The sequence below is a fragment of the Clostridium sp. Marseille-P2415 genome (assembly GCF_900155545.1).
In the GTDB taxonomy this organism is placed as follows: domain Bacteria; phylum Bacillota; class Clostridia; order Lachnospirales; family Lachnospiraceae; genus Lacrimispora.
In genome coordinates this window covers 1,898,982-2,014,324 of the sequence record NZ_LT732526.1, presented here as the reverse complement: position 1 = coordinate 2,014,324, position 115,343 = coordinate 1,898,982, and the positions used below count along the sequence as shown (strand labels likewise).

Here is a 115,343-nt window from a genome sequence, read left to right as displayed (position 1 = left end):
ACCACTAAGCAGCGCAAAAAGGGGATTGATTTTAAGCTGGGCAACCCAGTCAGTAATGGAAGTTACTTTAAAATCAATGGAAAGTAGATAAGAGCGTTGCATACAGGAAGGAAGCCGAGGTTTGGGACCATAAATGGAGTACCTGCTCTTCAAAAAGGAATCCNTCCTCCTTTCCATAAGTGGAGAAGGAGATTGCATTGGCTACCAGTTTCCGGGATTGCCCATTCTTTTTTTCGAGAGCGCTTAAAAACCTGGAAGTCTCTGGGACTTCCGGCTGCATGGAAACAGGAAGTGTCGGATTTTTGTCACAGTAAGACCCAATCCTTACCGGTTTTGCAACAAACGGAGCAATACCCTGATGTGAGACTGTGATGATTTCAGGAAGTTTGGGATCATAAGTAATCTCAACCTTGAAGCCAATCAAAGAAGGCTTGGTCTCATATGTCTTGCCATGGAAGCTTATGCATGCTCCCTTGTCGACGCTACGGATTTCATGATGAAGGAATGCTTCTGTAACAACGGCAGTGTCCAGATATACAAGTTTTCTGCTGTCACGGTTCCACTCCTGCACGGGGGTAATACCAGCCTCTGGCACTTTTGCATTCAGACTTTTATAATACTCCGCAATGCCTTCATGACGATGATTCTGGTATGCTTCTTCAAGGTATATTTTCCAGTATCGGTTCAACTCATAAAGCGTTTTGATTTTGTGGAGCTTTATTTCTCGAAGGAATGCGTCAACGACCTGATGGAATTTTTCGATCTTGCCCTTACTTTTTCCGCTTCTTGGTCTCGCATAATGGATCGGGATTCCGATCTTACCCAGGGAAAGTTTCAGCTGTCTGGCTACATACTGACTGCCATTATCAAAGTAGCATGAATCAAATTTCCCATGAAGCAGGATCACCTTACGGAAGGTATCCTCCACAATCAGTTCTTCCTGATTATCGTAGAATTCAGATGCAAGGATCAGCCTGGAATGATCGTCAATAGCTGAGGACAGATAGGTCTGTACCATGGCACCATTTTTGCCGATTGGTAGTTTACAGCCGTACTTGATGTCACCCTGGACTAACATCATCCGATGTGGTTTACAGAAGCGTTTCGAAGAACTCTCCCGGGCATCATTGTACATTTGCATCTGCTTCACACCATACCCAGCTTTATACAGATGGCGCTCCAGTGTGGACCTTTTCAATACGCCAGGTGCAACATATCCTTCCAGTTCCAGTATCCAGATGATCTGGGCAACGGAACGTTTTGGAACTTCTTTCTTTAGAGTTATCGCCTGCAAAAGCAGATCTTCAAAGTTATCCGGGAGCCGACTGGAGACCCCATGTTCTTTGGATTGTGGTTTCAAACCTTGAAACCCGTTTTCTTTGTAGGCACTTTCGTAGCGGTAGATTGTTCGTAATGAGATTCCTGCCTTTTCACTGATCTCATTGCGCAGCTTTGTTTTAGCGGCAGTATCCAGGGAATGATCCAGAAGCGGAGCAATAAAACTGTATCTGGTAAGCGCTGCCTGATCCTGCCAGTCCTGTATTTCTTTTGTCTGCATAGATTCGTCCTCCTTATGGAGAAAGAATACACCAGAGTGCCTTGACAGGACAAAACAAAGTAGGTGCAAAGGTAACATCAGGCGGGAACTAAAAATCCGCCTAAGTTATATATGAAATGCTGGACAGTTTCTAACCAGTCCTGACAGCGTAAGCGCAGTTCGTCGAGCAGGGAAATCTCAGACAAGAGTAAAGCTTCAGAGAAACCGAACTTACTGTATCCATCTGATTTCAGTTTGCCATTTATGTAAAGACGATTTGCCATCAACCAGTGATGCCAGCGGTTCATAGTCGCTTCGCACGGATAATTCTCATCATCGAGATCATCAGTGGTAATTAAATCATCCAGCACTCCTGAGATTACATCTGTTTCATAGTGTTTAAACGGTGTTAAGGTATTTGGCAGCGCCGTATGAAGGCGATTGCAGTGCTCGCATTTCATGCGTTCCACTTGTATGAAATCCTTTTCTCCACCGTCACGTTTACAAATGCGAAGCTTCCAGTCGCGGTGCTTTAACGGCATCATGCAGTGCGGACAATAAAGAATCCCCCTGCTCTTAACGAAAAATATGTGTGTCCTCATTGAGTATCAGTTCAAAATCTGATATAATGACCATGGTTTAATTACCAAAGTCTCAGAGGACGAAATCTTGCAGGATGTGGGTTCTCTGGGACTTTCTTTCTATAATGATAATGACATTATATCGAGCAAGTCCCTGACAAGCAAGCGGAGCAGTATTTTGTTGAAATAAATCAGCTACAACAGTAGATTTATGCAGAATGCTAATGAATTGTTAGAAACTGCGAAAGAGGAAATAAAAAATCTTAAATCAGGTGAAGTATTTTTGCTTCGTGACCTTTTTAAAGGCTATGAATGGAATCGAATATCACGTAGTAATCGGTTACTGTTAGGCACTCTATTTCTAAACTATATTAAATCGAATGATATATGTGTTGTATCTATTGAAAAGACTTCTTCAGGGCAACAAAAATACAGGAAAGAAAAAAGCTTATGAAAGGAAGTATATTTGATGAAAATTTTTTGTTTTCAATCGAATTTAGGGGCTTATTATCAATATGGATAAAACATTTTTAAAATGGGCAGGAGGGAAAAATTGGTTTATTAATCATGAACAACATAGACTTCCAGCACAATATCATAGATACATTGACCCATTTTTAGGTGGAGGTTCGTTATATTTTTTTTTAGAGCCACCTATTGCAATAATAAATGATATAAACCAAGAATTAATTACGACATTTTCTGCTATACGAGATGATTGGCAAAGGGTAGAAAGAGCTTTAGGAGTTCATAGTAGACATCATAGCCAAGAGTATTATTATCAAATACGTGCTATGCGTCCTAGAACACCAGCTACAATAGCTGCAAGAATGATTTATTTAAATAGGACTTGCTTTAACGGGATATATAGGGTAAATGGGAACGGAGGATTTAATGTACCAATAGGTACTCATAATAACGTGATACTAAATACTGATAATTTTGAACAACGCTCAGCAATTTTACAAAATGCACAAATATTTTGTCGGGATTTTGAAGAGATCATTGACATGGCGGAGGCAGAGGACTTTTTGTTTTGTGATCCTCCATATTCAGTACAAGATGAAAATAATCGATTTGTTAATTATACGGCTCAGCTATTTAATTGGAATGATCAGGTTAGATTAGCTCAATCACTTCATAGAGCAAAAGATAGAAATGTAAAGATTATTATGACAAATGTCAATCACCCAGCAGTTCGAGCATTATATGAAAATATGGAAGGCTATTATTTGGTAGAGGTTAATAGATATAGTTCAATTTCTGGTTTGGCAAGAGGTCGACAACAATATAACGAATTAATAGTAAGTGCTAATATATGATTTGAAGGAGGCATTATTATGGCAGGGTTACAAAATTTGGTTGACAGTTCAAATGTAGAGAATAATCCTATTACAAAGGTAAAGGAATTTATGGAGAGGCAAGAAAAGTATAAAAACGCGAATGAATATGGTAAATGGCGTTTTGTGGGTTATGTATTAGAATTAGGCTATAATGGAGCTAAAATAATAACTAATGATACATATAAGATGGAAGTTGGAGGGATACCAAGAGGCTCTTATTTGATTTTACTTCCATCAAATTATAAGCAAACTAAGTCACATTTTACATTGCTACGGGTAAAAGGTATTGCTCCTACACCATTAACTGCTCAAGTACAGCAGACTTATTTCGAAATGCATAAACGATCTATGCCAGAGCTTGATTTATGGACACAGTCTGATTTGCAATGGGGAGCACTTGAATGTGATGTTCTGGGAATGTTTTATGCAGACCCATTTAATGTAGATAAGCTTGCTTTTTCAGGAGATGTAAACAATATAGTAAGTCCACATCGATATGAAGTATATGCACCGGATGAAGAACTACTTAATATCATAGTTAATGGAACTGTTAAAACAGAGTTTAGACAGAATATAGGAAAATTACGCACAATGGAATGCCAATTTGGGGTTGAAGAACAAGCTTCCGAAAATATTCCTGTAGATATTTCTATGAAAGATTTTATGGGTTGTAGAACGGCAATGTTTGGAAAAACAAGGCTAGGTAAATCTAATGTTGTAAAGCTACTTGCACAGGGAATGCTAGATGCTACAGCAGAAACTAAAAATGTAGGCCAACTCATTTTTGATACTAATGGTGAATACGCAAATGACAATAGTCAAGATGGAAACTCTTCAATTTATTCTGCAAATAGGGATAGGTGTGATGTCTATGCGTTGACTCCACGAGCAGAAACACCTTCTAAGCAATTAAAATTGAATTTTTATGAAAATCCAGATACTTGCAAAGATATACTCAGTGGATTCCTAAAAGAGGATAATAAAAATTCAAACTATATAAATAATTTTTCAAGTGTAGCCTTACCCTCTTTTGAAGAAATAAAAACTATTTCTGATAATGGTGATAAAACGAGATCGATTAGAAGAATACAAATATATTGGGCGATATTATTTGAAGCTGGTTTTAAAGCGGATGAAAAAAGACTTAAAGCAAGTGGATTGGTATGTAATTATACAAAACCTCTTGAGCCTCATTTTAATAAAGACTTTAGAAACAAAGCGTATAAGGGTAATGTTCCTGAACAACCTACTACATTATCTGAGCTAGTTCAAGAGCTTCGAATATTTGTTAATTACATAAGAGAAAGTAATGATCAACTTCACAATAGTGATAAGGAACCTCTTTTTGATAAGGAAGACTGGGCCTTACTTAACTTCTTATTTCCCTCCACTGGCAGTAGTGGGCCAATTGTATTGGCGAAGTATAAAGAATACCATTCATCGCAAGCAACCGATTTTTTAACCGATATTGTTAAATTGTTGAATGCTGGTAAAACCGTTATATTAGATTTGGGAAATGCAACAGATCGTATTAGAAAATATTTCTCAGATATACTATCACAGGAGATATTTTCAGCTCAAGAAAGAAAATTTGTTGAAAATAAACTCGGTGATAGTTATATTCAATTATATTTTGAAGAAGCACACAATCTTTTTCCACCTGAATCTAAAGACTTAACAGATGTTTATTCAAGATTTGCAAAAGAAGGAGCAAAATTCCATATTGGAATGGTTTATTCTACTCAATCACCATCTACAATAAATAAAGAACTTTTAGTACAAACAGAAAACTTCTTTGTAGGACATTTATCTTCACAGGATGAAACAAAGGCATTAACAAGAATGCAAATAGCCTTTTCAGGAATAGAGGAAGATATTTTAAGGTCAAGAACTCCTGGTTACATGAGAATGCTCACAATGTCACATAGATTTGTTATCCCTGTATATGCAAAGTTATATCAACCTAAGAAAGGGGAATAAATTATGGCGTATTCAGCTGGAAATAGGTTGCCTTTTGAATCTGCTTCAAAATTAGGACATCTAAATGTTATCGAAAGCGAATGGGTAAAATCATTAATTGATGATTTTGAAATCGACGATCTAGGTTTGGGTAGTGATATAAATGATAATATATGGGATACATATGACAGCAATAAAGAAAAAGTGCTTCAGCACATTTGGGTAGTTGATGGTTCATATGTTCCTGTGCAGGAGAACAATAAAGAAGTTGCGTTTGTTAAAACTGCATTAATGACTATCGAACAATCCAAAATCGCAAAAATAGATAAAGAATTTCCGCACCCACTACAGCTCCAAGAAATTATGAAGAATAGTGCACTTTTTCACTCAACTGTCTTTCCTTTAAAAAACATTAAAAGCGGTAAGGGAAACATATATGATACTGTAAGACATTCTATTTTTGACTCAATTAAAATTGAAGAACAAGGATTATATTTTGAGACATTGAAGTGGCTTGTATATGAAAAATGGAATATGGTTCATAAAAACTCACCAGATTTTCAATGTCCACATTGCGGACTCAAAATAGATGATGGCATAGGCTATGATAAGGATGTAGATAACTGTAAATTCTGCGGTAAAGAAGTTCTTCTCACGGATATGATAGGTTTTCATTTAGATATGAGCGAGGATAGTGCTCCTGTAACTGTTGCATCCTCATATATGATGATAATGGAAATGTTAATGCTATTCACAGTTATCCGTTTACATTGGGAAAGCAAAGATAAAAATCTTGTGTCGGAAACATTATATATCAAGGATGGACCGATGACACTTGGTGGACAATATGCTAAATTGGTTCCTTGTATAAGAAATTTTCTTGATCATGCCAAACGGATAGGGCGTCCTATACATATAATGGGGTGTGAAAAATCAGGAAAGTATTTTGATTATTTACATACGATAGAAAGGTTTATACCATTAAATGATGGAGAAATTAAATATGCCGTATTAAGCCATGATTTTATTAGAAAGGAAATTCAACGGGCACCTGAACATATAAACCCTTACGGTTCTAGAACTAATTATGGAGAAAAAGTATTTGTCATATTAGATAAAAACACTCAAATGGTCTTAAATATGTCGCCGGGTGAATATATTTCATCCTTAGATTTTCCTAAATCAGAAGATATAATGGGATTAGGTAGAATATTGGCTACATTGCCATCGTTAATAAGCAGGAAATATGAGGGGGCACTATATCCAATAGAGTTGGTGAACGGAATTGCATCAATGTCTAATTATCCATCTGCAAAAATACTTCAAGATTTTGTAAGAGACACGTTGAAATAAACTTAACATGTAATCTCACAAAGAAATTGTATTTCTGTAGATGGAGTAAACATAAGTCCAAGAGGATAAAACTTGCTATCAAATTTATAGAATATATGTTAAGAGGAGGACGTAAGTGTACAAGAATACTTGGATGAAATTTCAAATGTATTTATCATCATTATGGCTTCTTTTTTTAATGCTAATTGTAGTCAATGTCGATGCTCCGATTGACTTTAGCAAAGAAGCTAGTTTTATAGGATTAGTTCCACTTTTAAAAAGAAATATTATTCCTTGTATAAGTATTATAATGTTAGGAATAAGTACAATATTTGTAAAAACTTTTAACCATAAGATATCTTCTGGTACACAGGAGTATTTTGAGATAAAGAAGATAAAAAATAAGACTTATGAACATTTAACTTTCTTAACTACATATATCATCCCCTTAATATGTTTTGATTTATCCAAACTTCGCTATACGCTGGTACTCATATTGCTGTTTATCGTCATCGCAATTATTTATGTAAAGACTGACATATACTATGCGAATCCAACATTAGCAATCTTGGGATATCATCTTTATGAAGCAGATGTAGAACTTAGTTAGGACTTTACCTACTCGTTGCTGATGAGATATCAAAATACCTTAGAAACAAAATAATAAAAGGCAGGTAAGTAAGTTGAGTAAAGATGTTAAAGCGTTAAATAGTTATTTTACTGGTAATGTCGGTGAATTGTCTGTAAATTTGGCATACCAAAAAAATAATATTGTTTGCACTCCTTTAGGAACTTCTGATTTTGGCGAGGATTTACTATGTGATATTTTTTCTCTATCTGAAGATAATAAAGCAAGCATACGAACGCAATTTTCTTTTAGAACACAAGTAAAAACAACGGAAGATATAAAAAAGGTGGGATATATCCGTCAAACAGTCAAAGGACTTTCAATATCTTTGTCGACTGCTCTCTTAAATATATGGGAGCAAAGCTATTATCCTGTAGTGTTAGTTATGTGGGAAACTTTAAGCAACACTGGATACTGGTGCTTTCCAACAGAACAAATTGAAATCTCTAGTTTAGAAAATAAAACTTTAAGCATATCAGTAGAATTAAACAATGCCTTCGACAATAAAGGAATACAGAGGATTAGAGAGCAAGTAGAATCCTATTATAACAATATGTATAAAATTGATAAAGCTAAATATCAATGTAATATTTATCCTGTTTGGATGCCTGAATATAGGCTTTTCACTTCAATGGAAACTCATGAGACTTTTCCAGACAATAATGCTAGAGTAAAGGTCGTATGCCATATGGCGGATATGCTTCCAGCGTTTTTATCTTCATATCACAACTGCAATCTTGGAGGTTTTCTTTCTGGAGTTGAATATTCTAACAAAGCTAAATCTCTTGAACAATTTTGGACAGAGATTAATGACTTTATCGCTGAAATTAAATTAACTTTGCCTAATAATGAATGGATATCATATATCATCAGCCCTGTAGAACTAATTTCAGAAATAGATGATAGAAAAATTTCTAATTTCACGTATTGGTCGTGTTTTTCTATGGTTGGAAATAATATTATTTCAGATTTTGATTATACATATAATTTGAATTCTAACTATACTTATAGCGAGAAAGTACGAGCAACATCAGATAATCAAGAATTTTTTGTACATAGCAGCGGAGATTTTGCTGTAGAAGTTTTTTCGACTGGATTTTCGTTTTTTACCCGGAAAGCAGATTTTCAACTTATGGATACTTTACGCAGCAAATCCTTTTGCATAATAGACACTTCTCAATGTAGTTCAGCAGAAGTTGATGCAATTGCAGATTGGTGTAATGAAAGCAATTACCGTTTTATAGAACTTGCCGATGATAAAGATAAGATTGGGATTTCTCATATGTTTTTTGAACCAGGTAGTTTTGGTACATTGATGCCAGGTATCTCCACGTGGAATGAATGGGATGCTCTTAATTTGGATTCAGAAGAATTTTTTAATAAGCTACCATATGGTACTCCAGTAGATTTAATAGAAAAGCAAAGAATTTTCAACAAGTATTTTCAGCATAACGAACGAATTTCTGATTTGTGTTTATTGCGCTATTCTCAAGCATTATATTCAGAAGCACTGTGTCATAACGACAGACTTATTCGATTTATTACATATATCGATCCCATCAATATAGGTGATTACGATGAAAGCCTTAAGGTAGCCGAACAAAGTCTAAAAGAGATATGCAAACACTTTAGGCTGTATTTTGATCCTTATGAAGATATTGTGGATGTAATCTTAGAAGTACAACCTTTATTAACCCAATCCACGCAGGAAGCGATGGCTAAAGTAGAAAATATTTATTATAACTTTATTAAGTCTTTATATACAGATAACAACCAACGAAAAAACATGGCATATTATGTTAAATATCACTTAAATAGATGGTTGCCTGAAAGCTTGGTATGCAAAGATTAACATAGTAAGAGGATTAGGGAGAACCATCGGCCTACGTGTCGACCTTCCGCTAAGGGGGTACCAGAGGACTACGGCATCATTATTGTTGCTACAAGGCATACTGAAATTATTGTCGAAATGTGTCGATATAAAATATAAAGTATGTAATATACGTATTATGTAAAATATGGTAAAATAAAAATAGAATTATAAACGGCTTCTATATTTGAGAGATTTGGTATTATTTATAGATAAGCGTAATAATTTCTGTTGCCACTAAAGGAAATTAATAAAAGAAAGTTATAAAATAAGAAGATTATTTCGCATATTAATAGAATACAGACTCCCAGATTTTATTATAAATAATTCTGGGAGTCTGTTTTTGAGGATTTAGATGCTTAAAATAATTGGTATGATAAATGCTTCTTGAAACAAAAAATTTAAAGATAATTTTATGAAAAAACTTTAATACCAAATGGAAAGAATAGTAAGTGCTTCAAAAGATGGCGTCCTATACAGTTTACATTATTCATGCTAAACTGAAAGCATCATTTTTTGTGAGAAGTTGTCTAAAAATGTTAAGCTGATATTCGAATTATATCTGGGTGGACAAAGTGTTTTAGGAATCGCCAAGGAACTTGAGAAGCGCAAGATTCTTTCGCCAACTGGAAAAGAAAATTGGTGTAAAAGAACCATTGATGTTATTCTTAGCAATGAAAAGTATATGGGAAATGTCGAGCTTTTAAAGTCCGGAAAAAGCGAAGTCCAATATTTATCTTCAGAAAACAATCCTGCAATCGTATCAAAAGAAGTTTTTGAGGCTGTGCAGATAGAAAAAACTAAGAGAAGCAATGTTGTAAAAAACGAAGATGGTCAAAAGAGAAAGAGTAATAAGTATAATTCGAAGAAGAAAAAATATTAGGAGGTGTTACTTTTGTATTCCAATAATGATGATTTATTTAGACGGCATATTTCGACACATTCTGAACGTTCAAATGAAGATCGTGCAGCAGTTTCAACTTTAGAAACATTTCTGAACTCAGGTGGGAGAATCAATACTAACTTTTCTTGTGATGATAAATGGCCTAATCATGACGGCACATTTGAGTTTGTCTCAGACCCTGAAATATCTAGGAGTCCGGAGCAAAACTTCATAGTCCAGATAAAAGGAACACATAATTATAAAGAAAGCGGTGATACAATTTCGTATAGCTTAAAAAGTTTGGCTTTTCCAGCATTTATAGCAAAAGAAGTAACCGCAGATCCAGGAATTCTTTTTATAGTTCTTAATCCAGATATTAGAGGCGAAAAGCGTGTTTTTTGGAAATATATATCGCCTAGCTTTATCAAATCAATAGACTTTGAAAAAGATAGTGCTACAATTAAGCTAAAAATCGAAGATGAGATAGAAGATACAGATGAAAGCATTAACCAGTTTTGTCATAAACTTCAACGAATTATTGATTTTCATCTATTCCTAAACAAATTGAACAGAGATAACCTCAAGGAAAAAGATGCTATAAAAATTATTGGGACTAGGTGTGAAGATATATCACTAGAAATTGATAGAATCAATAACGACAATAAGTCTCGTGATAATGTATCAAGAAGGATCATAAATGGATTATATGATTTGTGTTATGCTGTTTTGGTTTTAAATGCAATAAATCTTGGCTATACAAATGTTAATGAGAGGTTGGCATGGGAACTGTCTCAGTTTAATATTGGGACAAAATATTTAACTAATTTTTTGAAGGGCCTTAAATATATTGGTTCAAGAATTCCGGATGAAGGTCAGTCTGAAAGATTGATGCTGAAATACTACAGCTATTTATGGGAGATTAGAAGGTTTTTGGAAAATAATTTTAATATCGCTGTATTAGGGAACTTAGAAGCATTTCCTTTACATACCGACACTCTTGATGCAGAGTATTATGAAATGATAGCATCAAGCATGGCGGTAATTGATTTATCACCAAAGAACCTTAGGACTTCTCGATATTATATTCAAAAAAAGACCCCTTTCTTTGTCAATGGGGAAAGATATTTTGAAATCACGTTGCAATTGGCTGGACTATATGCAACTAAATTTAATCGGATAACTGTATATACAAAACAGAATATATCAACTAATTACTCAATACAAATTGCATATTCCAATGCTGAAATCAATCTTTGGGGTGCGAAAAGTAAAGTCAAAGTAGTAACAAATTGGAAAGCATCTATTGATCCGTCATGTTTAAATAAGCTAGGTAAAATTTTGAAAATCAACATGAAATTAAGCAAGAATTATGGTGAGTATATTTCATTAATGGATTTTCTTACTAAGACGGGTATGAATCTATTTGATTTAATTAATCTACAGGAAGATAGCTTTCAAAATGTTTTGCATCAAATCTATGGTAACACAAACACTGATGTTTTTAAGGAGATAATTCTTAAATTAAGGAGAGAGTATTCATTATCTTCAAACAAAAAAGGAAAACATACCGTACGGTACATATTACTAAACTTGAGGGAAGAAATACTGGAATCTGTATTGCCAAATGCATTTGATAAGAAATATCTAGATGAGGATCTTTACATTACGAGTAGGTGCTATCCATTTGAGAAAAAACCATTTATTTCAAATCTGGCTGGAAGGAAAACAAGCAAAGGTAGTATAAATGATATCCTCGAAATAACGAATGATTCTGAAAAACTCAATACTGTAAGGCCTTACTTGGTAATCGAAAGACTAATACGTGAAACGGGTGAGTTGTACTATGATGTCGCTTCGGTAGCAAACCGAGATGAAATAAAAAAATACAATGACAGTCTAGATCAGTGGGAGTGCAATAACGGTTTTTCAATCAATGAAGAAAATGGTTTATTATCAATTGACTCCTACGAAAGTACAACTTTATTTATAATTGAAAAATTATTAGAACTTTCAAAAATCGATAACAGAGGACAAATGGAGTCAAATGCAAGATATCTTCGCAAATGTAATATAAAATTCGAAGATTCATTAAAAAAAGTTGCATTGAATAAATTGTTTGTAAATTCTCAAGTCATGCTAATTTACGGCGCAGCCGGTACTGGAAAGACCACATTGATTAATTATATTTCCAATATGATGAATCAGGAAAAGAAACTATTTCTTACAAAAACTCATACCGCTTTGCAGAATTTGGAAAGACGTATAGAAAATCCAGGACCTGACTCTGATTTTATAAGTATTGATAGTTTTACAAAGAAAATTACGCTTACAGATTACGATATAGTTTTTGTTGATGAATGTAGCACCATAGACAATAGAACTATGAAAATGCTACTCGAAAAAATTAATGAAGGCACATTGTTGGTTTTGGCAGGAGATATTTATCAAATTGAGTCAATCGATTTCGGTAACTGGTTTTATTATGTCAAGGATATTATTAAAACGGATGGTGCCAACATTGAACTTTTAAACACTTGGAGAACGGACAAAAAGGAATTAAAGAGCTTATGGGATGAAGTTCGAAGAATTGAACCTATCATTACTGAAAAGCTTGCAATAGATGGTCCGTTTTCTGCAGATATAGGAGAAGAAATATTTGTTCCTGAGGATGATGATGAGATTGTATTGTGCTTAAATTATGATGGGAAATTTGGGTTAAATAATATGAACCTTTATTTCCAAAATGCCAATACTAAAAGCGAAGTATACACATGGGCTGAGTGGACATTCAAAGTGGGAGATCCTGTGATTTTTATTGATACTAAGCGTTCCTCTCTATTATATAATAATCTGAAGGGAAGAATAGTAGACATTTTAAGAAATGATTTAGCTATATCGTTTACGCTTGACATAGACACTATTCTAACAGAACGACAATGTAAAAATGAAAGTTTTGAATTTGTTGATGTTACAGATTTTGGAACACGAATCCGTCTAGAAGTAACTACAAGTGATGACGAATTAACATCTGATGATGAACGTATCAAGACGATTATTCCTTTTCAAATTGCATATGCTGTTTCTATTCACAAGGCTCAAGGTTTAGAATATAAGTCTGTAAAGATTATTATTCCTTCTTGCAACGCAGAAAAGATATCACATTCTATTTTTTATACTGCGATAACTCGGGCAAAGGAGAAATTGAAGATATTCTGGAGTGCTGAAACTATGGAAGAAATATTGGAAAGTTTTACTGAAGAAAAAGTGGAGCAGAAAACTCTCTCGCTGATTAAGAAAAAGTTAGGGCTACATTAAGTGATGCTAATGTGTTAAGCCTCGTTTCTTAATATAATAGAATATAATAGACAAAAATAGCCTAATCAAAAACATAAGGGTTGAGAAGATAAAATGCTTAAAAGACCTTGTAAAATCAGCAGATTTGAGTGCTTGTGGACTTGTTTAGGAATAGCCTAAAAACCTTATGTTGAAGCGGTGATAATGATGATGTATTGTGGTTTGGATAAGAAAAATAGGGGATAGACCACAAAATATAGTGGTTTTCGACTGAAAAACGAGCGAAAAATGGGGCTAAAAAATGCGTAATGGTAGAATTTTATTGGGACATTGGTAAACAGATATTTGAAGCACAAGGTAAAAATGAACGTGCAGAGTATGGAAAAGGTTTATTGAAATTTTTATCTGAGAAATTGACTGCGGAATTTGGCAAAGGATATACTTTTATTATTTCTACTTTGATAATGATAAGCTGTCAAAACTAAGGAGGAGTGTAATGAGCATTGATTTTGGGATGCCCACTTTAATTAAACTGGCCGGCTTGGAGGAAAATGCAAGGCTTTGTAATAGCCTTGGCCTTAAATTTATTGAATTAAATATGAATTTACCACAATATCAAGTGGAGATTTTATAAAATCCCAAAATGTTACTAGATATATCTAAGGAATACAAAGTATATGGAAGGACAAAGTATGATATATACCATAAATGCGAGAAGTAATGTAAAATGGGATATTATGAAAAATTATTATAGCCTTAGCAAATCGGAAATAATGAAAAATATAAATTCTGAATTTAAAGAGACAATTGGAATTCTGGATGAGAAAAAAATAAAATATCAATCTTTAAAAGGAATATTGATACCAGATCATAAAGGAAATAAAAAAGAAGTAGTATTTTGCTTCGATAGTAATAAAATTGATTCGTCGTGGTATGGTGGATTTGTCTTTAAGCAAATAATACCATTACTTGATAAGAAACGTAAACATGCAATTTCGTATGGCGATTTTTTAACTTTTGGTCTACCTGAAGATGTTGCATATGTTGCTTTTGACGAAAACATAATTCAATTAAATCCTACAAATTACGTATATTCAGGACAATATTTTATGGTATATATTAATAATTTAACTGAGGATGAAATAAAGAATTTTATTGAACAATTGCGAAAATACCCGTGGTTTATTGGTTACGGGGATATGACGTATGCAAATATTTTGAAAGATATCCTGGCATACTGTTTGGGTCAGTGTTGCTTACAGGATAATAATATAGTAATTATGTCACATGAGGATGATCGTGAAAATACTGAAAATATAAATCTAATTGGGTATCCTTTTGAGAAGAATGGCTTCGAAATAAGAAGTATTAAACAATATTATTATATTTCATTTTTAGAATATAAAATTGAAAGTAGAATTGTTGACAAAAGTGATTTATTATTCTGCCTAAATACTATAAGTGACAATGCAGTAGATTTTGAAGAATATAATATTATTGTACAGCCTGAGAAATTTGAATATGTAAAAAATAAAAACATTGCAGCCATGGAGAAGACAGGTATTAGAAATATGAAAGTGGATGAATTTATTTCAATGCTTTATGAAAAACTCCAAGAATCATATATTTATAATTTAGAAATAAATGATTACAACATAGCTAAGTTTAATACTAATGTTGAAATAGATGATATTAGCGGAGATGAAAAAGTAAAATTGTTAGTTTCATTTGATTATAATACAGAAAAAAGGCAATTAAGATTGTTGAATTTATTTTAGATATGTTAAAAAGACATAATAGTTAAAAATTTTTCGTGTAAAGATTTTAACAATGTCTGAAAAGGTAAGAATTAGTAATTTTATAAAACAATATCAAGAAAGAAACGTGAACGTTTACTAGGTTTAATTATATATGTGGTGATGAAGCGAGATATATCTATTACATTAATTTGATAAAACAGAGTGTATAAGAGTGTTTTAAAAGTATGTCTGCCACCAAGACCCCACTAGGCTCTCGCGGCATCTTTTTTGACCGTTCAAGGCATACAGAAATAATTGTCGAATTATGTCATACAATGCCATAATGCAATTGTTTTTATAGTTGGTTTATTCTTAAGTGAAGTCGGAGTTTGGAAATATATGAAAATAAACGTATACACATTAAATTCTTTTGCTAAAACAAAAGAAGGCGGAAACCCAGCAGGCGTTGTTATGAATGCAGATTCATTATCTGAGGAAGAAATGAGAAAAATTGCTTCTGTTCTTGGATTCAGTGAAACTGCTTTTGTATTACAATCAAACGCTGCAGATTTTAAAGTGAGATTTTTTACACCGAATGAAGAGGTGGACTTATGTGGTCATGCTACGATTGCCACCTTCTATGCAATGTCAAGTCTAAATTTGTTAAAACAAGGTAAATATAGGCAAGAAACAAGAGCAGGAATACTAGGCATTGAAATTCATAACGATAATTTTGTTATGATGGATCAATCTATTCCTGTATTTTCGGAAGTTATAGATAAAGATGAAGTAGCAGATTCCTTGAACATCGGTACTTCCCAAATTACAGCAGGCTTGTTGGTTCAAGTTGTATCAACAGGGCTTCGGGATATTATGGTTCCTGTAAGAAGCATTGAGATTTTAGATGCGATCAGACCGGATATGAAGAAAGTAAAAGAAATCAGCCAGAAGTACAATACTGTTGGATACCACGTTTTTTCTTTGAAATCCTTACATGGTGCTAACGCTTATTGTAGAAACTTTGCTCCCTTATATGGTATTCCGGAGGAATCTGCCACAGGAACATCAAGCGGTGCACTTGGTTGTTATTTGTACCACTATGGAAAAATCAACGAGGAACAGGCTTCACACATTATTTTTGAACAAGGTTATTCTATGAAAAGGCCATCTGAAATCCGAGTGTCTTTAGCTATAAAGGAAAATAAAATTTGTGAAGTCAAGGTCGGAGGGAGAGCGATGAATTTAACCTTAAGGGAAGTCGAAATATAGAATAAAAGCAAAGCGACCTTCCTCCAAGGCACCACCAGGTTCAAACGGTATCTTTTTTGACTGTTCAAGGCATTGTGAAGTGATTGTTAAAATATGTAAAAAAGTAAAGACAAAATTGTAATATTCATTACATTAAGCTTGTGTTAAATATAAAAAGAGTTAATTATATTTGAATGATTGCTGGCAGATGAGAAAGGATATTTATTGAATTTGAGAGAGTTTACAGATACAGTATATCAGACTACGAAGGAAATGGGGGAAAATGAATTAAAGAGTTTTATTCATAATATTACCGTAAAATTCCGGAAGGTAAGCGAGAGGAGTTCTTGAAGCTATGGCGGAAACTGTGCTCAGCTATATGAGATTTGATGCAGGTTCATATCTTGAGGAAACAAAAGCAAGGTGAAATCCGATGAGTACGGCACAGAGATTCAAGATAACAAATGGGTGTTCTGGTAACGTGCTCATTATGAAAGTGTTGCAGCACTGGCTGCAGCATTGGGTGAGGTGAAAGAGTCGTGGGGAGAGGCCGGTACCAAAGAGAAAAGCCTGCAGAAATACCGGCAAATGTATACACACCGGAGTTCGTTTCATGCAGAACCTGGAAAATATGGGATGAGTGATACCAGAAAGAGCAAAATATTAGTTGCCATATTATAATGAACACGGCTATTTTGATAAAAAAGAACAAGTACAGATGCAGGTGTGGAATTGTTAAAGGAGCCATTAGATAAATACAACATATCTGATTGGAAGTAAATGGAGATAAGGCGGTACATATATGAACAATGTTGAACTAAAACGAAAGGTATGGTCAGCTGCGGACGATATACTGAAAGAAAAGAATCATATATCGGCTGCGGATATGCTGATGAAGATTGGAGTACTATCATATAACGATTACGAAAACTGGAGATTTAATCGGATACCTTACCTGGAAAAAGTATGTAGAACCAACTTGAGTAAGCTGTCATTAATGATGAAAGAGCTTAGAGCATATGCTGAGGAGAATCAATTAAACCCCTCATTGACAGCATATTATCAGTGGGGAGTAAATGGCAAAAGGATACCCCTGCGCTTTAGCAAATATGGAAAATCAAGTATTGAAGAAGCTTATGCTACACACTTTGTTACCGTGAATGAATATGAGAGATATGAATCTGATTGAAGCTGAGAAGAACGAATAAAAAGAGATAAATATATTTCGAGATTCTATTGCTGATGCTTGATATGAAAGCGTAGAAAACTATCTGTTCATTGAAAAGAACCAACAGATTGCATTTTTAAACCATCGAATTATGAAATTTCAAAAACCAGGAAATATAAGACAGATATCAGCAGACAGGAAAACATGGAGTATGATGCCAGACAGGATGTTTATATCTGTAAAAACCAAAAACAATTAAAAGTAACTGGCATCAGAAAGTCTAAATCCAAAACGGGCTATGTAAGTGAAAAAACACTTTACAGCTGCGAAGATTGTAAAGAATGTTTATTTAAAACTTCCTGTATCAAAGGGAATAACAGTAAGATTCCAATGGAGGAACGAAGCAAACATTTAGAAGTATCAAAGCTGTTTCAGTAGAAGCGAAAGGGATCTTTTGCTGATACAAAAGAGGATATGTCATTCCGAAGATATCTGTGTCGTGGAACTGTAAATGTTTTAGCAGAAAGCGCCCTTCTGGCTATCGTACATAACATCAATAAGATTCATCATAAAATACAGGCAGGAAAAATTGGTCAGCATCTATTTGAACTAAAAACAGCATAAATCTTGATATTCAAACAGTTTTTTGATTCTTGACAAAAGGCTTTCATCTAGTGCAACAGCCCCTTTCATGAGATTTTTGTTTTTTAATTGTCTACTTGACGGGAAGCACACCAAAATCAAGGCTTTTTGCGCTAGACGGAGCGGGATGAAGGCATATAAAGTGAGGCTCCCGCAAATTCCGACGATGAAGAGTATTGAAAAATAATACTTGAAAATACATTATTTGCGGTTCTTCTAAATTTTATAATTCTGTATTTTAGGGACATTTCTTAGAAATAGGAGTAAATGGTAAATAACCAGTCCAGGTCAATAAGTTCGCCGCCCGATTGGGGCGGCGGTATATTTACCGTATTTTTAGTTTTCTACAACGATCTGGCAATTTCTCTGACCACGGCATTAATTCTGCCAGTTTATCTTCTGGAACATTATTTCTTGGATAGTGCATTAACTGCTCAAGCAGATATGAGAAGTACTCATATGGCTTAAGGCTATTCGCCTTTGCTGTTTCAGCAATACTGTATAAGGTAGCGCTAGCCGCGGCACCATTCTTCGAATCAATGATGTGCCAGCTGTGTTTACCAACGCAGAAGGAACGGATACTTCTTTCTGCATCATTATTATCAAGAGGTATTTCCGGATCCTCCAGAAATACTCTTAAAAACTGTTCCTGATGGATGGAATAATCAAGAGCACCTGCCAGTTTCGAACTTTTATCCAGTCCCGTTTTGCCGGCATACTCTTTTACCCACTCAAAATAGGCATCCACCAAAGGTTTGACTGAGTTTTTTCTGTTATCCAGTCTTTCCTCATGGGATGATTTTTCATACATATGATCTACATGATAGATAGCAGCGATTCTTTTTACTGCTTCAGCTGCTACTTTCTGCCCTGGTGTGGAAGGACCGTTTTTTCCACTGGCTTTTACAATCTCAGCGAACCGTCTTCTGGCATGAGACCAGCATCCCGCAACCTTCAGATCATCTGACCGTTCTTTCGCCAGGGTGTGATATACCTGATAACCATCTGTCACTAGAGTCCCTTTGTATCCTTTCAGGAATTCTCTTGGGGCGGCTGTCCCTCTCGTTCCTGGATACTCGTAAAGGAAGACCAGTGGTTTTTCCGAACTGCCAGGTGAATGGTAGACCCACATGTACTGCTTGCTTTTTTCCGGCATTACAAATGGAGTCTCGTCACAATGTATATGATGGCTTTTCATAATCTCTGCCTTCATCATGTCATGCAACGGACCAAGATAGTATTGGTAAATACGGATCATCCAGCCTGCCATGTCCTGTCTTGGAATGTTAACGTCATTCCGCAAAAACTCTTCAGAAAGCCGGTTTAATGGTACTGCATTGACATATTTGGCGTTAATGATAGCTCCTGCCAGTTCCGGGGTAAGGATGCTGTGACTTAATAGACGCAGAGGAACCTCTGCGCGGAGAATTCCGCCTGTATCATGATTTCCGGCATATACTTTGATGTGATGCTTCATTACTTCAAAGTGAGCCGGTACATACTTAAGCTCCTTGTATATCTCATCCGGCAGATAATGCCAGCCCTTTGGGAAGTGTTCTGAGAGCTCTTTTTCAGTACATTCATGCGGTACGACAATGGTCTCGATATCCTTCAGATTGATATCACGCTTTCCTTGGAACGAGGCTTGCGCTTACGAACAAGGACTGTTTCCATATCCAGTTCTTCGGGAATTCCATTCTCAGTCAGTGACTCAGCCTCATTGAGGATACACATGTTTTCAAGGTCAAAAGATAATTGGCCTTCTGTGGGCAGAAGCTTCTCAGATTTCCTGCCAAACCGACTCTGTGTAAGAATGGAGATTTGTTCCTTCAGATTTTCAACTTGATGAAGCATCTGCTCATTCTGCTTTTGAATGGTGGTATTTTGCTCCGAAATAAGCTCGAAGCTTTCATGCAGCTGCAAGTAAAGCATAACAATCATATCTTTAGAGAGATTATTCAGTTCATCCTTAGTAATAGTAGTCTTTTCCATAGGATCATTATACCATGAAAAGCTCTGAAATTCAGCATATTTCTGGTGCTTTTTAGCTTTGGGATAACGGATTTAACTGTCAAGATGCTTATGAAATTCAGTGTTAATAGAGTTCCAGTCTTACCTTGGATATGATTCTTTTCTGTTCGATGGAAAGCCCCTCCATCAGCCATCGGAATTGCTGCTCGGTAATTGATTGCGCTTCCTGCCTACTGCGTGGCCATTGGAGATGACCGCTAGTCAGCCTCTTATATAAAAGCAGCCAGCCGTCACCCTCATACAAAAGTGCTTTCATCCGGTCTGTTTTTCTTCCGCAAAACAGATAAATACTTCCGGGTTCCGTTGGAGTTGATTCGCTAATTCCCAATACAGTATTTCCAATAGCAATGGTCATTTGATAAGTAAAATGATTTTCACTTGTTGTAGGAACAGTTTTTTCCGGGAATGCCGGCAGTTCAACAAAGCTGTTATGTATCAGAGCAGCTTCTTTGACTTTTCTTAACCAGTAGTAATAGGCATGGCGTGATAACTGGTGCTGTACACAGTATTCATCGACCTTTAGACCGCTTTGATAACGGTCTTTAATGATCCTGGTCCACTCACTGAGTCGGATCTGGTTGGTTGCAAGTCGTGTGTCCATGTGGAGTTTCTCCTTGAGTTTTGTGTGAAAAGTTTGTTAGAAACTTTTTCAACTTTACATCATTATCTCAAGTTTGTGAGGAACCGGAAAGTAGACGAGTTATTTACCATTTACTTTGTTATAGTCAAGTATTAAAAAGTAAAATGGACCAATTTAATCCATCGATTTTACTTACGAAGATAGACTATTGATTGCAGTAATAGTAATAGCTATAAATGAGAAAGGTGATGTAGTCAAAATGGCCACAGCCACGGCATTGTCTCAGCAGTTGGCAAAGAGAGGTTACCGTATCGCATTCATTGATTTCGATACAATGGGCTGTCTCGCAAAGCAATTTGTATGGACAGCTCTATATATGTTATGTGGTAGGTTTATCGGAATTTGATTCATCGATAAAAAATTCGGAAGAAAAAACTTTCAAGATATTTACTTTAAAGAAAGCGGTTCTCCTTTTATATGTAGTGTTACTTGGGCAGGTCGTTTTGGTTGTCTGTGTTAATCTACATACAACGAGACTGATTATAAACAATGTAGCTAATATGATAACAAAAAGTTTCATAAAATTCTCCTTTTCTAACGTATATTTGAAATGATTTATATTAGCCACTGGTTGGCTGAAAAAACCATTCAATTATATTATGAGTGATTTTTCAAAAAAGTTAACCAAAATCAAGAAAAAATTTTTAAGAGGTGAAATTTTGCTAAGGGTAGATATAAAGACTGCATATAGCGAAGAATCTTATTTTCTTCCAAAATGGGATAAAGAACGTAACAAGAATTTTTATAGCGGTAAATTTTATAGCATAAAAAGTCATGTAGAATTTTATATTTGTTGAAAGAAAGCATTTTGTGATGAATTTGAAATTGTAAAAATCGTTAAAATCACGGAAGAGGATATGGATATAGAAGATTTACTGGAGAATGGCTCTATCGATCCATTCATTGACAGTCATTGCAATTTTGAATGATAGTAAACTTCCAGTTCCATTTAGATCAAGCAAACCATCGATGCTGCTTTGTTTTACATGAATATTCAGGTTAGCGACATTTTTCTGCTACCTATATTGTTTTGTAAAATTTTTTGTTCAAATATAAAATCACTCAATCTAGGAACCTCCTTTTCTTGTTGAAATCAGTCTACTATGTTGACGTTGCATCAACCTTGCAATTTGCATAAAAGAAAATCCCTGCCGGAAAACAAGGATTTTCTCAATACCAATTCTATTATCCTCTATGCGAATTTTAATTTCTGAATCATTTTTCCCCATTTCAATTTTAATTTGTGCGGCCTGACTATGAATGATGACGTTTGGTATTAAATTGTTGATAATACGTTCATATCCATCCGAGTCTGCTATTGCAAACAACAGTTTTTTTGGAATTTCTATTTCATTATCCAAATGTTTTTCTTCTAAGAGGAGGTGGTAAGTCATGCAGAAAGAAGGAAGGAGATGAGGGCATGTAGCAAAGCTCCAATATAGGATGGGGCAGGTCAGGAATTCAATCCATACATGATATACATTTCCGGTAGAGTTCATTGGCGCGTTCCCAATCCACCACCTGATACCAGTTATTGATGTATGCTTCCCGTTCATTATAATGCTTTAAATAATATGCGTGTTCCCAGACGTCAATGGTAAGAATCGGGCAGAGGTTTTGAACAATGGGAGTATCCTGATTTGCCGTAGTTACGATTTTAAGCATTCCGCCCTGGTCTGTTACCAGCCATGCGTACCCGGAACCAAAAACGGAAAGAGCTTTTTCTTTAAATTCGTCACAAAAAGCATCGACAGACCCAAAATCTTTTACAATTGCATAATAGAGCATTCCGGCCTGTGAGCGTGTTTCAGAATCAGACATGCCGTTAAAATAGAAAATATGATTGTAAACGCCGCCCCCATTATGCTGAACGGATTGCCGGACATCCTTTTTCAGACAGTCAGCGTTGCAGATCAGCTTTTCCAGTGACCAGCTCTGTAAGTCCGGGCAGTTTTTAAGAGTATTATTGAGATTATTCACATATGTTTGCAAATGCCTGTCATGATGAAGACACATTGTTTTTGTGTCGATACATGGTTCCAGCGCATCATAGGCATAAGGAAGCGGTGGGTTTACAAAAGGATAGTGCTCATTCATTTTACGATTTCCTGTTTACATTATTTATATAGATATATTCATAACATCAGGATATGTGAAAGTCCAACTTGGATTTTCTGGTATAACTGGAATTATTGGCTATAATAAGATTAAGCATATCATCTTGCCTTGTGTGATGTTTTAGGCTATACTGGTGTTGTTTTATACTATAACAAGCAAAGGAAACGTGAATTACATGGCCATAGAGTCAAAACATAAAACAGCGATTCCCCGCTATCAGCAGATCGCAGTAGAAGTGGCTGCCCGGATTGCCAACGGGGAATATCAGGAAGGTGAGAAAATTTACGCCCGTTCCTCTCTTGCCAGCCAGTATAGTGTGTCGCCGGAGACCGCACGGCGGGCGATCTGCATCCTCTGTGATCTGGGGATTGTTACTTCCGAGAAGGGCAACGGGATCATCATCAGATCCCAGAAAAAAGCAGCGGAATACATTCAGCAAAACAGCAAAAGGCAGACCATTGATACCATCAAGGAGAACCTTTTAAAAAGCGTCAGCCGCCAGAAACAGGAAATGGAGTATTTGAATGACTGCCTGAAAGATCTGATAGAGGCTTCGGTCCATTTTCGGTCAATGAATCCGTTTATGCCATTTGAGATACGAATCACCAGTGAATGTGCTTATTTGAATAAGACGGTAACTGAAATTCAATTCTGGCAGCGTACCGGGGCGACCGTAATTGCAGTCAGCAGGAACGATACTGTCATGAAATCGCCCGGACCGTACGTTGCTCTTTCAGAAAATGATACCATATATTTTGTGACACAGGATGACTCCTCAGACAGAGTAAAAGAATTTTTATATCCTTCCAAATAGGAATTTCATAACAACGCTTGAAGCCAGTTTGCTTCAGGCGTTTTTTAAAAATTTGACAAAGTAACAACTTTATAATATAATTGAGTTGTTACTTTGCTGAAAAGGAGGGATAAATATGATACAGTTTGAACGTATTTCGAAACGGTATAAGACAAAACAGGTTCTGAATGAAGTTACATTCACGATAAAAAATGGAAGCCTGGTGGCCATCATTGGCGAGAGCGGCTGTGGAAAGACTACACTCTTAAAAATGATCAACCGGCTGATCAAGCCCACGTCGGGTACGATCTGCATTGATGATAAAAATATCGGCAGCATGGATGAGGTGGCTCTGCGGCGGAGGATCGGATATGTGATCCAGCAGACGGGATTGTTTCCTCACATGACGGTTAAGGAAAATATTGAACTGATTCCAAAGCTTGAAAAGATGCCTTCCAAGGACGTTGAGGATAACACAAGGAAGCTGATGCAGATGGTAGGGCTGGACTGTGATGAGTTTCTGCACCGTTATCCGACGGAGCTTAGCGGAGGGCAGCAGCAGCGGGTCGGCGTTGCCAGAGCCTTTGCGACGGATCCGGATATTATCCTGATGGATGAGCCGTTTTCGGCTCTGGATCCCATTACAAGATCCGATCTTCAGGATGAACTGGTACAGCTCCAGGCAAAGTTAAAAAAGACGATTGTTTTTGTGACTCATGATATGGACGAAGCCATTAAGATCGCAGATATGATCTGCATTATGAAGGATGGCGATATTCTGCAATATGATACGCCGGAGCATATCCTGAACAACCCAATTGATGAATTTGTTTCGAACTTCGTAGGGAAAAACAGGATCTGGTCCTCGCCGGAGTATATAAAGGTATCGGACATCATGATCGATAACCCGGTCACCGCCACCAAAGACTTATCTGTTTTGAAATGCATTGATAAAATGCGCCAGAACAAGGTTGACAGCCTTCTCATGGTGGAACGGGACAGCCGGCGTCTGGCCGGAATCGTAAAGGCCAAAAGATTAAGAGGCGTTGAAGACAGAACCCAGCCGGCGGAGCAATACATGTATGAGGACTTTCCTACCCTGTTACCGGAGCAATGCATTCTGGATGCGCTGAAAATAGTGACCGAAAACCATGTATCCACGGTTCCGGTGGTGGATGCACAAAAGCGTCTTAAGGGGCTCATTACGCGGAGCAGTCTGGTAACGACTCTAAGTCAGCAATATTTTGACTATGAAGGAGGAGAGACAGAATGAATTTTTGGAATTATATAGGAAGCAACTATCCCCAGATCCTTTCTTTATTGATTGAACATCTGAAGCTGACTGCCGTATCGGTGGGGCTGGCTATCCTGATCGGAGTTCCCCTCGGCATTTTTATATCCTACGCGGCAAAAGCCAGCAAGCCGGTATTGTCGGTTGCAAATGTGATCCAGGCGATTCCCAGTATGGCACTGCTTGGTTTCATGATTCCGTTATTAGGGATCGGTACCATTCCTGCAATTGTTGCAGTTGTTCTTTATTCTCTGCTTCCCATCATTAAAAATACCTATACAGGAATTGATAATATTAATCCCCAGACGCTGGAGGCGGCCAGAGGAATCGGACTGACGCCGTTTCAGGTGCTGACAAAAGTGCAGATTCCTCTTGCTCTTCCGGTCATTATGGCAGGGGTACGGATCGCGTCCGTAACAGCGGTGGGGCTTATGACCATGGCCGCATTTATCGGCGCCGGAGGCTTGGGATATCTGGTATTCTCCGGCATACGGACTGTGAATAACCACCAGATCCTGGCGGGTGCCATTCCTGCCTGTTTATTGGCATTGATGGTAGACTTTCTGCTCGGTCTGGTTGAAAAGCTGGTGACGCCGGTCAGCCTTCAAAAGGGAGATACCTCAGCTAAGAAAAAAAGACGGACAGCACAAAAAGCAATTCTCGGAGCGGCCGCATTGTTCATTGCGGTTGTATTCCTTTTTACATCTGTGGGCAGTGTATCAGGAAATGTGCGTACCCTTTCCATCGGTTCCAAGGATTTTACGGAACAGGAAATCCTTGGGAATATGGTAGCTGATTTAATAGAAGACAGAACCGATATTACCGTAAACAGAAAGCTGAGTCTGGGCGGGACACAGGTCTGTTCCGCCGCAATGAAAAGCGGAGATATTGATCTCTACATTGAATACAGCGGTACCTCATATACTGACATCTTAAAACATCCGCCGATCAGTGACATGGAGCAGGTGTATCAGACTGTGAAGAAAGAGTATAAAGAGCAGTATGATTTAGAAGTACTCAAGCAGATGAATTTTAATAATACTTATGTGCTGGCTGTAACCCAGGAAACAGCGGAGAAATATAACTTAAATAAAATCAGCGATTTTGCTTTAATAGGCGGAACCCTGGCTTCCGGAACTACGTTTGAGTTCTCCAACCGGGAGGATGGGTTATCAGGGCTGCAGAAGGCATATGGTTTTCAGATTGGAAAAAGCCTTACCTTAGACGCTGCTCCCCGCTATACGGCTCTGGAAAACGGTGAGGTCGATGTCATTGACGCCTTTGCCACGGATGGGCTTTTAAAAAAATTCAACTTAAAAACTCTGGCGGATGATAAAAGCTTTTTCCCGCCTTATTATGCGATACCGGTTGTTCGGGCGGAGGCATTGGAAAAGTGTCCGGAAATCACCGGGATCCTGGAAGAACTGGGACCGCTTTTGACCGATGATGTGATGAGTGAACTGAACTATAAGGTAGATGAATTGCAGCAGACACCCGCTGATGTAGCACTGGATTTTCTAAAGGAGAACGGATTGATATCATGATTTATGGAGTCCTGCTTTTTGCTTTTCTTTCTTTTGTTTTTTCTTCTCCCAGGCGGCGCTGGCTGATAAGCGCTGACTTATCCCTGTCGCCAAGGGAAGAAAAAATCGGTGTTCTGTTTGGACGGTATATGCGGGATGCTGCTGTTGTGATGCTGCTCTTATGGCTGCTTGGCCCCTTGAACCCTCCCCATGTGTATTTGATCGCAGGGTGTGTGTTTTCCTTACGCACACTCGGCTTTCTCATTCATATGGCTCAGGTTTTCATAAAGGATTAAATGATATCCGGATCTCAACTTCAGTCCCCTTTCCGGGCAGGCTTTTGTAAGTCAGTCCGTACTCCGGCCCATAAAGGATCTGTAAACGCCGGTGCGTATTACAGACTGCAATGTTCGTTCCGTTCTTGCTGGTTCCATTGCCGGAAAGGATGCTCTCAAGCTTCCCGGAAGGCATTCCCACGCCGTCATCGGAAATCAGGATAACAGCCATATCGTTTTCCAGCCATCCGGTAATTACAATGGTGCCGCCCTTGGGGACCTTTTCCAGCAGACCGTGGATGATGGAATTTTCCACCACCGGCTGGAATGTCAGCTTGGGAACCGGGCAGTCCATCATGTAATCCGGCATATCATCCACAAAATGAATGATCTGATGGTAACGCATGTTCTGAAGGCGGACATAGATGCCTGCATGCTCCAGCTCATCGGCAACGGTGCTTAAGGTCCCCTTGCGGCTTAATGTCAGCTTGTAAAAGCGTGACAGGTCCACGACCGCTTCCGAAACCTCTTCGTTCCGTCCCTGCTGTGCCAGCCAGTTGATCATATCCATGGTATTATAAAGAAAGTGGGGGTTGATCTGGGCCTGCAGGGAATGAAACTCGGAAATCCTTAAATCCTCGGCCGCCTTTGCCTGTTCTGCAATGAGCCGGTTCATCATCCGGGTCATATAATTATAAGTATCGATCAGGCCGCCGATCTCATCGTGATAAACGGAAGCCGGGAGAGGAGTGGGGGGCCCTGTCCGGACCTTTGCCATCTGACCGATCACAGAAGAAATCCGGTTTGTAATGGAATGGGACAGTTTGTTGGCGATTAAAAATGCGGTCAGGATGCAGAGTAAGTATATGATGAAAAAAGCGATCATGATCAGAAAGCTTTTCCGGATGACCGCTCTGGAGGGTATGACAGCTACCATAAACCAGTCAGCTTTCCGGATATGATAAAAACCGGCGTAAACATCCTGGTCCAGAATGTGTTTTAAGATAAAATTATTGGAAGACATAAAGGAATCCCGTACCTGGTCATAGCTGAAATGATAGATGCCGGAAAGCGCATTATCAGAAGTGGCCACTGTGCTGTCCCGGTCGTTGATGATATAGGCTGCGCTGGTATCCTCTGTTAAGTTGTCTTTTAAAAGCTTTGTAAAGGGCAATTTAGAATAATAAATAGCTGTATAACAGGTCTGGTATTCTTTATCATAAAGAATAGAAGTCTTCGTAATAAAGGCCATGTCTCCTAATTCCCTTACTTCAATGGGACTCAAATAGAATTCAGGGCAGAACAGGGAGCCATAGGAGCGGTCTCCCTGGAAGATTCCGTACCAGTAAGAACCCTGTGCTTCACGGATAGGACGGAATATCTGCCGTGAGTTTTTATTGTGAAAGATTTCCCGGGAATCAGGAATATCCATATAAATGCGTATGCTGGTTATGAGTTCACCGTCAATGAACTGTTCCGCCGCATTGCAGAAACCGACTGCATCCGGGGAAACATTTGTTTCCAGGCTTTTCTGTACACGCAGGATCTTATTGATAAGATCATCGATCTGCGGCATGGTCCCGGCAGATGCGGTCTGTTCGGTGCGGATGGTATCCGCTAAAACCATGTCATAAAGTTTTCCGTGAAAAAAGAAGAACATGACCAGCATGGGAATCGTTGTGATGACCAGATGGGTAATGGTAAATTTTGTCTGCAGTCTCCTGTTGTTATAACAGTTTTTTCCTCTTTGAATCAGATTTTTCATCTCAACATTTTCTCCCTGTATTCTGACGGCGATAAGCCTGTCAGCTTTTTAAAGCTTTTGCTGAAATAATTTCCATTGCTGTACCCCACCTTACAGGAAATATCCGTTATCTGATTGCGGGGGTCAGCCAAAAGCTCTTTTGCCTTTTTCATCCTGAAATCAGTGAGATACTGATTGATGGTCTGTCCCGTTTCATTCTTAAAATAAGTGCATACATAAGATGCCGATAAGAAAACCTGGCGGCCGATGTCGCGCACCGACAGGGCTTCGTCACTGTAATGAGAATGGATATAATCCTTAATAAAAAAGACCGTGGAATTTTCCGGAACATAAGACTGGGCGGCTTCGAGAAGCAGCTCTGTTTTTTGTAAAAGCTTTTGGTGGAGTTCTTTAAAGCTGAAGCAGTTCTCCAGAAGCTTCATGGCATTTTCCGGTTCTACGGCCGGAGCCAGCTTTAGCTGCTGGCGGCAATCTTCTAAAACCATGAAAAGCTTATAATATAAATCCTTTGCCTCATGGGGAAATAAATCCTGACGCTGGTAGAAATTCTCATAGAGCCCCAGGAGCAGTTCTCTGCCGGCATTCCGGTTTTTTGATAACACAGCTTCTGAAAGGCCGGATACCCAGCTGCCGCTCCGGACCGGACCTGTCTGATCCAAACGGTTTCCCGCTTTTGTCCCCGGAGTGAACAGTGTTCCGGAATCAAAGAAAAAACTGCTTTGCATTAGGGATACTGCAGACGCATAAGACTCATAGGCCTTTGCGATTCCTGCAGAAGGTTCTCCTCTGCTGATATAAAAAGCGCCGGCCTGGTCTAAATGACTCTTTAAGAAAGCGCTGATCCGGTGTAATACCTGCCCGGAAGGCGGATAAGGAGATGCGATATGGAATATATGGTATTGGATATGTTTGGAAACATAGTAAACCTGCATATGGGTATGGGAAAGAAACTCCTCTAAGCCGGAAAGCAAATGGTCAATCATGCCGGAATCTGCCTGACTTTGTTCCAGTTTTACAATAAAAGAAGTAAAACTTATATATGGAGAAAGCTTAAGGCCAAGCTCCCGGACAAGGGCGGTTATGGCTTCCTTCCTGTCCTTATAGGGATGTGTGAGGGCAGCGGCAAGGGATGAGGCTGTGCCCCTGGAGTAGAATAATTCATTTTTCACGGTTCTCATATTCTGCATGACACAGTGACAGGCCTCCCTCACCGACCCCGTGACTTCTGCCGGATTTAACGGCTTTTCCACATAGTTGACGGCCTTCAGACGAATCGCAGCTTTTAAATATTCTTTATCCGAATAGCCGCTCATAAAGATAAAGGCTGAATGGGGAAGCTGCTTTTCCAGCCTTTCCACTAATTTAATGCCGTCCATTCTGGGCATACGCACATCGCATAAAACAATTTCCGGTCTTACTTCTTTTGCAATACGAAGACCGCTTATCCCGTCCTCGGCCTGGAACAGCTGAAAGATTCCAAGAGATTCCCAGTCTATGGATTCAATCAGGCCAATGCGTGTAAGCTCTTCATCATCAACGATCAGCAATTTCATGATAGCTCCCCTCCTACATGCATTTGATTCACTATCATTTTAGCAAAATAACCAAAGAATTCAAGGGGAAAATACGGATTACTGTCCTTATTTACAAGAAAGTGAAAAAGATATTACCCGTAATCGAAAGATAATGCTGTTTGTCCTCCGCCTTTCCAATGATAAACTGGTTGTAGTTGAGAAGGGAGGAAGAGGTTGTGTCCGAATATGTTTTGGAACTAAAGGGCGTTACAAAAATATTTCCCGGCGTTAAGGCTTTGGATCAGGTGCAATTTAAACTGAAAAAAGGGGAAATCCATGCGCTGATGGGAGAAAATGGGGCAGGGAAATCTACATTTATCAAGGTGATCACGGGAGTTCATAGGGCGGACGCGGGAGAGCTTTTTTTAGACGGGAAAAATGTGGAATTTAAGGGGCCGAAAGAAGCCCAGTCTGCCGGGATTGCAGCGGTTTACCAGCATCCGACTTCCTATCCGGACCTTACGGTTACGGAAAATATATTTATGGGCCATGAGATCGTAAAGAACGGTGTCCTCCAGTGGAAGCAGATGAACCGGGCCGCCGGACAGCTGTTAAAGGAACTCAGTGCTGATTTTAATCCGGACGATGAGATGGGCAGCTTAAGCGTGGCCCGGCAGCAGATGGTGGAAATAGCAAAGGCACTTTCCGCCCAGGCAAGAATCATGATTCTGGATGAACCTACGGCTGCACTGACTAAAAATGAGTCTGAGGATCTTTACCGGATCGTGGATAAGCTGAAATCTGCAGGAGTTTCGATCATTTTTATCTCACACAGGTTTGAGGATATGTACCGGCTGGCAGACCGGGTGACCGTTTTCCGGGATTCCCGGTACGTCGGCACTTATGAGGCGGACAGCATAACAAATGCAGAATTAATTAAGGCCATGGTAGGCCGTGAGATAAAGGATCTTTTTCCCAAGCCTCATGTTGCCTTAGGTCCGGAAGTCCTGCGTGTAGAAAACCTGTCACGAACCGGATATTTTAAAGACATCAGCTTTTCGGTACATCAGGGAGAGATCCTGGGGCTTACCGGACTTGTGGGGGCAGGGCGGACGGAAGTGGCGGAAAGCGTTTGCGGGATTACGAAGCCGGATTCCGGAAGTATTTATGTGGAAGGCAGACGGGTCACCATAAAGCACCCTTCGGATGCCATGAAGGAAGGGATTGTCCTTCTTCCGGAGGACCGGCAGAAGGAGGGACTGATCCTGGATTGGGGGCTGGGGCGCAATGTCACGCTTCCGGTTCTGGGAAACTATGCAAAGTATGGGGTTGCCAATGAAAAAATGGAACAGGAGACGGCAAAGAGGCTCCTGGAGGAAGTGGATACAAAGGCAGTTTCCATTTTCGATCCTGTAAGCTCCTTATCCGGCGGGAATCAGCAAAAGGTAGTCGTGGCAAAGGCTTTGAGCCAGGAGATGAAGGTTGTTATTATGGATGAGCCCACGAAAGGGGTGGATGTAGGAGCAAAGGCGGAGATTTACCAGATCATGGGGGATCTGGCGAGAAAAGGGTATGCCATAGTCCTGATCTCCTCTGAAATGCCGGAAATCCTTGGTATGAGCGACCGGATCCTGGTTATGTGCAGCGGCAGGCTTTCCGGGGAGCTGTCCCGGGAGGAAGCAACACAGGAATCCATTCTTCAATATGCCATGGAAAAATCGGAAAAGGATACAGGAAAGGGGGTGCAATGATGGAGAAAAAAAGCCTGTTAAAGAGGATCATTCGTTCCAGGGAAGCCAGCCTGCTCCTGGTTCTGGTCGTCCTGTGTACGGTGATCCAGATACTCAGCCCCTCGTTTCTGACTGCAAAATCCATACTGGATATGTTAAAAAACAATGCGGTCATCATGATCATGGCATTGGGAATGCTGTGCGTTCTGCTGATCGGCGGAATCGACATATCCATTACCTCCACATCGGCGCTTTCCGGCATGACGGTCGGCATGCTTCTTAAATACGGTGTGGTACATAATACAGTTCTTTTGTTTCTGATTGCCATATTAACAGGCGCATTGTGCGGAGCCGCAGTCGGACTTGTGATTTCGAAAGGGAACGTGCTTCCTATTATTGCAACAATGGGCTTTATGTACATTTTCAGGGGCTTTGCTTATCTGGTCGCCAAAAGCCAGTGGGCCAGTGCGGAGAACCTGGGGGATTTTAAAAATTTTGCTTTGGAAAAAGAGCTTGGGTTTGGTATATTAAATAACGTTATCATGATCGTTCTGGTATGCTATATTGTTTTTTTCGCGGCTATGAAATGGACCAGGACAGGAAGAAAGATCTATGCGGTAGGAAGCAATCCGGAGGCAGCGGACATATCAGGCATTCCTGCTTTCAAAATCAAGCTGACGGTCTATACCCTTATGGGAATGCTGTCAGGCTTGTGCGGTGCGCTTGCGGTTGCGGTATATTCATCCGCCCAGCCCAACATGCTTTACGGAAAGGAAATGGATGTGATTGCGGCATGTGTTATTGGGGGTGTAAGCATGTCAGGCGGAAGGGGATCGGTTGCCGGTGCATTATTGGGATCTCTGATCCTGGCAGTTATTGCCAAAGCCCTGCCCCTCGTGGGAATTGATTCAATTGTACAGAATACGGTAAAAGGCGGCATCATATTGGCGGTGATTATTTTTAATGTAGCGGCCCGGCGCGTGATGCAGAAAGAAAACTTAAAAGGAAGGGAGATGTAGCCATGGCTGGAAAATCCGGAAGAAGCATATCGGCCCAATACGACCGCAGCTGGAAAAAAAGTCTGTTTACCTGGGAAGGAGTACTGATATTTCTGTTTTTCATCGTGAACCTGTTCTGTATGTGCATCTCACCAAGCTATAAGCTGACCAATGTACTCCGTGAGATGCCAAAGTATTTAACCGAGGTATTCCTGCTGCTGCCCATGGCATACATTCTCATTTTGGGCGAGATTGATCTGTCCGTGGGAGCAACGGTCTGCCTGTCGGCAACAACTGCCTGCCTTGCGGGAAATGCAGGCCTCCCGTTTCCGGCCGTCATTCTGGTGGGAATTCTGGTGGGCACAGCCTGTGGACTTTTTAACGGAATTGCCGTCACTTTATTTCCAGAATTACCGTCCATGATCGTCACGCTGGCAACCATGATCCTGTTCCGCGGGATCGCCGAGGTGGCGCTGGGGAGTGGAGGATCCGTATCCCTTAAGAACAATCAGGGCTTTCGCGCCATGGCAGGTAAAATAGGCCCGGTTCCTTATATTTTCTTTGCTGTTATCCTGGCAGCGGTTGTTTTCACTTTTATTTTGAGCAGGACTACATTCGGACGAAGGCTGTATGCCATAGGAAGCAACCGGTTGACGTCTTATTATTCCGGAATCCATGTCCGGAAAATCCGCCTCATCGTTTATTCCACCGCCGGCATGATGGCTGGAATCAGCGCCGTGTTTCTGGTTTCCGTGCTTTACGGTGCCAATACTACAACAGGCAGCGGGTTTGAACTGGATGCCATTGCCATGGCTGTGTTTGGCGGAGTCTCTACAGCAGGCGGGAAAGGAAAATTGACCGGTGCGGTCATATCGGCATTTATCATCATCTGTCTGAGGATCGGGCTGGGGCAGATCAATATGAATCCTCAGGTCATATTAGTTATCCTGGGTGCGCTGCTCATTCTGGCAGTTATGATCCCTGGCATTTTAAAAAATGTAAAATTAAAAAGAAAAAAACTATGATTGGAAAGAGGGAGGTAATCTCAAAATGAGAAAACAAATGGTTTGTGCATTGCTGTGCACCGCAGTGATAGCGGGGGTTCTTGCGGGCTGCGGAAGTAAGAAAGACGCAGGGGGAGAACAGACATCTGCCCGGAAGGCGGAAGCAACAGCCCAGGAAGGGGCAGGCGGTTCCTCCGGTAAGACCTATGCGGTCATTACAAAAGCGGCCGGCAACCCATACAGTGAGAAGATGGCTCAGGGGTTTAAAAAGGTGATTGAAAGGGAGGGGGGAACCTGCATCATCAAGCAGCCGGAGTCCGCGACAGCGGATGCACAGGTTTCTGTGATCCAGTCACTGATTTCCCAGGGGGTGGATGCCATCTGCATTGCAGGGAATGATGAAAACGCCCTGCAGGCAGCCCTGGGGGATGCTATGGCAGCAGGAATCAAGGTATCCTGCCTGGATTCCAAGGTAAACAAGGACAGCCGGCAGACATTTGTAAACCAGGCTGGGACAAAAGAAATCGGTCAGTCCCTGATGGATGCTGTTTATGATATCGCAGGCGGCGAGGGAGACTGGGCAATTCTTTCCGCCACCTCTCAGGCCACCAACCAGAATGCGTGGATCGAAGCCATGAAAGAGGTTATGAAGGAAGAGAAGTATGCAAAGCTGAATCTGGTTGAAGTTGCGTATGGGGATGATGAACCGCAGAAATCCACAGACCAGACACAGGCCCTTTTATCCAAATATCCGGACTTAAAGGTGATCTGTGCACCGACAACGGTCGGAATTAATGCGGCTGCAAAGGTTCTTCAGGATGAAAAGTCAAAAGTAAAGCTGACAGGCCTTGGCCTTCCCTCCGAAATGGCGGAATACATAGGGGATGATGATGCTCATTCCTGTCCTTACATGTATTTATGGAATCCCATTGATGTAGGTTCCCTGGGAGCTTATACTTCCATTGCTTTGGTAGACGGGACCGTCACAGGAAAAGCCGGAGATAAGTTTACGGCAGGAGAGATGGGGGATTACGAAGTGATTGAGGCATCGGATGGCGGGACTGAGATCATACTTGGGCCTCCATTTAAGTTTGACGCCTCCAATATTGATGAATGGAAGTCTGTCTATTAATGTTAGATATGAAAAGAAAAACCGGGGAAAAAATGATACCCCGGTTTTTTTCGGTTTGAGCATCAGGGTGTATGAATGGAGGTAATTAGCAGGAAAAATGGAAATATTTAGAAAAATGTAAGAATTTCATACAGAAATTTGTTATAACAGCCCGTTATAATAAGAAAAAATGGAATTGTATTCAATTAGGAGGGAAAAGGGCATGAAAGCATGGAAACCCATAAGGAAAAAAAACAGCGAAGCGGTGGATACGGAAACAGAAGTGGAAGCCATGTCTGACGAAGCGTTTGATAAAGAGCTGCAAAGCCTGATGGAAGAGGAAAAAGGCGGAAAAAAGAAAAAGAAGCGTATCAGAAAAAAATGGAGCAGAAAACGGAAGATCATCACTGGAGGGGCGGCAGCCATTGGAGTCCTTTTTCTTGCCTTCCGGGTTTTGGCAGGCGGAAACAGTGTGTCCATGATGGTGAATACGTCACCCCTTAAAAAGGGTGAGGTGGTCGAGATGCTCTCGGTAAGCGGTCCGGTGCAGGGGACCGACAGCGTGGAGGTGGTTTCCAATCTTCATGCGGAGATTCTGGAACTTCCGGTCAAGGAAGGGGACCGGGTGGAAAAGGGACAGCTTTTGGCCACTCTGGATGATAAGGATGCAAAAAAAGAAGTGGACATCGCCCAGAACGATTACGATCTGGCTGTCAGCACCTATAATGATAAGCAGCTGGAAGCGGAAAACGGCTACGCTAAGGCGAAGCAGGACTATGATACCGCAAAAGCCAATTATGACAGGACTCTCACCCTGTTCCAGGGAGGAAGTGCTTCCCAGGTGGAGCTGGAGACAGCTTCCAATACGATGAATGATGCCCAAAGGGAAATGAGCACCTATACATTAAAAGACGGAAGACCTGTTGCCAATGAATCCTATTCTCTGCAGATCGAAAAGGCAGCGTTTGAGCTGGAGCAAAAGAATGAGGCGCTTTCCAATACCAAGGTCACCAGCCCGATAACAGGTACAGTTGTACGGGTCAACTGTAAGGTGGGGCGGTTTGCGGATAAAACCGATGATGATAAGCCAATGTTCATTATCAATAATTTAGATGTACTGGAAATGAAAATAAATGTAAGCGAGTATTCCATTGGCAAGGTAGCGATCGGACAGCCGGTGGATATCAGTGCCGATATTTTAAACGGCGAAACCGTGAAAGGCGAGGTGACCGCTATTTCCCCCACCGGTGAGGAAAAGGGAAACGGTTCTACGGAGAGAGTCATTCCTACCACGATCCGGATCATTGATCAGAATACCCGCCTGATCGCAGGCATTACCGCCAAGGCAAAGATTGAACTCCAGAAGGCGGAAAATGCATGGGTGGTTCCGATTTCCTCTCTGATCCAGCAGCCCGATGACAGCATGGCCATTGCTGTGGTGGAGCAGAATACGGTGAAATTCATTAAGGTTAAGACCGGAGTTGAAAGCGACATCCAGGTAGAAATCATACCAGAAGAGGAGGGAACCCTCACGGAAGGAATGCAGGTGATTGAGACGCCTTCCGGAATGATCGCGGATGGCATGACAGTGACCGTGGCACCATCGGTCCAGTAAAGGGGGAGGCAGCATGTGGAAAAAGAAAGATAAGCTTCCGGCCTACATAACGGAAAATGTCAGGGAAGATTTAATAAAGCTGGTTGACATGGTAAAGGTCTATGATACCGGTTCCATCAAGGTGCTGGGGTTAAAAAGGGTGAACTTAACCATTAAGCGCGGCGAATTTGTATCCATTATGGGGCAGTCCGGATCCGGAAAATCAACGCTTATGAATATTTTAGGCTGTTTGGACCGGCCGACCATGGGCCATTATTATCTGGATGGCATCGATACTGCTGATCTGCCCCCTGATGACTTATCGGCCATCAGGAACCGAAAGATAGGATTTGTATTCCAGTCCTTTAACCTGATATCACGTACCTCTGCGCTAAAAAACGTGGAATTGCCCATGACCTATGCCCATATTTCCAGAAAGGCCAGAGAGAAACGTGCTCTGGACCTTTTGGAACGCGTAGGATTGGGCAGCAGGTATGAGCACATGCCGAATGAGCTTTCCGGCGGACAGAGGCAGAGAGTGGCCATTGCCAGGGCATTGGCCAATGAGCCCCCCCTCATTCTGGCCGACGAACCTACGGGTAATCTGGATACGGCTTCCTCGGTGGAGATCATGGAGCTGTTTTCCAAGCTTCACAAGGAAGGTGCTACGGTGGTGCTGGTAACCCATGAAGAAGACATTGCGGCATTCACCGAGCGGATCATACGGTTCCGGGATGGACAGCTGGTAAGTGATACCCCGAATGTTCCCAAGAATCTCACGCCTGAGGAGGCAGCAAGGATGCAGAGAGAGGGGACGTCATGCTGATAGAAAATATGAGTATGGCACTTCACGCCATAAAGTCCAATAAAATGAGATCCTTTCTGACCATGCTGGGAATTATCATTGGCATCGGAGCGGTGATTGCCATTGTATCCGTGGGCGACAGCATGAGGAATCTCTTTTCGGACGCCTATAAGGATGTAGGATTTAACCGGGCTGTTGTCATGGTGTCCTATGAGGTGGATGACTTCCGCATGACGGATTATTTTACAAGGGACGAAATGGAACGGATTAAGGACCTTTACCAGGACAAAATTGAGTACATTGACAGCGATGCTTATGCGGAAACGGAAGCGGTTAACGGGCGTAAAAAGGTGAAATACCAATTCCAGGGCATTGATTCTAATTATACGGATGTACAGCCTTTAAACATTATTTACGGCAGGGCGATAAACGCAGCGGATGTGAGAGGTGCGGCCAACCATGTGGTTCTGGAGGACAAAGGCGCAATACAGCTGTTCGGCACGGCAGACTGTGTGGGAAGGACCTTCCGCATGACCATAAATAAGGATACCCAGGAATTTACGGTTGTAGGGGTGTACCACAAGGATATGTCTCCCATGATGGCCATGTTGATCGGGAATGGCCAGAACCAGTCCGGTTTCATACCGGATACCGTTCTCACAAAACCCAATGATTATTTTCAGGATCTGAATTTCTATATCCGGGATGGGGTTGATATGAATGCATTTCTTTCAGAATTGACCAGGTATGTTGCGAAACTGAAAAACCGTCCGGAATCGGAAATCAGGACCATGTCTGTGGTGGAACAGATGGGGAGCATGGATTCCCAGCTTTCGGGCATGTCGGCTGCTGTAGGAGGAATTGCTGCCATTTCACTGCTTGTAGGCGGAATCGGGATCATGAATATCATGATGGTTTCTGTTACGGAACGGACACGGGAAATAGGAATCCGAAAGGCATTGGGTGCCAGAACAAAGGATATCATGATTCAATTTCTGACGGAATCCGCCCTCATGTCGGCCTGCGGAGGGATCATCGGCATCATCCTGGGAGTGCTGTTGGTTAAGACAGGAGGCGCCGCCTTAAAAATGACCGTGATCGTAAAGCCCGCTGTGGTGATCATAGCAGTTGGTTTTTCAGCTCTGGTAGGAATTTTCTTTGGTCTTTATCCGGCTTCAAAGGCGGCAAAAGCCGACCCGATCGAAGCGTTAAGGTATGAATAAAAGGAGGAGGCATCATGTTACTGGAAAATATGAGTATGGCCATTCACGCCATTAAGGCCAACAAGATGCGGTCCTTTCTGACCATGCTTGGAATCATCATCGGCATTGGTTCTGTCATAGCAATTGTATCCATTGGAGATACCATGCGTTTCATGGTATCCGATCTCTATAAGAATGTGGGGATGACCCTGGCCAATGTTTATATCTGGCCAAAGGATGGGGAGGATATGAGGCAGAGTGATTATTTTACCCTTGATGAGATGGACCGGATCAAAGAAGTGTTCGGCAATGATATCAGCTACATTGACAGCAATGCCAGCGTGAGTGCGGAAGCCATTTTTGGACGCAATAAGGTTAAATATCAGTTTGAAGGCATCTATGCCAATTATCCGGATGTACATGAAATCAACATTGTTTATGGCCGGAATTTAAATGAAGCCGATATAAAGGGCAGAAAAAACAATGTTGTTTTGGAAGCAAAGGGAGCAAAGGAACTGTTCGGTACGGAAAATGCGGTAGGGAAAACATTCCGCACTACCATTTACAACGTTACAGACGATTATAATGTGGTTGGTATATACCGGCTTGATCAGAGTCCTTTTGAGGCATTGATGATGGGAAGCAGTAAAACCAAGGCAGGTTATATCCCAAATTCTCTGTTGACCTGGCCAAATGATACCTTTTTCAACATCAGGCTTTACGCAAAAGAAGGAACTGATATGGAGGCTTTTTCTGATAAGTTTTCCGCTTATATAGCTAAGCTCAAAAACCGGAAGGTGGAAGATGTTACGTTCTACTCCGTGGCAAGTGAGATGGGAAGTGCAGACACCATGATGGGCGGCTTATCTGCCGCTGTGGGCGGAATCGCAGCAATCTCTCTTCTGGTAGGCGGAATCGGGATCATGAATATTATGCTGGTTTCTGTTACCGAGAGAACAAGGGAAATCGGAATCCGGAAGGCGTTAGGCGCAAAGACACGGGACGTTTTGATCCAGTTTTTGACCGAATCAGCGATTCTTTCTGCTTTGGGCGGAATATTGGGCATTGCGGTAGGCGCAGGGCTGGTTCTGATCGGTGGAGCGCTGTTTGGCATTGCGGTGGTTATAAAACTGCCTGTAATCCTGGTGGCGGTAGGTTTTTCGGCTTTAGTAGGTTTATTTTTTGGTATATACCCGGCCTCAAAGGCTGCTAAGGCAGACCCGATTGACGCCTTAAGATATGAATAGACAGCGCAGCGGATCCGCTGCGCTGGTTTTTTCCCCGGAAACAGCTGTTTTTCCGGTATGGAAACATTGGATTCATTACAAAATAATAAAAATTCCGTATGGGGCTCGCAAAGTAAAAAGTTCTATGCTATAATAAAGTGATATCTTATGGTATAGTGAAGGAGACCATATGCTTAGTGAAGAGAAAATTAAAATCATGACCAATCTTGCCATGTTTGAAAAACACGAGGGAAAGAGGATATTTCCTGTTAACCGTTACTTCAAAAGCGATTATATCGGCAGTAAGCTGTTCCGCTCCTTTTTCAGCTACACCCTGAGTTTTATGTTATGCCTGATTTTGTGGGGGCTATATTATATGGAACAGTGGCTGAACACCATGGAACGGAGCAGCCTGACTGCTGCCGGAATCCGGATTGGCGTGATTTACATTGCAGGACTGGTGATCTATCTGGGTATCAGCGGTCATGTTTATATGAAACGGTATGAATACGCCAGCCGTGGGATAAAGGTATATTTAGCAAAATTGAAAAGACTGGACAAGCGATACGAAGGGAATGCCAGGCCTTTAAAAAGAACAAAAGGAGGGCGGACATCATGATGGGCCTTCTCGTATTGAAAGAACGGTTGAAAGAATTTTACGCAAGGTTTGAAATTTATGTAACGCCTGTGATCAAGTTTATCTTCAGCTGTCTGGCGTTTTCCCTGATGAATCAGAATATCGGTTTTATGGCAATGCTGACAGGGCCTTTTATTCCTCTGGTTCTGGCTTTGGTATGTTCATTTTTGCCCTATGGAGCCATCTCTTTTCTGGCAGCCGGATTTATGCTTGCCCATTTATCAGGGATTTCTCTTGAGATTACGCTGGTTATGGCTGTCTTTGTTGTGGTGGTAGGACTTCTTTATTATGGATTCCAGCCGGGTGACAGCTATTTACTTGTGCTGACCCCGGTATTTTTCCTTTTAAAGATACCTTATGCAATCCCGCTGATCGTAGGCCTTTCAGGAAGCATTGTTTCCGTCATTCCGGTAAGCTGCGGCGTTTTCATTTATTATACGCTTCTCTATGTAAAGCAGAATGCCGGAGTTTTAACAAATGATATGTCAATGGATGAGGTACAGAAATTCATGCAGCTCATGAAGAGCCTGTTGTCCAATAAGCTGATGCTCGTGATGGTTGTAGCGTTTGCCCTGGCACTTGTGGTGGTGGTGATCATCCGGAATTTATCCGTGGATTACTCCTGGATCATTGCCATAGTAGCGGGAACCATTGCACAGCTTAGCGTGATTTTTATCGGAGATATTACCGCGGATGTGTCGGTTTCCGTTATCCAGCTTCTGGTTGGAATCCTGATATCCATTATTATTGCAGGGATCTATACTTTTTTCATTTTTGCAGTGGATTATTCGCGGACGGAATATGTACAATTTGAAGATGATGACTATTATTATTATGTCAAGGCGGTACCAAAGCTGACAGTCAGCACGCCTGACGTAAAAGTTCAGAAAATCAATGCCAGAAAACTCCAAAGACCGCAGAGGTAGAAAGAAATAAAAGGGAGGTGGATAACATGGCAGATTTTTTAGATGGGATGTATTCCTGGGTTTCTTTTCTGCCCAGGATATCGAAAACAAACCTGGTTGAGATTATTATTATTGCTGTTCTGCTGTATGAGCTGCTGACCTGGATCATGAATACAAGGGCCTGGACTCTGTTAAAGGGAATCATTGTGATCCTTGTTTTCTATGTATTTGCTTATGTTTTCCGGCTTGATAACATTTTTTGGATTCTCAATAAAATTGCGACGCCGGCGGTGACCATGGCAATCGTGATCTTCCAGCCGGAGCTTCGGAAGGCTCTGGAGCAGCTGGGAAGCAAGAATCCGTTTACCGGAATCCTGACCTTTGATGATGGAAGAGATAATTCCGGTTTTACGGATAAGACCATCAATGAGCTGGTTAAGGCGACTTTTGAGATGGCAAAGGTCAAGACGGGAGCCCTCATGGTAATAGAGAGGGGAGATTCCCTAAAGGAGATTGAGCGTACCGGAATTGAGGTGGGAGGCATTGTAAGCAGCCAGCTTCTTATCAATATTTTTGAGCATAACACACCGCTGCATGACGGAGCGGTGGTGATCCGCGGAAACCGGGTGGCAGCGGCTACCTGCTATCTGCCGTTGTCCGATAATATGACGATCAGCAAAGACCTCGGTACGAGGCACAGGGCTGCGGTAGGGGTCAGCGAAGTCAGCGACAGCATTACCATCGTGGTATCGGAAGAGACCGGGCGTGTGACTGTGGCTTTGGAAGGCGGGCTGAAGCGGATTATAGATGCAGATATGCTCCGGACCATCCTGTCCGGAGTAAAACAGGTGGAAGAGGAAGGAAGCAGATTCAGGATTTTGAAGGGAAGGCGGAAGAATGAAGGAAAAACTTTTAAATAATCTTGGACTCAAGGTTGCTTCCCTGGTGCTTGCCTTTGCAGTGTGGATGGCGATTGTTAACATTTCCAATCCGGTCATTGACGATTCCCAGTTAGTCACAGTAGAGGTGCAAAATGAGGAAGTGCTGAAAGCTGCCAATTTAACCTATGAGATGGGAAAGGATGTCGTGACAGTCAGTTATCAGGTGAGGACCAGGGACCGGTCTCTGGTGAAGGCCTCAGACTTTCATGCATATGTTGATTTGAAGGACTATAATGTGACCGGAGCGATTCCGATTACCGTGGAAATAAACAAGGATAAAGAGGCACTGGTTAAAAGTGATACCATTACGGCAAAACCCATGGTAATCCGGGTTAAAACGGAAGAGCTTCAGCGCAAGAAATTCGATCTTAAAGTCAAAGCCGGTGAGCCTGCGGAAGGTTATGCTCTGGGGATGATCAGCCTGTCACCGGATTACGTGACGGTGGAAGGTCCGGAATCCCAGATCGGCCAGATCAATTATATGGGAGTGGAGATCGATGTGGACAATGCCGATGCGGACCGGAATGGAACGGTCGCTCCGGTCTTTTATGATGCAAACGGCAATAAGCTGGATATAGGGGATAATGTTACGGTTAACCGGCAGGAGATCGAATATAACGTATCCATACTGAAAGCCAAAAATCTTTCCCTTAACTTTGAAGTTTCGGGAGAGGTGGCAAAGGGATACCGGTATACAGGGGTGGAATGCAGCGTGAAATCGGTTCCGGTCGTGGGTACCAAGTCCATCCTGGCGTCCTTGTCCACATTGTCTGTTTCGTCGGATAAGTTAAACATTGACGGTGCTACCGCCGATAAAGTGGTCCGGCTGGATTTAAGCCAGTATCTGCCGCCAAGTACCTCTGTTGTAGGGGAAGAATATAAGAATGTAACCGTAAAGCTTAAGGTAGAACCGCTGACGACCAGGGTGTTCCCCCTGAAGCTGGATCAACTGGATAAGAAGGGAATGGGGGCTGATTACGATTACAGCTTTGATAAGGAAACTTCCGATGTTACCATAAAGGGTCTGAAGGAAGACCTTGACGCTCTGGAGGAAAAGGATTTGAATGCGGTCCTTGACGTTTCTAATCTGGTGCCTGGCCCTCATCCTGGAATGCTGACGTTTGAGGTATCGGGAGGATTTGAAGTGGTTGGCTTTACTCCGTTCAACGTTACGGTTGTCCCTAAGAGTACAGAACCTGCAACTGAAGGAAGTACTGCTGCGGCCTCCACAGAAGTGGAAGAGACACAATCGCAAAAAAGGGAAGAATGATGATAGAATGGAGGAAATTCAGTATGGTCAGTGCTAAAGTTGTTATAAAGAATCCTACCGGCCTGCACTTAAGGCCGGCAGGAATTCTTTGTAAGGAAGCCATGAACTTTAATTCTACAGTGAGTTTTCGATTTAAGAATACCACTGCCAATGCGAAAAGCGTGCTTAGTGTATTGGGCGCCTGCGTAAAAAGCGGCGACGAGATTACCTTTGTCTGTGAGGGAGCAGATGAAGAGGAAGCTCTGGCGACCATGGTCAAGGCTGTTGAGGAGGGCCTTGGCGAATAGATTACTTAATTCAATAATTAATTAGGAGGACTGCTTGTAATGTTAAGAGGAACAAGTGCATCTGCGGGTATCGGCATTGGGAAGGCCGTTATCGTGGAAGAAACAGAACTGAAAATTAAAAGGGAGACCGTTGCTGACCCGGAGGCTGAAAAAGTACGCTTCCAGTTGGCGGTAAAACAGGCTATGGAGGAAACCGATGCGCTTGCGAAAGATCTGGCGGCAAGGGTAGGCGAAAAGGAAGCGGAGATCTTAAATGGTCATTTGCTGCTCCTTTCCGACCCGATGCTTACCGGTGAAATAGAGGGTTCAATCGCTGGGGAGTGCGTTAACAGCGAATTTGCGATAGAAAGCGTCTGCAATACTTATGCCGATATGTTTGCTTCCATGGGAGATGAGCTCATGCAGCAGAGGGCCACGGATATGCGGGACATTAAAACCCGCATGCAGAAGATACTCTTGGGAGTAAGCTCTGTGGATATCTCGTCCCTTCCGGAAGGAAGCGTGATTGTGGCAAGGGATCTGACTCCTTCCATGACGGCCGGGATCGATCCGGACAAGGTAACGGGGATTGTGACCGAGCTGGGGGGAAAGACTTCCCACAGCGCCATACTTGCCAGGGCTCTTGAGATTCCGGCAGTGGTTGCATTGGAAGGATTTTTAAATCATGTGACCGACGGAGCGGAGCTTGTACTTGATGGCTCAGAAGGAATTGTCATTGTGAATCCGGAAGAGTCTGTGAAGGCAGAATATGCTGCAAAGAGAGAGGCATATTTAAAAGAAAAGAAGGAATTGGAACAATACATCGGAAAGCCTAACGTGACAAAGGATGGTATCTCCATTGAGCTGGTTGCCAACATCGGGAAGCCGGAGGATGTGGAAAAGGTTCTTCAGTATGACGGGGAAGGAATTGGTCTGTTCCGGACCGAATTTTTATTCATGGACCGTACGTCAATGCCGACGGAGGAAGAGCAGTTTGAAGCCTACCGTAAGGTAGCGGTTGCCATGAACGGCAAGCCTGTGATTATCCGTACACTGGATATCGGAGGCGATAAGGAGATTCCTTACATGGGCTTAAAAAAGGACGAGAACCCATTCCTGGGATACCGCGCTATCCGGTTCTGTCTGGACCGGAAAGAGGATGTGTACAAGCCTCAGCTGCGCGCGCTCTTAAGGGCCAGCGCATTTGGCAACATCCGCATCATGGTTCCCATGGTAACCTGTCTGGAGGAATACCGGGAGGCGAAAGCGCTTATTGAAGAGATCAAAAAGGAGCTTGATGAAAAGGGAATTGCCTATAAAAAGGATATCCAGGTAGGAATTATGGTAGAGACGGCAGCGGCTTCTTTGATGGCCGATGTATTTGCCAAGGAAGTTGATTTCTTCAGCATTGGAACCAATGATTTGACCCAGTATACCATGTCCGTGGACAGGGGAAATGATAAGGTATCCTATCTGTACTCTCCTTTAAATCCAGCGGTTTTAAGAAGCATCCGACACGTAATTGAATGCGGCCGCAGGGAAGGGATCATGGTCGGCATGTGCGGAGAAGCTGCCAGCGATCCGATGCTCATTCCGCTGCTTCTGGCATTTGGTTTAAATGAATTCAGCATGAGTGCATCTGCCATATTGAATGCCAGAAAGCTGATAACCGGTTACAGCACCGCGGAATTACAGGCGGTGGCAGATAAGGCCATGTCCTATGTCACTGTAAAAGAGGTGGAAGATTATATGAGAGAGTTCATCCATCATTCATAATGGGCTCCGGATAGGAAGTATTTACCAAAGGGGATATGTTACGATGAGCGTTTATCTGATCAGCTATGCAGCATCTTTTTTATTTGCAAGAGCAAGGCATTACTGGCTGTCAGGCCTTATTTTGATGCTGGCAGCTCTTTTCCTGTACTGGTATGATTACCGGAGAACCGAGAACATCATTCATTTAAGAGGCCTGTTTTCCCTGTTCTGGGTGGGAGGGGAAGGCATTGCCTGTTTAAAGCTTTCAGAACTTTCTTCTGACTGGAACATTGTTACATGGCTCTGCTTTCTGGTGGCATTCCTGGGCTTTTGGGTTACTTTCGAGTTTCTCGCAAGGCTGCAGGGAGAATCAGGGGGGCAGCGTTCCAGCTGGTTCAGCTTTAAGGGTTACGAACGGCCTCTTTTTCTATCCATGTTTTTCATTACGTTCCTATCCCTTGCTGCGTTTGTCATTGAGGCTGCAGTGCTGGGATTTATCCCGTTTTTTATTAAGGGAGTGCCTCATGCTTATTCGACGTTCCACATTACGGGAATCCACTATTTTACTGTATCCTGTGTGCTGGTTCCTGCGCTTTCTGTTTTATATTTCAGCATTGAACAGGGAAGAAACGGTTTCAGGCTGATCCTGGCTGTGCTTATGAACCTGATCGCTTGTGCCATTCCCGTTTTATGTGTGTCCCGTTTCCAGCTGATCCTGGCTGTGGGGCTGGCTGTTCTCACCTATATTGCAATGGAACACAGGCTGAAAATCACCTATGCCATAGGTCTGGTGATAGGCATGATCCCCATTTATGTGGTTCTTACCATTGCAAGGGGGCATGATGTTTCCTACCTTAACGGCATTTTCCAGATGAAAAACAGCCAGATGCCCATATTCGTCACCCAGCCCTATATGTATATTGCAAACAACTACGATAACTTTAACTGCCTGGTGGAGTGGCTTCCGTCCCATACCTTCGGTCTTCGGATGCTCTTTCCCTTATGGGCCCTTACGGGACTCAAGTTCCTGGTTCCGGCTCTTGTGGATTTTCCCATCTACGTGACAAAAGAAGAACTGACTACAGTGACCCTGTTTTACGATTCTTTTTACGATTTTAGTATCGTGGGCGTTCTGCTGTTTAGCTGCATTCTTGGAGCAGCTGCATTTTTCTTAATTCGGATGGCAAAGCGGGTGCGCAATCCCATCGGCTATCTGTTCTATGCCCAGTTTGCCATATATATGATCCTGTCCTTCTTCACCACCTGGTTCAGCAATCCTGCCACCTGGTTCTATTTTGGGATAACGGGAATTTTGTATATATTCTGCTCGTGGAAGAACGATGGAAGACATGGATAAGAATGGAGAAAAGCTCCCGGAAAGGAATGACCTTTCCGGGAGCTTTTTCCGTTTAAAATCAGGTCTTTGATGAATCGGCCGGGTCATTGTCCGGCGGCGCGGGGCATGCTGTCTCCTCTAAGGCAGGGGGAAGAGCAGGGGTGATTTTCTTTCTGCGCCTGCGAAGGAAGAAAACAATGGCCCCGGCTGCGATCGCTATTGGAAGCCAGAACGGGCTGGTTGTAATGGTTCCGATCATAAAGTTTGCCGCCCCGGTTTGAAAGATTTTTAAATTGCTGTTGAATCCCTTTCTGATACGGGTCCCGGCTGATTCCGTAGCGGTGGGGGTAAATGTGGTGACTTCGCTGATATTTAGTTGAACCGTGCTGTAATCCACCTGATTATCATAAAGCCTCAGCTGGGATTCCATGGATTCCAACTGATACCGTACTTCAGAGAGCCGCTGCTGCAGGGTGATGACCGTATCCACGGACTCTGCCTTTTCAAGAAATTCCCATAGTTTTTCCTGTTCGATTTGCAGAGACTTTTTCCTGCTTTCCAGATCGCTGTATTGCAAAGTAACATCCTGGGTCGATTCTGATTTGTTTGTAACATTTCCACTGGATTCCACTGAGGTTAGAAAGCTGTCTATCTGATTTGCTGGAATCCGCGCGGTAATACCGGCATATCTTGGACCGGGCTTGCCGTAGGAATTTAAGCTGTTGCCGGACATATCCGACAGTTCCACATAACCGCCCAGCTCGGCGATCTTAGTCTGAAGGCCGGAGAGCAGGGTTTCGAATGCATCTGTTTCTACGTTCATGGATATGTTGCGAATGAGTTTTCTTCCGGCCGGAAGTACCTGATTGCTTTCGATTCCGCTTGTTTGTGATGCTGCTGCGGAATCACCTGCCGCCTGTTCATTATGGTTGTCTTCGTTTTTTGAGACTTCCGGTACCTCTGCGGCCATACCGGTTCCGTAATCTGATACGGCCTTCTGGGATGTGGCCGAAGCTTTGCTTCCGCATGCACTAAGAAAGATGACTGTCAGAAGTAACGGAATGATTCCCAGGTTTCTTTTTCTCATAGAGCCCCTCCTAATGATCCTGTTTATAAGGAAAATATCATAGCTTCAGCATATCATGCCGCTTGAACGGTTTCAATGAATGTAAAGTAAGCTTAAGAAAAGATTATGCTTTTGCGTGCTCTTTTATGGTTTCGGATGGCGAGGCATGGAACTGTTTTTTATAGGCTCTGGAGAAGGTGGAGTAGTTTTTGAAACCGCAGCCAAAACAGACCTCGGTAACGGATATCCCGGTTTTTAGAAGGTCCCGTGCCAAAGCCAGGCGTTTTTCCGTGATGTAATCAAAAAGAGTATAACCGGTTTCTTCTTTGAAAAGGTGCATCAGATGGTAACGGCTGATGTAGCAGGCTTCTGCGATTGTGTCCACGGTCATGTCTTCCGTCAGATGGCTGTTTATGTAGTCCATAATGCTTAAAATGCGCCGGTCACCGGTGGCAGGCGGAAGGTATTTCACCCGGTTGGTTACGGAAGCCCGGTTTAACTGGATCATGAATTCCAGAAAAACCACCTGACAGTATAAATCCTTGGCGTAGCCGTCATGGGTGCAGGCGTATTCAAGATCTGACAACGTACGGTACAGGCTGCTTTTTTCCATGGAATGGATCCGCAGGACATGAGAGTGAAGTTCTTTTGATTTTTGGAAACAGGCACTTAAATCATAGCTGTCAGAGCGGTAAGCATGCAGGAAGCCGGGGGAAAGATAGACGATGATCCTCTCATAAGGAACGGACGGATCAACATCCGGTTTGTGGATATCATTATGGCTTACCAGAATGATGTCATAAGGCTCCAGCTTATAGTTACACCCTTCGATCCGGTAGGTCACAGCCCCCCGGATGAAAATGATGATTTTATCAAATTCATGATAGTGATATTCAAAATCCTGTCTTTTCGTATCGACCAGGTGAAACAGTCTGAAATCACTGTTTAAATATCCCCGTTTTTCATAATTGTCCATATCTGATGTTTCCTCCTTTTATCTCCCTTATAGAATACAACACAATTTGCAATATAAAAAGCATTATATTGGTAGAAATGATAAAAAGTGCTGTATATAATTGGAAATAGAAACAAATGCGAATGATAGATAGAAGGAAGATAACAATGAAAATTGTAGTGTTAGCGGGCGGCTTTAGCCCGGAAAGGGAAGTATCATTATCCTCAGGAGCCATGATCACAAATGCTCTGATGGAGAGCGGGCATGAGGTTTACCTGCTGGATTCTTATTTAGGGGTGGCAGACGAAGAAGTGGTCCGTTTTAAAAGCCTTAAGGATGGCGCAGACTTTTCCAGCGAAATCGGAAGAAGGGCTCCGGAACTGGACCGTCTGGCAGAAGAACGAAAGGGAGAGGGATATATCGGAAACCGGGTCATTGAAATCTGCAGGCTTGCAGATGTAGTATTTCTGGCATTGCATGGAGGTGCAGGGGAAAACGGACAGATACAGGCCGTACTTGATGCCTATGGCATTTCCTATACTGGAACTGGTTATGCAGGGTGTTTAAAAGCCATGGATAAGCATGTGGCAAAACTGCTGATGCGTGCCTCCGGTATACTAACGCCGGATTGGCGCATTTATACCCAGGGGGAATCCCTGGAACCGTTTTCTTTCCCCTGTGTGGTAAAGCCATGTGGCTGCGGGTCCAGCGTGGGTGTCACCATAGTGGATAAGGAGGCACAATGGGAGCAGGCACTTCATTCTGCCTTTTCCTATGAAGCCCGGATAATGGCGGAAGTAAAAATCACAGGCAGAGAATTTTCTGTCGGGATACTGGGGGGAAAGGTTCTCCCAGCAATCGAGATCATACCCAAGGCAGGGTTTTATGATTATGAAAATAAGTATCAGGCCGGTATGACAGAGGAGATCTGCCCGGCAAGTCTGACAAAGAAAGAGGCGGAAGCCATGAGCCGGACGGCTATGGAGGTTCATCATGCTCTGGGACTTGGATATTATTCCAGGGTGGATTTCATCATGGAGGAAGATGGCAGCATTTATTGCCTGGAGGCCAATACATTGCCGGGTATGACGCCTTTCAGCCTTCTTCCCCAGGAGGCTGAGGCTGCCGGAATTTCATATTATGAATTATGTGAGGATATTGTAAGGCACGGGAAAGGAGTTTCATCATGAATATTATTTTGGAAAAATATCATGGGCTGGGAAATGATTATCTGATTTTTGACCCGAATAAAAATGAATTGAAGCTGACGGAGGAAAATGTTCGTCTGATCTGCAACCGGAATTTCGGAGTAGGGTCTGACGGGCTGCTGGTAGGGCCCATATTGGGGCAGGATAAGCTGGAAGTAAGGATTTTAAATCCGGATGGAAGCGAAGCAGAGCTAAGCGGCAACGGCGTGCGGATTTTCGGAAAATATTTAAAGGATGCGGGTTATGTGCAGAAAAACCGCTTCACCATCAATACATTAAGCGGTCAGCAGACAATCCAGTACTTAAATGAAGAGGGAACCAGAATCAAGGTCTCCATGGGAACCCTGAGCTTCTACAGCGATGAGATTCCTGTAACAGGGCCAAGGAGAGAAGTGCTGGGTGAGACCATGATGTTTGGCAGCATCCCTTACCGTGTTACCTGTGTGACCATTGGAAATCCGCATTGCGTCATCTGGTTAAACGACATATCAAAGGAGCTGGCCTGCCGGATCGGAAAGCATTCCGAGTCAGCCGTTTATTTCCCGGAAAAGGTGAATACGGAGCTGTTAAAGGTGTTGGACCGGACCAATATCGAGATAGAAATCTATGAGCGGGGAGCAGGATACACGCTGGCTTCCGGAACCAGCGGATGCGCGGCGGCAGGGGCGGCATACCGGATGGGCCTTACCGATCCCAAAATGTATGTACACATGCCAGGCGGTGTGCTGGAGGTGGAAATTGAGGAGGACGGCAACGTACTGATGACCGGGGAAGTCGGTTATGTAGGCAGATTTTCGCTTTCTCATGAAATGGCAGAGCAGCTGCGTGCACTTGAATAAAAGGATATGGATTGATTTGAGAATGAAGGCGTGACGATCAGCCGTTTGGTGCAGCAAACGGCTGCTTGGAATGCCTTTTCGTTTTCCCGCCCATGATCATGCAAAAGAATTCCGGTCAATAAGACTTTGAACGTGTTGACGAAAACAGCGTTTTCATACTATAATATTACAATAATTTAGTTTGTGAGCAAAACATGGAATGCAGGAGAGGCGGGAGTATATGAATAGTATGTCGGCTGAAAATGGAGAAGCCGGTATTTACATAATTGACCAGGATTACAGGATCATTTATTTGAATCATGTGGCAAAATCATATTATTCAAATTTAGAAGTAGGAATGTACTGTTATCAGGGAATGGGGAAGGAATCATGCCCCTGTACGGACTGTCCGGGCACAGGCCGGAATTCCGGGCATGTGATATTTTACAATACTGCCTCCAAACTGTGGATGGATGTGTCTTCCGGTGAAATTGACTGGCCCGGTTCTGAGGGCTGCAGGCTTATTATGTTTCGGCCTGTGAGTGAAAAGAATAAGAATCTTGAAGAAACAGATTCCATGACAGGACTTTTCCGCTACGGGCCTTTTTTTGAAAGGGCAGAACAGCTGTTAAAAAAGCAGACCGATACCAAGCATTTTATGGTGGCCATTGATATTGAACATTTTAAGCTTTTCAATGAATGGTACGGGGAAGAAGAAGGGGACCGCTTCCTGATTAAGATTGGAAATCATTTGAAGGCGGCGGAGAAGTCCTATGATACCGTTGCCGGATACATGGGCGGAGATGATTTTGTCATCATTCTGCCTGCCGACCTTTCCATATTAAAGGGCCTGGAAGACGAGATCAGTGATTATGCCAGGCAGTATAAAGGAAATGCGGGATTTCTGCCTGCTTTCGGCATCTGCCGGATCGAAGACTTAAGCCTTCCGGTCAGCATGGTTTATGACAGAGCAGCCATTGCGTTAAACTCCGTCAAGGGCAATTATACCAAACGCATTGGCTGGTATGATCCAGGCATGAAGCAGAAGATGGAAAACGACCAGGTCCTGCTGTCGGAAATTCAGAGGGCTCTGGAAAAGCGGGAATTTATTTTCTATGCCCAGCCCCAGTGCAATATGCTGACCGGTAAGATCATCGGCCTGGAATCCTTAGTCAGATGGCGGCATCCGGTCCGCGGCATGGTTTCACCCGGGGATTTTATCCCTCTTCTGGAGAAGAATGGCTTTATTACTTACCTGGATCTTTATATCTGGGAGATGGTATGCCGGCAGCTAAGCATCTGGACGAAAAATGGCAGGCGCCTGGTGCCGATTTCCGTTAACATGTCCCGTATGGATATCTACGCCATTGATGTTGTAGCCAAATTCAAGGAGCTGGTGGACCGGTATGAGATCGATCCCAAATACCTGGAAATCGAGATTACGGAAAGCGCTTATGCGGAAGATTATGATTTGATCCGAAAGGTGGTGGAGGACCTGCGAAAGGCAGGTTTTCCTGTGTTTATGGATGACTTCGGAAGCGGTTATTCTTCTCTAAATATGTTAAAGGATGTCAATGTGGATGTCATAAAGATCGACACCAAGTTCCTGGACATGAATGAGAACAGCCGGAGCCGGGGGATGGGGATCCTGGAGACCATTGTAAGGATGGCAAGGGTGATGCAGCTGAGGGTCATTGCCGAAGGGGTGGAAGAAAAGGAACAGGTAGACTTTTTGATCAATATCGGCTGTATTTATGGACAGGGGTATTATTATTATAAGCCGCTGACGATTGAAGAGGTTGATTTGCTTCTGGCGGAAGAGGATAATGTGGATTACAGGGGAATCCAGGCCAGGCAGATGAGGCAGCTGAAACTGGAAGATTTATTTAATGAGAATATTACCAGCGAGGCTATGTTAAACAATATGCTTGGAGCGATCGCTCTTTATGAGGTATATGAGGACCATTGCGAAGTCCTGCGGGTAAACGAGGAATATTACCGCGTCACCGGAGATAATCCCGTGGATATGGAGGAGCGCAGGCGGTATATGTTAAATAAGGTCTATAAAGACGATACAGACTGGGTGTTAAACATTTTTGAAAATGCATACAGCAATCCGATCCACGGAGCCGAAGGCATATTCCGGCGCTACCGTTCAAGCGGGGAACTCATGTGGGTGCACTTGCGCGCATTCTTTTTAAGAGAGCAGGATGAGCGCCGCCTGTATTATGGCTCGGTCCGGGATGCCACGGAGCAGATGGAGCAGCGTCAGAAGCTGGAGGATTCCCAGAAAATACTGGGAGATGTATTAAAGCTGGCAGGAAGGAATATCTCATTTGAAAATATTGCCCAGGAGAATCAGTGGGCGGCCAGCGCCATATTTGCACAGGTAGCTCCCGGCGGACTTCTTGGCATATACTGTGAAAAGGGATTCCCTCTGTATTTTGCCAACAACGAGATGCTCCGCCTTCTGGAATATGATTCCTATGAGGTATTTGCAAAGGACATCGGGGGAAAGATTGCAGACCTCATTCACCCGGAAGATTTAAAAATGATACAGGAAAATATCCTCCGCTACATATCTCCCGGCATGGAGTATACCTTCCGGCACCGCATGAGAAAACGGGATGGAAGCTGGCTGTGGCTGGTGACCAAGGGACGCGTGGTCCAGGCTGAGGACGGGCGCATGGCCATTGTAAGCGCATGCATGGATATTACCGATACTGTTCTGGCCCAGAAAAAGCTTCAGGATACCAATGAGGTCCTTCGGTTTAAAAATGATGAACTGGAGTTTTTAAGCTCCGGAATGCCGGGTGGATATTTCAGGTGCCGGAAATCGGAGAAGATGGAGCTTCTGTATATCAGTCTCCGTTTCATGGAAATATTGGATTATACAAAAGATGAACTGGAAGAACGGTTTCATGGACATTTTATGGATATGATCCATCCGGCTGACCGTGAACGGGTCCGGAAGCTGGTGGAGGCTCTGGAGCCTGAGGAAAATTTAAGGGGAGTGGAGTACCGGGTTCTTTCAAAGCACGGATATATATGGATTTTATGCCATTCCAAGCTGACGGTTAAGGATGAAGGAAGTTTTCTTTATGGTGTGATGTTAAACATAGACGAGATCGTGGATTTACGCAGACAAGTGGAAGACAGCAGAAAAATGATGGATCAGATCGATCATTTAACCTGTGAAGATCCGGATCTGCCGGCCGGGATACCGAACCGCCAGGCAGCCGTTATCGTAATGGGGGATTATCTGTCACGCCGGAGGTTTTTGCCCTCAGCCCTGGTCCTGTTTGAATTTTGCAGGCCGGTTGATGAAAGTGAAAAAAGCCGGAAGACAGGAAAAAAGATGTTTGCAAAATACCTGGAACGTTTGAAATGTCTGTTCAGGGAAGATGACATTTTTTGTCTGAACGGCGAATACGAGGCTATGGTGCTTTGCAAAAATATTCGGGATAATGATATGGAAAATAAGCTGAAGCGGATCGTAGGGGACTTAAAGCAGGAAATCAGGGGAGAGGGAGGAAAGACCCTGCATCCGGTTAACGCAGGCTATGTTATGATAGAGATACAGAACAGGGATTTTGAAAGCTGCTATGACAAAGCCAGATCAGCTCTGGACCGGGCCAGGCAGATGACAGGCGGAGGATGTGTGAAACAGGAATAGACCTATTCCTGCACTTGTGATATAATTCCCATAAAATCATTTCAGGATAAAGGAAGGAATAAGATTATGATAGCAGACAAGATGAGACCCCTTGTAGAAAACAATTCCGCCATCCGTGCCATGTTTGAGGAAGGAAAGAAGATGGCTGCCGAATACGGATCAGAGAATGTCTATGACTTTAGTCTGGGAAATCCCAATGTTCCGGCTCCGCAGGCAGTAAATCAGGCCATTCTTGACATTGTGAAGGAAGAGGACTCTACTTTGATCCATGGTTATATGAGCAATGCAGGATTTACGGATGTAAGGGAGACGATCGCCCGTTCCCTAAACCGGCGGTTCGGGACTCATTTTCATCTGGAAAATATTCTTATGACCGTTGGGGCAGCCAGCGGCATGAACGTGATCTTGAAAACCATACTGGACCCTGGCGATGAGGTTGTGGTGTTTGCACCTTATTTCATGGAATACGCTTCCTATATCAGGAATTATGATGGCGTACTTGTGGTGGTACCTCCGGATACGGACAGCTTTCGTCCTGATTTATCTGAGTTTGAGAGCCGGATTACCGAAAAAACAAAGGCAGTGATCATCAATACGCCCAATAACCCTACCGGCGTTGTCTATTCCGCAGAGACCCTTCGTAAAATTGCAGAAATCATGGAGAAAAAAGAAAAAGAATTCGGAACTGCCATTGTGCTGATTTCGGACGAACCTTACCGGGAACTGGCTTATGATGGCGTGGAAGTTCCTTATGTGACGCCATTTTACCATAATACCGTGGTATGTTATTCCTACAGCAAATCCTTGTCCCTCCCCGGAGAGCGGATCGGATATCTGGTAATTCCCGATGAACTCCAGGATTCCGAAAAGGTCATAGCTGCTGCAGCAATTGCCAACCGTGTGCTTGGGTGTGTCAATGCACCGTCCCTGATGCAGCGGGTGGTCATGCGCTGTGTGGATGAACAGGTGGATCTGGAAGCGTATAACAGGAACCGGGAGCTTCTTTACAACCAATTAAAGGAATATGGTTTTGAATGCATCAAACCGGAAGGAGCCTTTTATTTATTTGTAAAAGCCCCGGTGGATGATAAAGCGTTCTGTCAGGCCTGTAAGGAACACCGGGTTCTTTTAGTACCGGGAAGCTCCTTTGCATGTCCTGGCTATGTCCGGATCGCCTATTGCGTATCCTATGAACAGATTGAACGGTCCCTGCCCGCATTCCGGAAAATAGCAGAAGAGTTCGGGTTATAGGAAAGAGGAGGAAATGAGATGAAACCGTGGGAAGCAAATATCCGCAGGGTGGCTCCCTATGTACCGGGAGAGCAGCCAAAGGGTGAGAATTTAATTAAATTAAATACCAATGAAAATCCGTATCCGCCGGCTCCAGGCGTAAGGTGTGCCCTGGAAAGGATGGATTATAGCCAGTTCCGCAAATATCCGGATCCTGCCTCTTCAGTTCTTATCCGGGCCCTTTCGGAATATTACCGGGTGGGAGAGGACCAGATATTCGTGGGTGTGGGTTCTGATGATGTGATAGCTATGGCTTTTCTGACCTTTTTTCATTCCGATACGCCGGTGCTGTTTCCTGATGTGAGCTATTCCTTTTACAGGGTATGGGCGGAATTATTCCGTATTCCTTACGAAAAACCTGCTCTTGATGAGGCATTTTGCATCCGAAAGGAAGATTATTACAGGGAAAATGGGGGAATCATATTTCCAAACCCCAATGCGCCTACGGGTCTTTTGATGTCTCTTAAAGATGTAGAGGATATCATAGCCCATAACCAGAAATCAGTCGTAATTGTGGATGAAGCGTATATTGACTTTGGCGGAGAAAGTGCCATGAAGCTGATCGGGAAGTATGAAAATCTTCTGGTGGTTCAGACCTTCAGTAAATCACGTTCCATGGCCGGAATGAGAATCGGCTGTGCCTATGGCCATCCGGATTTGATCCGGGCATTAAATGATGTAAAATATTCCTGCAATTCTTATACCATGAATATTCCTTCCCTGCTTCTGGGTGTGGAAGCGGTTAAGGATGACCAATATTTTAAGGAAACGCTGAGAAAAATCATCCACACAAGGGAAGCGGCCAAGGAACAGCTTCGGGAACTGGGATTTTCTTTTCCGGATTCCATGGCAAACTTCATCTTTGCTTCCCACAAAGACCACAGAGCAGAGGAACTATATAATGCCCTCCGGGAGAAAAATATTTATGTCCGGTACTTTAAGCAGCCAAGGCTCGATAATCATCTGCGCATTACCATCGGCACGGATGAAGAGATGGAGAAGCTGTACCGCTTTTTAAAAGAATATCTTTAGATATTATTCATTTGTCACAAAGGCTTTTGGGGAGTATAATGAAGGCAGGTGATGAAAATGGAACAAATTAGGAAGTATTTTAAAATATTACTCAATATAGTCATTCCGATTCTGTTTTTGTACTTAGTCTGTGTATGGGGGCCGAGGCTTTTAAAATTCTTCCTGCCCTTTGTCATCGGCTGGGTCATTTCAGTCATTGCAAATCCTCTTGTGCGGTTTCTGGAAAAGCGCGTGAAAATAGTGCGGAAGCACAGCTCCATGCTGATCGTCATAGCGGTGCTTGCACTTATTATCGCTGCATTCTATTTTCTGTTCGCCAAGCTGATTGCAGAGGCGTCCGGGCTTATCGGAGATCTGCCCATGTATTACGAGTCCGCCTGGGTTGAAGTGCAGAAGATGCTTCTTAAGCTGGAGGGGCTTTTGCAGTTTCTGCCCCAGGGAGTTCAGGATTCTGTGAACCAGTTCTTTACCCACATGGGTGAGTATTTAAATGTAATGGTGCAGAAGATCGCTTCTCCTACGGTTATTGCTGCGGGCAATGTGGTAAAAAGTATTCCGGCGGCACTGGTCTATACCATTGTGACGATTTTTTCCTCCTATTTATTCATTGTAGACAGGGATAAAATCATGGGAGTGTTTCACCGGTATATGCCGGATGGCGGAACAAAGTATTACCGGTATTTAAGAAAGGATGTAAAGCATCTGGTGGGCGGATATTTTCTGGCCCAGTTTAAGATCATGTTTATCATAGCCGCGGTTTTGGCTGCAGGATTTCTGGTACTGGGAGTGGATTATGCGCTGCTTTTGGCAGTCATCATAGCCATACTCGATTTTTTGCCGATTCTGGGAACCGGTACGATCCTGATCCCATGGGCTGTCATCCGCCTTGTCTCAGGTCAGTATGCCTTTGGTTTCGGCCTGATCGTTATTTATGTCCTCACTTTGGTGTTAAGACAGGTTATCCAGCCAAAGATTGTAGGGGATACCATGGGACTGGACCCTCTTATGACCCTGCTCTTTTTGTATCTGGGATTTAAGGTGAGCGGAATTGCCGGGATGATTTTGGCCGTGCCCATTGGCATGCTGTTTATCAGTTTGTATGAATTCGGCGCTTTTGATTTATTTATTGACAGTGTGAAAACCCTGATTCATGACATCAATGTGTTCCGCAAGGAACCGGATTAAATACAGGCTTAAGCCACGGATGGAGGAAACGATGAAGAAGAACATAAGATTGAGAATCGGCGCATGCCTGGCTGCAGGACTTATGGCCTCGGCAGCAATGGCTGAGCCCATGAATGGATTTTCTGCAGAAGCATGGAATCTGGAAAACGGACAATATGTGGATGCATCCGGAAATCCCATTGCCGGTGCATTGGAGAAGGGGATCACGGTGTCAAAATACCAGAACCGTCAGAATGCGGAAAGCGGCGGCATCGACTGGAACAAGGTGGCTCTTGACGGTGTTTCTTTCGCTATGGTCCGCATCGGTTACTTCAATGACAGGGATCCTTATTATTCCATAAATATGACCAACGCGGCAGCGAGCGGAATCAAGACAGGCGTATTTTTTTATACCCAGGCTCTTGATACCCAGACCGCGGTGGAAGAGGCCAGATATGTGCTTCGGATGGTAAAGGATTATTCGATTTCTTATCCCATTGCATATGATGTGGAATCCAAATACCTTCTTGATAACAATCTGTCAAAGCAGCAGATTACGGATAATATCAACGCATTCTGCAAAACCGTTGCGGATGCAGGATATCGGCCGATCGTCTATGCGAATAACAAATGGCTGACCAATTACATTGATATGAGCCAGATCCCATATGATGTCTGGTATGCCAGATATGGAACCGTCAACAACTGCCGGAACCGTACCATGTGGCAATGTACGGACCAGGGAAGAGTAGACGGGATTGACGGAGATGTGACCATAGAATTTTCCTTTGTGGATTACAGCTCCATGATTCCCCCGGAAGGCTGGAAGATCATTGATGGGAACTGGTATTATACGAAGAATTATGTAAAACAGACAGGCTGGATCCAAGTGGAAGGCATCTGGTATTACCTGGATTTAAGTGGCATCATGATTCATGATACGGCCATGGTGATCGACGGTGTTTCCTATACCTTCGGCCCTGATGGGGCTGTGGTCCGGTAATCGGATTAACGGGGTTTTAAAGTGAAGACAGAGAATGATTTGGATACGGATCAAATAAGAGGACTGGTGTGGAGGCTGGCGGTTCCCTCCATGCTGGCCCAGTTTGTTAGTGTTTTTTACAGCATTGTAGATCGAATGTACATAGGGAATATTCCCGGAACCGGCGAGATTGCACTGGCAGGAGTAGGAATTTGCGGTCCCATTGTGACCCTGATTTCTTCTGTTGCTTTTTTAGTGGGCGTAGGGGGCTCCCCCTTAATGAGCATCCGGCTGGGCGAGAAAAATGAACGGGCCGCCAGGCAGATTTTAGGGAACTGTTTTTTGCTTCTGACCGTTCTTTCGGTTATGATTACCATTCTCTCTCTTTTGGTAAAAGAAAAGCTTCTGATGTGGTTTGGGGCCAGTGAAGCTACATTTCCTTACGCAAATGCTTATATTACCATATATCTTTCCGGGACCGTGTTTGCTCTTCTGGCTACGGGGATGAACCAGTTCATCATCTGCCAGGGCTTTGCAAAGGCCGGCATGAAATCGGTCCTTCTGGGGGCTGTATGCAATATCGTGCTGGATCCGGTGTTTATGTTTCTGTTCGGCATGGGTGTACAGGGAGCTGCAATTGCTACGGTTTTATCACAGATGGCTTCCTGCGTTTATGTGCTTAAATTCCTGTTTGGGGATAAACCGCCGATTCGGATCACCTTTGGCCATTATGACTGGCAGGTCATGAAGCGGGTCATGGTCCTGGGGTTGAGCCCCTTTCTCATCATTGCCTTTGATAATATCCTGATCCTGTCCTTAAATGCGCTGATCCAGCATTACGGAGGGGAGAGCCAGGGGGATATGCTTCTTACCTGTATGACCATTGTACAGAGTTTCATGCTGATGGTTACCATGCCTCTTGGCGGGATCACAAACGGCACCCAGACCATACTCGGTTATAATTTCGGGGCGGGAAGGCCGGACCGGATTAAGAAGGCAGAATTCCATATCGTAATCCTGGGACTTGCCTTTACCACGGTCATGTTTATCCTGGCTCATACGGTACCCCAGTACTTTGTCCGCATCTTTACCCGGAATGAGGCCTATGTGGATTTGACGGTGTGGGCCATTAAAATCTACACCATGAGCATCGTACCTCTGGCACTGCAGTATGTGGTTGTAGACGGATTTACCGGCATGGGGATTGCGAAGGCCGCAATTTCCCTCTCCATGTTCCGAAAGGTGATTTTTTTAGGCGGAGCGGCGCTCATTCCAGCCTGGTTTGGAATCAGAAATATTTTTTACACGGAGCCTGTTTCGGATTTCATCAGTGCCATTGTGTCAGTAGCCGTGTATTTTCTGGTGATCGATAAATTAATCGGAGGAAAAGAAAAGTTGACAGTTAAAATACGCTGCACGCGCAGAGTTTAAACCAAACCGCGGAGTACACGGAATCCAGGGATTCCGGCTGCACTCCGCGGTTTTTTGCGGCCTGGGATCAGGAACCGGTAGACTGATAGCGGGCCAGGCCGAAATTCCAGAAAAAGACAGCCGGAATCAGAAAGAGACAGGCGGCCAGAGGGAGAAGGCCGTACCATACATTCGGGGTCTTGCCCGTAAGATATAAAAACGGATAGTACTGGAACAGGGCAAAAGGGACCAGGTAGGTACAAATAGTTAAAAGTGTTTTTCCATAAATGCCGATGGGATATTTTCCGTACTCCCGGGCCCCGTCAGTGAATACATTCATGAATTCCAGGCCTTCCAGGGTAAAAAAGCACATAGAGGCAAATATCAGATATATAGCTGCGAACACTGCGACTCCGCCAAGGATCATGAAAACCACTGTGGCAGCACGGGCAAAATTCCAGCTGATGGAACCGGAATACAGGCCATAGGCAAACATGATGACAGCCTGCAAAAGCCGGCCGATCCTGGTTAAATCTATTTTGCTGCATAAGACCAGAAATAAGCTGTCCCTCGGACGAAGAAGGATGCGGTCAAATTCTCCGTTCCCGATGATGGTCTCAAAGGTGTCCAGGCTGCGGAAGATGGTTTCCGCTATGGTAAAGGCCATAAGCGTAATGGAGAAGCAAAGCAGAATCTCTGCGTAAGTAAAGCCCTTAACCTCATGGAAACGGTCCATCATAAAGTATACTCCGAGGAATATGTTAAAGGATATCAGAAACTGCCCGGCCGTAGTAAAGAAGAATGACATTTTATGCTGCATCATGCTCTTTAAATGGATCAGCAGATATTTTTCGTATAACCTGATTAAATTCATGGTATGCCTCCTTTCAACCGCCCTGGATCACAACGCGTTTTAAAGCATTTCGTTCCATAGCGCGTCCGATGATGAGAAACACGATCAGCCAGAATGCCTGGCCCATAAGGCTTATGTACATGTCATGGCCTGTTAAACCGCCTCCGAAAATCCGAAAAGGGACGTTCTGGGCTGAAGCAAAGGGCAGGATGCTTACAAGCCTGCGGATTTCGTCCGGCAGGAAGGGAATGGGGATTACCGCACCGCTTAAAAATTCGGAAAGAGATGTAACGATCAGTTTGATCCCCTGGGATGAAATGGTGTAAAAAACAGACATGTAGACGATCATGCCAAAAGCCACAACAAAAAACAATCCAAGCACCATGGAAACAAGGGTGAAAAACCACGTTGTTAAATCTCCGGGCAATGCAATGCCATATGGGGAGGGCAGCAGCCATGCAAACAGCAGAATGGGCATGCACCGCAGAACTGCTTTTGAAAGGCGGACAGCCAGACCTCGGGTGAACCACATATTGTAAAGGCGGACAGGACGGCACAGCTCGTAGGCCACATTGCCTGTGGTAATGGATTCGAACAGCTCAGCTTCCCAGAACCAGGTCATATAAAGGGCGAGAAATGCCTGCTGCAGCCATACATAAGTGGAAAGGGCCGGGAATTCCATAGGGAAGCTTTCCGGAGAAGCCTCATAAAAGGCACGGAATAAGAGGATCTCCATGGTTCCCCATACGAACTGGGTAACCATGCCGGAGAGGGCGGCGGCCCGGTACTGAAGTCCGTGGATAAAACGGATGCGGAAAAAAGACCAGTATTTTTTCATGGTTCCACCTCCTATATCCGGTAATCCCGGTAAAGGGCAGCAATGATCTCATCCAGCGTGGCGTCTTCTTTGGGACGGTGGGATTTTAAATCAGAAAGAGTGCCGTCAAGAAGCAGCCGTCCTTTGCCGATCAGGAGGACCCGGTCTGCCAAAGCATCGATGTCCTGCATGTCATGGGTCGTAATAAGAACTGTAGTTTTGTGCTTTTGGTTCTGCTTTCGGATGAAGTCCCTGACTGCGAGCTTGGAGACTGCATCCAGACCAATGGTCGGTTCATCAAGAAACAGGATTTTGGGATTGTGCAGAAGAGAAGCAGCTATTTCACATCGCATCCGCTGGCCTAAGGACAGTTGTCTGGCCGGAGTCCGCAAAAGTTCGCCTAAGGATAAAAGCCCGGTCAGTTCGTCCAGGGTTTCCTTGTATTGGTGTGGGGGGATTTCGTAGATGTCGCGGAGCAGTTCAAAGGAATCAATGATAGGGACATCCCACCAGAGCTGGCTGCGCTGGCCGAATACAACGCCTATGTCTTTCACATGTCCTTTGCGTTCCTTCCATGGGATGCGGCCATTGATGAAACAGGTACCGTTATCCGGTGTGAGGATTCCGCTTAGAATTTTAATGGTCGAGCTTTTACCTGCGCCGTTGGGGCCGATATAACCCACCATTTCTCCGTCTCCTATGGTAAAGGAGATGTCATAAAGAGCGTGGATTATTTCCACTTCTCTGTGAAAAAGTGCCTTGACTGCTTCTGAAAAGCCGGCGCTTCTTCTTGCGACTTTGAAAGTCTTGTTCATGTGTTCCACTTGAATCATAAATATTCCTCCTGGTAGTAATATTTGTGAACGTGGTCTTTCCGGCAGCGGACAGTTCTTTTCGTATATGCTTTAAGAAATCTGTCGTAACTGGTCAGAGCGTCCTAATATCTTGCCAAGCGGTGAGCGCAATTGGAAGTTCCAATGGAAACGCTGCTCTCCGGAGGTGCGCAACTTCTGCTTTCCGGGGACTCTACCGTGGTATCAATATTCTCTTTTCCTGAGCGTAAGATGTGAAATGAGATTGGAAAAGGAATTTTAGTCTATCACCAAAGGTACGGGCTGTCAAGTATATTATATTTTGGAATAAGGCTGATGCGTACCGCCATAGCGGCTCAGCCAAAATATAATAAAGCTTATGTACTAATATCATATCGGAAGTTCATAATAATGAAAATATATTGATATAAATGAAAGGTGATAGCCAGGAGGAAACAGTAAATGAACAATTCCAGCACAGCAGGAAATTTGCCGGCAATTGAAAGGCCGGAAAACGAAGCCATATTAAACGACAGAAGGTTCTTTGGTCATCCAAGGGGCCTGGGTGCACTTGCTGCCGGTAATTTATTTAATTCCATTGCATGGAGCGGAGTCTATGCGATTCTGATTTATTATCTTTATTCGCCATATACGAAAGGCCTTGGTTTCTCCCAGGGCCAGGCTGCATCCATGATTGCCGCCATGGGGGCATGTAACAGCATGTTTGTCATTTTAGGCAGTTGGCTTGCGGACCGCCTCCTTGGGATGCGGAAAGCTATAATTGCGGGAAATATCGTAAAGGCTGCGGCTTTTGGCATATTGGCAATTCCGGCATTTTCCATGACGCAGGGCAGAATATTTGCCTTTATTTCCCTTATCCTGATGTCCTTACCGATTATGGGCGCGAGCAATTCATCCTTAACCGGCCAGTTATATAGGAATGGCGACTCCGGCCGCAGAGATGCTGCGTTCACGATCCATACCGTTGCAAACAATATTGCAGGGCTTGTGACGCCTGTGGTAATTGGCTTTATCGGGCAGCACAACTACCACATCGGCTTTTTGATCAGTTCTGCTGCAGCTCTTATGTATGGTCTTACGATCCTTCTCACACAGCATAAATTTTTCGGGACCATCGGTGATAAGCCTGTGAATCCTGTTTCAGTAAAAGATTTAAAAAAAATATCTGTCATTGCAATATCAATATTAGTTACTGCTGTCCTCCTGATTACAGGGCTTGTCCTTAAAAAAGTCATTTCCTTTGACGGCATCATGAATATTGTCGTTACGTTTACTTTTATTATCCCTATTATATTTCTGACGAATTTAGTAAGGAAAAAGGATATTTCCCAGGCAGACAGGAATAGACTGAATCCGTTTCTTAAGTTGTTTTTGATCCAGATCGTCATTGCTTTGACCGGTACAATGACAAGTACGGCTATTGCCGTGTTCACCGAGGCAAAGGTAAACCGGGTGCTGTTCAACATTACATTTGCCCCTGCTACGTTTACTTCTGTATCACAGGCATATGGCCTGATTTTAAGTCCTGTTTTTGTCTGGCTCTGGACGAATACAAAGGCGTCGCGGGTAAAGACAACGTATAAATTTGGCACGGGAATATTCCTCTACGCTTTCTCGTATATTGTACTGGCAATTCCTGTACTTATCGGAACATATGACAAATTCAGCCCGATGTGGCTGCTGGGGTATTATTTCATTTTTGGAATTGGAGATAATTTGACTTATCCGATCGGCAACTCCTTAACGGCAAGGCTGTCACCCCCAAATTATGAAACACAAATGCAGACTGCCTGGAGCCAGGCGGGTACCATTGCAAACGGAATCAGTATCATCCTGTTTAAGATATTTACCACAGCCGATTCCCAATTGCAGCTGTTCCCAATTATGTCTGCAGTTCTATTTGTAACCGGTTTTTTGGTATTTTTCCTCTCTAAAAGAGTGGAACGAGATATATAAAACATAAGAAATGCAGTGGAGCGCTATGAGGTAGGAGGAAAAATGCAATTATGGAGCCAATACCGCTTTACATACAGATGACCGATGAGCTCTGCATAGAAATCTGGGATACGAATGAGAACCGTTTTGATATCAATGGAAAAGCAAGTAAAGGAGTGATGCAGGGATGACGGATCAGGAAATTGTTGCGAAGGATATGGAAGGCGTTTATTTAGGAAACTTAAATACCGTGGAGTTTGACTTGAACCTGCCAGCAAAGGGAACCAATGGTTCGACCATAATATGGGAAAGCGGAAACGACAGCATTGTCACACCGGAAGGAAAGGTTTTCCGGCCGGCTTTTGGAAAAGGTTCCAGGGATGTGCAGCTTACTGCGACTTTTCATTACGGGGAAGCGGTAGAGCAAAAAACATATCTGGTTCATGTGCTGGAGGAGGAAAACAATATAAAGGTAAAAAAGGTTTACCCGGTTGAACGTTATGCTGAGCTTGGAAAAACCTTCTATCTGCCGGGATTCGCAGTGATTGAAACAGAAAATGGAAAGACCGTTGCCCATTCGGTGGATTGGAACGGATCCGACAGCGTTCTGCCGGAGTGTACCGGTGATTTGTATGTTGAGGGTTTCTTAAAAGGGACGAAGATTCCGGTACCGGTTACGCTTCATATTGTGGAGAAGCTGGATCATGAAATTATATCCACGGTTCCATCTGTACGGGCATTCCAACAGGGAGAGGTTATTCTGAAAGGTGCAAGCCCGTTTCTGGAGGCGCAGAAACGTGTTAAGTCCTTTCTTTTGAAAGTTAACGACGATCAGATGCTGGTTAATTTCCGGCGGGCAGCGGGGCTTGATACACTAGGCGCACCGGAAATGATCGGCTGGGATGCTCCCGACGGTCTTCTGCGGGGCCATACGACAGGCCATTACCTGTCTGCCCTTGCTTTATGCTATCGGGCAACCCGGGATAAAAAAATCCGTAAAAAAGCGGAGTACATGGTAAACGCGCTGGAAGAATGCCAGAAGGCTTTTGAATCCCAGCCGGGTTATCATCCTGGATTTTTAAGCGCTTATTCCGAGGAACAGTTTGATTTATTGGAGGTATATACTCCATATCCCCAGATATGGGCGCCTTATTACACGCTGCATAAAATTCTGGCAGGTTTACTGGATTGCAGCCAATTCGCCGGAGTGAAGAATGCACTGGAGATTGCGGATAAAATGGGCGACTGGGTTTACAACCGCCTGTCTGTACTGCCCCACGGGCAGCGCGCTAAAATGTGGGGCATGTACATTGCCGGAGAATTCGGAGGAATGAATGATGTGCTGTCTCAGCTCTATATACTGACCGGAAAGCCAAGTCACCTTGCTGCGGCGAAGCTGTTTGATAATGATAAATTATTTTATCCGATGGAAGATGAAATTGACGCATTGGATGAAATGCATGCGAACCAGCATATTCCGCAGGCCATGGGAGCAATGAGGATTTTTGAAGCTTCCGGAGAAAAACGCTATTATGACATTGCTTCTTTCTTTTGGGATAGTGTCAGAAAGTCCCATTGTTATGCGATCGGCGGAACCGGAGAGGGGGAAATGTTCCATGAACCGAACCGCATTGCCGGGCAGTTAAGTAAAAATACCGCCGAAACCTGCGCATCTTATAACATGCTTAAATTAACCCGGGAATTGTACTGCTACCGGCCTGCGGCAGTTTATATGGATTACTATGAAAGAACCATGATGAATCATATTCTTTCCTCCGGGGACAGTAAACCAAACGGCGCATCTACCTACTTCATGCCTTTGGCTCCCGGCTTTTCCAAGGAGTTTGATGAAGCGAATTCCTGCTGCCATGGAACCGGTTTGGAGAATCATTTCCGCTATGTAGAGAGCATTTATTATCATGACGAAGATACTTTGTATGTTAATCTCTTTGTTCCTTCCGCCGCAGACTGGAATGAAAAGCATGTGAAGCTGGTCCAAAGCGTTTCGAAAAATTGTCCGGGTGATCTGACTCTCCGAATAAAGGGCAACGCTGATTTTACGTTAAAAATCAGAATTCCTTACTGGAGCCGGAACTGTTATTCGCTTCTGGTAAATGAAAACGAAGAAAAATTCAGGGTTGAGGACGGATATCTGGTTCTGCAGCGGAATTGGTGCAATCAGGACAGCGTGCAGGTTGTATTTTCCAGTACGCTGCGCGTAGAACCGGCCCCGGATGATGATCGCATCGTCTCACTTGCTTATGGTCCCTATGTGCTTGCCGCGCTGACGGAAAGCAAGGAATTTCTGTCCATGCCTTTCAAGGATACACCGGTTCAGGAGCTTTTGGTACAAAAGCCGGGAACGCTTGAGTTTCGCGTAAAAGGGCAGGATATTTCCTTCAAACCCCTGTATCAGATTCATTATGAGCCTTATCAGGTATATATAAAGAAAGGTTAACTATGGGAATTCTGTTTCTGGAGGAGTCAAGAGAATTTTGCCTTTACAATAAGGAAATCAGCTATATTTTTCAAATTCTGAAGAATGGCCAGCTTGGCCAGCTTTATTATGGGAAACACCTGCATAACCGCAGCTATGCACATTTATTGGAGCTTGGCAGGCGGGATATGGCAAACTGCAGCTTTGAAGGAGATTCTGCTTTCTCATTGGAGCACATCAAGCAGGAATATCCGTCTTACGGCTCCGGCGATGTGCGTTACCCTGCATACGAAATTCTACAAAAGAACGGCAGCCGTGTAACAATGTTTCAGTATACTGGTCACAGGATCTATCCGGGAAAGCCGAAGTTGAAGGGGCTTCCGGCAACTTATGTGGAAGATGACCGGGAAGCAGCTACATTGGAAATAACGCTGGAAGACAGGCTGATTCAAACGAAATTGATTTTAAACTACACAATTTATGAGGATTGGCCGGTGATCACAAGAAATGCCCGTTTTGAATGTGATCTGGAAGAGGGCATTATTCTGACAAATGCCCAGAGCTTATGTCTGGATCTTCCGGACAGTGATTATGATATGCTTGACCTTACCGGCGCGTGGGGCAGGGAACGGAATGTGAAAATCCATCCTCTGCATCAGGGAATTCAGGGAGTATACAGCATGCGCGGCCACAGCAGTCATCAGTACAATCCGTTTTTGGTTTTAAAACGAAGGAATGCGGATGAACAAAGCGGAGAAGTTATAGGTGCCAGTTTTGTATATAGCGGTAATTTTCAGGCACAGATTGAAGTGGATCCTTATGACACAGCCCGTATTCTGCTGGGAATTCATCCGAATGGTTTTGCATGGAGGCTGAAAAAAGGGGAATCCTTCCAGTCGCCGGAAGCTGTATTGGTATATTCAGACCGCGGCTTAAACTATATGAGCCAGACTTTTCACAGGCTATACCGCACACGCCTGGCAAGGGGCGAATGGCGCGATAAGGAACGGCCGATTCTCGTAAATAATTGGGAAGCCACCTATATGAAGTTTAATGAAGAAAAGATCCTTTCAATTGCCGGAACAGCGAAAAAACTCGGTATTGAGCTGTTTGTACTGGATGATGGGTGGTTTGGCAAACGCAATGATGATACAACTTCCCTTGGAGATTGGTATCCCAATCTGGAAAAACTTCCGAATGGGATCACCGGTCTTGCGAAAAAGATAACGGACTTAGGATTAAAATTCGGTTTGTGGTTTGAGCCCGAGATGATCAGCAAAGACAGCTGCTTATACCGGGTCCATCCGGACTGGATGCTGGGAACGCCAAACCGCAGGATCTGCCACAGCCGCAATCAATATGTATTGGACTTTACCAGACAGGAAGTAATAAAGTACATCGGTGATGTCATGGAAGATATTTTGGATAAAGCACCGGTTTCTTATGTGAAGTGGGATATGAACCGCGGACTGTCCGACGTTTATTCTGCCGGAAACGATGCAGGATATCAGAGCGAAATACAGCACCGTTATATACTTGGAGTTTATCAGCTGTATGAACGCCTGACCACCCGTTTTCCCCACGTTCTGTTTGAATCCTGTGCAAGCGGGGGAGCCCGGTTCGATCCGGGGATGCTCTATTACGCACCGCAGTGCTGGACCTCAGACGATACGGATGCGGTCGAACGGTTAAAGATACAGTACGGTACCTCCATGGTTTATCCGCTGGACTGCATGGGAAGTCATGTGTCCGCAGTGCCGAACCACCAGACAATGAGAAATATTTCGCTCAAGACCCGCGCAGATGTTGCTTATTTTGGAACCTTTGGCTATGAGCTTGACTTAAATAAGCTGACTGCAGAAGAACAGGAAGAAATTAAGACACAGATTGTATTTATGAAACGTTTCCGTTCCTTGATCCATGAAGGTGACTTTTACCGCCTGTTAAGCCCGTTTGAAGGAACGGAAACATCATGGATGGCCGTTTCCCCCGATCAGAAAAAAGCTTTGGTCGGCTATTACCGGGAAAAACAGCCTGTTAATATTGGATACCGCCGCTTGAAATTATCCGGACTTGGGGAAAATATTGAGTATCGGATTTCTGACCGGAGTACCACCCATTATGGTGATGAACTGATGCAAACCGGTTTAACGATTTCAGATACTCCGACTGGGATCTACACACCGGATATTGATCAGGGTGATTATCAATCGCGCTTATTTTTGCTGACGGCAATTTAAAATCCATTGGTAAAAAAGAGAATTAAGAAAAGAAGAGGATCAGGAAAAAACCACCGGTTGGTGGTTTTTTTCTGTCCTCACCTCCGGCGGCCATTAGATATTAAAAATGCTCTTGACAATTTTTGCATAAGTGATAATATAAACATATGAACAGATATTCATATAATAATATTAGACTAAGGAGGTGCACAATGGATCCAGGCAGCAAAAAAAATATACCGGACTGTGAATTCGACCAATGTGATTTTATCTGTGTCCATGAAAGCATTGTGAATCAGGTGCTGAAGGCCATGCCCCGGGAGCAGGAGCTTTTCGACCTGGCGGATTTTTTCAAAGTGTTTGGTGATGCTACCAGAGTAAAAATCCTTTATGTGCTCAGCCAGTCGGAGATGTGTGTGTGTGATATCGCAAGTCTGCTTCAGATGGGGCAGTCAGCCATTTCCCATCAGCTTCGGGTGTTGAAGCAGATGCGTCTGGTGAAGTTCCGCAGGGAGGGAAAAACCGTATTCTATTCACTGGCGGACGGCCACATCGAGACCATTCTGGCTCAGGGAATGGAGCATATCAACGAGTGATTGAAACGGTAATAAATCGAATAAAAAAGGAGAGAATAGAAGATGAAAAAGATTATCAAGTTAGAAGGCTTATGCTGTGCCAACTGTGCGGCCAAAATTGAAGAAGAGGTAAAGAAACTGGATGGCGTAGGAAGTGCATCCTTAAGCTTCATGACCCAGAGGCTGACCATGGAAATACAGGAAAACAAGATGGATGAAATCGTAGAAGCTGCCCGGAAAGTGGCATACAAGATCGAGCCGGAAGCAGAATTCAAGGTGCTTCGGTAAGGTCAGGGGAGCCGCTATGACGAAGAAACAGAAAAAGATGGTATTCAGGCTTGTGGCAAGCGCCGTATTTTTTATAGCAGGAATGCTCGTGGAAGGAAGGGTCTCCTGGTACTGGATCCCCTTTGCGGTTTCCTATCTGGCAGCAGGGTATGATATCCCCATAAGAGCAGTTCGGAACATCCGCTACGGACAGTTATTTGATGAGAATTTTCTGATGTCGCTGGCAACATTCGGCGCAATCGGCTGCGGAGCTTTGGAAGAGGCAGTCGGGGTTATGCTGTTTTATCAGATCGGTGAACTCTTTAACGATTATGCCGTAAACAAATCAAGAAAATCCATTACGGATCTTATGGATATCAATCCGGAATATGCCAATTTACTGCAGGAAGGGAAAGAAGAGAGAGTAGACCCTTATGAAGTTAAAGTAGGAGATACGATCGTAATCAAACCGGGAGAAAAGGTACCGCTTGACGGCGTGGTCCTAAAGGGGGCCGGAAGCCTTGATGCCAAAGCCCTGACCGGAGAATCCATGCCGGTGGAGGTTAAGGAGAACGATGCTGTTATCAGTGGTTCCATCAACTTAAACGGCGTCCTGGAGGTTAAAGTAACAAAGCTGTTTGATGATTCCACTGTGGCGAAGATTCTGGAGCTTGTGGAAAACGCAAGTTCAAGAAAGGCAAAGGCAGAGAATTTCATTACCAGATTCGCAAGAGTTTACACGCCGGTCGTTGTAATCCTGGCGGTGTTTCTGGCAGTGATTCCGCCCCTTTTATCCGGGGGCGGATGGGGGATATGGATTTACCGTGCCTGCAGTTTTCTGGTCGTTTCCTGCCCCTGTGCATTGGTGATTTCCGTGCCGCTAAGCTTCTTTGGAGGGCTTGGGGCGGCTTCCAGGCAGGGGATCCTCATGAAGGGAAGCAATTATCTGGAAGCAGTATCTTCTCTGGAAACGGTTGTTTTTGATAAAACCGGCACCCTGACCACCGGCAAGTTCAAGGTCACAGGCGTGGAACCTTTAAAAGGAACGAAAGAGGAGCTTTTAAAGCTGGCGGCATACGGAGAATTCCATTCTAACCATCCCATTGCTTTGTCCGTAAAGGAAGCTTTCGGAAAACCCGTGAATGAGGCTCTCATTGGCCAGGTGGAAGAAATCGCAGGATACGGCATCCGGGCCTGGGTGGAAGCGGATGAGAAAAAACGTGAGCTGTTCATCGGCAATGCAAGACTCATGGAACAGCAGGGGATTGCGGTTTCCGGAAAGGGTCCTGCAGCCGGAACAACGCTTTATGTGGCGGATGGGACAGATTATCTGGGCTCCATTACCATTTCTGATACCGTTCGGGAAGATGTTCCGGCAGCATTAAAGGGATTAAAAGCGGCTGGGATTAAAAAGCTGGTGATGCTGACCGGCGATAAGCCGGAAGTTGGCCGGGCAGTCGGCCAAAAGCTGGGGCTTGATGAAGTCCACGGCGGGCTGCTGCCCGGCGATAAAGTGGGAAAGGTAGAAGAACTGCTGGCAGGGAAGCAGGAAGGATCAACGCTTGCTTTTGTCGGTGACGGTATTAACGATGCTCCGGTCCTTGCCCGTGCCGATGTGGGCATTGCCATGGGAGGAATTGGTTCTGACGCAGCGGTGGAAGCAGCCGATGTGGTCATCATGACAGACGAACCGTCAAAGCTGGTAGATGCCATTGTAATAGCCAGAAAAACCATTGGCATCGTGAAGCAGAACATCATTTTCGCCATAGGCGTAAAAGTCCTGGTGCTTTTTTTATCAGCGGTTGGATTGGCAACCATGTGGGCAGCCGTATTTGGTGATGTAGGGGTATCGGTGCTTGCCATTCTCAATGCGATCCGGGCTTTAAAGTATCAGAGCTGCAAATAAAACACATTGACAAATTTTTTCCAAGCTGTTATATTTTACACATATGACGGGGTGGTGCGAAGATGGTCCATTGTTGTGAGACTGTGTTTGCATACCCCTTTTTTGAAATTGCTTTCGATAGGAATGAGAAAGGAAGACAGGATTATGAGCAAGTTTAGCAAAGAAGACATATTCCGTATTGTAGAGGAAGAGGATGTGGAATTCATCCGGCTTCAGTTTACTGATATTTTCGGTATGCTGAAAAATGTTGCCATTACAAAAAACATGCTTGGCAAGGCGCTTGAGAACCGCTGCATGTTTGACGGCTCTGCCATTGAAGGCTTTGTAAGAATCGAAGAGTCCGATATGTATCTCTATCCGGATCTTGATACCTTTGAGATTTTCCCATGGCGTCCCCAGCAGGGAAAGGTCGCCCGGCTGATGTGCGATGTATACTGTCCGGATAAGACGCCTTTTGAGGGCGACCCCAGATTCGTGTTAAAAAAAGTACTAAAGAAGGCCCGGGATATGGGATTCGTGTTTCATGCCGGCCCGGAATGTGAATTTTTCCTTTTCCATACGGATGAGGAGGGGCGTCCCACTACGGATACCCATGAGATGGCAAGCTATTTTGATGTGGCTCCCATTGACCAGGCAGAGAATGTACGCCGCGATATGGTTCTGACTTTAGAGGAAATGGGATTCATGATCGAAGCTTCCCATCATGAGCTGTCACCGGGACAGCATGAGATCGATTTCCAATATGCAGAAGGCATGGTGACCGCGGATAACATCATGACCTTTAAAATGGCGGTAAAAGCCATTGCCAAGCGGCACGGCCTTCACGCCACCTTTATGCCGAAGCCAAAGGCAGGGGTAAACGGTTCCGGAATGCACATTAATATGTCTCTGTCGGATCAAAACGGCAAAAACATGTTTGAGGACACGGCAGATGAGCTGGGCTTAAGCAAGGCCGCTTACCAGTTCATGGCTGGGATCCTTCATCATATGAAAGGGATGACCATACTCACCAATCCCCTGGTCAATTCCTACAAGCGCCTGGTGCCGGGATATGATGCTCCGGTCTACATTGCATGGTCTGCCAAGGCCAACAGAAGCCCCCTGATCCGGATCCCATCCTCCAGAGGGTCAAGTACACGGATCGAGCTTCGCTGCCCGGACTCTGCCGTTAACCCGTATCTGGCTCTGGCGGCCTGTCTGGCAGCCGGGCTTGACGGGATCGAAAAGGAAATGGTCCATCCGGAAAGCGTTGACAGCAACATTTTTGCCATGCCGCCGGAAGTGATCCAGGAAAAGGGCATCGAGCAGCTGCCGGAGACACTGGGCGAGGCGATCGAGGCCTTCCGGAAAGACGAATTTATGAAAGAAGTACTGGGCGGGCATATCTACACCAAATACCTGGAAGCCAAAGAAGCCGAATGGCGTATGTTCCGGGCGCAGGTGACGGATTGGGAAGTAGAAGAATACTTAAATAAGTATTGATAATTACTGTTCCCTGATACGGTTATCTGGAGGTGAGAGTGTTTGACCAATGTGATAGTGGCATTTTCCAAGGCGGAGGATGCGAAAAATATTAAAAATATTCTTATGAAAAATGGCTTTACGGTGGCAGCGGTCTGCACCTCCGGCGCCCAGGCGGTCAACAGCGCAGATGAACTGGGCAGCGGAATCGTGGTCTGCGGATGCAGGTTTGCGGATATGGTGTATCAGGAAATTTATGAATGCCTTCCGGGCGGAATGAAAATGCTCCTTGTGGCTTCCCCAAGCCAGTGGAGCGGCAGGGCACCCGAGGATGTGGTATGCCTGGGTCTTCCTTTAAAAGTCCAGGATCTTGTAAGCACCCTGGAAATGATGACGGAGTCCCTGGCCCGAAGGCGGAAGAAATTAAAAAGCCAGCCAAAAGAACGGAGCAGGGAAGAACAGGATTTGATCAAACAGGCAAAAGAGCTTTTAATGGAAAGAAACCATATGTCCGAGGCGGAAGCGCACCGGTATATCCAGAAATGCAGCATGGACAGCGGGACAAATATGGTAGAAACTGCCCAGATGATCATGAGTCTGATCAATATATAGATATGGGGGAGAATTATGAAATTTACAAAGATGCAGGGCATTGGGAATGATTATGTCTATATCAATTGTTTTGAAGAAACCGTGGAAGATCCGGCTGAGCTTTCGAAAAAGGTCAGTGACCGCCACTTTGGAATCGGCTCCGACGGGCTGATCCTCATCTGTCCATCCGAAATTGCGGACTGTTGCATGCGGATGTTCAATGCCGACGGATCGGAAAGCCAGATGTGCGGAAACGGGATCCGCTGTGTGGGTAAATATGTCTACGACCGTCATTTGGTGGAGAAAACAGAGTTTGATGTTGAGACAAAGGCCGGGATCAAACACCTGAAAGTTGCTGAAGAGCATGGAAAGGCAGTTCGGATCACGGTTGACATGGGAGTGCCGGAGATCACCAGCCAGGTGCCGGAGCCCATCTGCATTGACGGGAGAGAATATGAATTCATCGGCATTTCCATGGGAAATCCCCATGCCATTTACTATATGGATCACATTGACAGCCTGGATCTGGAATCCATGGGACCTGCTTTTGAAAATCATGAGCGGTTTCCGGAGCGGACGAATTCCGAATTTATTGAGGTGGTGAACCGGAATTACATCCGCATGAGGGTATGGGAGAGAGGCAGCGGAGAAACCTGGGCCTGCGGGACCGGAGCCACTGCCAGCGCGGTTGCCTCTTCCTTAAGCGGCCGTACATTAGATACAGTAGAAGTGGAATTAAAGGGAGGCAATCTGGTCATACATTGGGACCGGGAGGGAAGCGGCCATGTGTTCATGACCGGACCGGCAGTAGAAGTGTTTGAGGGAGAATTTGAGATAAAAAATCTTGGAAAATAACAGGAGGAACCTATGGTTAAAATCAACGAAAATTATTTAAAGCTTCCGGGAAGCTATCTTTTTTCCACGATCGCAAAAAAAGTGAATGCCTACATCGAAGCAAATCCCGATAAAAAGGTGATCCGGCTCGGAATCGGCGATGTCACCCAGCCCATTGCGCCGGCGATCATCGAGGCCCTTCACGGGGCGGTGGATGAGATGGGGCATGCGGAGACCTTTCACGGCTACGCGCCGGACCTGGGCTATGGATTTTTAAGGGAGATCATTGCGGACGAGGATTATATTTCCAGAGGATGTGATATCTCTGCAGATGAGATTTTCGTTTCTGACGGGGCAAAGAGCGATTGCGGTAATATTCAGGAGATTTTTGATGAGAATTGCAGGATCGCAGTCTGTGATCCGGTTTATCCGGTCTATGTGGATTCCAATGTTATGGCCGGAAGAACAGGGGAATACGATGAAAAAACCGGAAAATGGAGCAATGTCATTTACATGCCCTGTACGGCTTTAAACAATTTTGTTCCGGAACTTCCGTCTGAGACGCCGGACCTGATTTATTTATGTGTTCCCAATAACCCTACCGGTACGACACTTACTAGAGAGCAGCTAAAGGTGTGGGTGGACTATGCCAATGAAAATGGTGCTGTCATCCTTTACGATGCCGCCTATGAGGCATATATTGCCCAGGATGACGTGCCCCACTCCATCTTTGAAATCAAAGGAGCAAAAGACTGTGCCATCGAATTCCGTTCCTTTTCCAAAAACGCCGGCTTTACCGGGGTGCGTTTAGGCTTTACGGTCATTCCTAAGACCCTTAAAAGGGGCGGCGTGGCGCTCCATGCCCTGTGGGCAAGACGTCATGGAACGAAATTTAACGGAGCTCCTTATATTATACAGAAGGCAGGCACTGCTGTTTATTCTCCGGAGGGAAAGTCCCAGTTAAAGGAACAGGTGGCTTATTACATGAGAAATGCGAAAGTCATCTACGACGGATTAAAGGAAGCAGGCTGCCAGGTTTACGGCGGTGTCAACGCGCCATATATCTGGTTAAAGGTTCCGGAAGGAATGACTTCCTGGGAATTCTTTGACCGCCTCCTTGAGGAAGCCAGTGTGGTGGGAACTCCTGGAAGCGGATTTGGGCCGAGCGGGGAAGGATACTTCCGTTTGACGGCATTCGGAACTTATGAAAATACAGTTGAAGCGATAGAACGGATGAAAAAAATGCCGTCCTTAAGAAAATAAACGTTGACAAGTATTTGAGAATTGGTTATGATTATTTTAATGGAAGAATCATAAGATTGCAGCTTAAATTGTAAGAACAAAAGCGTTCAGTACCTTGGCGGTGCTGGCGCTTTTTTTACTTACGCGGGCAGCGAACCAAACGGACACTGTCGCGATAACCGGAGAAACCAGCGTGTTTCTTCCGGTTTAAGGAGGAAAATATGGACGATATTGATAAGAAAATAGTGCAGACACTGCAAAAGAATGCCAGGGCATCCTTAAAGAACATAGCAGAAAATACCTTTCTGTCTTCGCCTGCTGTTTCCTCCAGGATCGAGAAGCTGGAGCGGGAGAAGATCATCACCGGATATCATGCCTCTGTGGACCCGATGAAGCTGGGATACCACATCATTGCCTTTGTGAATCTGGATGTTTCTCCGGTGGACAAAATTCAGTTTTATGCCTATATGGAAGCCATCCCCAACGTACTTGAGTGCAACTGTGTCACAGGAGATTACTCCATGCTGATCAAAGTGGCCTTCCAGAGTACCATGGAGCTGGACATTTTTATCGGACAGCTTCAGAAATATGGGAAGACCAGCACTCAGATCGTATTTTCTACCCCGGTGGGGCCGAGAGGTGTGGATGTAATGGCGGAATTGGGAGAAAAAGAATAAATCCGGTACGAAAAAGTGGTACCGGGAGAGCTGCTTTTACATACGTTATATAATAGAAGCATGTGAAAGGAGTTTTTCTTTTGGCTGAGAGAAAAATCGTAGTAATAGATGCCGGCCACGGCGGTACGGACCCTGGTGCAACCTATAACGGACGGCAGGAAAAGGATGATAACTTAAGGCTTACGTTAGCTGTAGGGAAAATCCTTGCAGACAACGGAGTGGATGTCAGGTATACCAGAACTGACGATACGTACAATACACCGCTTGAAAAGGCAATGATGGCCAATGATGCGGAAGCAGATTTTCTCGTTTCCATACACCGCAATGCAATGCCGGTTCCTGGCACCGGCTCCGGAATAGAAACCCTTTTATTTGAAGAAAAAGGTGATCCGGCAATGCTTGCGAAAAACATAGGGGAACGTTTAAGTAAGGTCGGATTTACCAATTTAGGCGCAATGGAACGCCCAGGTCTGGTGGTTCTCAGGCGGACAAAGATTCCGACGGTTCTGGTGGAGGCAGGTTTTATTGATAATGAGTCGGATAATTACCTGTTTGATCAGAATTTTCAGGCTATCGCCCAGGCCGTTGCCGAGGGCATTCTAAATACGTTACTGAAGCAGGAAGAGACACGGCCGGAATATTACCAGCTGCAGACAGGGGCATACCGGGTCCGCGCACTGGCTGAGGATCAGGTCAATCTTTTAAAATCCCAGGGATCCCCGGCATTTGTTGTTTTTGAAGATGGATTATATAAAGTTCGGGTTGGAGCATTCCGCAATATCGATAGTGCGGTGAGTATGGAGCAGGCTCTCAGACGGTATGGGTATAATACGTTTATGGTAAAAAGGCCGGCTGTATTTTGAAATTTTTGGGCCGCCGGGACGCAGGCTTTGAAAGAAAAGCCACGCCCTTGCGGCTTTCTTGATTTCATACTTGACAAAATGGATTTCCGTATCGTAATGTCTTAATCAGAAAAGAACAAAGGAGATAAAAGATGATAAAGGCAGTTATTTTTGATATGGATGGAGTCATTATTGACAGTGAAGGTGTTTATCTGCAATACCAACTGGAATTTGCCAGGAAGAAAAACCCGGCTGTGAAAATAGAACAGCTGTTTCCTATGGTCGGAGCGACAAAAAAAGAGAGCTGGGAAGTGCTGCAAAAGGCGATAAACAATGGACAATCCTGGGAAGAACTGAGGGAAGAGTTCCGGCAGAGGGATATTTACGGTGAAATCGACTACCAAAAGCTTTTTCGACCGGAGGTAACGGAAACCCTTAAGCAGTTAAAGAAGGACGGATACCGGCTGGCACTGGCTTCCTCCACCCATTTAAAACTGGTGGAACGGGTTTTAGAGGAAAATGGAATCAGGCATTATTTTGAAGCAGTTGTCAGCGGCGAGCAGTTTAAGAGAAGCAAGCCGGACCCGGAAATCTATTTCTATACGGCGGAAAAGCTGAAGCTCTCTCCAAAGGAATGCCTGGCAGTGGAAGACTCCACCGTTGGGATCACGGCAGCCCACAGGGCAGGTATGAAAATCGCAGCGGTTATTGATGAACGGTACCAGTTCGACCAAAGCCTGGCGGATTATAAGCTTCTGCGGGTAAAAGATGTATTAGAAGCGGTTAAGAAGGCATAGGATGTGGTAATCATTGAATTCAGGAGGAATTGCTTGGAGTATTTCGGGGAGCTTTTAAAAGGCATGATCATTGGCGTGGCAAACATACTTCCGGGGATCAGCGGAGGAATGCTGGCTATTACCATGGGGGTATACGATAAGATCATTCATGCGGTAACGCAGCTTTTTCGGGAACCGGTGAAAAGCATACGGATTCTTCTTCCTTACGGGATCGGAGCTGCAGCAGGCATTATCTTTCTTTCCCTGGCCTTTGAGTATCTGTTTCATACATATCCGCTTCAGACCAGAATGGCATTTCTGGGGTTAATTGGCGGCGGGCTTCCATCCCTCTTTCAAAAGTCATTTTCAAAAGACAGGGGGGACTGGAAAAAGGGGATAATGACAGCCTGTCTTACCTGCGGAATCGTAATTATAATTACCTTTGCCGCTGAGATGTCGATCGCCTCCGGCCATAATGAGGAAAGCATGAATATGGCTTCCGGCGCTGCCTACCTTTCTTCCGGCCAGTACTGGGTGCCTGTCTTATTCCTGATCGGCCTCATCGCTGCGGCTACCATGATAGTTCCGGGAGTCAGCGGGTCCATGATCATGATGATGCTCGGATACTACGAGCCTATCCTGCAAACAAACAATGCCTGCATACGGGCCATTTCTTCTCTTGACTTTCCGGGTCTTTTTATAAACGGAATGGTACTGGTTCCGTATTTGGCCGGGCTTCTGGCCGGCGTATTTCTGTTTGCAAAAGTAATCGAGCGCCTTCTCACCCATTATGAACGCCAGATGTACCGGGTTATTATCGGTCTGGTATTTTCTTCTCCTTTTGTTATATTGTGGGATGTTTCATGGGAAAGTGTCAGATTGTACCAGATGTTGGGAGCAATTTCCCTGGCATTGCTGGGATATGTTTTAGCTGATATGCTGGGAGGAGAAGGATGAAGGGTATACCAGGCGGCAGTTTTGTAAAGTGAATCAGAGGCTTGCAGGAAACAAGAGACAGAGGGAGGGTGGCAGCCATTGGCCGGAACTCTCCCTCTGTCTCTTGTTTTTCCGGATTTTTAAGCATATTCTGCGATCCGGGTAATACCTACATAAATATGGGATATTCTATACCATGTAGCAAAGTCGATGATACCGGTCACCGGAAGTCCGAAGATGGTCTGAAACTGCCGGACTGCATCGGCAGTTGCCTGGCCGTAGATACCGTCGGCGGTGATACGGGGGATGGCCGTATAAACGGTGGCAATGGTATCAAGCTGGTCCTGAACCTGCTGGACTTTCTCTCCGCTGGCGCCTATGTTTAAGTTATAGCCGGGGAAGGAAGAGGGAACGCCGGCGACCTGCGGGGCGGTGTTGATATACATATCGCTCCCATAGAAGTGACGGAGTATTTCAATGGCAGAGTACCCCTGCTCTCCCAATGTGTTGCTTCCCCATTGTGTCATCCAGTTCGGGCACTGTACTCTGTTGCCGTCACAATATTGTGTCAGTATGGGCTGCCTGATACCCGGGCGTGATAAGTAGCTGTTAAAGATTTCATCCACGACCTGGGAAATACTTTCATAAATATTCCGTCCGTAAACCCATTTATGGTCAAATGCCGTGGAAGAGGTGATGGTAAAGTTGTACCCCTGGTTTCGGTACCATTCCGTATAAACCCGGTTCAGGGTAAAGCTCATGATCGCCAAAACGTTGGCAATGATGGTTTCCCGGGGCCAGGTTGCGTAAATTTCACTGGATGCTACGTTTTTAATATAGTCGGTGTAAGGAATGTAATAATTAGTGGCTGTCGGATCGGTCGGAACCCCGTCGTGGACGACAACCGTTTGCGGAACGACCACACGGCTTAGAACGATTTCTCCGGTTTCCGCAGTGGGTTTTATCTCGGCTTCCGCTATTTTGGGGGGATATTCTCCATAGAGGGTATGGTCAGGGATAACAATGGGAACTTCCGGAGATACTTCTTCCCTGACCGGAGTCATGCGTATGGGCTGGAGGGCAAGAGTATCAGCGAGGATTTGCGTACCGGAAACAGCTACGGGCTCAAAGCCCTGGGCACGGATCATAAGGGAATATTCCGAGTAAGGCTGAATAAGGCCCGGTGATAAGCTTAAGTCGATTGGAGGAGCAGATAAGCTGACCGTTTCTGTCTGGCCGGATGTGTCGGTGGTAAGCTGTTCTATGGTGCTTTCGGGATCTCCTGTATATGAGATGGAAACTTCAGCATCCCGGATGGGAAAATTGTTTTCTAAAGAAACTACGTTTACCTGAAGATTGCCGGCAGCAGTGGTCTCCTGCATGGCAGACATGTATTTTTTCATAAAACGCCCCTTATATCAATAATTACTAATAATATATTAAGGGGGATGGGGAATGATTACAAAAGCCCCCGCAGGACATAAAAAATTTAGCCTGCAGGGTACTTTTTAATAAAAGGATGTTTTGTTTTCCTGAAACATGGACTCTACGTAGTTTCGCATTTCATCCCGGCTTTCAATGTTTCTGGCACCGTCTGCGATTTTATTTCGCTGTTCTTCCGGCAGGCCGGCAAAGCGGCTTAAAATGTCCGAGTGCATCGCTAACTCAAAGGTAAAGCCAATGGGCAGTTCCCTGTTATCAATCATATTTATCACCTCAATCATAGTTTGTTCGGAACATTTCAAAAGTATACTACTGAAAAAAATACCAGGTGCATTTTGCATAATTATTCATAGTTATTGTACAAAATGTTTAAAAATGCGAAAAAACTGCATAAAATATAGTCAAATAAATCCGTAGAAAACAGTTGAAAAATGTCGCAGGATAATGTATAATCTATTCAATTTGGGCTGATATCAGTGAGCTCAAAAACCATAGCATTAAGAAAGGATTGGGACTTTGCGTATGAAAGCTTTTTTAATACTGGAAGACGGTACTGTGTTTACGGGAACAAGCATTGGTTCAACACGGGAAGTGATCAGCGAGATTGTATTCAATACTTCCATGACGGGTTATTTAGAAGTCCTTACCGACCCCTCCTACGCGGGACAAGCGGTTGTGATGACTTATCCGCTGATTGGTAATTACGGTATTTGTCATGAAGATATGGAATCATTAAAACCATGGCCGGATGGCTACATTGTCAGAGAATTATCTAGAATCCCCAGCAACTTTAGAAGCGAGGATACCATACAACATTTCTTAAAGGAAAACGACATTCCAGGTATCAGTGGTATCGATACGAGAGCCCTAACAAAAATCTTAAGAGAAAAAGGTACGATGAACGGCATGATCACAACCAATGAAGGTTATGATCCTGACGAGGCCATTGCGCGCATGAAAGCATATTCGGTGACCGGTGTTGTGAACGCAGCGACCTGCAGGGAAACATATGTCCTTCCAGGTGAAGGAAAAAAGGTCGCGCTGCTGGATCTGGGAGCCAAGAAGAACATTGCACGTTCCTTAAATGAGAGAGGATGCCAGGTAACCGTTTATCCGGCTTCCGCAAAAGCAGAAGAGATCCTCGCATCCGATCCGGATGGCATTATGCTGTCCAACGGTCCCGGCGACCCCAAGGAATGCACCGGGATCATTGCAGAGGTAAGAAAATTGTATGAATCCCGTGTCCCGATCTTTGCCATCTGTCTGGGACATCAGCTCATGGCGCTTGCTACCGGCGCGGATACCCATAAATTAAAATACGGGCACCGGGGCGGCAATCATCCGGTGAAGGATTTAGAAACCGGGCGGGTGTATATATCCTCTCAAAATCACGGTTATGTGGTTGACATGGATACCATTGACCCGGCTGTGGCAGTTCCAGCGTTCATCAATGTCAATGACGGGACCAATGAGGGGCTTAAATATACGGACAAAAATATCTTTACGGTACAGTACCATCCGGAAGCCTGTCCGGGACCACAGGATTCCAGCTACTTATTTGACCGGTTTTTAAATATGATGGAGGAAGGAAAATAATGCCGAAGAATCATGATATTAAAAAAGTGCTCGTTCTTGGCTCAGGCCCGATCATCATAGGCCAGGCAGCAGAATTCGATTATGCCGGGACACAGGCCTGCCGTTCCTTAAAGGAGGAAGGGATCCAGGTCGTTCTTTTAAACTCCAACCCGGCAACCATCATGACCGATAAAGACATTGCGGATAAGGTCTACATCGAGCCTCTGACCTTGGAAGTGGTGGAGCAGCTCATATTGAAAGAAAGGCCGGACAGCGTCCTTCCCACCCTTGGAGGCCAGGCAGGATTGAATCTCGCAATGGAGCTGGAGGATGCAGGATTCTTAAAAAAATATAACGTACGGTTGATCGGAACCACAGCCCTTACCATTAAAAAGGCGGAGGACCGGGAAATGTTCAAAGAGACCATGGAAAAGATCGGCGAACCGGTCGCTCCCTCCGATATCGTGGAAAATGTGGAAGACGGTCTTAAAACCGCTCAGGAAATCGGATATCCGGTGGTCCTCCGTCCAGCCTATACCCTGGGAGGTTCCGGCGGCGGCATTGCTGAGAATCCAGGCCAGTGCCGCGAAATTCTCGAAAATGGACTTCGCCTCTCCCGTGTGGGACAGGTTCTGGTGGAACGCTGCATCGCAGGCTGGAAAGAGATCGAATACGAGGTAATGCGCGACGGCGCAGGCAACGTCATCACCGTATGTAATATGGAAAACATCGATCCGGTCGGCGTTCATACCGGGGACAGCATCGTTGTGGCCCCTTCCCAGACTTTAGGGGATAAGGAATACCAGATGCTTCGTACATCAGCCCTTAAGATCATCAGCGAACTGGGGATCACCGGAGGCTGCAACGTACAGTATGCCCTTCACCCGGAAAGCTTTGAATACTGCGTTATCGAAGTGAACCCCCGGGTCAGCCGTTCCTCTGCCCTGGCGTCCAAAGCAACCGGCTATCCCATCGCCAAGGTTGCAGCCAAAATCGCATTGGGCTACACGCTGGACGAAATAAGGAACGCGGTTACGAAGAAAACTTATGCCAGCTTTGAACCCATGCTGGATTACTGTGTGGTTAAGATGCCGCGCCTTCCCTTTGATAAATTTTTAAGCGCAAAGAGAACCCTGGGTACCCAGATGAAAGCCACCGGTGAGGTCATGAGCATCTGCACCAATTTTGAAGGCGGACTAATGAAGGCGATCCGTTCCCTGGAGCAGCACGTGGACAGCCTGATGTCCTATGACTTTACAAAGCTTACGGACGGGGAACTGACAGAAACCCTGCATCTTGTGGATGACAGGAGGATCTGGGTCATTGCAGAGGCTTTAAGAAGAGGCTTTTCCTATGAAACCATTCATGATATCACAAAAATTGATGTATGGTTTATCGATAAGCTGGCAATTCTTGTGGAAATGGAAGAGGCCCTTAAGAAAGGGCCGCTTACCGCAGAGCTGTTAACGGAAGCGAAGAGGCTGGAGTTCCCTGATACGGTCATTTCCGGACTGACCGGGGTCTCTACGGAGGAAATCCGTCAGATGAGGAAGGAGAAGGGCATTGTGGCGGCATTTAAGATGGTGGATACCTGCGCTGCCGAGTTTGCGGCTGAGACTCCTTATTATTACTCCTGCTTTGGAAGTGAGAATGAAGCGGAACAGACTACGGGAAGAAAGAAGGTACTGGTTCTTGGTTCCGGTCCGATCCGCATCGGCCAGGGGATCGAGTTTGACTTCTGCTCGGTTCACAGCACATGGAGCTTCGGCAGGGAAGGCTATGAGACCATCATTGTCAACAACAATCCGGAGACGGTGAGCACGGATTTTGATATTGCGGATAAGCTGTATTTCGAACCTCTTACCCCGGAGGATGTGGAGAGCATTGTAGACATTGAAAAGCCGGATGGAGCGGTGGTACAGTTCGGCGGCCAGACAGCCATCAAGCTGACGGAAGCCCTCATGAAGATGGGAGTGCCGATTTTGGGCACGGCTGCTGAGGATGTAGATGCAGCGGAGGACCGGGAGCTGTTTGATAAGATATTGGAGGAATGCCGGATCCCAAGACCTGCCGGACAGACGGTATTTACGGCGGAAGAAGCCAAAGAGGCGGCGAACCGGCTGGGATATCCGGTTTTGGTAAGGCCATCCTACGTACTGGGCGGCCAGGGCATGCAGATCGCCATTTCCGACCAGGATATTGATGAGTTTATCGGGATCATCAACCAGATCGCCCAGGAGCATCCGATTCTTGTTGATAAATACATTGTCGGCAAGGAAATCGAGGTCGATGCGGTTTGTGACGGCGAAGACATTCTGATTCCAGGTATCATGGAGCATATTGAAAGAGCCGGTGTCCACTCCGGTGACAGCATTTCCGTTTATCCGGCCCAGAGCTTAAGTGAAAAAATAAAGGAAATTCTGGTAGAGTATACCGGAAGGCTGGCCAGGGCCCTTCATGTCAAGGGAATGATCAACATTCAGTTTATTGTAAACGGCGATGAGGTATATGTCATTGAGGTTAATCCCCGGTCCTCCCGTACCGTGCCTTACATCAGCAAGGTAACCGGAATTCCCATCGTGCCTTTGGCAACCCGGGTTATCTGCGGCCATTCCATTAAGGAATTAGGGTTTCAGCCGGGACTGCAGCCGGAAGCAGATTATATTGCTGTGAAAATGCCTGTATTCTCCTTTGAAAAAATCCGCGGCGCCGACGTAAGCCTCGGACCGGAGATGAAATCCACCGGGGAGTGTCTGGGCATTGCAGAGACATTCAATGAGGCGCTTTATAAAGCCTTTGCCGGAGCGGGCATCCGGCTGCCAAAGCATAAGAATATGATCATAACCGTGAAGGATTCGGATAAAGAGGAGATCATTGATATCGCCAGAAGATTTAAAGCTCAGGGATATAAAATATTCTCTACCTCCGGAACGGCCAGGGTGTTAAACGAAAATGGCATAAAGGCATTCCAGGTGCGCAAGCTGGAGCAGGAGTCTCCCAACTTATTAGACTTAATCCTCGGCCATGAAATCGATCTGATCATCGATACACCGCCCCAGGGAGCGGATAGAAGCAGGGATGGATTTGTGATCCGGAGAAATGCCATTGAGACCGGCGTAACCGTATTGACCTCATTGGATACCGCGGCTGCCCTGGTAACCAGCATGGAAAACAGGACAAAAGAGCTGACTCTGATCGATATTGCACAGGTTAAAAATATATAAGGAAGTTGGATCCGTACGTTCCTTTATGAATGAAATCATGCCAGGGAATGATGGAAACAAGGGGTTTTTATGGTATTTTACATTAATAAACAGGCGGTAGAAATAAAAACGAAATTTGAGAGCGCTCCTCTTACCTCACCAAATGAGGCGTGTGCCGCGATTGGAATGCTCTGTAAGATCTATGGTCTTGCGATTCCGCAAAAAAGGGAAATGGTAAGTGGGATGAAAGAAGATTTGCGCGCTGCAGTGAAAGCTCTGCCGGTGCCATCGGAATTTGCCGCAAAGATCATGTCTCTTCTCGATGGATATTACAAAGACGATCCGGTTACGGATGAGATTTACGAGCTGCTGGTCTACAGCTATAACCAGCAGAAATAGAATCATATAGGAAGAAAGGCTGGAGCTTTAAATATATTTAAGTTCCAGCCTTTCCTGTTACATTGGATTTTTTACAAACTGTTTGTCAAATTCCGGGTTATAATAATAGTAGTTCTTTGAATCTAAGTTGGATTTGATTTTTTCAAGAGCTTCACCAAACCGCTGGAAATGGACGACTTCCCTTTCACGAAGGAACTTTAATGGTTCTTTGACATCGGGGTCTGTTATGATGCGGATCAGGTTTTCATAGGTGGTTCTTGCCTTCTGTTCTGCTGCAAGGTCTTCGATCAAGTCCGTAATGGCATCTCCCTTAGACTGGAATTCGCAGGCATTAAACGGAACACCGGCTGCGGCAGCAGGCCAAAGTGCGGTGGTGTGGTCAATATAATATGCGTCAAAGCCGGCTGTTTTGGCCTGTTCCGGACTCAGATTTTTCGTAAGCTGGTAAATGATGGAACAAACGATTTCCAAATGCCCAAGCTCTTCGGTTCCAATATCTGTTAAAAGTCCTCCGACTTCCTTGCATGGCATGGTATATCTTTGGGAAAGATACCGCATAGATGCTGCCAGCTCTCCATCTGGTCCGCCGAACTGGCTGATGATCAAAGAAGCTGTTTTTGGACAGGTTTCTTTGATGTTAACAGGAAACTGCAGTCTTTTTTCATAAGTCCACATTATAAATTACCTCCTTCCCATGGCAGCGGGCCGTCAGACCATGTAAAATGTTTCTGTCCCGCATATTTTGTTTGGAATTCTGTTTTGTTGTTGGTATCAGGGCAGACACAGTCTATGGTAAGAGGTTCAAAGTTTTCCGCATAGGTTTTTAAAAACTGTTTCCTTTGTTCCATGGCCTGCTTAAAAGCTGTTAATGCATTTTCATCCAAAGGATGGGTGTCTAAATACAAGGTTAAATCATTAACAGTAAAGCTGATTTCCGTAATTTGCTTTAAAAGAGTTTTTCGGTCTGCCATTACTGTTCACCTCCTGTTACATAGAAAGGGAGATTAAGGCTTGGAAAGATTGTTCCGTGTTTTAAGCCTGTTTTCGCGTCATAGGGCTGCTCCCAGGGCTGAAAAGGAACGGTTGCGATGGCAAGTGCAGCAGCCTCAGCCGGAGCCGCATTGCTTCCTTTTGATGTTGAATTCATAATAACACTCCTTTCAATCATTGATTGATAGAACCTTCTTTCTTAGTATGGTTGAAAAAAATAAAAATACGTTGCTAAAATTCTCCCAGATTAACCACAGTGATAATATTGTAATAAATGGAAAAATGAAATATAATAGAAGGACAGGCAATCGTAATGACAGAAACTTGAAAACAAAAAAGACGGGAGAGCAGAGGATTGAGTGATAAGAAATTTGCAGTATTGATTGATTCGGATAATATTTCCGCAAAGTACATTACGTGTATTCTGGATGAAATGACCCGTTATGGCGTCATAACTTACAAAAGAATCTACGGAGACTGGACCAGTGCCCAGATGGGAAAATGGAAAATGGAGCTGTTAGAAAATTCCATCACTCCGATTCAGCAGTTTTCCAATACCGTAGGAAAGAATGCGACCGATTCCGCATTGATTATTGATGCGATGGACTTACTCTATACGGATAATGTGGATGGGTTCTGCATCGTGTCCAGCGACAGCGATTTCACACGTCTGGCCAGCAGGCTTCGGGAATCCGGAAAAGAAGTCATTGGTATGGGGGAGGATAAGACACCCAAATCCTTCCGTGCCGCCTGTACGGTATTCACAAATCTGGAGATTCTCCTTGACCAGGATGAGGAAGGCGCCGGAGGAGAAGCCATCGGAAGAGAGGTGATCGAACAGGATATCACTTCTATTATTTTAGAGAATGATGATAAGAACAAGGCCACCGGTCTTGGAGAGATCGGAAACCGTCTTGTTAAAAAATATTCGGATTTTGACGTGAGAAGTTATGGTTACAGCTCTTTGTCCAAGTTTTTGGAGGAAATGGACAGCTTTGAACTTAAAAAGTCCAATAATGTGGTAACAGTACGGATGAAGGATAACCGTACCAGAAAGCAGGAGCTGGATGATTATGCGGTAAAGCTGGTAAAGGGCAGCGGAAAGAATGGTATGGAGCTGGCTGCATTGGGAAATGGCATGCACCGGAAATTTACAAGTTTTAAGGTAAAGGATTATGGATACTCCACCTTTTCAAAATTTGTCCACAGCATCGGGCAATTGGAGGTTCGGGAGAATAAAAATAATAATAAAACCGTATATCTGAAAAAAGAAGAATCATAATAAACAGGTCAGGAAAAGGGAATGCCCGTTTCCTGACCTGTTTATTTTTTAACAGATTCCATGATATATATTTCTTAAATCATAAAAATATGTTATTATTAGTGGGTCAATCATTACAAAGGAGAATAGGAACCATGCTGGATTTTCGTGTTGATACATTTCTTGCGGTATGCAGATATATGAATTTTACAAAGGCAGCCAGCGAGCTTCATATCACCCAGCCTGCAGTATCCCATCATATCCGTTACTTAGAGGACCGTTATGGGGTCAGGCTGTTTGAATACAGCGGAAAAAAGCTGAACCTGACAGAGGCGGGAAGAGTCTTTTTATCCGCTGCCATAACCATGAAGGATGATGAACTGCATTTAAAGAAAATAATGGAGCAGCAGTCAGGAAAGGGAAGGCGGCTGGTATTTGGCGCCACCATGACCATAGGGGAGTACGTGATGCCGGAGGCGCTGATGCGGTTCCTTCATGTTTATCCCAAGGCAGCGGTTCAGATGGTGGTAGCGGATACCAGAGAACTTCTTGCAAAACTCAATGACGGGGAGATTGAATTTGCTCTGGTGGAGGGCTTTTTTCAAAAGAAGGAATATGATTATCTGGTTTTTGCTTCAGAGCCATTTGCTGCAGTCTGTGCGCCGGACTATCAGTTTCAGCGGGAGATCAGAAGATTGGAGGATCTCCTTTGGGAAAGGCTTTTTATCCGGGAACCGGGTTCTGGAACCAGGTATGTCTTTGAGCGCTACCTGGAGGGAAAAAATTTATTGCTTCATGATTTTCCGAATTTAATGGAGATCAGCAACATCGGTGCCATGAAACAGATGGTGGCAAAAGGGAAGGGGATCACATTCCTTTATGAAGCCGCAGTAAAAGAGGAATTAAATAATGGTATTCTGAAAAAAATTGAACTGGAAGATTTTCAACTGACCCATGATTTTACGTTCATATGGAGGAAGGGGAGTATTTATCAAACGTATTATAAAGAGCTGTTTGACATTCTCCATGGAGAGTGAAAAATGGCGGAAACCCCGCAGGAATCAGGGCTGGCAGGGGAATGAGGGGAAATGAAAAAAATTGACAAAAAAGTGTTGACAATTAATACAATTCATATTATACTAATGGAGCAGTCGAGAGCGGGGAGCAAAAAAGCGGTAACGCGATCGTACAAGCACTGGGATCTTAGCTCAGCTGGGAGAGCATCTGCCTTACAAGCAGAGGGTCACAGGTTCGAGCCCTGTAGGTCCCATTGATAGACAATACGTTTATCCATTAATTTCATATGGCGGAATAGCTCAGTTGGCCAGAGCACACGGTTCATACCCGTGGTGTCGAGAGTTCGAATCTCCCTTCCGCTACTTTTTTGACCTGTAATCAGCCGATTACAGGTTTTTTTCTGCTTCGACAGGAACCGGAAGTCTTTTTCCATTTTTTTTATATTCATTTCTCCTGTTTTATGTTATACTAACAAATAGTAAAAAGTGGAGGGATTCCATGTACTATTTTATTGTAAACCCGAACTCACGCTGCGGACGGGGAAGAAACATTTGGAAAAAACTGGAGACAACACTTAAGACCTGCGGTGCAGAGTACCAGGCGTTCCTGACGGAAAAACCGGGAGATGCAAGGGTATTTGCCAGGGAGCTGACAGAAGGCTGCAGGGAATCAAGCATCATCATTGCAGTAGGCGGCGACGGAACTGTGAATGAAATCCTGGATGGGCTTTCCTTCTGCGGCTCTGTCACGTTAGGGTATATTCCGGCCGGATCGGGCAATGATCTGGCCAGAAGCTTAAAGCTTCCGAAAAGTCCGGTCAGGTGTTTGAAAAAGATCCTGCATCCGAAATACTATAAGCTTATGGATTACGGAGTTCTGTCTTATGGGGAAAGTGAAATTTCCCACAGACGCTTTATGGTCAGTGCAGGAATCGGAATGGATGCGGCTGTCTGCCACAACATTCTCTATTCCAAATCAAAAGGGCTGCTCAATAAGTTTCACATTGGGAAGATGATCTATCTCCTCATTGGAGTGAAGCAGTTGATTTTAGCCAGGCCGTCAAAGGGCTATATTCTTCTTAATGGTGTCCAGAAGGTTGAGTTTAACCACGCCTATTTCATATCCGCCCATATTCATCCGTACGAGGGCGGCGGTTTTAAATTTGCCCCGGATGCAAGCTTTGAAGACGGGCAGTTATCCATCTGTGTTATGAATAACCGGAAGAAACGGAAGCTGGTGCCCGTGCTGCTCAATTCCCTCATGGGCAGAAAATCTTTCAATAAGGGAACCAGATTTTATACATGCGAAGAAGCTTTGATCCACATGGACCGCCCAATGGCAGTGCACGTAGACGGAGAAAGCTGTTTTTGCCAGAACGATGTGCAGATTCGGTGCATCGGCAAAAAACTGCGCATGATTGTATAGATATGTATATATAGAAGAAACACCCTTCGGGTATACCATTATGCCCAGAAAGCGCGGGCAATAAAGAGGAAACACCCTTCGGGTATACCATTATGCCCAAAAAGCATGGGCAGTAAAGAGGAAACACCCTTCGGGTATACCATTATGCCCAGAAAGCGTGGGCAATAAAGAGGAAACACCCTTCGGATATACCATTATGCCCAAAAAGCATGGGCAGTAAAGAGGAAAGGAAGAATTATGAGAATCGGACAGGGATATGATGTGCATAAATTAGCAGAAGGAAGGGAGCTCATCCTGGGAGGGGTGAAGATTCCTTATGAGAAGGGGCTTTTGGGCCATTCTGACGCCGATGTACTGGCCCATGCGGTTATGGATGCCCTTTTAGGTGCAGCGGGGCTGGGGGATATCGGAGAACATTTTCCGGATACGGATCCTCAGTATAAGGACATATCCAGTATCGAGCTTTTAAAGCAGGTGGGCCGCCTTTTGGAGGAACGTGGTTATGTGATCGAGAACATAGATGCCACGGTCATAGCACAAAAGCCAAAACTTTTGCCCTACCGCCCCAGGATGGCAGAAAACATTGCCGATGCTTTAAATTTGACGGTGGATAAGGTTAATGTAAAGGCTACAACAGAAGAAGGGCTTGGTTTTACCGGAAACGGAGAGGGAATTTCTTCTCAGGCAATTACACTGTTGACGTCTGCCCTGGACTACTGCTATGATGATAAGATCATGTCGGCGGATTGCAGCGGCTGCGGCGGATGCTGCCGGAAAGCGTAAGGAAACAGGATAGATGGAAGGGAGATATTATGAAAGTTTTTAATACATTATCCAGACAAAAGGAAGAATTCGTGCCGTTGGAGCCTGGAAAGGTGAAAATGTATGTCTGCGGTCCGACCGTATATAATTTTATCCACATCGGTAATGCAAGACCTATGATCGTGTTTGATACGGTTCGAAGGTATTTTGAATATAAGGGCTATGAGGTGAATTTCGTTTCCAACTTTACCGATGTAGATGATAAGATCATTAAGAAAGCCATAGAAGAGGGCGTGGATGCGGACACCATTTCCAAGCGCTACATTGCGGAGTGCAAAAAGGATATGGAAGGAATGAATGTCAGGCCGGCTACCAGGACTCCGCTGGCTACCGAGGAAATCTGCGGGATGCTGGATATGATCGAAGAACTGACCGCAGCCGGCCATGCTTATAAGGCAGAGGATGGAACCGTTTATTTCCGTACAAAATCCTTTGATGGATATGGGAAACTGTCTCATAAGAATCTGGAGGATCTGCAGTCCGGTTTCCGTGAGATCAAGGTGACCGGTGAGGAAGGGAAAGAGGATCCGGCCGATTTCGTACTCTGGAAGCCAAAAAAAGAAGGGGAACCTTACTGGGAATCACCGTGGTGTGAAGGGCGGCCGGGCTGGCATATCGAGTGTTCTGTCATGTCTAAGAAATATCTTGGAGACCAGATTGATATCCATGCGGGGGGAGAGGATCTCATTTTCCCTCATCACGAGAATGAGATCGCCCAGAGCGAGGCTGCCAACGGAAAAGAATTTGCCAGATACTGGATGCACAACGCATTTTTAAATATTGATAATAGGAAGATGTCCAAATCCCTGGGGAATTTCTTCACGGTAAGGGAAATCAGTGAGAAATATGATCTTCAGGTACTGCGCTTCTTTATGCTGAGCGCCCATTACAGAAGCCCGCTTAATTTCAGCGCCGATTTAATGGAAGCATCAAAGAACGGCCTGGACCGGATTTTAACTGCAGTGGATAAATTAAGGAGTCTGGAAGCTTCTGCAAAATCAGAGGGGTTCCGTGACGGTGAGTACCAGAAGGCTGTAGAGGAACTGGTTATTAAATTTGAGACTGCCATGGATGACGATTTTAACACGGCAGATGCCATTTCTGCGATTTTTGAACTGGTGAAATTAAGCAATTCTACAACAAACGGAGAAAGTTCCGGGGATTATGTCGCCTGCTTAAAGAGAACCATTGAACGGCTCTGCGATGTTCTGGGAATCATAACGGAAAAGAAGGCAGAGATTCTGGATGGTGAAATTGAAGCCATGATCGAAGCCAGGCAGCAGGCCAGAAAGGACAAAAATTTTGCTTTGGCCGATGAAATCCGCGGGAAGCTTCTGGATAAGGGCATTGTTCTGGAGGACACCAGGGAAGGTGTAAAATGGAAGAGAGTGTAATGTCGCTGTCCGCATTTTCCGAATTCTTTGCGGATACGCTAAAGCTTAAGGAAGTGGATGTAAAAAGCTATTCCCCTCTGGCACTGGCTTATATTGGAGATGCGGTCTATGAAGTGATTGTCCGGACCAAGGTCATGAACCATGGAAGCACCCAGGTGAATAATATGCATAAAAAAAGCGCCAAACTGGTGAACGCCGGAACACAGGCGGAGATGGTCCGCAGGCTTCTGGAAGAAGAGAATTTGACGCCGGAAGAGGTGGCGGTTTACAAACGGGGGCGTAACGCCAAATCCGCAACGACCGCCAAACACGCTACGGTTGCCGATTACAGAACCGCTACCGGATTTGAAGCGCTGTGCGGCTACCTGTATTTAAATGGCAGTTTTGACCGTCTGGTTGCTTTGGTGGGCAGAGGACTTGAAAGAATAGGAGAACTGGAATGATAGAGGAATTTACGATAGAAGGCAGGAACGCAGTGTTGGAAGCATTCCGTTCCGGAAAGACGATCGATAAACTGTACGTGCAAAAGGGAGTTCAGGATGGTCCCATCCAGTCCATTGTCCGGGAAGCAAAAAAGAAGGATACCATCATTAACTTCGTGGAAAGAGAGCGCCTGGATCAGATGTCAGAGGAAGGTCATCATCAGGGCGTTATCGCACATGCTGCTGCCTATGAATACGCGGAAGTGGAGGATATGTTAAAGGCGGCAGAGGAAAAGGGAGAACCGCCGTTTCTTTTCCTGTTGGACGGAATTGAAGATCCGCACAATCTGGGAGCCATCATCCGTACCGCTAATTTAGCCGGAGCCCACGGAGTTATCATTCCAAAGCGCCGGGCGGTGGGCCTTACGGCTACGGTTGCAAAGACCTCTGCCGGGGCGCTTAATTATACGCCGGTAGCCAAGGTCACCAATCTGACTGCCACAATAGAAGAGTTAAAGGCAAAAGGCATGTGGTTTGTCTGTGCCGATATGGATGGAGAAATGATGTACCGGCTTAATTTAAAGGGGCCCATCGGCCTTGTCATCGGCAGTGAGGGGAGCGGTGTGGGAAGGCTTATCCGGGAAAAGTGCGATATGGTGGCTTCCATCCCCATGAAAGGTGATATTGATTCCCTCAATGCTTCTGTAGCGGCAGGTGTTCTGGCTTATGAGATCGTAAGACAGCGTTTGGGATAACAGACGAGGAGATGATGTTTATGAAAAAGAATGGTATAGCTATGGCATCTGTTTGTGCAGCCATACTGTTCTCTTTAAACGGCTGTACATCAGGCGACCGGATAACAGCGGCGGACAGCACAGAGGAGAGCATTGAGTGGAAAACTGTGGTAAGCATCGGGGATGAAGCAGTACCTCTGTATTCAAAGCCTGAAGGGAGCAATGTGAAAACCCCTAAGGCTTCCGGTACTGTCACCTTGGGCAGCAATTCCGCCGCCGTGGATGCTTCCAATACCAGCCATGGCTATGTGATGGTCCGGTATACCGGAAGTGCTTCAAAAATCAAGGTTCAGGTGATAAAAGGCGGAGGAGAAACGTATACCTATGATTTAAATGCCAGATCTGCTTATGAGGTATTCCCTTTAACGGAAGGAAACGGAACGTACACAGTCCGGGTTTTGGAACAGGTACAGGGCACCCAGTATGCGGTAAAGTCCAGCAATGATATTCATGTGACCCTTGCGGATGAATTTGAGCCTTTCCTTTATCCGAACCAGTATGTGAATTTTTCTGCCGGAAGCGCGGTGGTTAAAAAAGGAGCGGAGCTTGCAGCCCCTGCGTCAGATGCTCTTGGCGTTGTGACCAATGTTTACAATTTTGTTATAAAGAATTTCACCTATGATACGGCACTGGCTAATTCGGTTGAGTCCGGCTATCGGCCTGATGTCGACGATGTTCTGGCCCGGAAAAAAGGAATCTGCTTTGATTATGCAGCAGTCATGACTGCCATGCTGCGGTCCCAGAACATTCCCACAAAGCTTGTGGTCGGCTATACGGGAAGCCTTTATCATGCATGGGTGAATGTATACATAGAAGGACAGGGCTGGGTGGATAACATCATTTATTTTGACGGCTATAACTGGAAACTCATGGACCCTACCTTTGCGTCTTCGGGAGGAAATGATCCGGCTATCAGGGAGTACATCAAAGACAGCTCCAATTATAAGGCTAAATATACATACTAGAGAACTTCATAAGATAAAGGAGAAACGAAACATGGCAAAGGAAGCGAAAAAACGATATTCCGCCCGGGAACTTTCCGCTTTCTGTCTCCAGATATCGATTCTTCTCCATGCGGCTATCCCTCTTGACGAGGGATTGTCTGTTATGGCGGAGGATGCGGCAGGGGAGGAAGAGAAAAAAATCCTTCTTAAGATGGCTGAGGAGGCAGAGCTTGGCGTTCCTTTCTCAAAGGTACTGGAGAAAACAGGAGTTTATCCGCCCTATGTGATCCGCATGGCCAGACTGGGGGAGGAAACCGGGACCCTGGATCAGATCATGGAATCACTGGCCGGTTATTATGAAAAAGAGCATGTTCTTATGAAAAACATAAAAAATGCGGTCACCTATCCGGTTATCATGATTTTTATGCTTCTGATGGTTTTGGTTGTATTATTTACAAAGGTTATGCCGATTTTTGAAAATGTTTATAAACAGCTGGGGGCAGAGATGCCGCCGGTCTCTCTTGCTGCAACAAAGCTTGGAGGTGCATTCTGCGCAGCAGCTCTGGCAATCGGAATGCTCCTGGCGGTGGCGGCAGTTTCTGTGTGGCTTATTGGAAAAAGGGGGAGAAAGCTCCTTATGGTGGAACGTCTGCTGCATTGGATTAAAAAGAGGAGCCGGATAGCACTTGCGGTTGCAAACCGCCGTTTCACTTCTGTACTGGCTCTGACCCTTCACAGCGGGCTGGCTCTTTTAAAGGGAATGGAACTGGCCGGAGAGCTTGTGGAGAACCAGACGGTGGAAGAAAAAATAAAGGCCTGTGCAGAGGAACTGGAAGCAGGTACGGATTACTATACCGCCATGAAGAATACGGGATTGTTTAAAGGGTTCTATGTGCAGATGATAAAGGTGGGTGCAAGAAGCGGACGGTTGGACAGTGTCATGGAGGAAATCTCCAAAAGCTATGAAGAAGAGGCGGATACGGCCATGGAACATATGATCACCCGGTTTGAACCCACCGTGGTTGCGGTACTGGCTATTGCGGTTGGCCTGATCCTCCTTTCTGTCATGCTGCCTCTGACCGGTGTTTTATCGGCAATCGGATAGGAGGGAGCTGGAATGAATAGATGGAAGCAGTCCCTTAAGGAAATCCGGGGCTATTTGATTTCTCTGTCGGCATTTGCCTGCACAATCGTTCTTTTCGTATCCGGAGTCCTTATATTTTCGAAAAAAGCGGATACGAAAGGAGCGCAGACGCTTCGGGATGCCATACGCAGGGCGTCGGTCCAGTGTTATGCGATTGAAGGAAGGTATCCGCCCAGTGTGGAATATCTGGAAGAAAATTATGGAATACAGATCGACAGAGAACGGTATGATGTATTTTACAGCGGCTTCGCTTCCAACTTCATGCCGGATATTACGGTCAGCTTACGTGAACAATAACCGGGAGGTGGGCATATGAGCGGAAAAGTAAACCGGAGGGGCCGGATGGCTGGTGTTCTTTTTACCATTCTGCTGTTTCTCGTATTTGTACTCTGCGCCCTGTTCTCCGTGCTCATTGGGGGCAGGGTCTATGAGAATATCAATGCCAGGACAGAGAATACCTACCGGGAGGATGTGGCCCTAAGCTATATTGCCAATAAGGTGAGACAGGGAGATGAAGCCGGGAAGGTATCTCTCACGGAAACGGATGGGATCACCGTCCTTAAGCTGGAGCAGAAGATACAGGATTCGGTTTATGTGACAGATATCTATTACCGGGATGGCAGGTTATGGGAATTGTTTACAGATGCCGGAAGCGGCCTGGGAGTCGGAGACGGAAATGAGATTTTGGAATGCAGTGCGGTTTCCATGGAAATGACAGGCAGGCTTCTCCACATAAAAACGGAAGGGGAGAGCGGAGGCAGCCTCTGGCTTACCCTTAGAAGCGGAGGTCCGGAAGATGAATAGAAAACACCATTCAGGCGTGTTCCTAATGGAGATGACCGCAGTCATTTTTTTCTTTATTCTTTGTGCGGCGGTCTGCCTTCAAACGTTTGTAAAGGCCGATTCTATAAGCCGGAAGGCATCGGATCTGAACCAGAGTGTGTTGATTGCCCAAAGCGTGGCAGAGGTCTGGAAAGCAAAGGGCGCGGCCGGATTACAGGAACAGTTCCAGGCGGAAGTGCCGGAGGATCCATCCGAAGGGTATGTAATGGGATTTGACAGAACCGGTGATCCCTGTGAAATACAATATGCTGTTTTTCATGTGAGGACAAAGCTTCCCGGAGAGGGGCAGGCGGAAGTGGCTGTCAGCCGGAACGGGGAAGAGGTGTATACTCTTAGGGTTTACCGGCATGAAACGAAAGATTGACGGAGGTGGAAGCATGGCAAAGCAGGAAAAGGGATACAGAGCAGCGATCGGCAGTCCTTCCCTTATTTTAATATTTATTGTCCTGTGCCTTGTGACCTTTGGGATGCTCTCCTTAAGCACCGCAAAAAGCGAATGGGATTTAGCGAAGCGCAATGCTTCGGCAGTGACGGAGTATTACCGGGCGGACAGTGAGGGAGAAAAATTTTACCGGATGGTTTCGGAAACGGTGGATGCAGTCCGGGAGCAGAGCCCGGATCCCGGGGAGTGCAGGAAGCTTTTAAGCCGGAAGCTGGGGGGATATTACCGTCTTGGGGAGGGAACTGTGGTAACGGAAATCGCCATGGAGCGGTCCCAGGCACTTTTTATCGAATTGATCCCCCAGTTTGAAGGAACAGGAAGCATGATCATATCGCAGTGGAAGGTAGTTCAGACAGAAGATTTTGAAATTGATGATTCCATGCCGGTGTGGACCGGCGGGGAAACAAAAGAGTAGGAGACTGGAAGATGAAGGTAGTGGATTTGCTAAGCTCTGCTGTGGCACAGAATGCATCCGATATTTTTCTGGTGCCCGGCATGCCGTTTTCGTATAAAATCGGGAGCAGGATTGTATACCAGAATGAGGAAAAACTGTTTCCGGCCCAGATGGAGGAATTGATTGCAGAGCTTTATAAGCTGGCCGGAAACCGAAGCATGGAAAAAGTGCGGGAACATGGGGATGATGATTTCTCTTTTGCCCTTGCCGGCGTTTCCAGATTCCGGTCCAGCGTGTTCCGTCAGCGGGGATCTCTGGCAGCGGTGATCCGGGTCGTTAACTTTGAACTGCCGGATCATAAGGCACTTCATATCCCGGAGAACGTTATAGATATCGCGAGAATGACAAAAGGATTTGTGCTGGTCACCGGACCTGCGGGAAGCGGAAAGACCACTACGCTGGCCTGTATTATTGATAAGATCAACAATACGCGAAACGCCCATGTCATCACTTTAGAGGACCCTTTGGAATACCTTCACCGCCACAAGCAGAGCGTGGTAACCCAGAGGGAAGTCACAACGGACACAGACAGCTATGTGACCGGGCTGCGGGCAGCCCTGCGCCAGGCCCCGGATGTGATCCTGGTGGGAGAGATGAGGGATTATGAGACCATACGGATTGCAATGACAGCAGCAGAGACCGGTCATCTGGTGATTTCCACCCTTCATACGGTAGGGGCGGCCAATACCATTGACCGCATCATTGATAATTTTCCGCCTAACCAGCAGCAGCAGATCCGGATGCAGCTTTCCATGGTGGTTCAGGCAGTGGTTTCCCAGCAGTTGATCCCCACTGTGGATGGCGGCATTTATCCGGCTTTTGAAATCATGTTTTTTAACAATGCGATCCGGAATATGATCCGGGAATCCAAGACTCACCAGATTGATTCGGTCATTGCCACCGGGCAGACAGAAGGCATGATTTCCATGGATGCCAGTCTTTTAAATCTGTATAAAGAAGGGAGGATCACCAGAGAAAACGCCGTTATTTACAGCAGCAACAGTGAATTAATGACAAAAAAAATTGACCGCGGCATATAGCAGCGTATAGTTTGTAATTCAAGCAGATACACTATCTATAATAGCTTAAGGAGAGTGGTTGAATGATGAGAACAGAAAAAAGAAAAGTTGCGTTAGTCGGTACAGGAATGGTGGGGATGAGTTATGCCTATTCCATGCTGAATCAGGGTGCTTGTGATGAACTGGTATTAATTGATATTAATCGGAAAAGGGCGGAGGGAGAAGCGATGGATTTAAACCATGGACTTGCTTTTTTAACGTCCCATATGGAAATTTATGCCGGCGAATACCGGGATTGTTCGGATGCGGACATTGTCGCAATTTGTGCCGGAGTCGCCCAGAAGCCTGGAGAGACAAGGCTTGACTTATTAAAACGGAATGCATCCGTATTTCAGTCCATTGTGCAGCCTGTAACGGAATCAGGTTTTAACGGTATTTTTCTGGTGGCCACCAATCCTGTGGACATCATGACGAGAATTACCTATGCCCTGTCAGGCTTTAATCCCAGGCGGGTGCTGGGAAGCGGTACGGCCCTGGACACAGCCAGACTCCGGTATCTGCTGGGTGAGTCGCTGCGGGTTGATCCAAGGAATGTCCACGCATATGTCATGGGAGAGCACGGGGACAGCGAGTTTGTTCCCTGGAGCCAGGCCATGATCGCCACGAAGCCCATTCTTTCTCTTTGCGGAAGCGGAGGAGAGGAAGGTATGGTATGCAGGGAAGAGCTAAAGCGGATCGAGGATGAGGTCCGGGGAGCGGCTTACCGGATTATTGAAGCCAAGCAGGCCACCTATTACGGGATCGGAATGGCTCTTACCAGAATCACCAGGGCAATCTTTGGGGATGAAAACAGTGTCTTAACGGTATCAGCCATGCTGCGGGGAGAATACGGGCAGTCGGAGGTATATGCAGGAGTCCCCTGCATCATCAATAAAAATGGGATTCAGAGAGTTCTGACCCTGTCTTTGACCGAGGAAGAAATGGGACAGTTTAACAAATCCTGTGATACCCTTCGGGAAAGCTTTAAAGGCATTTTATAGAAAACGTGCAGCTAAGGGAGAGGGCAGGAAATGATGCCATGGTTTCCTGTTCTGCTCCCGGCGGCTTAAATGGTAAAATGAGGAAGGTTATAAAAAGTCATTTATTTGAAATTTTTGCAATTATTTACACTTTAGTAAAAAAATAAAAAAATGTTGACAAAGAGATATTCCCATGCTATGATATACGAGGTTCGAGCGGAGAACGCAAAAAGATGCTGATGTGGCACAGGTGGTAGCGCACCTCATTGGTAGTGAGGAGGTCACGGGTCCGAGTCCCGTCATCAGCTCTGGTAACAAACGGGAAGTCTTAAATAAAGAGGCTTCCCGTTTTTGTCATATAGAAAAAGATGATGAGAAGGAGGCACATGGATATGGGGAAACGTAAAAAGAAGCACAGAAGTGCATGGTCAATATTTTTCCGGCCTATTAAAGTCATTCTTCTTGCATTTCTTGTGGTAATGGTTTTAGGATGCCTGGCCGGCGGTGCCGTATTTTTAAAATACCAGGATGAAATCTTAGCCTGTAAAGAAAAGGCTGACTCCATTATAAGCAATACAGCCAAAACAGATTTTTCCCAGCCTACGGATACAAGAATTTATGATTCCACGGGTAATCTGATCGGGACCATTAATTCAGGCCACTATGAATATGTTCCGATTACCGGAATCAGTAAAAATCTTCAAAACGCTTACATCGCTCAGGAGGACCGGAGGTTTTACAAGCATCATGGCATTGATTACATCGGCCTGATTCGTGCAGGTGTGGTATTTGTGAAAAACAGGGGGACAATCACCCAGGGCGGAAGCACCATCACCCAGCAGGTCATTAAAAACACTTATTTGACCCAGGAGCGGACCTTTCAAAGGAAACTGACGGAATTTTTTGCTGCTCCCCGGATTGAGGAGAAGTATACGAAGGCCGACATCCTGGAATTTTACTGCAACACCAATTTCTATGCAAACCGGTGTTACGGAGTGTCGGAAGCCAGTCGTTATTATTTTGATAAGGAAGCAAAAGACCTGACTGTCTGGGAGGCGGCTACCCTGGCGGGAATCAGTAATAATCCGTCTAAGTATGACCCGGTTGCCCATCCGGAGACCTCCAGGAAAAAGAGAGACCAGATCATAGACAATATGGCTCTGTGCAAGTTCATTTCGGAGGAAGAAAAGGAAAACGCAAAAGACCAGCCTCTCACTGTGGCTAAAGTTTATGAGGCCGGAACAAAAGAAAATTACCAGACAAGCTATGCGATCCACTGTGCGGCTCTGGAGCTGATGAAGAACGAGGGGTTTGTTTTTCAGTATGTGTTTAACAGTCAGGTGGCTTACGATTCCTATAAGGAGCAGTATCAGGAGCTCTATCAGTCCAAGAGCGATATGATCCGAAACGGTGGGTTTGAGATACATACCAGTCTGGAAACGGCGGTCCAGACCTCTTTGCAGGATACCATTGATAAGCGTCTGGCAGGTTTTAAGGACCTGCAGGATAACGGCAAATTCGCCCTTCAGGGCGCAGCGGTGTGCATTGACAACCGGACCGGATATGTGGTAGCCATTGTGGGCGGCCGCGGTACGGATGATGAATACAACCGTGGATTTTTAAGCAGGCGCCAGCCAGGTTCCACCATTAAACCGCTGATTGATTATGCGCCTGCCTTTGAAACCGGATTTTATTATCCATCCAGGCTGGTGAATGACCATCTGTTTGATAAAGGACCCAAAAACAGCGGTGGGAAATATTATGGCAATGTCTCCGTCAGGGAGGCATTAAACCGGAGCTTAAATACCGTGGCCTGGCAGGTGCTGGCCGATATCGGCGTCGATACCGGGATCCGGTATCTGGGAAAGATGCATTTCGCGGGATTGAGCTATCTGGATAACGGAAACAGCAGCATGAGCATCGGAGGCTTTACGGAAGGGGCCAGGGTCGTGGATATGGCCAAAGGGTATTCCGTTCTTGCCAACAATGGGATGTACAGCAATAATACCTGCATTACCAGCATAAAGAGCCAGTATGACGGCGAGGTGTATAATGGAAACCAGGCAGATGAGAGAATATTCACGGAAGATACGGCGTATATGATCACCGATGTTCTGAAGGGAACACTGGATAAACCATACGGCACAGGCTATGGGCTGGGGCTCGATATTCCGGCTGCAGGGAAGACCGGAACCACAAACAGCAATAAGGATACCTGGTTCTGCGGATATACGAAGTATTACACCACCGCTATCTGGGTGGGATATGACACGCCCAAGGCCATGCCCGGGGTTTACGGGAAAACCTATTCCGGAAAGATCTGGCATGATTTCATGGCTGAGATAAACGGCGGTCTGCCTGCGCAGGACTGGGATATGCCTGCAACGGTTTCCCTTTATAATGTGGATTCCAGAGGAGAGAAAACGAACAGTGAGACAGGGACCAGGGATTTGTTTTCCTCTGTTGCAGAGGCTGCAGCCAAGTCTGATGTTAATAAGTGGAAGGAAGAGGAAGATAGGAAAAAGGCGGAATCCCGGGCTCAAAGCGATCTGGAATCCGTGCAGGCATCCCAGCAGGCGGTGGCACAGGCGGTTTCTGAGCTTCAGTCTCTGATCGGGGATTTAAATGCCCTGGAATATCGCGACAGCACCACCGATGAGAAGATCAATACAGCCCGTACTCTTTTGGATCAGCTAAGCGGTACGGAATATTATGATGGATTAAAGCAGCAGCTTGATGAGGCAGTAACCCACGCCATGTCTTTGCCGAAACAGGAGGATTCCACGGGAAAACCCCAGCAGATCGGTCCCGGAGTCGTCGGCCCGAGAGAGACCACCGAAGCAGTTTTTCCGGGAGATGAGGATTCCGATGATTATGGCGATCCGGGTTTTGCTCCGGGTGATTCATATCCCGGCGCAGAATCGGTTGGGCCGGGTGCGGTATATTAAAGAAAATGATTTTAGGGTTGATTTTTACGGCGGCAGCTGTTATCCTTAGTTAGGAAATACCCTTCGGGTATAGAAAATTATTTAAGAAAGGAAGTGAACCGGAGTGGAAGGTCGAAGTCAGAAGATGGAAGCAGACAATTATCATAAGCGTATGGTAGTGGGGCAGAGTCCGGGATTTCGAATCTGCTCCGGCTTCACTGCCGTTAAAAGAGGATAGATCTCTGCGTTTATGATAGCCATTCTTTACAGATAAGTTCTGTAATTATGGCTATTTTGTTTTGCCAGGAATTAAAAGTTATGGCAAAGCCCCGTTCTGCTTCCATAAAAACCACGACAGAAAACAGGTTCATATGGAGGAAGTAACAAATGCAGGAGAAGTTCAACATGGATGAACTGATGGAGCTGGTGAACAGCCGTCAGTTTCGAAAATTAAAGGAAGTGATGACGGAGTTCAATGAGATGGATATTGCCACGTTCATTGAAGCACTGGACTCCGAGAAAACGGTGGTGGTATTTCGGATGCTTCCCAAGGAGCTGGCCAGTGAGGTATTCGCATGTCTGGAAGTTGAGAAGCAGAGGCACATTATTAACAGCATAACGGATCATGAGCTGGGAACCATAGTGGAAGACTTATTCGTGGATGATGCCGTGGATATGCTGGAGGAGCTGCCTGCCAGTGTGGTAAAGAGGGTTCTTCAAAATGCGGCCGCAGACACCAGGAAGCTGATCAATCAGTTTTTAAACTATCCGGAAAACAGTGCCGGAAGCATCATGACGGCAGAGTACGTGGGACTTAAGAAAACCATGACAGTGGAGCAGGCATTTACCTATATCCGAAAGCATGGTGTGGATAAGGAAACCATTTACACCTGCTATGTGATGGATGGGAAGAGAAGGCTGGAAGGCGTTGTCACAGTCAAGGATCTGTTAATGAATCCCTACGAATTAACCATTGGCGATATCATGGATACTCATGTCATAAAGGCGGTTACTACGGAAGACCAGGAGGCTGTGGCGGAAAGCTTTCAAAAATACGATTTACTGAGCCTTCCGGTGGTGGATCATGAAGAACGACTGGTGGGAATCGTTACCGTTGATGACGTTGTGGATGTTATGGAACAGGAAGCTACGGAGGATTTTGAAAAAATGGCGGCCATGCTGCCCAGTGAAAAGCCTTATTTAAAGACCAGCGTATTCCAGCTGGCTAAAAACCGGATCGTCTGGCTTCTTGTCCTGATGGTCAGCAGCATGATCACAGGAGGGATCCTGGCCAGATATGAAGCGGCTTTTGCGGTAATTCCGCTGCTTGTAACCTTTATCCCCATGCTTACGGATACTGGCGGAAACGCAGGAAGCCAGAGCAGTACCATGATCATCCGCGGCATGGCGGTGGGAGAAATCGGTACGAAAGATATTTTCCGTGTAATTTTTAAGGAGTTGAAGGTAGCGCTCATTGTAGGCATGATTCTGGGCCTTGTGAACTACGTTCGTCTGATGATCCTCTACCCGGGACAGGAGATGCTCTGCCTGACGGTAATGTTAAGCCTTCTGGTCACGGTTGTACTGGCAAAGACGATCGGTGCGGTTCTTCCCATTGCAGCCAAGGTATTCCGCATGGACCCGGCTATTATGGCGGCACCTCTCATCACCACGATTGTGGATGCGGTCAGTCTGATCATTTATTTCCGGCTTGCCTGTAAGCTTCTGGGCTTATAGATGCCGGAGAATTTTCCGCTAAATCATTGTCTTTTCCGGTAGTTCGTTATATAATGGACTACGTGGCTTTGGCAGCCGTCCGATGAGCCGGAGAGCGAATCGAACTTCCTTCGGCCTGACACGAGAAAGAAGATATAGGAGTGTGTTAACGATGAATAAAATAAGAACAAGATACGCGCCGAGTCCGACGGGCCGCATGCACGTAGGAAACTTGAGGACCGCATTATATGCATACCTGATCGCAAAGCATGAAGGAGGGGATTTCCTTCTCCGCATTGAAGATACGGATCAGGAACGTTTTGTGGAAGGCGCTGTCGAGATTATTTATAGAACCCTGGAAGAGACCGGACTTAACCACGACGAAGGACCGGACAAGGATGGCGGAGTAGGCCCTTACGTGCAAAGCGATCGTCAGGCGTCCGGCATCTATCTGGAATATGCGAAAAAGCTGGTGGAAAAAGGAGAGGCTTATTATTGCTTCTGCACTCAGGAGAGGCTGGATTCCCTTAAGAAAATGGTGGATGGCCAGGAAATCATGACTTATGATAAGCATTGTCTCCAGCTTTCTAGAGAAGAAGTGGAAGCCAATCTGGCAGCGGGAATGCCTTATGTCATACGTCAGAACAATCCGACCGAAGGAACGACTACCTTTCATGATGAGATTTACGGCGACATTTCCGTGGACAACTCAGAGCTGGATGATATGGTATTGATCAAATCCGATGGATATCCGACCTATAATTTCGCCAATGTGGTGGATGACCACCTGATGGGAATCACCCATGTGGTGAGAGGCAATGAATATCTGTCTTCCTCCCCGAAGTATAACCGCTTATATGACGCGTTTGGCTGGGAGGTTCCGGTATACGTTCACTGCCCGCTGATCACCAACGAAGAGCATAAGAAACTGAGCAAGAGAAGCGGACACGCTTCCTATGAAGATTTGATAGAGCAGGGCTTTCTGTCCGAGGCTGTGGTGAATTACGTGGCTCTTTTGGGCTGGTCCCCGGTTAACAATCAGGAGATTTTCTCTCTGGACGAATTAATCAGGGAATTTGATTACCGAAATATCAGCAAATCCCCGGCTGTTTTCGATCTGACCAAGTTAAAATGGATGAACAGCGAATATATGAAAACCATGGATTTTGACCGTTTCTATGAGATGGCAGAACCTTACCTCAAGGTTGTTATAAAGAAAGATCTGGACTTAAGGAAGATCGCCGGCATGGTTAAAACCAGGATCGAGATTTTTCCGGATATCGCAGATCACATCGATTTCTTTGAGAACCTGCCGGAGTACGATCCTGCCATGTATATTAATAAGAAAATGAAGACGGACAGCAAGACTTCCCTTTCTCTGCTGCAGGATGTCCTTCCCATTCTGGAAGCCCAGGAAGATTACAGCAATGATGCGCTGTATGTGACGCTGTCTAAATATGTTTCGGAAAAGGAATGTAAAACCGGCTTTGTCATGTGGCCTATCCGAACTGCGGTATCAGGAAAGCAGATGACTCCGGCAGGCGCTACCGAGATCATGGAGGTCCTTGGAAAAGAAGAATCCCTTTTCAGAATCAAAAAGGGAATCGAACTTTTAAGCAATGGGGCAGAATAAGTTATAATATAGAAGCAGAGGCTCCGGCTGTGACCGGGCCCCTGCTTTTCTTGACTCATTCTGAAGCTTTACTTTAACCTTATCAAGTAGCGAATCGGATTGCGAATATCCGCTTTGACTGAGACAGATACAAACTGGAGGAATTCATGAAGGAACAAGTTACATATGAGGGAGCCCAGAAAGAGGCAATCCTCCATAACAGGGGGCCCATGCTGGTCCTTGCCGGGCCGGGCTCCGGAAAGACCTTTACCATAACTCACCGGATATGCTGCCTGATCGAACAGCATGGCGTGGATCCGTCGAATATTCTGGTCATCACATTTACCAAAGCGGCAGCCAGGGAGATGAAAGAGCGTTTTGAAGGCCTTATGGACGGCAGACCGTCTATAGTCAGCTTTGGTACCTTTCATGCCATCTTTTTCCGCATTTTAAAGTTTGCCTACCGGTATGATGCCCGCAGCATAGTCAGAGAGGAACAGAAAATCCAGTATATAAAAGAAGAAATGGATAAATGCCGGGTTGAGGTGGAGGATGAAGCGGAATTTGTTACTTCCATCCTGTCAGAGATCAGTTCTGTAAAAGGAGAGATGATCGGGTTAGATCATTACTATTCCAGGAACTGCTCCGAGGAAATCTTCAAACAGCTCTATCTTGGATATGAGGACCGGCTGCGCAGGTCCAATCTGATTGATTTTGATGACATGCTGGTGATGTGCCATGAGCTGTTTACCCAGAGAAAGGATATTCTGGAAGCCTGGCAGAAAAAGTACCGGTATATTCTGGTGGATGAGTTTCAGGATATCAACCGGGTGCAGTATGAGATTGTCCGGATGTTAGCCGCGCCGGAGAATAATCTTTTTATTGTTGGGGATGACGATCAGTCAATCTACCGGTTCCGGGGGGCCAAGCCTGAAATCATGCTGGGTTTTGAAAAGGATTATCCCGAAGCAAAAAAAGTCCTTCTCAACATCAATTTCAGGAGTACAAAGGATATCGTGGAAACTGCCGGAAAGCTGATCGTCCACAATGAAATGCGGTTTTCAAAGAAAATTGCCGCCCAAAAGGGCCTGGGGAAGCCGGTTGTGACCAGAATGTGGCAGGATCCGCAGGAAGAAACAATGGAAATCGTCGGCGAGATCACCAACTATGCCAGAGCGGGTTTTTACTGGAAGGAGATCGCCGTCCTGTACCGGACCAATTTAGGTCCCAGGCTATTAATTGAGAAGTTCATGGAATACAATATTCCCTTTTGCATGAAAGATTCCGTCCCCAATCTGTACGATCATTGGATCGCGAAAAACATCACCTGCTATATCCATGCGGCAGCCGGCGAGCTGTCCAGGGCGAATGTACTCCAGATCATCAACCGGCCCAACCGGTATATAAGCCGGGATGCCCTGGAACGGAATCCGGTAAACTGGGAATCAGTCAAATCCTTTTACCAGGACAAGGGCTGGATGGTGGAACGGATCGAACAGCTGGAATATGATTTGAAAATGATAAGGAATATGGCACCCGTAGCTGCAGTAAACTATATCAGGAAAGCGGTCGGGTATGACGATTATATCCGGGAATATGCCCAGTACCGCAGGATGAAGCCGGAGGAGCTTTGGGAAATTTTGGACCAGCTGCAGGAAAGTGCAGCCGGTTATCCCACCTTTGATGAATGGTTCCGCCATATGAAGGAATATGGGGAGGAGCTGAAAGCACAGACACAGTCCGGGGAAGGCCGCCCGGAAGGCGTGGCTCTCATGACAATGCACAGCTCCAAAGGGCTGGAATACCGGATCGTTTATATTTTGGATGCCAATGAAGGGGTGACACCTCACCATAAGGCGGTGCTTCCTGCAAATATGGAGGAGGAGCGGCGTATGTTTTATGTGGCTATGACAAGGGCCAAGGAACGGCTGCATGTTAATTATGTCCGGGAAAGATACGGTAAAAAACAGGAGGTTTCACGTTTTGTCCGGGAATACCTGGAACGTGGGCAGTAAAGAGGGACGCCCTAAAGGCATACCTTTACGCCCGATAAAGCAGGGCGGGCCCTGCCCGGAAAACATGGGCGGAAAGGAGAAAAGGATATGAGAGCATGCGTACACATTTACTGCGGGGATGGAAAGGGAAAGACCACCGCTGCCATCGGCCTGGCCGTTCGGGCTGCCGGCTGCGGAAAAAGGGTTTTGATCACCCGTTTTTTAAAAACAGACCATTCCGGTGAAGTACAGGCCCTTAGCGGGCTGCCGGAGGTCATTGTCACACCTTGTGACCGGAATTTTGGCTTTTTCTCTAATATGACAGAAGATCAGAAAAAAGAGGCCGGGATCTATTACTCGGAGTTATTGGAAACTACCTTAAAGCGCTCTGAGAAGGAGGAGTTTGATTTACTTATATTAGATGAAATCATGGCAGTGTGTCATTACGGTCTTGTTGACGAAACAAGGGTCCTTAAGTTCTTAGGCGGGCGTCCGGAAAAGCTGGAGGTAGTTTTGACAGGAAGAAATCCATCGGAGAAGCTTGTGGAAATGGCAGACTATGTGTCGGAGATCAGAAAGGTGAAGCATCCGTACGATAAAGGAATAAGTGCAAGAAAGGGAATTGAATATTAAGGGCGAAATCCCTTGATTTTTGCAGAATTGTCTGATAGAGTGGAAACAGGTGCAAAAGAAGCACCGTAACAATAAGATTATGAAAAAAGAGAGGTATCAGGATGGCACAGGATCCTAATTTAGAGCGCGATGATATGGAACCACAGGAGGAGATGACAGTTACACTGACCCTGGATGACGGATCAGAACTGGAGTGCGTGGTGCTTACCATTTTCACGGCAGGCGAAAGGGATTATATCGCACTGCTTCCTATGGATGGCCCTGAGGCAGAAGAGGGGGAAGTTTATCTGTATCGCTATTTTGAGAAGGAGGACGGACAACCGAATCTTGAGAATATCGAAGATGACGAAGAATATGAGATCGTTGCGGATGCCTTTGATGAATTACTGGACGAAGCGGAATACGATGAGCTGGTAGGCGAAGACGAGGAATAAACACAGGAAAAGCCGGGGCAGGTCCTTTTTAATAGGATAGGTCCCGGTTTTGGATTCTGCGAGCTATAACGGAAAAGGAGAGTGGTTGAATGGAAAAAATTGTTGATGCAAGAGGGCTTACATGTCCACAGCCGGTTATGAAGGCCAAAGAAGCATTAAAGGAAATGAATGAGGGGATATTAAAGGTTCTTGTGGACAATGAAATTGCAGTACAGAATGTAATGAAGCTGGGGAATTATGCAGGACTTGCTCCCACATCAGAGAAAAAAGCAGATGGGGAATTTGAAGTTCTGTTCCATGTTAACGGGAATGCCGGGGAAATGGCGGAAACCCCAGAACAGGCAGAGTGCATTCCGGATGGCAGAACGAAAGGGCTTGTGGCAGTACTTTCCTCGGACCAGATGGGAAGCGGAAATGAGGAACTGGGCCGCATCCTGATGAAGGGATTTGTTTATGCACTGACTAAGCTGGAGAAACTTCCCGAGACAGTACTGCTCTACAATGGAGGAGCCAGGCTGTCCGTAGAGGGTTCTCAATCCCTGGAGGATTTAAAGAATTTAGAAGCTCAGGGTGTGGAAATTCTGACCTGCGGAACCTGCTTAAATTACTATGAATTAACTGACAAGCTTAAAGTCGGATCTATTACCAATATGTATGAGATCGCAGAAAAAATGGCAGGAGCGCGTTCGGTTATCAGGCCCTAAGGTTTGAAGAAAAGTGGAAGTACCCGTAAGAATGTTTCTTATTTCGGGTACTTCCGTTTTTCCTGGTAAGGCATGCTTAATACCGTTTTATCCTTGGCGCCGTGACTCTGCAGTAAAGCTTTTTAAGAAGGACCGTACTGGACAGTACGAAAAATATCTCCAGGGCAGTGCTCACAATTCCGGCGAGAAAAAACAGCAGGGCGGACAGAACCGTTATGACGTTTAAGCAAAGCAGATAGGGACGGTAAAACGCCTGATTCATGCAATACAGCTTCCAGATCACCATGTAAAGACAGATGATAAGAAAAATGGATGCCAGGAATGAAAACATAACATGGAGAAAAGAAGGAATAGGCTGAGAGTCAGGCAGGTAAGGAGTGGTAACTGACAGAGCAAGGAGCAGCAGGGCTGCTTTACTGATAGCCTTTTCTTTTTTATTCCGGGGAAGACGTTTTATGATCCGTTTTAAAACATAATAGAAATAAATTCCTACGATGATGCCCCATAGGAGAAACAGGTTTTTTCTGGAGGAAAGGCTTCCCAGTACAGAGAAATTCAACGTAAACCAGTCGGTTTCCGAGGCAAAAAGAACGGTTAATATGGGAATAATGAAGTAAGCGGTAACGGTAATTATGAGCATGTCGCACCTCGCAGAATTTATCTCTTAATATTCTGGTCATATATCTCGAAAAATAGTAATGAAAGTGTGTTATTTTAAATAAAAAGTTCAGAGGAAAAACAATGATAAAATTACCGGATGCATTTAAGGATAAAATGAAGGGGCTTTTAGGAGAAGAATATGATTCTTTTATAGAAAGCTATGAGAAGGAACGGGTTCAGGGACTCAGGGTAAACCCTTTAAAGGTTTCTCAGGATAAATTTACTGAAATCTGTCCCTTTCAGTTAAAGAAAATCCCGTGGGCTTTAGAAGGATATTACTACCAGGCAGGAGACAGGCCGGGAAAGCATCCTTATCATGAGGCAGGGCTTTATTACATCCAGGAGCCGAGCGCCATGGCGGTGGTGGAGCTGCTTGCTCCCCAGCCTGGGGAAAAGATTCTGGATTTATGTGCAGCGCCGGGAGGAAAGACGACCCATATCGCAGGCCGCATGGGAGGAAAAGGCTTTCTTTTGAGCAATGAGATCCATCCGGCCAGAGCCAGGATCCTTTCCCAGAATGTAGAGCGTCTTGGAATTGGAAATGCAGTGGTATCCAACGAAGATTCCGGAAGCCTGTCCTTACGTTTCCCGGAATTTTTTGACCGGATCGCAGTGGATGCGCCCTGTTCCGGCGAAGGAATGTTCCGCAAGGATGAGGCAGCCAGGCTGGAATGGACACTTGAGCATGTAAGTGCCTGCGCTGCGCGCCAGGAAGAGATCCTTAAAAATGCTGCCGCCATGCTAAAGCCCGGAGGAAGAATGGTTTATTCCACCTGTACCTTTTCCCCGGAAGAAAATGAGCAGGTCATAGAAGGATTTCTGCTTTCCCATCCGGAGTTTTCCATTGAAGATGCAGGAAACAGGCCCGGACTTTACCCGGGGAGGCCCGAGTGGAGCAAGACCGGGCTTTCAGACTTAAAAAAGACCTTCCGGATCTGGCCCGATCAAACGGAAGGAGAAGGCCATTATCTTGCGGTATTAAAAAAGCGCGGGAATGGGATTTCAGAAAAAAGGTATGCCGCACCGGATTATATGAAAGACAGATCCGTCCAAAAAGAATTAGAAGTTTTTTTAAAAGACCTGCTGGTGAATCCGGACCGGCTGCTTCTTCGGAAAGAATATATTCTTTTCGGAGATCAGCTGTATCTGATGCCGCCTGAAATGACCGGTTTTAAAGGCATGAAGGTCATACGGCCGGGCCTTCACATAGGGACCGTGAAGAAGAACCGTTTTGAACCTTCCCACGCCCTTGCCCTTTTCCTTAAGAAGGATGAGGTAAGCCAATGGGTGGATCTGCCGTCAGATGGAGAAGAGATCGTTAAATATTTAAAAGGGGAAACGATTCCGGAGGAAACTCCCTCTCATTCCTGTTTAAAAAAGAAGGGCTGGGTTCTTGTAAACACCGATGGATTTTCCATTGGCTTTGCAAAGCTGGCCGGAGGAATGCTTAAAAATCATTATCCCAAAGGCCTGCGGTGGATGTAATCCCCAAAAACTGCATATCTTCCGGAAGGGGCGCCTCAAAGGAAAGAGGCTCTTTCCTGATCGGATGAAGAAAATCCAGCCGGAAGGAATGCAGCGCCTGCCGCTTAATGTAACGGTAGTCCGGATGATAAAGAAAATCCCCGGGCAATGGATGTCCAATGGATTTTAAATGGACCCGGATCTGATGGGTGCGGCCGGTCTCCAGACGAAGCCCTATGAGGGAGTGCCCGGTTACCGGATCATAGAAAAGCCGTTTGTAATGGGTCCTGGCCTCCTCTCCCCGGAGTTTGTCCACACACCGCTCAATGGTAGAGCCATCCACCCGGGCAATGGGGGCGTCGATCAGTCCTTTTAACGGTGTCTTGCCGCAGGCAACCGCCAGATAACGGCGGAGGATCAGGTGTTTTTTTACCATATCCGAAAGAATACAGGCGCTCAATGGATTTTTAGCCACAATCAAAAGTCCGGTCGTATCACGGTCCAGACGGTTAACAGCCCTGTAAGTGAATACTTCTCCCTTTTCTTTAAAATAATATGCGATTCCATTGGCCAGGGTATTCTCAAAATTGCCCTGAGATGGGTGGATAGGGACGCCGGCATCTTTATTCACCACCAAAATATGTTCGTCCTCGTATATAATATGAAGAGGCATGGGAACGGGTACAATGTGTTCAGAGCCTTTATCCTCCCGTATACAGGCCGAAAGAACCTCTCCCGGTCTCAAACGGTGAGTCGTATATACCTGCTTTCCGTTAATGGTAATGCCGTTTTCCATATACCGTAGCTGCCGGATCAGGCTTTGGGAATATCCCTGCTCCAGAAGATATTGTTTGACAGAAAGCTCTTTGCTTGTATGTGTTATAGTATAAGTCATGTTCATTTTCATAAACCGATTCTATCACGGTGTGCGGTGATTGACAAGGAGATTCAAAGGGTTATAATTAGCTTGTAGAAAACGAAAGAGGGGGTTTTATCATGTTTGATCAGGATGTTTATGAAGCTTTGGAAATGGAATTTGAAAGAAAACACATCGGGGAAGATGTGGAAGAGGTTCTTCTGGATCTGGCAGAAGCGCTTGAAGAACGGGGAATCATGGATAAAGAAATCAATTTGACGGAATCCTATGGAAAGACACAGGTAAAAGTGTATGGAGTCTGTTCCGAAGAGGATGGGGAAGTGAATGTTCTCATTAAACGGATACAGATTGGGAAAAAAGAGTTTGAAATCGAGGATTATTTTCTATAAAATGGAGGCAGCATACTCATGGTGGCAATCAAACAGGAATACTCGCCAAAGGAGCTTGGAATCGATCTCGTATGTGATCTGGCCGGAGCGTTTTTATTCAATGCCGGTATTTATAACTTTGCAGTAAATGCAGAATTCGCCCCCGTGGGAATATCCGGTATCGCATTGATCCTGCGTTATCTGTTCGGTCTTCCCATGGGAATCACCAGCATTGTCTTAAACATTCCGATCGTGCTGGTAAGCTACAAGCTTTTAGGAAGACGTTTTTTGCTCCGGTCCATGAAGAGCATGGTGATATTCGCTCTGGTCCTGGACTATATAGTCCCTCTGATGCCGACCTATGTGGGGAATCCTCTGTATGCTTCCGCCTGTACCGGAATTTTCTCAGGTTTAGGACTAACCATCGTTTATCTGAGAAACTGTTCCACCGGAGGTACGGATTTTCTGATCATGGCCATCCGGAAGCTGTTCCCTCACTTGACCATTGGACAAATATCCCTTGTGATAGATGCCATAGTGATCATTGCCGGCGGCCTGGTGTTCCGCAATCTGGATGCAGTCATCCTTGGCATGCTATCTTCCATTGTAACCACCATGGTAATCGACAAGATCATGTATGGCCTGGGTGCCGGAAAGCTTGTCTTTGTAGTCACCTCCCATGAAGCAGAAGTAGCCCAGAGGATCGAGGAAGCCACCGGACGCGGATGTACCTTCCTCAAGGGACAGGGCGCTTATTCCCTGGACGAAAAGTACGTCGTCATGTGTGCCTGCAACAACAGCCAGGTAGTTCCGATCCGCCGTGCGATCCACGAAATCGATAAAGATGCATTTTTGATCATCACGGATTCCAATGAAGTGTATGGAGAAGGGTTTAAAGCAATTGGGGGGCAGCTTTAAGGTGGAAGCTGACAAAAACAGGTTGTGAGGAAATGAAAAGCTGCCCCGGCAGTATTTTGGAAGAAAATGAGGGAAGGCTCCCCGGATACGCTCATGGTTTCGGACGGGATAGGTGTAAGGGAGAGGGCGCAGGAACATGAGGGCACCGACACATTCATCAAGTTTTCCTGATGGAAAACTCGATTCAGGGTGTCTAAAAAATGGACTTTGAGGTCCATTTTTTTCCCTCATGTTCCCGCACCCTCTCCCTAACGCCTATCGACGTCCTGCAAAAATCGCCGTATCCGGGGAGCCTTCCCTCATTTTCCAGCCAGAAATGTATGGCAGCTTTCCATTTCCGCCAAGTGTATTGGCAAACAGCAAACTAAAATCTTTCACCTCTGGCTGAGGTGAGTTTTTACCAGACAAGCCCGTACACAGTGGACTTTCTCAAAAACTTAGCCGGGAAAGGAGGACCAGGGGGAGCGGCGGGGGGTGGTTTGCAGGCAGATTAGAACTTCTTAGGCCGGAAGGGTGCAAAAAACATGGGTGGAGGCTGGCTTCGGAGCCAGCCTCCAAGGAAACCCGGAGCGCGAATTTCTTTCAGAAATTCGGGCGGAGTTTTCCGGTCCCATGTTTTTTGCACCCTTCCGGCCTTAGAAGTCCTTCTGCCGAAACCCCGCCCCCCGCC

General features: G+C 44.8%; 104 protein-coding genes, 3 tRNA genes and 1 pseudogene. 87 read left to right on the top strand and 21 right to left on the bottom strand.

The window, feature by feature from the left end; translation table 11 throughout:
- Positions 1-73: 73 nt before the first annotated feature.
- Together BQ9856_RS14185 and BQ9856_RS14180 are read right to left on the bottom strand one after the other, a co-directional pair.
- Positions 74-1,558 (bottom strand): DDE-type integrase/transposase/recombinase, encoded by a 1,485-nt coding sequence (locus tag BQ9856_RS14185; RefSeq protein WP_235839215.1) that lies wholly within the window; start codon positions 1,556-1,558, stop codon positions 74-76.
- A 77-nt stretch (positions 1,559-1,635) separates the two neighbouring features.
- Complete coding sequence (locus BQ9856_RS14180; protein ID WP_077609170.1) at positions 1,636-2,082, bottom strand: DUF6431 domain-containing protein; 447 nt, start codon at positions 2,080-2,082, stop codon at positions 1,636-1,638.
- 247 nt (positions 2,083-2,329) lie between these two features.
- On the opposite strand from BQ9856_RS14180, the gene BQ9856_RS14175 reads away from it, so the two are divergent.
- The 14 genes and pseudogenes from BQ9856_RS14175 to BQ9856_RS25270 all read left to right on the top strand — a co-directional run.
- A complete protein-coding gene (locus BQ9856_RS14175; protein WP_077611616.1) occupies positions 2,330-2,572 on the top strand; it encodes a single-stranded DNA-binding protein in 243 nt (80 codons plus the stop codon).
- Positions 2,573-2,633: 61 nt separating this feature from the next.
- On the top strand, positions 2,634-3,440 hold the full coding sequence (locus BQ9856_RS14170; RefSeq protein WP_077611615.1) for a DNA adenine methylase: 807 nt from the start codon (positions 2,634-2,636) through the stop codon (positions 3,438-3,440).
- Between the two features lie 18 nt (positions 3,441-3,458).
- Positions 3,459-5,441, top strand: coding sequence for an ATP-binding protein (locus tag BQ9856_RS14165; RefSeq protein WP_077611614.1), 1,983 nt, complete (start codon positions 3,459-3,461; stop codon positions 5,439-5,441).
- Positions 5,442-5,444: 3 nt separating this feature from the next.
- The gene (locus BQ9856_RS14160; RefSeq protein WP_077611613.1) at positions 5,445-6,773 is read left to right on the top strand and encodes a hypothetical protein; all 1,329 of its coding nucleotides are present in this window, start codon (positions 5,445-5,447) and stop codon (positions 6,771-6,773) included.
- 115 nt (positions 6,774-6,888) lie between these two features.
- Positions 6,889-7,362 carry an anti-phage protein KwaA gene (gene kwaA, locus BQ9856_RS14155; protein WP_077611612.1) on the top strand — a complete coding sequence of 158 codons (474 nt, stop codon included), beginning with the start codon at positions 6,889-6,891 and terminating at the stop codon, positions 7,360-7,362.
- A 73-nt stretch (positions 7,363-7,435) separates the two neighbouring features.
- Entirely contained in the window at positions 7,436-9,232 is a 1,797-nt protein-coding gene (locus tag BQ9856_RS14150) for a DUF4365 domain-containing protein (RefSeq protein WP_077611611.1), read from the top strand.
- 544 nt (positions 9,233-9,776) lie between these two features.
- Positions 9,777-10,133 (top strand): recombinase family protein, encoded by a 357-nt coding sequence (locus BQ9856_RS14145; RefSeq protein ID WP_235839214.1) that lies wholly within the window; start codon positions 9,777-9,779, stop codon positions 10,131-10,133.
- Positions 10,134-10,145: 12 nt separating this feature from the next.
- Positions 10,146-13,448: an ATP-dependent DNA helicase gene (locus tag BQ9856_RS14140; RefSeq protein ID WP_077611609.1), complete on the top strand. Its 3,303-nt coding sequence runs from the start codon at positions 10,146-10,148 to the stop codon at positions 13,446-13,448.
- 287 nt (positions 13,449-13,735) lie between these two features.
- Complete coding sequence (locus BQ9856_RS14135; RefSeq protein ID WP_077611608.1) at positions 13,736-13,912, top strand: DUF1016 N-terminal domain-containing protein; 177 nt, start codon at positions 13,736-13,738, stop codon at positions 13,910-13,912.
- Positions 13,913-13,923: 11 nt separating this feature from the next.
- Positions 13,924-14,061 (top strand): hypothetical protein, encoded by a 138-nt coding sequence (locus BQ9856_RS24570; protein ID WP_159442001.1) that lies wholly within the window; start codon positions 13,924-13,926, stop codon positions 14,059-14,061.
- Positions 14,062-14,104: 43 nt separating this feature from the next.
- The gene (locus tag BQ9856_RS14130) at positions 14,105-15,205 is read left to right on the top strand and encodes a hypothetical protein (protein ID WP_077611607.1); all 1,101 of its coding nucleotides are present in this window, start codon (positions 14,105-14,107) and stop codon (positions 15,203-15,205) included.
- A gap of 360 nt (positions 15,206-15,565) precedes the next feature.
- Positions 15,566-16,435 carry a PhzF family phenazine biosynthesis protein gene (locus BQ9856_RS14125; protein WP_077611606.1) on the top strand — a complete coding sequence of 290 codons (870 nt, stop codon included), beginning with the start codon at positions 15,566-15,568 and terminating at the stop codon, positions 16,433-16,435.
- Positions 16,436-17,216: 781 nt separating this feature from the next.
- Positions 17,217-17,603: a hypothetical protein gene (locus tag BQ9856_RS14120; protein WP_077611605.1), complete on the top strand. Its 387-nt coding sequence runs from the start codon at positions 17,217-17,219 to the stop codon at positions 17,601-17,603.
- 61 nt (positions 17,604-17,664) lie between these two features.
- Positions 17,665-18,206 (top strand): annotated as a pseudogene (locus tag BQ9856_RS25270) (transposase); the annotation flags it as partial.
- A 343-nt stretch (positions 18,207-18,549) separates the two neighbouring features.
- Here BQ9856_RS25270 and tnpC read toward each other — a convergent pair.
- The 3 genes from tnpC to tnpB all read right to left on the bottom strand — a co-directional run bounded on the left by tnpC (position 18,550) and on the right by tnpB (position 20,856).
- Positions 18,550-19,821, bottom strand: a complete 1,272-nt coding sequence (tnpC, locus tag BQ9856_RS14105) for an IS66 family transposase (RefSeq protein ID WP_235839316.1) — start codon at positions 19,819-19,821, stop codon at positions 18,550-18,552.
- 14 nt (positions 19,822-19,835) lie between these two features.
- The gene (locus tag BQ9856_RS25265; RefSeq protein WP_235839213.1) at positions 19,836-20,216 is read right to left on the bottom strand and encodes a transposase; all 381 of its coding nucleotides are present in this window, start codon (positions 20,214-20,216) and stop codon (positions 19,836-19,838) included.
- A 103-nt stretch (positions 20,217-20,319) separates the two neighbouring features.
- Positions 20,320-20,856, bottom strand: a complete 537-nt coding sequence (tnpB, locus tag BQ9856_RS24565; protein ID WP_159442000.1) for an IS66 family insertion sequence element accessory protein TnpB — start codon at positions 20,854-20,856, stop codon at positions 20,320-20,322.
- Between the two features lie 187 nt (positions 20,857-21,043).
- On the opposite strand from tnpB, the gene BQ9856_RS14090 reads away from it, so the two are divergent.
- Positions 21,044-21,241 (top strand): nucleotide-binding protein, encoded by a 198-nt coding sequence (locus BQ9856_RS14090; RefSeq protein WP_077611602.1) that lies wholly within the window; start codon positions 21,044-21,046, stop codon positions 21,239-21,241.
- Positions 21,242-21,962: 721 nt separating this feature from the next.
- Here BQ9856_RS14090 and BQ9856_RS25260 read toward each other — a convergent pair.
- Positions 21,963-22,256, bottom strand: coding sequence for an ATP-binding protein (locus BQ9856_RS25260; RefSeq protein ID WP_235839212.1), 294 nt, complete (start codon positions 22,254-22,256; stop codon positions 21,963-21,965).
- A 100-nt stretch (positions 22,257-22,356) separates the two neighbouring features.
- Positions 22,357-22,992, bottom strand: a complete 636-nt coding sequence (locus tag BQ9856_RS14080; RefSeq protein ID WP_077611600.1) for a superoxide dismutase — start codon at positions 22,990-22,992, stop codon at positions 22,357-22,359.
- A 196-nt stretch (positions 22,993-23,188) separates the two neighbouring features.
- Here BQ9856_RS14080 and BQ9856_RS14075 point away from each other — a divergent pair, with 196 nt between their 5' ends.
- The 4 genes from BQ9856_RS14075 (at position 23,189) to BQ9856_RS14060 (ending at position 26,916) form a co-directional block, all read left to right on the top strand.
- Positions 23,189-23,827 (top strand): TrkA C-terminal domain-containing protein, encoded by a 639-nt coding sequence (locus BQ9856_RS14075; protein ID WP_077611599.1) that lies wholly within the window; start codon positions 23,189-23,191, stop codon positions 23,825-23,827.
- A gap of 115 nt (positions 23,828-23,942) precedes the next feature.
- Positions 23,943-25,079 (top strand): ABC transporter ATP-binding protein, encoded by a 1,137-nt coding sequence (locus BQ9856_RS14070; RefSeq protein ID WP_077611598.1) that lies wholly within the window; start codon positions 23,943-23,945, stop codon positions 25,077-25,079.
- Complete coding sequence (locus BQ9856_RS14065) at positions 25,076-26,641, top strand: ABC transporter permease/substrate-binding protein (RefSeq protein WP_077611597.1); 1,566 nt, start codon at positions 25,076-25,078, stop codon at positions 26,639-26,641. The genes BQ9856_RS14070 and BQ9856_RS14065 overlap by 4 nt, the downstream gene beginning before the upstream one ends.
- The gene (locus BQ9856_RS14060) at positions 26,638-26,916 is read left to right on the top strand and encodes a hypothetical protein (protein WP_077611596.1); all 279 of its coding nucleotides are present in this window, start codon (positions 26,638-26,640) and stop codon (positions 26,914-26,916) included. Before BQ9856_RS14065 ends, BQ9856_RS14060 begins: the two co-directional genes overlap by 4 nt.
- Here BQ9856_RS14060 and BQ9856_RS14055 read toward each other — a convergent pair.
- Complete coding sequence (locus tag BQ9856_RS14055; RefSeq protein WP_077611595.1) at positions 26,903-28,660, bottom strand: sensor histidine kinase; 1,758 nt, start codon at positions 28,658-28,660, stop codon at positions 26,903-26,905. The two genes, BQ9856_RS14060 and BQ9856_RS14055, sit on opposite strands and share 14 nt — an antisense overlap.
- Positions 28,657-30,213: a response regulator transcription factor gene (locus tag BQ9856_RS14050; protein ID WP_077611594.1), complete on the bottom strand. Its 1,557-nt coding sequence runs from the start codon at positions 30,211-30,213 to the stop codon at positions 28,657-28,659. The genes BQ9856_RS14055 and BQ9856_RS14050 overlap by 4 nt, the downstream gene beginning before the upstream one ends.
- A 197-nt stretch (positions 30,214-30,410) precedes the next feature.
- Between BQ9856_RS14050 and BQ9856_RS14045 the strand changes: the two genes are divergently transcribed.
- From BQ9856_RS14045 to BQ9856_RS13975, 15 genes are all read left to right on the top strand, one after another.
- The gene (locus BQ9856_RS14045; protein ID WP_077611593.1) at positions 30,411-31,925 is read left to right on the top strand and encodes a sugar ABC transporter ATP-binding protein; all 1,515 of its coding nucleotides are present in this window, start codon (positions 30,411-30,413) and stop codon (positions 31,923-31,925) included.
- Positions 31,922-32,923 carry an ABC transporter permease gene (locus BQ9856_RS14040; RefSeq protein ID WP_235839211.1) on the top strand — a complete coding sequence of 334 codons (1,002 nt, stop codon included), beginning with the start codon at positions 31,922-31,924 and terminating at the stop codon, positions 32,921-32,923. The genes BQ9856_RS14045 and BQ9856_RS14040 overlap by 4 nt, the downstream gene beginning before the upstream one ends.
- Positions 32,924-32,925: 2 nt before the next feature.
- Entirely contained in the window at positions 32,926-33,927 is a 1,002-nt protein-coding gene (locus tag BQ9856_RS14035) for an ABC transporter permease (protein ID WP_077611591.1), read from the top strand.
- A 25-nt stretch (positions 33,928-33,952) separates the two neighbouring features.
- Positions 33,953-35,038 (top strand): rhamnose ABC transporter substrate-binding protein, encoded by a 1,086-nt coding sequence (locus BQ9856_RS14030; protein ID WP_077611590.1) that lies wholly within the window; start codon positions 33,953-33,955, stop codon positions 35,036-35,038.
- Between the two features lie 202 nt (positions 35,039-35,240).
- Entirely contained in the window at positions 35,241-36,632 is a 1,392-nt protein-coding gene (locus tag BQ9856_RS14025) for an efflux RND transporter periplasmic adaptor subunit (RefSeq protein WP_077611589.1), read from the top strand.
- A gap of 13 nt (positions 36,633-36,645) precedes the next feature.
- Positions 36,646-37,437 (top strand): ABC transporter ATP-binding protein, encoded by a 792-nt coding sequence (locus tag BQ9856_RS14020; protein WP_077611588.1) that lies wholly within the window; start codon positions 36,646-36,648, stop codon positions 37,435-37,437.
- A complete protein-coding gene (locus BQ9856_RS14015; protein WP_077611587.1) occupies positions 37,431-38,639 on the top strand; it encodes an ABC transporter permease in 1,209 nt (402 codons plus the stop codon). Before BQ9856_RS14020 ends, BQ9856_RS14015 begins: the two co-directional genes overlap by 7 nt.
- 14 nt (positions 38,640-38,653) lie before the next feature.
- Entirely contained in the window at positions 38,654-39,865 is a 1,212-nt protein-coding gene (locus BQ9856_RS14010) for an ABC transporter permease (RefSeq protein WP_077611586.1), read from the top strand.
- A gap of 169 nt (positions 39,866-40,034) precedes the next feature.
- Positions 40,035-40,463, top strand: coding sequence for a hypothetical protein (locus tag BQ9856_RS14005; protein ID WP_077611585.1), 429 nt, complete (start codon positions 40,035-40,037; stop codon positions 40,461-40,463).
- Positions 40,460-41,407: an ABC transporter permease gene (locus tag BQ9856_RS14000; protein ID WP_077611584.1), complete on the top strand. Its 948-nt coding sequence runs from the start codon at positions 40,460-40,462 to the stop codon at positions 41,405-41,407. The genes BQ9856_RS14005 and BQ9856_RS14000 overlap by 4 nt, the downstream gene beginning before the upstream one ends.
- Positions 41,408-41,433: 26 nt before the next feature.
- Positions 41,434-42,306, top strand: coding sequence for a diadenylate cyclase CdaA (cdaA, locus tag BQ9856_RS13995; RefSeq protein ID WP_077611583.1), 873 nt, complete (start codon positions 41,434-41,436; stop codon positions 42,304-42,306).
- A complete protein-coding gene (locus BQ9856_RS13990) occupies positions 42,284-43,597 on the top strand; it encodes a CdaR family protein (RefSeq protein ID WP_077611582.1) in 1,314 nt (437 codons plus the stop codon). The genes cdaA and BQ9856_RS13990 overlap by 23 nt, the downstream gene beginning before the upstream one ends.
- A gap of 23 nt (positions 43,598-43,620) precedes the next feature.
- On the top strand, positions 43,621-43,884 hold the full coding sequence (locus BQ9856_RS13985; RefSeq protein WP_077611581.1) for an HPr family phosphocarrier protein: 264 nt from the start codon (positions 43,621-43,623) through the stop codon (positions 43,882-43,884).
- Positions 43,885-43,923: 39 nt separating this feature from the next.
- On the top strand, positions 43,924-45,639 hold the full coding sequence (gene ptsP / locus BQ9856_RS13980; protein ID WP_077611580.1) for a phosphoenolpyruvate--protein phosphotransferase: 1,716 nt from the start codon (positions 43,924-43,926) through the stop codon (positions 45,637-45,639).
- Positions 45,640-45,682: 43 nt separating this feature from the next.
- Complete coding sequence (locus BQ9856_RS13975) at positions 45,683-46,975, top strand: O-antigen polymerase (protein WP_077611579.1); 1,293 nt, start codon at positions 45,683-45,685, stop codon at positions 46,973-46,975.
- A gap of 58 nt (positions 46,976-47,033) precedes the next feature.
- On the opposite strand, the gene BQ9856_RS13970 is transcribed toward BQ9856_RS13975, so the two are convergent.
- Complete coding sequence (locus BQ9856_RS13970) at positions 47,034-48,041, bottom strand: DUF4349 domain-containing protein (protein WP_077611578.1); 1,008 nt, start codon at positions 48,039-48,041, stop codon at positions 47,034-47,036.
- A 103-nt stretch (positions 48,042-48,144) separates the two neighbouring features.
- A complete protein-coding gene (locus BQ9856_RS13965) occupies positions 48,145-48,996 on the bottom strand; it encodes a helix-turn-helix domain-containing protein (RefSeq protein WP_077611577.1) in 852 nt (283 codons plus the stop codon).
- 146 nt (positions 48,997-49,142) lie between these two features.
- Between BQ9856_RS13965 and BQ9856_RS13960 the strand changes: the two genes are divergently transcribed.
- The 8 genes from BQ9856_RS13960 to BQ9856_RS13925 all read left to right on the top strand — a co-directional run bounded on the left by BQ9856_RS13960 (position 49,143) and on the right by BQ9856_RS13925 (position 60,576).
- Positions 49,143-50,165 (top strand): D-alanine--D-alanine ligase family protein, encoded by a 1,023-nt coding sequence (locus BQ9856_RS13960; protein WP_077611576.1) that lies wholly within the window; start codon positions 49,143-49,145, stop codon positions 50,163-50,165.
- On the top strand, positions 50,162-51,022 hold the full coding sequence (gene dapF, locus BQ9856_RS13955) for a diaminopimelate epimerase (RefSeq protein WP_077611575.1): 861 nt from the start codon (positions 50,162-50,164) through the stop codon (positions 51,020-51,022). The genes BQ9856_RS13960 and dapF (BQ9856_RS13955) overlap by 4 nt, the downstream gene beginning before the upstream one ends.
- A gap of 220 nt (positions 51,023-51,242) precedes the next feature.
- Positions 51,243-54,677 (top strand): EAL domain-containing protein, encoded by a 3,435-nt coding sequence (locus BQ9856_RS13950; protein ID WP_077611574.1) that lies wholly within the window; start codon positions 51,243-51,245, stop codon positions 54,675-54,677.
- A 66-nt stretch (positions 54,678-54,743) separates the two neighbouring features.
- On the top strand, positions 54,744-55,928 hold the full coding sequence (locus BQ9856_RS13945) for a pyridoxal phosphate-dependent aminotransferase (RefSeq protein ID WP_077611573.1): 1,185 nt from the start codon (positions 54,744-54,746) through the stop codon (positions 55,926-55,928).
- Between the two features lie 18 nt (positions 55,929-55,946).
- On the top strand, positions 55,947-56,999 hold the full coding sequence (gene hisC, locus BQ9856_RS13940; RefSeq protein WP_077611572.1) for a histidinol-phosphate transaminase: 1,053 nt from the start codon (positions 55,947-55,949) through the stop codon (positions 56,997-56,999).
- 57 nt (positions 57,000-57,056) lie between these two features.
- The gene (ytvI, locus tag BQ9856_RS13935) at positions 57,057-58,184 is read left to right on the top strand and encodes a sporulation integral membrane protein YtvI (RefSeq protein WP_077613379.1); all 1,128 of its coding nucleotides are present in this window, start codon (positions 57,057-57,059) and stop codon (positions 58,182-58,184) included.
- Positions 58,185-58,215: 31 nt separating this feature from the next.
- The gene (locus tag BQ9856_RS13930; RefSeq protein ID WP_077611571.1) at positions 58,216-59,166 is read left to right on the top strand and encodes a glycoside hydrolase family 25 protein; all 951 of its coding nucleotides are present in this window, start codon (positions 58,216-58,218) and stop codon (positions 59,164-59,166) included.
- A gap of 21 nt (positions 59,167-59,187) precedes the next feature.
- Positions 59,188-60,576, top strand: a complete 1,389-nt coding sequence (locus tag BQ9856_RS13925) for an MATE family efflux transporter (RefSeq protein ID WP_077611570.1) — start codon at positions 59,188-59,190, stop codon at positions 60,574-60,576.
- A gap of 67 nt (positions 60,577-60,643) precedes the next feature.
- Here the strand turns inward: BQ9856_RS13925 and BQ9856_RS13920 are convergent, their stop codons facing one another.
- The 3 genes from BQ9856_RS13920 to BQ9856_RS13910 are packed head-to-tail and all read right to left on the bottom strand — an operon-like array spanning position 60,644 to position 63,058.
- A complete protein-coding gene (locus BQ9856_RS13920; protein WP_077611569.1) occupies positions 60,644-61,429 on the bottom strand; it encodes an ABC transporter permease in 786 nt (261 codons plus the stop codon).
- A 13-nt stretch (positions 61,430-61,442) separates the two neighbouring features.
- Positions 61,443-62,246 (bottom strand): ABC transporter permease, encoded by an 804-nt coding sequence (locus BQ9856_RS13915; protein WP_077611568.1) that lies wholly within the window; start codon positions 62,244-62,246, stop codon positions 61,443-61,445.
- A gap of 11 nt (positions 62,247-62,257) precedes the next feature.
- Positions 62,258-63,058, bottom strand: a complete 801-nt coding sequence (locus BQ9856_RS13910; RefSeq protein WP_077611567.1) for an ABC transporter ATP-binding protein — start codon at positions 63,056-63,058, stop codon at positions 62,258-62,260.
- Positions 63,059-63,499: 441 nt separating this feature from the next.
- Between BQ9856_RS13910 and BQ9856_RS13905 the strand changes: the two genes are divergently transcribed.
- The 14 genes from BQ9856_RS13905 (at position 63,500) to BQ9856_RS13840 (ending at position 79,777) form a co-directional block, all read left to right on the top strand.
- Positions 63,500-65,014 carry a peptide MFS transporter gene (locus BQ9856_RS13905; RefSeq protein WP_077611566.1) on the top strand — a complete coding sequence of 505 codons (1,515 nt, stop codon included), beginning with the start codon at positions 63,500-63,502 and terminating at the stop codon, positions 65,012-65,014.
- 166 nt (positions 65,015-65,180) lie between these two features.
- The gene (locus tag BQ9856_RS13900) at positions 65,181-67,451 is read left to right on the top strand and encodes a beta-L-arabinofuranosidase domain-containing protein (RefSeq protein ID WP_077611565.1); all 2,271 of its coding nucleotides are present in this window, start codon (positions 65,181-65,183) and stop codon (positions 67,449-67,451) included.
- 2 nt (positions 67,452-67,453) lie between these two features.
- Positions 67,454-69,670: an alpha-galactosidase gene (locus tag BQ9856_RS13895; protein ID WP_077611564.1), complete on the top strand. Its 2,217-nt coding sequence runs from the start codon at positions 67,454-67,456 to the stop codon at positions 69,668-69,670.
- 191 nt (positions 69,671-69,861) lie between these two features.
- The gene (locus tag BQ9856_RS13890; protein WP_077611563.1) at positions 69,862-70,245 is read left to right on the top strand and encodes an ArsR/SmtB family transcription factor; all 384 of its coding nucleotides are present in this window, start codon (positions 69,862-69,864) and stop codon (positions 70,243-70,245) included.
- Positions 70,246-70,287: 42 nt separating this feature from the next.
- Positions 70,288-70,512, top strand: a complete 225-nt coding sequence (locus BQ9856_RS13885) for a cation transporter (protein ID WP_077611562.1) — start codon at positions 70,288-70,290, stop codon at positions 70,510-70,512.
- A gap of 16 nt (positions 70,513-70,528) precedes the next feature.
- Positions 70,529-72,397, top strand: coding sequence for a heavy metal translocating P-type ATPase (locus tag BQ9856_RS13880; RefSeq protein WP_077611561.1), 1,869 nt, complete (start codon positions 70,529-70,531; stop codon positions 72,395-72,397).
- Between the two features lie 144 nt (positions 72,398-72,541).
- Positions 72,542-73,879: a type I glutamate--ammonia ligase gene (gene glnA / locus BQ9856_RS13875; protein ID WP_077611560.1), complete on the top strand. Its 1,338-nt coding sequence runs from the start codon at positions 72,542-72,544 to the stop codon at positions 73,877-73,879.
- 51 nt (positions 73,880-73,930) lie between these two features.
- Positions 73,931-74,470, top strand: a complete 540-nt coding sequence (locus BQ9856_RS13870; protein WP_442855590.1) for an ANTAR domain-containing response regulator — start codon at positions 73,931-73,933, stop codon at positions 74,468-74,470.
- 15 nt (positions 74,471-74,485) lie between these two features.
- On the top strand, positions 74,486-75,304 hold the full coding sequence (gene dapF, locus BQ9856_RS13865; protein ID WP_077611558.1) for a diaminopimelate epimerase: 819 nt from the start codon (positions 74,486-74,488) through the stop codon (positions 75,302-75,304).
- Between the two features lie 12 nt (positions 75,305-75,316).
- Positions 75,317-76,546 (top strand): LL-diaminopimelate aminotransferase, encoded by a 1,230-nt coding sequence (locus BQ9856_RS13860; RefSeq protein ID WP_077611557.1) that lies wholly within the window; start codon positions 75,317-75,319, stop codon positions 76,544-76,546.
- Positions 76,547-76,746: 200 nt separating this feature from the next.
- Positions 76,747-77,202 (top strand): Lrp/AsnC family transcriptional regulator, encoded by a 456-nt coding sequence (locus BQ9856_RS13855; protein WP_077611556.1) that lies wholly within the window; start codon positions 76,747-76,749, stop codon positions 77,200-77,202.
- An 80-nt stretch (positions 77,203-77,282) separates the two neighbouring features.
- On the top strand, positions 77,283-78,065 hold the full coding sequence (locus BQ9856_RS13850; protein ID WP_077611555.1) for an N-acetylmuramoyl-L-alanine amidase: 783 nt from the start codon (positions 77,283-77,285) through the stop codon (positions 78,063-78,065).
- Positions 78,066-78,196: 131 nt separating this feature from the next.
- Positions 78,197-78,841 carry an HAD family hydrolase gene (locus tag BQ9856_RS13845; protein WP_077611554.1) on the top strand — a complete coding sequence of 215 codons (645 nt, stop codon included), beginning with the start codon at positions 78,197-78,199 and terminating at the stop codon, positions 78,839-78,841.
- Between the two features lie 33 nt (positions 78,842-78,874).
- Positions 78,875-79,777, top strand: coding sequence for a DUF368 domain-containing protein (locus BQ9856_RS13840; RefSeq protein ID WP_077611553.1), 903 nt, complete (start codon positions 78,875-78,877; stop codon positions 79,775-79,777).
- Positions 79,778-79,896: 119 nt separating this feature from the next.
- Here BQ9856_RS13840 and BQ9856_RS13835 read toward each other — a convergent pair whose 3' ends face one another.
- Both BQ9856_RS13835 and BQ9856_RS13830 read right to left on the bottom strand, forming a co-directional pair.
- Entirely contained in the window at positions 79,897-81,159 is a 1,263-nt protein-coding gene (locus tag BQ9856_RS13835) for a peptidoglycan-binding protein (protein ID WP_442855531.1), read from the bottom strand.
- A 105-nt stretch (positions 81,160-81,264) separates the two neighbouring features.
- Entirely contained in the window at positions 81,265-81,462 is a 198-nt protein-coding gene (locus BQ9856_RS13830) for a hypothetical protein (RefSeq protein WP_077611552.1), read from the bottom strand.
- Positions 81,463-81,721: 259 nt separating this feature from the next.
- Between BQ9856_RS13830 and BQ9856_RS13825 the strand changes: the two genes are divergently transcribed.
- From BQ9856_RS13825 to BQ9856_RS13815, 3 genes are all read left to right on the top strand, one after another.
- Positions 81,722-82,795 (top strand): carbamoyl phosphate synthase small subunit, encoded by a 1,074-nt coding sequence (locus BQ9856_RS13825; protein WP_077611551.1) that lies wholly within the window; start codon positions 81,722-81,724, stop codon positions 82,793-82,795.
- Positions 82,795-85,998 (top strand): carbamoyl-phosphate synthase large subunit, encoded by a 3,204-nt coding sequence (carB, locus tag BQ9856_RS13820; protein ID WP_077611550.1) that lies wholly within the window; start codon positions 82,795-82,797, stop codon positions 85,996-85,998. Before BQ9856_RS13825 ends, carB begins: the two co-directional genes overlap by 1 nt.
- 69 nt (positions 85,999-86,067) lie before the next feature.
- Positions 86,068-86,376: a DUF3837 family protein gene (locus BQ9856_RS13815; RefSeq protein ID WP_077611549.1), complete on the top strand. Its 309-nt coding sequence runs from the start codon at positions 86,068-86,070 to the stop codon at positions 86,374-86,376.
- Between the two features lie 57 nt (positions 86,377-86,433).
- Here the strand turns inward: BQ9856_RS13815 and BQ9856_RS13810 are convergent, their stop codons facing one another.
- The 3 genes from BQ9856_RS13810 to BQ9856_RS13800 are packed head-to-tail and all read right to left on the bottom strand — an operon-like array spanning position 86,434 to position 87,523.
- Positions 86,434-87,051 carry a manganese catalase family protein gene (locus tag BQ9856_RS13810; protein WP_077611548.1) on the bottom strand — a complete coding sequence of 206 codons (618 nt, stop codon included), beginning with the start codon at positions 87,049-87,051 and terminating at the stop codon, positions 86,434-86,436.
- Positions 87,051-87,347, bottom strand: a complete 297-nt coding sequence (locus tag BQ9856_RS13805; RefSeq protein WP_077611547.1) for a spore coat protein CotJB — start codon at positions 87,345-87,347, stop codon at positions 87,051-87,053. Before BQ9856_RS13805 ends, BQ9856_RS13810 begins: the two co-directional genes overlap by 1 nt.
- Positions 87,347-87,523, bottom strand: coding sequence for a spore coat associated protein CotJA (locus BQ9856_RS13800; RefSeq protein WP_077611546.1), 177 nt, complete (start codon positions 87,521-87,523; stop codon positions 87,347-87,349). The genes BQ9856_RS13805 and BQ9856_RS13800 overlap by 1 nt, the downstream gene beginning before the upstream one ends.
- A 198-nt stretch (positions 87,524-87,721) precedes the next feature.
- On the opposite strand from BQ9856_RS13800, the gene BQ9856_RS13795 reads away from it, so the two are divergent.
- The 25 genes from BQ9856_RS13795 (at position 87,722) to yedF (ending at position 110,386) form a co-directional block, all read left to right on the top strand.
- Positions 87,722-88,648, top strand: coding sequence for an NYN domain-containing protein (locus BQ9856_RS13795; RefSeq protein WP_077611545.1), 927 nt, complete (start codon positions 87,722-87,724; stop codon positions 88,646-88,648).
- A gap of 134 nt (positions 88,649-88,782) precedes the next feature.
- Positions 88,783-89,664 (top strand): LysR family transcriptional regulator, encoded by an 882-nt coding sequence (locus BQ9856_RS13790; RefSeq protein ID WP_077611544.1) that lies wholly within the window; start codon positions 88,783-88,785, stop codon positions 89,662-89,664.
- Between the two features lie 160 nt (positions 89,665-89,824).
- A tRNA-Val gene (locus tag BQ9856_RS13785) sits at positions 89,825-89,897 on the top strand.
- A 35-nt stretch (positions 89,898-89,932) separates the two neighbouring features.
- Positions 89,933-90,006: transfer RNA gene (locus BQ9856_RS13780), tRNA-Met, on the top strand.
- A gap of 136 nt (positions 90,007-90,142) precedes the next feature.
- The gene (locus tag BQ9856_RS13775) at positions 90,143-91,069 is read left to right on the top strand and encodes a diacylglycerol/lipid kinase family protein (protein WP_077611543.1); all 927 of its coding nucleotides are present in this window, start codon (positions 90,143-90,145) and stop codon (positions 91,067-91,069) included.
- 237 nt (positions 91,070-91,306) lie between these two features.
- A complete protein-coding gene (ispF, locus tag BQ9856_RS13770; RefSeq protein WP_077611542.1) occupies positions 91,307-91,852 on the top strand; it encodes a 2-C-methyl-D-erythritol 2,4-cyclodiphosphate synthase in 546 nt (181 codons plus the stop codon).
- A 29-nt stretch (positions 91,853-91,881) separates the two neighbouring features.
- Positions 91,882-93,285, top strand: coding sequence for a cysteine--tRNA ligase (gene cysS / locus BQ9856_RS13765; protein ID WP_077613377.1), 1,404 nt, complete (start codon positions 91,882-91,884; stop codon positions 93,283-93,285).
- Positions 93,270-93,728 (top strand): Mini-ribonuclease 3, encoded by a 459-nt coding sequence (locus BQ9856_RS13760; protein WP_077611541.1) that lies wholly within the window; start codon positions 93,270-93,272, stop codon positions 93,726-93,728. Before cysS ends, BQ9856_RS13760 begins: the two co-directional genes overlap by 16 nt.
- Entirely contained in the window at positions 93,725-94,462 is a 738-nt protein-coding gene (rlmB, locus tag BQ9856_RS13755; protein WP_077611540.1) for a 23S rRNA (guanosine(2251)-2'-O)-methyltransferase RlmB, read from the top strand. The genes BQ9856_RS13760 and rlmB overlap by 4 nt, the downstream gene beginning before the upstream one ends.
- Before the next feature lie 20 nt (positions 94,463-94,482).
- A complete protein-coding gene (locus BQ9856_RS13750) occupies positions 94,483-95,466 on the top strand; it encodes a transglutaminase-like domain-containing protein (protein WP_077611539.1) in 984 nt (327 codons plus the stop codon).
- Between the two features lie 31 nt (positions 95,467-95,497).
- The gene (locus BQ9856_RS13745; RefSeq protein ID WP_077611538.1) at positions 95,498-96,550 is read left to right on the top strand and encodes a type II secretion system F family protein; all 1,053 of its coding nucleotides are present in this window, start codon (positions 95,498-95,500) and stop codon (positions 96,548-96,550) included.
- Positions 96,551-96,562: 12 nt separating this feature from the next.
- Positions 96,563-96,886 (top strand): hypothetical protein, encoded by a 324-nt coding sequence (locus BQ9856_RS13740; protein WP_139348702.1) that lies wholly within the window; start codon positions 96,563-96,565, stop codon positions 96,884-96,886.
- A 15-nt stretch (positions 96,887-96,901) separates the two neighbouring features.
- Positions 96,902-97,393 (top strand): DUF4860 domain-containing protein, encoded by a 492-nt coding sequence (locus BQ9856_RS13735; protein WP_077611537.1) that lies wholly within the window; start codon positions 96,902-96,904, stop codon positions 97,391-97,393.
- Entirely contained in the window at positions 97,386-97,796 is a 411-nt protein-coding gene (locus BQ9856_RS13730) for a hypothetical protein (RefSeq protein ID WP_077611536.1), read from the top strand. The genes BQ9856_RS13735 and BQ9856_RS13730 overlap by 8 nt, the downstream gene beginning before the upstream one ends.
- A 13-nt stretch (positions 97,797-97,809) precedes the next feature.
- Positions 97,810-98,289 carry a short-chain dehydrogenase gene (locus BQ9856_RS13725; RefSeq protein ID WP_077613375.1) on the top strand — a complete coding sequence of 160 codons (480 nt, stop codon included), beginning with the start codon at positions 97,810-97,812 and terminating at the stop codon, positions 98,287-98,289.
- An 11-nt stretch (positions 98,290-98,300) separates the two neighbouring features.
- Positions 98,301-99,368 carry a type IV pilus twitching motility protein PilT gene (locus BQ9856_RS13720; protein ID WP_077611535.1) on the top strand — a complete coding sequence of 356 codons (1,068 nt, stop codon included), beginning with the start codon at positions 98,301-98,303 and terminating at the stop codon, positions 99,366-99,368.
- Between the two features lie 65 nt (positions 99,369-99,433).
- A complete protein-coding gene (locus BQ9856_RS13715; RefSeq protein WP_077613374.1) occupies positions 99,434-100,387 on the top strand; it encodes an L-lactate dehydrogenase in 954 nt (317 codons plus the stop codon).
- Positions 100,388-100,601: 214 nt separating this feature from the next.
- Positions 100,602-100,674 (top strand) — tRNA-Thr (locus BQ9856_RS13710).
- Between the two features lie 84 nt (positions 100,675-100,758).
- A complete protein-coding gene (locus BQ9856_RS13705) occupies positions 100,759-103,314 on the top strand; it encodes a transglycosylase domain-containing protein (RefSeq protein WP_077611534.1) in 2,556 nt (851 codons plus the stop codon).
- Positions 103,315-103,698: 384 nt separating this feature from the next.
- Positions 103,699-105,030, top strand: coding sequence for a magnesium transporter (mgtE, locus tag BQ9856_RS13700; protein ID WP_442855530.1), 1,332 nt, complete (start codon positions 103,699-103,701; stop codon positions 105,028-105,030).
- A gap of 151 nt (positions 105,031-105,181) precedes the next feature.
- Positions 105,182-106,642: a glutamate--tRNA ligase gene (gene gltX / locus BQ9856_RS13695; protein ID WP_077611532.1), complete on the top strand. Its 1,461-nt coding sequence runs from the start codon at positions 105,182-105,184 to the stop codon at positions 106,640-106,642.
- A 146-nt stretch (positions 106,643-106,788) separates the two neighbouring features.
- Positions 106,789-108,636 (top strand): ATP-dependent helicase, encoded by a 1,848-nt coding sequence (locus tag BQ9856_RS13690; protein WP_077611531.1) that lies wholly within the window; start codon positions 106,789-106,791, stop codon positions 108,634-108,636.
- A gap of 87 nt (positions 108,637-108,723) precedes the next feature.
- The gene (locus BQ9856_RS13685; RefSeq protein ID WP_077611530.1) at positions 108,724-109,248 is read left to right on the top strand and encodes a cob(I)yrinic acid a,c-diamide adenosyltransferase; all 525 of its coding nucleotides are present in this window, start codon (positions 108,724-108,726) and stop codon (positions 109,246-109,248) included.
- Between the two features lie 101 nt (positions 109,249-109,349).
- Positions 109,350-109,682, top strand: coding sequence for a DUF1292 domain-containing protein (locus BQ9856_RS13680; protein WP_077611529.1), 333 nt, complete (start codon positions 109,350-109,352; stop codon positions 109,680-109,682).
- A gap of 89 nt (positions 109,683-109,771) precedes the next feature.
- A complete protein-coding gene (gene yedF / locus BQ9856_RS13675; protein ID WP_077611528.1) occupies positions 109,772-110,386 on the top strand; it encodes a sulfurtransferase-like selenium metabolism protein YedF in 615 nt (204 codons plus the stop codon).
- 76 nt (positions 110,387-110,462) lie between these two features.
- On the opposite strand, the gene BQ9856_RS13670 is transcribed toward yedF, so the two are convergent.
- Complete coding sequence (locus BQ9856_RS13670; RefSeq protein WP_077611527.1) at positions 110,463-111,026, bottom strand: hypothetical protein; 564 nt, start codon at positions 111,024-111,026, stop codon at positions 110,463-110,465.
- Between the two features lie 101 nt (positions 111,027-111,127).
- On the opposite strand from BQ9856_RS13670, the gene BQ9856_RS13665 reads away from it, so the two are divergent.
- Positions 111,128-112,531, top strand: coding sequence for an RsmB/NOP family class I SAM-dependent RNA methyltransferase (locus BQ9856_RS13665; protein WP_077611526.1), 1,404 nt, complete (start codon positions 111,128-111,130; stop codon positions 112,529-112,531).
- Here the strand turns inward: BQ9856_RS13665 and BQ9856_RS13660 are convergent.
- Entirely contained in the window at positions 112,494-113,405 is a 912-nt protein-coding gene (locus BQ9856_RS13660; protein WP_235839210.1) for an RluA family pseudouridine synthase, read from the bottom strand. The two genes, BQ9856_RS13665 and BQ9856_RS13660, sit on opposite strands and share 38 nt — an antisense overlap.
- A gap of 101 nt (positions 113,406-113,506) precedes the next feature.
- On the opposite strand from BQ9856_RS13660, the gene BQ9856_RS13655 reads away from it, so the two are divergent.
- Together BQ9856_RS13655 and BQ9856_RS13650 are read left to right on the top strand one after the other, a co-directional pair.
- Positions 113,507-113,776, top strand: coding sequence for a U-box domain-containing protein 56 (locus tag BQ9856_RS13655; RefSeq protein WP_077611524.1), 270 nt, complete (start codon positions 113,507-113,509; stop codon positions 113,774-113,776).
- 18 nt (positions 113,777-113,794) lie between these two features.
- Complete coding sequence (locus BQ9856_RS13650) at positions 113,795-114,673, top strand: YitT family protein (protein WP_077611523.1); 879 nt, start codon at positions 113,795-113,797, stop codon at positions 114,671-114,673.
- Positions 114,674-115,343 lie beyond the last annotated feature (670 nt).

Bases quoted from the DNA above. Each gene is read 5' to 3' on its own strand.
- BQ9856_RS14000 (WP_077611584.1), top strand. From the start codon at position 40,460: ATGATGGGCCTTCTCGTATTGAAAGAACGGTTGAAAGAATTTTACGCA.
- BQ9856_RS14175 (WP_077611616.1), top strand. From the start codon at position 2,330: ATGCAGAATGCTAATGAATTGTTAGAAACTGCGAAAGAGGAAATAAAA.
- BQ9856_RS13915 (WP_077611568.1), bottom strand. From the start codon at position 62,246: ATGAAAAAATACTGGTCTTTTTTCCGCATCCGTTTTATCCACGGACTT.
- BQ9856_RS13810 (WP_077611548.1), bottom strand. From the start codon at position 87,051: ATGTGGACTTATGAAAAAAGACTGCAGTTTCCTGTTAACATCAAAGAA.
- cdaA (WP_077611583.1), top strand. From the start codon at position 41,434: ATGGCAGATTTTTTAGATGGGATGTATTCCTGGGTTTCTTTTCTGCCC.
- BQ9856_RS13930 (WP_077611571.1), top strand. From the start codon at position 58,216: ATGAAGAAGAACATAAGATTGAGAATCGGCGCATGCCTGGCTGCAGGA.
- BQ9856_RS13885 (WP_077611562.1), top strand. From the start codon at position 70,288: ATGAAAAAGATTATCAAGTTAGAAGGCTTATGCTGTGCCAACTGTGCG.
- BQ9856_RS13835 (WP_442855531.1), bottom strand. From the start codon at position 81,159: ATGAAAAAATACATGTCTGCCATGCAGGAGACCACTGCTGCCGGCAAT.
- BQ9856_RS13760 (WP_077611541.1), top strand. From the start codon at position 93,270: ATGGAAGAGAGTGTAATGTCGCTGTCCGCATTTTCCGAATTCTTTGCG.
- BQ9856_RS13790 (WP_077611544.1), top strand. From the start codon at position 88,783: ATGCTGGATTTTCGTGTTGATACATTTCTTGCGGTATGCAGATATATG.
- BQ9856_RS13880 (WP_077611561.1), top strand. From the start codon at position 70,529: ATGACGAAGAAACAGAAAAAGATGGTATTCAGGCTTGTGGCAAGCGCC.
- BQ9856_RS14160 (WP_077611613.1), top strand. From the start codon at position 5,445: ATGGCGTATTCAGCTGGAAATAGGTTGCCTTTTGAATCTGCTTCAAAA.
- BQ9856_RS14015 (WP_077611587.1), top strand. From the start codon at position 37,431: ATGCTGATAGAAAATATGAGTATGGCACTTCACGCCATAAAGTCCAAT.
- BQ9856_RS13670 (WP_077611527.1), bottom strand. From the start codon at position 111,026: ATGCTCATAATTACCGTTACCGCTTACTTCATTATTCCCATATTAACC.
- cysS (WP_077613377.1), top strand. From the start codon at position 91,882: ATGAAAGTTTTTAATACATTATCCAGACAAAAGGAAGAATTCGTGCCG.
- BQ9856_RS13855 (WP_077611556.1), top strand. From the start codon at position 76,747: ATGGACGATATTGATAAGAAAATAGTGCAGACACTGCAAAAGAATGCC.
- BQ9856_RS13950 (WP_077611574.1), top strand. From the start codon at position 51,243: ATGAATAGTATGTCGGCTGAAAATGGAGAAGCCGGTATTTACATAATT.
- BQ9856_RS13920 (WP_077611569.1), bottom strand. From the start codon at position 61,429: ATGAATTTAATCAGGTTATACGAAAAATATCTGCTGATCCATTTAAAG.
- BQ9856_RS13685 (WP_077611530.1), top strand. From the start codon at position 108,724: ATGAGAGCATGCGTACACATTTACTGCGGGGATGGAAAGGGAAAGACC.
- BQ9856_RS14180 (WP_077609170.1), bottom strand. From the start codon at position 2,082: ATGATGCCGTTAAAGCACCGCGACTGGAAGCTTCGCATTTGTAAACGT.
- BQ9856_RS14020 (WP_077611588.1), top strand. From the start codon at position 36,646: ATGTGGAAAAAGAAAGATAAGCTTCCGGCCTACATAACGGAAAATGTC.
- mgtE (WP_442855530.1), top strand. From the start codon at position 103,699: ATGGATGAACTGATGGAGCTGGTGAACAGCCGTCAGTTTCGAAAATTA.
- BQ9856_RS13740 (WP_139348702.1), top strand. From the start codon at position 96,563: ATGAATAGATGGAAGCAGTCCCTTAAGGAAATCCGGGGCTATTTGATT.
- BQ9856_RS14010 (WP_077611586.1), top strand. From the start codon at position 38,654: ATGTTACTGGAAAATATGAGTATGGCCATTCACGCCATTAAGGCCAAC.
- BQ9856_RS13750 (WP_077611539.1), top strand. From the start codon at position 94,483: ATGAAAAAGAATGGTATAGCTATGGCATCTGTTTGTGCAGCCATACTG.
- BQ9856_RS13690 (WP_077611531.1), top strand. From the start codon at position 106,789: ATGAAGGAACAAGTTACATATGAGGGAGCCCAGAAAGAGGCAATCCTC.
- BQ9856_RS13895 (WP_077611564.1), top strand. From the start codon at position 67,454: ATGGGAATTCTGTTTCTGGAGGAGTCAAGAGAATTTTGCCTTTACAAT.
- BQ9856_RS25265 (WP_235839213.1), bottom strand. From the start codon at position 20,216: ATGGAAAAGACTACTATTACTAAGGATGAACTGAATAATCTCTCTAAA.
- yedF (WP_077611528.1), top strand. From the start codon at position 109,772: ATGGAAAAAATTGTTGATGCAAGAGGGCTTACATGTCCACAGCCGGTT.
- BQ9856_RS13990 (WP_077611582.1), top strand. From the start codon at position 42,284: ATGAAGGAAAAACTTTTAAATAATCTTGGACTCAAGGTTGCTTCCCTG.
- BQ9856_RS13800 (WP_077611546.1), bottom strand. From the start codon at position 87,523: ATGAATTCAACATCAAAAGGAAGCAATGCGGCTCCGGCTGAGGCTGCT.
- BQ9856_RS14055 (WP_077611595.1), bottom strand. From the start codon at position 28,660: ATGAAAAATCTGATTCAAAGAGGAAAAAACTGTTATAACAACAGGAGA.
- BQ9856_RS13745 (WP_077611538.1), top strand. From the start codon at position 95,498: ATGGCAAAGGAAGCGAAAAAACGATATTCCGCCCGGGAACTTTCCGCT.
- BQ9856_RS14065 (WP_077611597.1), top strand. From the start codon at position 25,076: ATGAATTTTTGGAATTATATAGGAAGCAACTATCCCCAGATCCTTTCT.
- BQ9856_RS13660 (WP_235839210.1), bottom strand. From the start codon at position 113,405: ATGACTTATACTATAACACATACAAGCAAAGAGCTTTCTGTCAAACAA.
- BQ9856_RS13805 (WP_077611547.1), bottom strand. From the start codon at position 87,347: ATGGCAGACCGAAAAACTCTTTTAAAGCAAATTACGGAAATCAGCTTT.
- BQ9856_RS14005 (WP_077611585.1), top strand. From the start codon at position 40,035: ATGCTTAGTGAAGAGAAAATTAAAATCATGACCAATCTTGCCATGTTT.
- BQ9856_RS13845 (WP_077611554.1), top strand. From the start codon at position 78,197: ATGATAAAGGCAGTTATTTTTGATATGGATGGAGTCATTATTGACAGT.
- BQ9856_RS13960 (WP_077611576.1), top strand. From the start codon at position 49,143: ATGAAAATTGTAGTGTTAGCGGGCGGCTTTAGCCCGGAAAGGGAAGTA.
- BQ9856_RS13730 (WP_077611536.1), top strand. From the start codon at position 97,386: ATGAATAGAAAACACCATTCAGGCGTGTTCCTAATGGAGATGACCGCA.
- BQ9856_RS13860 (WP_077611557.1), top strand. From the start codon at position 75,317: ATGGTTAAAATCAACGAAAATTATTTAAAGCTTCCGGGAAGCTATCTT.
- ispF (WP_077611542.1), top strand. From the start codon at position 91,307: ATGAGAATCGGACAGGGATATGATGTGCATAAATTAGCAGAAGGAAGG.
- BQ9856_RS14035 (WP_077611591.1), top strand. From the start codon at position 32,926: ATGGCTGGAAAATCCGGAAGAAGCATATCGGCCCAATACGACCGCAGC.
- BQ9856_RS14040 (WP_235839211.1), top strand. From the start codon at position 31,922: ATGATGGAGAAAAAAAGCCTGTTAAAGAGGATCATTCGTTCCAGGGAA.
- BQ9856_RS24570 (WP_159442001.1), top strand. From the start codon at position 13,924: ATGAGCATTGATTTTGGGATGCCCACTTTAATTAAACTGGCCGGCTTG.
- BQ9856_RS13945 (WP_077611573.1), top strand. From the start codon at position 54,744: ATGATAGCAGACAAGATGAGACCCCTTGTAGAAAACAATTCCGCCATC.
- BQ9856_RS14170 (WP_077611615.1), top strand. From the start codon at position 2,634: ATGGATAAAACATTTTTAAAATGGGCAGGAGGGAAAAATTGGTTTATT.
- BQ9856_RS14075 (WP_077611599.1), top strand. From the start codon at position 23,189: ATGGCCATAGAGTCAAAACATAAAACAGCGATTCCCCGCTATCAGCAG.
- BQ9856_RS13975 (WP_077611579.1), top strand. From the start codon at position 45,683: ATGAGCGTTTATCTGATCAGCTATGCAGCATCTTTTTTATTTGCAAGA.
- dapF (WP_077611575.1), top strand. From the start codon at position 50,162: ATGAATATTATTTTGGAAAAATATCATGGGCTGGGAAATGATTATCTG.
- BQ9856_RS13970 (WP_077611578.1), bottom strand. From the start codon at position 48,041: ATGAGAAAAAGAAACCTGGGAATCATTCCGTTACTTCTGACAGTCATC.
- BQ9856_RS14025 (WP_077611589.1), top strand. From the start codon at position 35,241: ATGAAAGCATGGAAACCCATAAGGAAAAAAAACAGCGAAGCGGTGGAT.
- BQ9856_RS14120 (WP_077611605.1), top strand. From the start codon at position 17,217: ATGAACAATGTTGAACTAAAACGAAAGGTATGGTCAGCTGCGGACGAT.
- BQ9856_RS14125 (WP_077611606.1), top strand. From the start codon at position 15,566: ATGAAAATAAACGTATACACATTAAATTCTTTTGCTAAAACAAAAGAA.
- BQ9856_RS13650 (WP_077611523.1), top strand. From the start codon at position 113,795: ATGGTGGCAATCAAACAGGAATACTCGCCAAAGGAGCTTGGAATCGAT.
- BQ9856_RS13830 (WP_077611552.1), bottom strand. From the start codon at position 81,462: ATGATTGATAACAGGGAACTGCCCATTGGCTTTACCTTTGAGTTAGCG.
- BQ9856_RS13655 (WP_077611524.1), top strand. From the start codon at position 113,507: ATGTTTGATCAGGATGTTTATGAAGCTTTGGAAATGGAATTTGAAAGA.
- BQ9856_RS13665 (WP_077611526.1), top strand. From the start codon at position 111,128: ATGATAAAATTACCGGATGCATTTAAGGATAAAATGAAGGGGCTTTTA.
- carB (WP_077611550.1), top strand. From the start codon at position 82,795: ATGCCGAAGAATCATGATATTAAAAAAGTGCTCGTTCTTGGCTCAGGC.
- BQ9856_RS13720 (WP_077611535.1), top strand. From the start codon at position 98,301: ATGAAGGTAGTGGATTTGCTAAGCTCTGCTGTGGCACAGAATGCATCC.
- glnA (WP_077611560.1), top strand. From the start codon at position 72,542: ATGAGCAAGTTTAGCAAAGAAGACATATTCCGTATTGTAGAGGAAGAG.
- BQ9856_RS14135 (WP_077611608.1), top strand. From the start codon at position 13,736: ATGGTAGAATTTTATTGGGACATTGGTAAACAGATATTTGAAGCACAA.
- BQ9856_RS13890 (WP_077611563.1), top strand. From the start codon at position 69,862: ATGGATCCAGGCAGCAAAAAAAATATACCGGACTGTGAATTCGACCAA.
- BQ9856_RS13680 (WP_077611529.1), top strand. From the start codon at position 109,350: ATGGCACAGGATCCTAATTTAGAGCGCGATGATATGGAACCACAGGAG.
- BQ9856_RS13905 (WP_077611566.1), top strand. From the start codon at position 63,500: ATGAACAATTCCAGCACAGCAGGAAATTTGCCGGCAATTGAAAGGCCG.
- gltX (WP_077611532.1), top strand. From the start codon at position 105,182: ATGAATAAAATAAGAACAAGATACGCGCCGAGTCCGACGGGCCGCATG.
- BQ9856_RS14070 (WP_077611598.1), top strand. From the start codon at position 23,943: ATGATACAGTTTGAACGTATTTCGAAACGGTATAAGACAAAACAGGTT.
- hisC (WP_077611572.1), top strand. From the start codon at position 55,947: ATGAAACCGTGGGAAGCAAATATCCGCAGGGTGGCTCCCTATGTACCG.
- BQ9856_RS13900 (WP_077611565.1), top strand. From the start codon at position 65,181: ATGACGGATCAGGAAATTGTTGCGAAGGATATGGAAGGCGTTTATTTA.
- BQ9856_RS13825 (WP_077611551.1), top strand. From the start codon at position 81,722: ATGAAAGCTTTTTTAATACTGGAAGACGGTACTGTGTTTACGGGAACA.
- BQ9856_RS14050 (WP_077611594.1), bottom strand. From the start codon at position 30,213: ATGAAATTGCTGATCGTTGATGATGAAGAGCTTACACGCATTGGCCTG.
- dapF (WP_077611558.1), top strand. From the start codon at position 74,486: ATGAAATTTACAAAGATGCAGGGCATTGGGAATGATTATGTCTATATC.
- BQ9856_RS14060 (WP_077611596.1), top strand. From the start codon at position 26,638: ATGATTTATGGAGTCCTGCTTTTTGCTTTTCTTTCTTTTGTTTTTTCT.
- BQ9856_RS13985 (WP_077611581.1), top strand. From the start codon at position 43,621: ATGGTCAGTGCTAAAGTTGTTATAAAGAATCCTACCGGCCTGCACTTA.
- BQ9856_RS13735 (WP_077611537.1), top strand. From the start codon at position 96,902: ATGAGCGGAAAAGTAAACCGGAGGGGCCGGATGGCTGGTGTTCTTTTT.
- BQ9856_RS14080 (WP_077611600.1), bottom strand. From the start codon at position 22,992: ATGAATGAGCACTATCCTTTTGTAAACCCACCGCTTCCTTATGCCTAT.
- BQ9856_RS13775 (WP_077611543.1), top strand. From the start codon at position 90,143: ATGTACTATTTTATTGTAAACCCGAACTCACGCTGCGGACGGGGAAGA.
- BQ9856_RS13815 (WP_077611549.1), top strand. From the start codon at position 86,068: ATGGTATTTTACATTAATAAACAGGCGGTAGAAATAAAAACGAAATTT.
- BQ9856_RS13965 (WP_077611577.1), bottom strand. From the start codon at position 48,996: ATGGACAATTATGAAAAACGGGGATATTTAAACAGTGATTTCAGACTG.
- BQ9856_RS14030 (WP_077611590.1), top strand. From the start codon at position 33,953: ATGAGAAAACAAATGGTTTGTGCATTGCTGTGCACCGCAGTGATAGCG.
- BQ9856_RS14130 (WP_077611607.1), top strand. From the start codon at position 14,105: ATGGAAGGACAAAGTATGATATATACCATAAATGCGAGAAGTAATGTA.
- BQ9856_RS13725 (WP_077613375.1), top strand. From the start codon at position 97,810: ATGGCAAAGCAGGAAAAGGGATACAGAGCAGCGATCGGCAGTCCTTCC.
- BQ9856_RS13910 (WP_077611567.1), bottom strand. From the start codon at position 63,058: ATGATTCAAGTGGAACACATGAACAAGACTTTCAAAGTCGCAAGAAGA.
- BQ9856_RS14165 (WP_077611614.1), top strand. From the start codon at position 3,459: ATGGCAGGGTTACAAAATTTGGTTGACAGTTCAAATGTAGAGAATAAT.
- BQ9856_RS13705 (WP_077611534.1), top strand. From the start codon at position 100,759: ATGGGGAAACGTAAAAAGAAGCACAGAAGTGCATGGTCAATATTTTTC.
- rlmB (WP_077611540.1), top strand. From the start codon at position 93,725: ATGATAGAGGAATTTACGATAGAAGGCAGGAACGCAGTGTTGGAAGCA.
- tnpB (WP_159442000.1), bottom strand. From the start codon at position 20,856: ATGGACACACGACTTGCAACCAACCAGATCCGACTCAGTGAGTGGACC.
- ptsP (WP_077611580.1), top strand. From the start codon at position 43,924: ATGTTAAGAGGAACAAGTGCATCTGCGGGTATCGGCATTGGGAAGGCC.
- BQ9856_RS13715 (WP_077613374.1), top strand. From the start codon at position 99,434: ATGAGAACAGAAAAAAGAAAAGTTGCGTTAGTCGGTACAGGAATGGTG.
- ytvI (WP_077613379.1), top strand. From the start codon at position 57,057: ATGGAACAAATTAGGAAGTATTTTAAAATATTACTCAATATAGTCATT.